This is a genomic window from Streptosporangium amethystogenes subsp. fukuiense, assembly GCF_042665875.1.
GTDB lineage: Bacteria > Actinomycetota > Actinomycetes > Streptosporangiales > Streptosporangiaceae > Streptosporangium > Streptosporangium fukuiense.
This window is the reverse complement of the sequence record NZ_JBHTEE010000001.1, coordinates 8326440-8441782: the sequence shown is the minus strand read 5'-3', so window position 1 is coordinate 8441782 and position 115343 is coordinate 8326440. Positions and strand designations below refer to the sequence as shown.

General features: G+C 69.4%; 90 protein-coding genes, 1 tRNA gene and 2 pseudogenes (1 of these 93 only partly in view). 38 read left to right on the top strand and 55 right to left on the bottom strand.

Annotated elements, in window-relative coordinates:
• The 4 genes from ACFQVD_RS37555 to ACFQVD_RS37540 form a co-directional block, all read left to right on the top strand.
• Positions 1–845 carry the 3' portion of a hypothetical protein gene (locus tag ACFQVD_RS37555; protein WP_343981332.1) on the top strand. It extends 370 nt beyond the left edge of the window, so 845 of the gene's 1215 nt are visible here — the last part of the coding sequence; its start codon lies beyond the left edge, outside the window; its stop codon occupies positions 843–845.
• Positions 846–984: 139 nt separating this feature from the next.
• Entirely contained in the window at positions 985–2262 is a 1278-nt protein-coding gene (locus ACFQVD_RS37550; protein ID WP_343981335.1) for an AI-2E family transporter, read from the top strand.
• A 169-nt stretch (positions 2263–2431) separates the two neighbouring features.
• A complete protein-coding gene (locus tag ACFQVD_RS37545) occupies positions 2432–3073 on the top strand; it encodes a hypothetical protein (RefSeq protein ID WP_343981338.1) in 642 nt (213 codons plus the stop codon).
• 422 nt (positions 3074–3495) lie between these two features.
• Positions 3496–4998 (top strand): ricin-type beta-trefoil lectin domain protein, encoded by a 1503-nt coding sequence (locus tag ACFQVD_RS37540; RefSeq protein ID WP_343981342.1) that lies wholly within the window; start codon positions 3496–3498, stop codon positions 4996–4998.
• A gap of 71 nt (positions 4999–5069) precedes the next feature.
• Here ACFQVD_RS37540 and ACFQVD_RS37535 read toward each other — a convergent pair whose 3' ends face one another.
• Positions 5070–5924, bottom strand: coding sequence for a MarR family winged helix-turn-helix transcriptional regulator (locus ACFQVD_RS37535; protein ID WP_343981345.1), 855 nt, complete (start codon positions 5922–5924; stop codon positions 5070–5072).
• 217 nt (positions 5925–6141) lie between these two features.
• Here ACFQVD_RS37535 and ACFQVD_RS37530 point away from each other — a divergent pair, with 217 nt between their 5' ends.
• From ACFQVD_RS37530 to ACFQVD_RS37515, 4 genes are all read left to right on the top strand, one after another.
• Positions 6142–7413, top strand: coding sequence for a sensor histidine kinase (locus tag ACFQVD_RS37530; RefSeq protein ID WP_343981348.1), 1272 nt, complete (start codon positions 6142–6144; stop codon positions 7411–7413).
• The gene (locus tag ACFQVD_RS37525; protein ID WP_343981351.1) at positions 7401–8060 is read left to right on the top strand and encodes a response regulator transcription factor; all 660 of its coding nucleotides are present in this window, start codon (positions 7401–7403) and stop codon (positions 8058–8060) included. The genes ACFQVD_RS37530 and ACFQVD_RS37525 overlap by 13 nt, the downstream gene beginning before the upstream one ends.
• A gap of 226 nt (positions 8061–8286) precedes the next feature.
• Positions 8287–9222: an SRPBCC family protein gene (locus ACFQVD_RS37520; protein ID WP_364159036.1), complete on the top strand. Its 936-nt coding sequence runs from the start codon at positions 8287–8289 to the stop codon at positions 9220–9222.
• The gene (locus ACFQVD_RS37515) at positions 9219–10388 is read left to right on the top strand and encodes a zinc-dependent alcohol dehydrogenase (RefSeq protein ID WP_343981357.1); all 1170 of its coding nucleotides are present in this window, start codon (positions 9219–9221) and stop codon (positions 10386–10388) included. The genes ACFQVD_RS37520 and ACFQVD_RS37515 overlap by 4 nt, the downstream gene beginning before the upstream one ends.
• A gap of 244 nt (positions 10389–10632) precedes the next feature.
• Here ACFQVD_RS37515 and ACFQVD_RS37510 read toward each other — a convergent pair whose 3' ends face one another.
• The 5 genes from ACFQVD_RS37510 to ACFQVD_RS37490 all read right to left on the bottom strand — a co-directional run bounded on the left by ACFQVD_RS37510 (position 10633) and on the right by ACFQVD_RS37490 (position 18325).
• Complete coding sequence (locus ACFQVD_RS37510) at positions 10633–13152, bottom strand: CehA/McbA family metallohydrolase (protein ID WP_343981360.1); 2520 nt, start codon at positions 13150–13152, stop codon at positions 10633–10635.
• On the bottom strand, positions 13145–14623 hold the full coding sequence (locus ACFQVD_RS37505; protein WP_343981363.1) for an APC family permease: 1479 nt from the start codon (positions 14621–14623) through the stop codon (positions 13145–13147). The genes ACFQVD_RS37510 and ACFQVD_RS37505 overlap by 8 nt, the downstream gene beginning before the upstream one ends.
• 181 nt (positions 14624–14804) lie before the next feature.
• A complete protein-coding gene (locus ACFQVD_RS37500; RefSeq protein WP_343981367.1) occupies positions 14805–16280 on the bottom strand; it encodes a PucR family transcriptional regulator in 1476 nt (491 codons plus the stop codon).
• 48 nt (positions 16281–16328) lie between these two features.
• Positions 16329–16706, bottom strand: coding sequence for a cupin domain-containing protein (locus ACFQVD_RS37495; protein WP_343981370.1), 378 nt, complete (start codon positions 16704–16706; stop codon positions 16329–16331).
• Positions 16703–18325 carry a N,N-dimethylformamidase beta subunit family domain-containing protein gene (locus tag ACFQVD_RS37490; protein WP_343981373.1) on the bottom strand — a complete coding sequence of 541 codons (1623 nt, stop codon included), beginning with the start codon at positions 18323–18325 and terminating at the stop codon, positions 16703–16705. The genes ACFQVD_RS37495 and ACFQVD_RS37490 overlap by 4 nt, the downstream gene beginning before the upstream one ends.
• 229 nt (positions 18326–18554) lie before the next feature.
• On the opposite strand from ACFQVD_RS37490, the gene speB reads away from it, so the two are divergent.
• Positions 18555–19517 (top strand): agmatinase, encoded by a 963-nt coding sequence (gene speB, locus ACFQVD_RS37485; RefSeq protein ID WP_343981377.1) that lies wholly within the window; start codon positions 18555–18557, stop codon positions 19515–19517.
• Positions 19518–19700: 183 nt separating this feature from the next.
• Here speB and ACFQVD_RS37480 read toward each other — a convergent pair whose 3' ends face one another.
• The 7 genes from ACFQVD_RS37480 to ACFQVD_RS37450 form a co-directional block, all read right to left on the bottom strand.
• Complete coding sequence (locus ACFQVD_RS37480; RefSeq protein ID WP_343981380.1) at positions 19701–20537, bottom strand: ABC transporter ATP-binding protein; 837 nt, start codon at positions 20535–20537, stop codon at positions 19701–19703.
• Positions 20534–21586: a FecCD family ABC transporter permease gene (locus tag ACFQVD_RS37475; protein ID WP_343981383.1), complete on the bottom strand. Its 1053-nt coding sequence runs from the start codon at positions 21584–21586 to the stop codon at positions 20534–20536. The genes ACFQVD_RS37480 and ACFQVD_RS37475 overlap by 4 nt, the downstream gene beginning before the upstream one ends.
• A 138-nt stretch (positions 21587–21724) precedes the next feature.
• Complete coding sequence (locus ACFQVD_RS37470) at positions 21725–22768, bottom strand: FecCD family ABC transporter permease (RefSeq protein WP_343981386.1); 1044 nt, start codon at positions 22766–22768, stop codon at positions 21725–21727.
• Positions 22765–23811: an iron-siderophore ABC transporter substrate-binding protein gene (locus ACFQVD_RS37465; protein ID WP_343981389.1), complete on the bottom strand. Its 1047-nt coding sequence runs from the start codon at positions 23809–23811 to the stop codon at positions 22765–22767. Before ACFQVD_RS37465 ends, ACFQVD_RS37470 begins: the two co-directional genes overlap by 4 nt.
• A gap of 302 nt (positions 23812–24113) precedes the next feature.
• Entirely contained in the window at positions 24114–24887 is a 774-nt protein-coding gene (locus ACFQVD_RS37460) for a helix-turn-helix transcriptional regulator (protein ID WP_343981392.1), read from the bottom strand.
• Between the two features lie 76 nt (positions 24888–24963).
• Positions 24964–26103: an NAD(P)/FAD-dependent oxidoreductase gene (locus tag ACFQVD_RS37455; protein ID WP_343981395.1), complete on the bottom strand. Its 1140-nt coding sequence runs from the start codon at positions 26101–26103 to the stop codon at positions 24964–24966.
• Positions 26104–26291: 188 nt separating this feature from the next.
• A complete protein-coding gene (locus ACFQVD_RS37450; RefSeq protein ID WP_386273371.1) occupies positions 26292–26516 on the bottom strand; it encodes a helix-turn-helix domain-containing protein in 225 nt (74 codons plus the stop codon).
• 41 nt (positions 26517–26557) lie between these two features.
• On the opposite strand from ACFQVD_RS37450, the gene ACFQVD_RS37445 reads away from it, so the two are divergent.
• On the top strand, positions 26558–27337 hold the full coding sequence (locus ACFQVD_RS37445; protein WP_343981399.1) for an SDR family NAD(P)-dependent oxidoreductase: 780 nt from the start codon (positions 26558–26560) through the stop codon (positions 27335–27337).
• Positions 27338–27536: 199 nt separating this feature from the next.
• On the opposite strand, the gene ACFQVD_RS37440 is transcribed toward ACFQVD_RS37445, so the two are convergent.
• Genes ACFQVD_RS37440 through ACFQVD_RS37425 form a run of 4 tightly spaced genes read right to left on the bottom strand, consistent with a single transcriptional unit; the run spans position 27537 to position 54461 of the window.
• A complete protein-coding gene (locus ACFQVD_RS37440; RefSeq protein ID WP_343981403.1) occupies positions 27537–28544 on the bottom strand; it encodes a ketoacyl-ACP synthase III family protein in 1008 nt (335 codons plus the stop codon).
• The gene (locus ACFQVD_RS37435) at positions 28513–38118 is read right to left on the bottom strand and encodes a type I polyketide synthase (protein ID WP_386273368.1); all 9606 of its coding nucleotides are present in this window, start codon (positions 38116–38118) and stop codon (positions 28513–28515) included. The genes ACFQVD_RS37440 and ACFQVD_RS37435 overlap by 32 nt, the downstream gene beginning before the upstream one ends.
• Before the next feature lie 34 nt (positions 38119–38152).
• The gene (locus ACFQVD_RS37430; protein WP_386273366.1) at positions 38153–44923 is read right to left on the bottom strand and encodes a type I polyketide synthase; all 6771 of its coding nucleotides are present in this window, start codon (positions 44921–44923) and stop codon (positions 38153–38155) included.
• A gap of 1 nt (position 44924) precedes the next feature.
• Positions 44925–54461 (bottom strand): type I polyketide synthase, encoded by a 9537-nt coding sequence (locus tag ACFQVD_RS37425; protein ID WP_343976669.1) that lies wholly within the window; start codon positions 54459–54461, stop codon positions 44925–44927.
• Positions 54462–54912: 451 nt separating this feature from the next.
• On the opposite strand from ACFQVD_RS37425, the gene ACFQVD_RS37420 reads away from it, so the two are divergent.
• Positions 54913–55659: a respiratory nitrate reductase subunit gamma gene (locus ACFQVD_RS37420; protein WP_343976672.1), complete on the top strand. Its 747-nt coding sequence runs from the start codon at positions 54913–54915 to the stop codon at positions 55657–55659.
• A 34-nt stretch (positions 55660–55693) separates the two neighbouring features.
• Here the strand turns inward: ACFQVD_RS37420 and ACFQVD_RS37415 are convergent, their stop codons facing one another.
• From ACFQVD_RS37415 to ACFQVD_RS37385, 7 genes are all read right to left on the bottom strand, one after another.
• On the bottom strand, positions 55694–56617 hold the full coding sequence (locus ACFQVD_RS37415; protein ID WP_343976675.1) for an RNA polymerase sigma-70 factor: 924 nt from the start codon (positions 56615–56617) through the stop codon (positions 55694–55696).
• A 147-nt stretch (positions 56618–56764) separates the two neighbouring features.
• Positions 56765–57238, bottom strand: coding sequence for a carboxymuconolactone decarboxylase family protein (locus tag ACFQVD_RS37410; RefSeq protein ID WP_343976678.1), 474 nt, complete (start codon positions 57236–57238; stop codon positions 56765–56767).
• A 165-nt stretch (positions 57239–57403) separates the two neighbouring features.
• Positions 57404–59731: a hypothetical protein gene (locus tag ACFQVD_RS37405; protein ID WP_343976681.1), complete on the bottom strand. Its 2328-nt coding sequence runs from the start codon at positions 59729–59731 to the stop codon at positions 57404–57406.
• A 199-nt stretch (positions 59732–59930) separates the two neighbouring features.
• On the bottom strand, positions 59931–60854 hold the full coding sequence (locus ACFQVD_RS37400) for a LysR family transcriptional regulator (protein WP_343976684.1): 924 nt from the start codon (positions 60852–60854) through the stop codon (positions 59931–59933).
• A gap of 11 nt (positions 60855–60865) precedes the next feature.
• Positions 60866–62008 (bottom strand): NAD(P)/FAD-dependent oxidoreductase, encoded by a 1143-nt coding sequence (locus ACFQVD_RS37395; RefSeq protein WP_343976687.1) that lies wholly within the window; start codon positions 62006–62008, stop codon positions 60866–60868.
• The gene (locus ACFQVD_RS37390) at positions 62005–62193 is read right to left on the bottom strand and encodes a ferredoxin (RefSeq protein ID WP_343976690.1); all 189 of its coding nucleotides are present in this window, start codon (positions 62191–62193) and stop codon (positions 62005–62007) included. Before ACFQVD_RS37390 ends, ACFQVD_RS37395 begins: the two co-directional genes overlap by 4 nt.
• A complete protein-coding gene (locus tag ACFQVD_RS37385) occupies positions 62190–63362 on the bottom strand; it encodes a cytochrome P450 (RefSeq protein WP_343976694.1) in 1173 nt (390 codons plus the stop codon). The genes ACFQVD_RS37390 and ACFQVD_RS37385 overlap by 4 nt, the downstream gene beginning before the upstream one ends.
• A 292-nt stretch (positions 63363–63654) precedes the next feature.
• On the opposite strand from ACFQVD_RS37385, the gene ACFQVD_RS37380 reads away from it, so the two are divergent.
• The gene (locus ACFQVD_RS37380) at positions 63655–65136 is read left to right on the top strand and encodes a UDP-N-acetylmuramoyl-L-alanyl-D-glutamate--2,6-diaminopimelate ligase (RefSeq protein ID WP_343976697.1); all 1482 of its coding nucleotides are present in this window, start codon (positions 63655–63657) and stop codon (positions 65134–65136) included.
• Positions 65137–65454: 318 nt separating this feature from the next.
• On the opposite strand, the gene ACFQVD_RS37375 is transcribed toward ACFQVD_RS37380, so the two are convergent.
• The 3 genes from ACFQVD_RS37375 to ACFQVD_RS37365 all read right to left on the bottom strand — a co-directional run bounded on the left by ACFQVD_RS37375 (position 65455) and on the right by ACFQVD_RS37365 (position 68227).
• Entirely contained in the window at positions 65455–66651 is a 1197-nt protein-coding gene (locus tag ACFQVD_RS37375; protein WP_343976700.1) for an NAD(P)/FAD-dependent oxidoreductase, read from the bottom strand.
• 93 nt (positions 66652–66744) lie between these two features.
• Positions 66745–67689, bottom strand: coding sequence for an RNA polymerase sigma factor SigJ (gene sigJ, locus ACFQVD_RS37370; RefSeq protein ID WP_343976703.1), 945 nt, complete (start codon positions 67687–67689; stop codon positions 66745–66747).
• 37 nt (positions 67690–67726) lie between these two features.
• Complete coding sequence (locus tag ACFQVD_RS37365; RefSeq protein WP_343976706.1) at positions 67727–68227, bottom strand: TetR-like C-terminal domain-containing protein; 501 nt, start codon at positions 68225–68227, stop codon at positions 67727–67729.
• Between the two features lie 41 nt (positions 68228–68268).
• On the opposite strand from ACFQVD_RS37365, the gene ACFQVD_RS37360 reads away from it, so the two are divergent.
• Positions 68269–69357 carry a DUF418 domain-containing protein gene (locus tag ACFQVD_RS37360; RefSeq protein WP_343976709.1) on the top strand — a complete coding sequence of 363 codons (1089 nt, stop codon included), beginning with the start codon at positions 68269–68271 and terminating at the stop codon, positions 69355–69357.
• A gap of 443 nt (positions 69358–69800) precedes the next feature.
• On the opposite strand, the gene ACFQVD_RS37355 is transcribed toward ACFQVD_RS37360, so the two are convergent.
• Both ACFQVD_RS37355 and ACFQVD_RS37350 read right to left on the bottom strand, forming a co-directional pair.
• Positions 69801–70622, bottom strand: coding sequence for a nitroreductase/quinone reductase family protein (locus ACFQVD_RS37355; RefSeq protein WP_343976712.1), 822 nt, complete (start codon positions 70620–70622; stop codon positions 69801–69803).
• A 328-nt stretch (positions 70623–70950) separates the two neighbouring features.
• A complete protein-coding gene (locus tag ACFQVD_RS37350; RefSeq protein WP_343976714.1) occupies positions 70951–71796 on the bottom strand; it encodes a dienelactone hydrolase family protein in 846 nt (281 codons plus the stop codon).
• Positions 71797–71891: 95 nt separating this feature from the next.
• On the opposite strand from ACFQVD_RS37350, the gene ACFQVD_RS37345 reads away from it, so the two are divergent.
• Positions 71892–72860, top strand: a complete 969-nt coding sequence (locus tag ACFQVD_RS37345) for a GlxA family transcriptional regulator (RefSeq protein WP_343976717.1) — start codon at positions 71892–71894, stop codon at positions 72858–72860.
• Positions 72861–72975: 115 nt separating this feature from the next.
• On the opposite strand, the gene ACFQVD_RS37340 is transcribed toward ACFQVD_RS37345, so the two are convergent.
• Together ACFQVD_RS37340 and ACFQVD_RS37335 are read right to left on the bottom strand one after the other, a co-directional pair.
• A complete protein-coding gene (locus ACFQVD_RS37340; RefSeq protein WP_343976720.1) occupies positions 72976–73779 on the bottom strand; it encodes a hypothetical protein in 804 nt (267 codons plus the stop codon).
• Positions 73780–74025: 246 nt separating this feature from the next.
• Entirely contained in the window at positions 74026–74598 is a 573-nt protein-coding gene (locus ACFQVD_RS37335; protein WP_343976723.1) for a TetR/AcrR family transcriptional regulator, read from the bottom strand.
• A 71-nt stretch (positions 74599–74669) separates the two neighbouring features.
• Between ACFQVD_RS37335 and ACFQVD_RS37330 the strand changes: the two genes are divergently transcribed.
• A complete protein-coding gene (locus ACFQVD_RS37330) occupies positions 74670–75242 on the top strand; it encodes a dihydrofolate reductase family protein (protein WP_343976726.1) in 573 nt (190 codons plus the stop codon).
• A 214-nt stretch (positions 75243–75456) separates the two neighbouring features.
• Here ACFQVD_RS37330 and ACFQVD_RS37325 read toward each other — a convergent pair whose 3' ends face one another.
• Complete coding sequence (locus ACFQVD_RS37325) at positions 75457–76632, bottom strand: MFS transporter (RefSeq protein ID WP_343976729.1); 1176 nt, start codon at positions 76630–76632, stop codon at positions 75457–75459.
• 174 nt (positions 76633–76806) lie between these two features.
• Here ACFQVD_RS37325 and ACFQVD_RS37320 point away from each other — a divergent pair, with 174 nt between their 5' ends.
• Positions 76807–77571 (top strand): epoxide hydrolase family protein, encoded by a 765-nt coding sequence (locus ACFQVD_RS37320; RefSeq protein ID WP_343976733.1) that lies wholly within the window; start codon positions 76807–76809, stop codon positions 77569–77571.
• Positions 77572–77699: 128 nt separating this feature from the next.
• Positions 77700–78539 (top strand): alpha/beta fold hydrolase, encoded by an 840-nt coding sequence (locus ACFQVD_RS37315; RefSeq protein ID WP_343976736.1) that lies wholly within the window; start codon positions 77700–77702, stop codon positions 78537–78539.
• A 252-nt stretch (positions 78540–78791) separates the two neighbouring features.
• Here the strand turns inward: ACFQVD_RS37315 and ACFQVD_RS37310 are convergent, their stop codons facing one another.
• Both ACFQVD_RS37310 and ACFQVD_RS37305 read right to left on the bottom strand, forming a co-directional pair.
• On the bottom strand, positions 78792–80429 hold the full coding sequence (locus tag ACFQVD_RS37310; RefSeq protein ID WP_364156179.1) for a YncE family protein: 1638 nt from the start codon (positions 80427–80429) through the stop codon (positions 78792–78794).
• 369 nt (positions 80430–80798) lie between these two features.
• Positions 80799–81731 (bottom strand): NAD(P)H-binding protein, encoded by a 933-nt coding sequence (locus tag ACFQVD_RS37305; RefSeq protein ID WP_343976742.1) that lies wholly within the window; start codon positions 81729–81731, stop codon positions 80799–80801.
• 63 nt (positions 81732–81794) lie between these two features.
• Between ACFQVD_RS37305 and ACFQVD_RS37300 the strand changes: the two genes are divergently transcribed.
• The 4 genes from ACFQVD_RS37300 to ACFQVD_RS37285 all read left to right on the top strand — a co-directional run bounded on the left by ACFQVD_RS37300 (position 81795) and on the right by ACFQVD_RS37285 (position 85655).
• Positions 81795–82409, top strand: coding sequence for a TetR/AcrR family transcriptional regulator (locus ACFQVD_RS37300; RefSeq protein ID WP_343976745.1), 615 nt, complete (start codon positions 81795–81797; stop codon positions 82407–82409).
• 378 nt (positions 82410–82787) lie between these two features.
• Positions 82788–83759, top strand: a complete 972-nt coding sequence (locus ACFQVD_RS37295) for a zinc-binding dehydrogenase (RefSeq protein WP_343976749.1) — start codon at positions 82788–82790, stop codon at positions 83757–83759.
• 1050 nt (positions 83760–84809) lie between these two features.
• Complete coding sequence (locus ACFQVD_RS37290; RefSeq protein ID WP_343976752.1) at positions 84810–84914, top strand: transposase; 105 nt, start codon at positions 84810–84812, stop codon at positions 84912–84914.
• A gap of 63 nt (positions 84915–84977) precedes the next feature.
• Positions 84978–85655, top strand: a complete 678-nt coding sequence (locus ACFQVD_RS37285; protein WP_343976755.1) for a hypothetical protein — start codon at positions 84978–84980, stop codon at positions 85653–85655.
• 394 nt (positions 85656–86049) lie between these two features.
• Here the strand turns inward: ACFQVD_RS37285 and ACFQVD_RS37280 are convergent, their stop codons facing one another.
• Both ACFQVD_RS37280 and ACFQVD_RS37275 read right to left on the bottom strand, forming a co-directional pair.
• Positions 86050–86598, bottom strand: a complete 549-nt coding sequence (locus tag ACFQVD_RS37280; RefSeq protein ID WP_343976758.1) for a MerR family transcriptional regulator — start codon at positions 86596–86598, stop codon at positions 86050–86052.
• A 10-nt stretch (positions 86599–86608) separates the two neighbouring features.
• A complete protein-coding gene (locus tag ACFQVD_RS37275; RefSeq protein ID WP_343976761.1) occupies positions 86609–87469 on the bottom strand; it encodes an SDR family NAD(P)-dependent oxidoreductase in 861 nt (286 codons plus the stop codon).
• A 701-nt stretch (positions 87470–88170) separates the two neighbouring features.
• Between ACFQVD_RS37275 and istA the strand changes: the two genes are divergently transcribed.
• The 3 genes from istA (at position 88171) to ACFQVD_RS37260 (ending at position 92013) form a co-directional block, all read left to right on the top strand.
• Entirely contained in the window at positions 88171–89700 is a 1530-nt protein-coding gene (gene istA, locus ACFQVD_RS37270) for an IS21 family transposase (RefSeq protein ID WP_386274280.1), read from the top strand.
• Positions 89697–90476, top strand: coding sequence for an IS21-like element helper ATPase IstB (gene istB / locus ACFQVD_RS37265; RefSeq protein WP_364159275.1), 780 nt, complete (start codon positions 89697–89699; stop codon positions 90474–90476). Before istA ends, istB begins: the two co-directional genes overlap by 4 nt.
• A gap of 454 nt (positions 90477–90930) precedes the next feature.
• Positions 90931–92013, top strand: a complete 1083-nt coding sequence (locus ACFQVD_RS37260; protein ID WP_343964679.1) for a DUF6461 domain-containing protein — start codon at positions 90931–90933, stop codon at positions 92011–92013.
• Between the two features lie 156 nt (positions 92014–92169).
• On the opposite strand, the gene ACFQVD_RS37255 is transcribed toward ACFQVD_RS37260, so the two are convergent.
• The 7 genes from ACFQVD_RS37255 to galU all read right to left on the bottom strand — a co-directional run bounded on the left by ACFQVD_RS37255 (position 92170) and on the right by galU (position 96917).
• A tRNA-Ala gene (locus ACFQVD_RS37255) sits at positions 92170–92243 on the bottom strand.
• Between the two features lie 69 nt (positions 92244–92312).
• Positions 92313–93014 carry a divisome protein SepX/GlpR gene (sepX, locus tag ACFQVD_RS37250; RefSeq protein WP_343964681.1) on the bottom strand — a complete coding sequence of 234 codons (702 nt, stop codon included), beginning with the start codon at positions 93012–93014 and terminating at the stop codon, positions 92313–92315.
• 124 nt (positions 93015–93138) lie between these two features.
• Positions 93139–93792 (bottom strand): GNAT family N-acetyltransferase, encoded by a 654-nt coding sequence (locus tag ACFQVD_RS37245; RefSeq protein WP_343964765.1) that lies wholly within the window; start codon positions 93790–93792, stop codon positions 93139–93141.
• An 89-nt stretch (positions 93793–93881) separates the two neighbouring features.
• Complete coding sequence (locus tag ACFQVD_RS37240; RefSeq protein WP_343964683.1) at positions 93882–94355, bottom strand: MogA/MoaB family molybdenum cofactor biosynthesis protein; 474 nt, start codon at positions 94353–94355, stop codon at positions 93882–93884.
• On the bottom strand, positions 94352–94828 hold the full coding sequence (gene moaC, locus ACFQVD_RS37235; protein WP_343964685.1) for a cyclic pyranopterin monophosphate synthase MoaC: 477 nt from the start codon (positions 94826–94828) through the stop codon (positions 94352–94354). The genes ACFQVD_RS37240 and moaC overlap by 4 nt, the downstream gene beginning before the upstream one ends.
• Positions 94825–96012 (bottom strand): molybdotransferase-like divisome protein Glp, encoded by a 1188-nt coding sequence (gene glp, locus ACFQVD_RS37230; RefSeq protein ID WP_343964687.1) that lies wholly within the window; start codon positions 96010–96012, stop codon positions 94825–94827. The genes moaC and glp overlap by 4 nt, the downstream gene beginning before the upstream one ends.
• Before the next feature lie 5 nt (positions 96013–96017).
• Positions 96018–96917, bottom strand: a complete 900-nt coding sequence (gene galU, locus ACFQVD_RS37225) for a UTP--glucose-1-phosphate uridylyltransferase GalU (RefSeq protein ID WP_343964689.1) — start codon at positions 96915–96917, stop codon at positions 96018–96020.
• A 25-nt stretch (positions 96918–96942) separates the two neighbouring features.
• Between galU and ACFQVD_RS37220 the strand changes: the two genes are divergently transcribed.
• The 3 genes and pseudogenes from ACFQVD_RS37220 to ACFQVD_RS37210 form a co-directional block, all read left to right on the top strand.
• Positions 96943–97524, top strand: a complete 582-nt coding sequence (locus ACFQVD_RS37220) for a 5-formyltetrahydrofolate cyclo-ligase (RefSeq protein ID WP_343964691.1) — start codon at positions 96943–96945, stop codon at positions 97522–97524.
• A 234-nt stretch (positions 97525–97758) separates the two neighbouring features.
• On the top strand, positions 97759–99264 hold the full coding sequence (locus ACFQVD_RS37215) for a potassium/proton antiporter (RefSeq protein ID WP_343964693.1): 1506 nt from the start codon (positions 97759–97761) through the stop codon (positions 99262–99264).
• 118 nt (positions 99265–99382) lie between these two features.
• A pseudogene (locus ACFQVD_RS37210) lies at positions 99383–99523 on the top strand (FmdB family zinc ribbon protein); the annotation flags it as partial.
• Positions 99524–99537: 14 nt separating this feature from the next.
• Here ACFQVD_RS37210 and ACFQVD_RS37205 read toward each other — a convergent pair.
• The 3 genes from ACFQVD_RS37205 to ACFQVD_RS37195 all read right to left on the bottom strand — a co-directional run bounded on the left by ACFQVD_RS37205 (position 99538) and on the right by ACFQVD_RS37195 (position 101525).
• Entirely contained in the window at positions 99538–99681 is a 144-nt protein-coding gene (locus tag ACFQVD_RS37205) for a hypothetical protein (protein WP_343964767.1), read from the bottom strand.
• Positions 99682–100359: 678 nt separating this feature from the next.
• Entirely contained in the window at positions 100360–100485 is a 126-nt protein-coding gene (locus ACFQVD_RS37200) for a hypothetical protein (RefSeq protein ID WP_343964695.1), read from the bottom strand.
• A gap of 86 nt (positions 100486–100571) precedes the next feature.
• A complete protein-coding gene (locus tag ACFQVD_RS37195; RefSeq protein WP_343964697.1) occupies positions 100572–101525 on the bottom strand; it encodes an NAD(P)-dependent alcohol dehydrogenase in 954 nt (317 codons plus the stop codon).
• A 102-nt stretch (positions 101526–101627) separates the two neighbouring features.
• Between ACFQVD_RS37195 and ACFQVD_RS37190 the strand changes: the two genes are divergently transcribed.
• Together ACFQVD_RS37190 and ACFQVD_RS37185 are read left to right on the top strand one after the other, a co-directional pair.
• Positions 101628–102212 (top strand): TetR/AcrR family transcriptional regulator, encoded by a 585-nt coding sequence (locus ACFQVD_RS37190; RefSeq protein WP_343964699.1) that lies wholly within the window; start codon positions 101628–101630, stop codon positions 102210–102212.
• A gap of 133 nt (positions 102213–102345) precedes the next feature.
• The gene (locus ACFQVD_RS37185; RefSeq protein ID WP_343964701.1) at positions 102346–103083 is read left to right on the top strand and encodes a hypothetical protein; all 738 of its coding nucleotides are present in this window, start codon (positions 102346–102348) and stop codon (positions 103081–103083) included.
• Positions 103084–103326: 243 nt separating this feature from the next.
• Here ACFQVD_RS37185 and ACFQVD_RS37180 read toward each other — a convergent pair.
• Positions 103327–103545, bottom strand: a pseudogene (locus tag ACFQVD_RS37180) (Tn3 family transposase); the annotation flags it as partial.
• Positions 103546–103700: 155 nt separating this feature from the next.
• On the opposite strand from ACFQVD_RS37180, the gene ACFQVD_RS37175 reads away from it, so the two are divergent.
• The 3 genes from ACFQVD_RS37175 (at position 103701) to ACFQVD_RS37165 (ending at position 104902) form a co-directional block, all read left to right on the top strand.
• Positions 103701–103838: a hypothetical protein gene (locus ACFQVD_RS37175; protein WP_343964703.1), complete on the top strand. Its 138-nt coding sequence runs from the start codon at positions 103701–103703 to the stop codon at positions 103836–103838.
• 626 nt (positions 103839–104464) lie between these two features.
• Positions 104465–104713, top strand: a complete 249-nt coding sequence (locus ACFQVD_RS37170; protein WP_156056290.1) for a hypothetical protein — start codon at positions 104465–104467, stop codon at positions 104711–104713.
• A gap of 18 nt (positions 104714–104731) precedes the next feature.
• Complete coding sequence (locus ACFQVD_RS37165) at positions 104732–104902, top strand: hypothetical protein (protein WP_343964707.1); 171 nt, start codon at positions 104732–104734, stop codon at positions 104900–104902.
• Positions 104903–105157: 255 nt separating this feature from the next.
• On the opposite strand, the gene ACFQVD_RS37160 is transcribed toward ACFQVD_RS37165, so the two are convergent.
• The 4 genes from ACFQVD_RS37160 to ACFQVD_RS37145 form a co-directional block, all read right to left on the bottom strand.
• Positions 105158–105487: a transposase gene (locus tag ACFQVD_RS37160; protein ID WP_343964709.1), complete on the bottom strand. Its 330-nt coding sequence runs from the start codon at positions 105485–105487 to the stop codon at positions 105158–105160.
• Between the two features lie 98 nt (positions 105488–105585).
• On the bottom strand, positions 105586–106206 hold the full coding sequence (locus ACFQVD_RS37155; protein ID WP_343964711.1) for a dihydrofolate reductase family protein: 621 nt from the start codon (positions 106204–106206) through the stop codon (positions 105586–105588).
• Entirely contained in the window at positions 106206–106712 is a 507-nt protein-coding gene (locus ACFQVD_RS37150; protein WP_343964713.1) for an SRPBCC family protein, read from the bottom strand. Before ACFQVD_RS37150 ends, ACFQVD_RS37155 begins: the two co-directional genes overlap by 1 nt.
• Complete coding sequence (locus ACFQVD_RS37145) at positions 106709–107059, bottom strand: ArsR/SmtB family transcription factor (RefSeq protein ID WP_343964715.1); 351 nt, start codon at positions 107057–107059, stop codon at positions 106709–106711. The genes ACFQVD_RS37150 and ACFQVD_RS37145 overlap by 4 nt, the downstream gene beginning before the upstream one ends.
• 273 nt (positions 107060–107332) lie before the next feature.
• Here ACFQVD_RS37145 and ACFQVD_RS37140 point away from each other — a divergent pair, with 273 nt between their 5' ends.
• The 3 genes from ACFQVD_RS37140 to ACFQVD_RS37130 all read left to right on the top strand — a co-directional run bounded on the left by ACFQVD_RS37140 (position 107333) and on the right by ACFQVD_RS37130 (position 109499).
• Positions 107333–107881: a GNAT family N-acetyltransferase gene (locus ACFQVD_RS37140; protein WP_343964717.1), complete on the top strand. Its 549-nt coding sequence runs from the start codon at positions 107333–107335 to the stop codon at positions 107879–107881.
• Positions 107882–107990: 109 nt separating this feature from the next.
• Positions 107991–108800 carry an S-methyl-5'-thioadenosine phosphorylase gene (locus tag ACFQVD_RS37135; protein ID WP_343964719.1) on the top strand — a complete coding sequence of 270 codons (810 nt, stop codon included), beginning with the start codon at positions 107991–107993 and terminating at the stop codon, positions 108798–108800.
• A gap of 84 nt (positions 108801–108884) precedes the next feature.
• A complete protein-coding gene (locus tag ACFQVD_RS37130) occupies positions 108885–109499 on the top strand; it encodes an RcpC/CpaB family pilus assembly protein (protein ID WP_343964721.1) in 615 nt (204 codons plus the stop codon).
• A gap of 159 nt (positions 109500–109658) precedes the next feature.
• Here the strand turns inward: ACFQVD_RS37130 and ACFQVD_RS37125 are convergent, their stop codons facing one another.
• Both ACFQVD_RS37125 and ACFQVD_RS37120 read right to left on the bottom strand, forming a co-directional pair.
• Positions 109659–109979, bottom strand: coding sequence for a hypothetical protein (locus ACFQVD_RS37125; protein ID WP_343964723.1), 321 nt, complete (start codon positions 109977–109979; stop codon positions 109659–109661).
• Positions 109976–110260 (bottom strand): hypothetical protein, encoded by a 285-nt coding sequence (locus tag ACFQVD_RS37120; protein ID WP_343964725.1) that lies wholly within the window; start codon positions 110258–110260, stop codon positions 109976–109978. The genes ACFQVD_RS37125 and ACFQVD_RS37120 overlap by 4 nt, the downstream gene beginning before the upstream one ends.
• A gap of 769 nt (positions 110261–111029) precedes the next feature.
• Between ACFQVD_RS37120 and ACFQVD_RS37115 the strand changes: the two genes are divergently transcribed.
• The 3 genes from ACFQVD_RS37115 to ACFQVD_RS37105 all read left to right on the top strand — a co-directional run bounded on the left by ACFQVD_RS37115 (position 111030) and on the right by ACFQVD_RS37105 (position 112498).
• On the top strand, positions 111030–111293 hold the full coding sequence (locus tag ACFQVD_RS37115) for a winged helix-turn-helix domain-containing protein (RefSeq protein WP_343964727.1): 264 nt from the start codon (positions 111030–111032) through the stop codon (positions 111291–111293).
• A gap of 121 nt (positions 111294–111414) precedes the next feature.
• Positions 111415–112281 carry a helix-turn-helix domain-containing protein gene (locus ACFQVD_RS37110; protein ID WP_343964729.1) on the top strand — a complete coding sequence of 289 codons (867 nt, stop codon included), beginning with the start codon at positions 111415–111417 and terminating at the stop codon, positions 112279–112281.
• Positions 112282–112285: 4 nt separating this feature from the next.
• Positions 112286–112498 (top strand): DUF397 domain-containing protein, encoded by a 213-nt coding sequence (locus tag ACFQVD_RS37105; protein WP_343964731.1) that lies wholly within the window; start codon positions 112286–112288, stop codon positions 112496–112498.
• A gap of 110 nt (positions 112499–112608) precedes the next feature.
• Here ACFQVD_RS37105 and ACFQVD_RS37100 read toward each other — a convergent pair whose 3' ends face one another.
• Positions 112609–113523: a polysaccharide deacetylase family protein gene (locus ACFQVD_RS37100; RefSeq protein WP_343964733.1), complete on the bottom strand. Its 915-nt coding sequence runs from the start codon at positions 113521–113523 to the stop codon at positions 112609–112611.
• Between the two features lie 109 nt (positions 113524–113632).
• Positions 113633–114712, bottom strand: a complete 1080-nt coding sequence (locus ACFQVD_RS37095; RefSeq protein WP_386273343.1) for a D-alanyl-D-alanine carboxypeptidase family protein — start codon at positions 114710–114712, stop codon at positions 113633–113635.
• Positions 114713–115343: the final 631 nt, after the last annotated feature.

The following is a 115343-nucleotide window of genomic DNA, read 5'->3' as shown; positions in this document are numbered from 1 at the left end:
AGCTGCACTGGAGCTCGATCATGGGCCCCGAGGAACTGGGCGCGCACGGCGCCTGCTCGGCCGCGCTGGAGCTGGCCATCGTCTCGGGAAGGCTCGCCCCCGACTCCGCCGAACGGCAGACGCTCACCAGCCACTGGCTCACCGCGCCCCGTCCGGAGCTGGGCGGCGACAACTGGCTCCACCGGGTCCAGGGCGAGCGGCTCAACCGCTGGGTCCTCGGCCGGGGCACCGCCTGGCGCGAGCTCGCCCAGCCCTTCGAGGTGCGCCTGCACGCCCCCATCCCGGCACCCGACGAGGCTCACCTGGGCGCGCTGCGCTGGCTGCTGACCGTGGGCCGCCGCCCGGGGGGCATCCCGCTGACCCAGCGGGGCAACCTCGCCCGTTCCGTGCTCGCGGAGAGCACCTGGAGCGGCGCGGAGCTGGCCGCGGTCCGCGAGGTGGCCCAGGGCCACATGGGCGCGCTGCGCCAAAGTGGCAGGCGCCTGGTGACCACCCCGGTGGGCGAGCGCCTGCTCGGCGACGCCGACCTGCTCTGGGAGACCGCCGCCGCCGCGCTGCTCGCCCCCGTCTCGGGGGAGAGCGGCTTCCGTACCTCGGCCAGGGAGGTGGCGCTGATGCTGCTCGCCGACGGCGCTCCCGCCGACCGCGAGCACGTCACGGCGGTGATCGACTGCACGGAGTGGCAGGCCGTGGAGGTCGACGCCTCGCTCACCGAGCTGAACAGGCGCCTGGACGCCTTCGGCCTGCGCGTCGACGGCGACCTCACCCCCGCCGGACGCTCAGCCGCCCTGGCCGCCCTCCGCAGCCACGCCCTCCGGCCCCGCCAGTACGTCAACCTGACCTGACCTCTCTTCGCGGGTTCCGGTGCCGCGGCCGACCTGAGCCGTACCAGGGCCCGGGCGGGCACGGCGCGCCGAGGCCCGCGGCGAGCGAAATCACGGCGGCCGGCCGACTATCTCTCCGTGAAACGGGCAGGGTCCGCTGGTGTCCGAGCCCACCCCCGCCGACCGCGTGCCAGCGGCGGCAACATCCCCTCCCGGCGTTCCACCGGCGGAAGAGACCACACCGACCGGATCGGCCGACCAGGGCGAACCGGCCAACGCAGCGGACCTCGAACCGATCATGACCTCGGCGGGTCCCCTGCCCCTGCCGGGCGTACCGGCGGCGGGTCAGGGCGGCTCCGCGCCCAGGCCTTCGGGGGCCGGACCGGACCACCCGTTCGGCCGTCCGGGGCGCTCGATGAGCGGCAACCCGTTCGTGTTCGGTTTCACCGCCGCCCTCGGCGTGCTCACCGCCTGGTGGCTGGTGCAGGCGGTGGTGAGCGCGAGCTCGGTGCTGATCCTCATCATCGTCTCGCTCTTCCTGGCCATCGGACTGAACCCGGCGGTCGAGGTTCTCCAGCGGCGCAACGTACCGCGCATGATCGCCATCGCCGTCGTCTTCCTGGGGGTCATCGGGGTCTTCGTCGGCTTCGGCCTGGCCGTGCTGCCCCCGCTGACCGCGCAGTCCACCCAGTTCGTCGAGCAGTTCCCGCAGTACCTCAAGGAGCTGCAGGACAACCCGATGATCCGCGACCTGGACCAGCGCTTCCAGCTGCTGCAGAAACTGCAGCAGTACGTGACGAGCGGCGACTTCGGCACCCAGATGTTCGGCGGCGTGCTCGGCATCGGGTCGGTCCTCATCGGGGCCGTCTTCAACTCGCTGACCGTGCTGGTGCTGACGCTCTACTTCCTGGGCTCGCTGAAGTCGCTCAAGAGGATGGCCTACCGCCTCGTCCCCCGCTCCCGCCGTACTCGCGCGACCCTGCTCGGTGACCAGATCATCGACAGCATCGGCGGCTACGTCGCCGGGAACCTGATCATCTCGCTCATCGCCGGTGTGACGACCTTCTTCTTCCTGAGCATCATGCAGGTCCCGTACGCCCTGGCGCTCTCCCTGTTCGTGGCGCTCACCGACCTCATCCCCCTGGTCGGCGCCTTCATCGGCGCGGGAGTCGCCTCGCTGGTGGGGTTCTTCGTCTCCCCGACCGTCGGCATCGTCTGCCTCGTCTTCTTCACGATCTACCAGCAGATCGAGAACTACTGGATCGCACCGGCGGTGATGAAGAGCTCGGTCGACGTACCACCGCTCGCCACGATCGTCGGTGCCCTGCTCGGTGGCGCGCTGCTCGGCGTGGTGGGCGCGCTGCTGGGCATCCCGATCGCCGCGGCCGTCCTGCTCATCGTGCGGGAGGTGGTCCTGCCCCGGCAGGAGCGCACCTGAGGGCGACCGGGAGCACCCGGGGGGCGGAGGTCACCGGCGCCGCCCCGTAGCTCGCGCCGGGTTGTGCGGCGTCGCGAATATTTATCACTTCTTCGACACGAAATCTCATAGGTCACAACAACATGCGATAGAAGATCACATGCACCTATTGTCTCCTCTTGGGGTACACGTGAAGAAGCATCTTCGACTCCTCGCGGCCCAGCTGTTCGCCATGGCCCTCGTCATCACCGTCTTCTCCAGCCCCGCCCACGCCGACACCACGAGCGACGCCCAACTCGCCGCCGAGTGGCAGACCGCATGGGACACCTATAAGTTCTACGACTGCACCCCTCCCCTTCCGGGCTCCGGGCGGAGCCGCGCCACCAGCAGCATCTCGATCACGATCAACGCCCCCGCCGCCAAGGTGTTCCCGGCGTATTCCAACATCAACAACCACGTCGGCATGCACTCGTTCCTGAAGCGGGTCGTCACCCACAAGGACTGGTTCCAGTACGGTAAGCGCCACATCAACTTCACCGCCGTCGAGGAGATCCCCTACGAGGGCGCGATCGTCACCAGCAACACGCACGCGCAGCAGCGCATCAACGCCGACGACCTCTACTACGAGACGGACACCTGGTCACTGCCCGGCGTCGTGACACACCAGAAGATCGTCTTCACGAAGCTGGCCGGCGGGAAGACCAAGGTCACCGAGTACCTCACCTTCGACGCCGACACCTCACTGATCGACTTCGTCGTCGCCAACGGCGTCGCCTCCCACGAGGTGACCCAGGCGGGCCTGAAGCAGGCGATCGAGAGCGGCTCCATCTGATCCACCCCCCGGCCGGGGCCCGCTTTCACGGCGCGCCCCGGCCGGCTCAGCGCGGCACCGCCGACCCTGTATTCCGCACATGATCCCGATTGACCTGCGTTGATCCCAGAGTGCTCGCAGGTGTGGTCGTACCAGGCGCCCAGCCAGCCAGGCCATCTTCACTTCCTTGGCCGGCGCCGGGTGACACCGACGTTCCGCCCCCCTCGGACCGGCGCACAGGTTTCGACATTTCCGGCCCCTCCGGCAGCCCGGGAACCTCGCAGGTCACGAACAGGATGCGGGCCGATCGCGGGCGGGCAAACCCCACCCGGCGATCACATTCGGCGAATGACCTTCTTGACGTGAAATATTACAAATGGAAAAGTTTCTTTCGAGAGAGCGCTCTCACGCCTCGTCCACCCCCCAACCTCAAAGGACCAGCCGTGAGATTCACCGTGCTGGCCAGCGCGGCGGTAGTCGCCGCCGCGCTGGTCTTCCCAGCAGCCCCCGCACAGGCCGCCCCGCCCGGCCCGAACCCGTCCGCCTCCCCCGAGCAGGCACTACAGCGTGATCTCGGCCTGAACCCCACCCAGGCCCGCATCCGGCAGGCCCACGAGGCCGGCGCATCGGTGGTGGAGCGGAACCTTCGCAGGCGCCTCGCCGACCGGTTCGCCGGCGCCTGGTTCACCCCCGCCGAGGGACGGCTCTCCGTCGGCGTTCTGAACAGCCAGGACGCCGAGCTCGCCCGCAAGGCGGGCGCGCTGCCGGTGGTCGTGCCACGCAGCGAGAAGCAGCTGGACGCCACGAAGGCCGCCCTCGACAAGGCCGCCGAGGCCGCCGGCAAGGACATCTACAGCTGGCACGTGGACGTGGCCGCGAACACCGTGGTGGTGTCGGCCGCCGACAGCGCCGCGGCCCAGAGCTTCGTCAGGAGCAGTACCGCCGACTCCGGCGCGGTGCGGATCGCCGTCGGCCAGGCTCCCAGACCGCTCTACGACATCCGCGGCGGCGACCAGTACGTCATCAACGGCAACACGCTCTGCTCGGTCGGCTTCTCGGTCAACAACGGCGGCTTCGTCACCGCCGGGCACTGCGGTGGCACCGGCAGCCCCACCCTCGGCTACAACAACGTCGGCCAGGGCACCTTCGCCGGTTCGTCGTTCCCCGGCAACGACTACGCCTGGGTCCGTACCAACGGCAACTGGACACCCCGCCCGTGGGTCAACAACTACGGCGGCGGCAACGTCTCGGTGGCGGGCTCCCAGGAGGCCGTGGTCGGCGCCTCCATCTGCCGGTCCGGGCGCACCACCGGCTGGCGCTGCGGCGTCATCCAGGCCAAGAACGTGACCGTCAACTACTCGGGATCGCTGGTCTACGGGCTCACCCAGACCACCGCCTGCGCCGAGGGCGGCGACTCGGGCGGCGCCTGGATCACCGGTGACCAGGCCCAGGGCATCACCTCCGGCGGCTCCGGCAACTGCTCGACCGGCGGCAACACCTTCTACCAGCCGGTCAACGAGGTCCTCGGCGCGTACGGCCTGACCCTGACCACCACCGGCGGCAGCGGGAACACCAGCCGGCTCATCGGCTGGCAGGGCAAGTGCATCGACGTACCCAACAGCAACGGCGCCGACGGCCAGCGCCTGCAGCTGTGGGACTGCAACAACACCAACGCCCAGAACTGGACCTTCCCCGGCGACGGCACCGTCCGCGCCTTCGGCCTCTGCATGGACGTGGCCTGGGGTTCCACCGCCAACGGCGCCGCCATCCAGCTCGCCAACTGCAGCGGCAACCCGGCACAGCAGTTCGTCCTGAGCGGTGCGGGCGACCTGGTCAACCCGCAGGCCAACAAGTGCGTGGACGTCACCGGCTGGGGCGGTAGCGGCACCCCGCTCCAGCTCTGGGAGTGCAACGGCGGCGCCAACCAGAAGTGGCGCCGCGGCTGACCTTCACCCGATCCCGTCGGGGCGGTGAGCACTCACCGCCCCGACACCGACTCCGCCGGCGGCCACCTGGCCTACGGCAGGAGCTTGACGAGCAGGGCTCGGAGGTCCTGGACGCCGTCGGGGCCGAGGGTCATCTCAATGTCGTGCTCGACGCCCAGCATCGCGTCGCGGACCGCGGGAAGGCGGGCACGGCCGAGGTCGGTGAGTTCCAGGGCGTAGCGGCGGCGGTCGTGCGGATCCTGGCCGCGGACCACGATCCCGGCCTGGACGAGTTCCTCGACCAGCGACGCGGCGGCCGGTTCGGTGAGGTCCAGGTACTGGGCGAGTTGCTGCTGGGGGCAGGGGCCCAGCCGGTCCAGGGCGGGCAGCAGGCCGAAATGACGGGTGCGCAGGCCGTACTCCGCCAACCTGTGGTCGCCGAGCCGGCGCAGCTGGTAGTGGGCCTGGGCGATGAGGTGCTCGGTGCTCGCGACGGTGGACCGCTCGTCATACGCGACCAGCCTGCTCAGCAGTTCGGTGAGGCGCCGCCGTTCGGCCGGGGTCAGCGGAGCGGTGAGCCGGACGTCCCGGTCGGCGACGGCCTGGCGCATGTCCTTCAGTGCGGCACGGCCCTCGTCGGTCAGTGACAGGACATAGGTACGGCGGTTGGCCGGGTTACGGGTCCTGGTGACGTAACCGGCCTGCTGAAGCCGGTCGAGCAGCTTGACCATGATCGTCCGATTGATGCCGAGGCGGTGCGCGAGGTCCTGCTGCGAGGGCGCGTCCTCGTCGGCCAGCACGTCGAGCACCACGAAGTCACGGGACTGCGGCCCGTCCCGCATGGCCTCGCCGGTGATCCCGGTGAAGACCCGCCGCATCAGCGAGCCGATGGTCACGCGCAACGGCCCGGACTCCTCGCCGACGGCCCCTCCCCGCTGGTCGGGCACAGCCACCACCTCCCCGAACAAGCCTAGCGGCGCTGATCGTTCGAAGAGTTGACGTAGGTCGAAGACCGGCGGGAGCCGGATCGCGGCTCTGGTCCGGCCCGCGTCGACGTCGGGAACCTCCGCCGCCGGGACCGGCGAGGTACAGCAGGCTGTACTTCTGGCCGGTGATCCGGCGACTGCCTGGACGATGTCCCGCCGACTGGTCCAGGATGTGCGGATGCCGACCCATGCCCCTCCGGCCGCCCCCGGGCCGGCCCGTCGATGGGACGTGTTCGCCCGCGCCCGCACCACCCTGGACGCGCTCGAACACCTCGCCGGCGGGTTCGGCACCGCGGTCCTGGCACTGGTGGTACTCCTGTCGGTGGTCGTCACCGCGCTGGCCTGCCTCGTCGGCGTGGGCCTGCCGCTGGTGCCCGTCGCGCTGCGCGGGGTGCGCGCCGTCGCCGGCCGGGAACGCGCGCGGCTCTCCCGCTGGGGTCCGGAGATCATCGACCCGGAGCCGGCACCGTCCGGGCTGCGCGCCGCCCTCGCCGATCCGGCCACGCGTCGCGAGCTGGGCTGGGTGGCCACCCATGCCGTCCTCGGGCTGTTCCTCAGTCTGGCCGGTCTCACACTGCCCCTCAACGCGGTGCGCGACCTCACCTTCCCGCTGTGGTGGCAGTTGCTGCCACCGGACGAGGCGGCCACCGCGTCCATGGGGTTCTGGACCGTGCGCGACCTGCCCGGTGCCCTCGGAGTCGGCGCGCTGGGCCTGGGCTGGATCGCCATCACCATGCTCCTCACCCCGGGCATGGCGCGGCTGCAGGCATGGTTCGGCCGGCGACTCCTGGCACCCGACCCCGGCACCGACCTCGCGCTGCGGGTCGCGCAGCTCACCGCGACCCGTGCCGCCGCGCTGGACGCGCACGCCGCCGAGCTGCGGCGGATCGAACGGTCGCTGCACGACGGCACCCAGAACCGGATCGTCGCCGTCACCGTCCTGCTCGGCGCGGCCCGTCGTGCCGTGGCGCGCGACCCGGCCGGCGCGGAGGCCATTCTCGAACGCGCGCAGGACGCCGCCGAGCAGGCGCTCGCCGAGCTCCGCGGGGTCGTCCGGAGCATCCTGCCGCCGGTACTGACCGACCGGAGCCTTTCCGACGCCCTCACCGGCCTGGCCGTCGGCTGCCCGGTCCCCTGCCGGATCGACGCCGACGTTCCCGTCCGGTGCGCCGCGTCCGTCGAGGCCACCGCCTACTTCGTGGTGGCCGAGGCCCTCACCAACATCGCCAGGCACAGCCGTGCCCGGCACGTCGTCGTCAGGGTCCGCCGCCGCGACGACCGGCTCCACCTCCAGATCACCGACGACGGCCGCGGCGGAGCGAACGAGCTCAGCGGGTCCGGGATCGTCGGCATCCGTAACCGCACCGAAGCACACGACGGGACATTCATGCTGGACAGCCCCACCGGTGGTCCCACCACCCTCACTGTGAGCCTGCCATGCGGATCGTGATCGCCGAGGACGATCCGCTGCTGCGCGAAGGTCTCGCACTGCTGCTGCGCGCCGAGTCGCTTGACGTCGTGGCCACCGCCGCCGGCCCCGACGGCTTCCTGAGGGCCGTCGACGCCCACGATCCGGACGTCGCCATCGTCGACGTCCGGATGCCGCCGACCCACACCGACGAGGGGATCGTCGCGGCCGTCGAGGCCAGGCGCCGCAGACCCGGCCTGGCCGTGCTCGTGCTGTCCGCGTACGTCGAGCAGGCCTTCGCCACCGAACTGCTCGCCCACGGCAGCTCCCGCCTCGGGTACCTGCTGAAGGAGAGGGTCGGACGGGTCGAGGAGTTCCTGACCGCGCTGCACCGGGTGGCGGCCGGAGGTACGGCCATCGACCCGGACGTCGTCGCGCAGCTTCTCGCACGCACCAGGCCCGACAGCGGGCTGGACCGCCTCAGCCCCCGTGAGCGCGACGTGCTGGCCCTGATGGCCGAGGGACTCGGCAACACCGCCATCGCCGATCGGCTCTTCGTCACCGACGGTGCCGTGCACAAGCACATTCGCAGCATCTTCGCCAAGCTCGACCTGGCACCCACCGACCAGGCGGACCGGCGCGTCACCGCCGTCCTGCGCTACCTGGAGGACGCCCAGCGCCGGTGGTAGCGCCAACCGTCGTGGAGGTCTCCGGAAAGTCCAGGACTGTCTGAAGGATTCGGACAGTCGGTGTCATTCCACTCAGCGCGGGTAGGGACGAGAACTACCGCGCGGGTGCGCCGTAGACCGGAGGGACGACCATCCGGGCGGGGTGCCGCTACCGCAGACGGGGCGGCGAGAGCGGTCGTGACCACCGCTGGAGCGGCGGGAAGCCACCATCCAGGTGAGGAATATCATGGTTGAAGAACACGAATACCCGATTCCCCCCCTCGTTCGCGCGCTGGGCTGGACCAGCCTGGGACTGGGTGTGGCGCAGCTCGCCGCACCGGGTGCCATCAGCCGCCTGGCCGGAGTCGACGACTCGCCCAAGGCGTTCGGCGCGGTGGCGCTGGTGGGCGTACGGGAGTTGTTCCACGCGGCGACCCTGCTGGGCAGCCGCGATCCCGTTCCCTGGGTGTGGGCCCGGGTCGCGGGTGATGCCCTGGACCTGACCCTGCTGGGCCGGGCGATCGCCGACCGCACCGGCTGGAGGCGTGGCCGCGTCGCAGCGGTGGCGGCGGCGGCCGCCGTCGTCACGGCCGCCGACCTGTGCGCCGCGATACGCGCGAGCCGGCACCGTCCGGAGGAGAGGTCCGCGCGCTGGATGAACCTGCACGCGGCCGTCACGATCAATCGCCCCCGCGAGGACGTGTACCGGTACTGGCGCGACTTCGAGAACCTTCCCAGCTTCATGACGCACCTGGAGTCGGTGCGGACGATCGGTGACGGGCGATCGCACTGGAAGGCGAAGGGGCCCGTGAAGAAGGCCATCGAGTGGGAGGCCGTGATCGTCGAGGACCGCTCCGGCGAGGTGATCACCTGGCGCTCCACCGGGAAGGCCACCGTCGACAACAGCGGTTCCGTACGTTTCACCGACGCGCCCGGCGGGCGCGGCACGGAGGTGCGGGTGAACCTCCGCTACGCCCCTCCGGGCGGCAAGGTGGGCGCGGCCTTCGCCAGGCTGCTGGGAGAGCACCCCGAGCAGCAGGTACGAGACGACCTGCGCCGGTTCAAGCAGGTCATGGAGATCGGAGAGGTGGTCCGCTCCGAAGGGAGCCCGGAGGGCACCCGCGCCCTGCGGCAGGCCCGGCAACGCCCCGCTCAGCCCGTGATGTCAGGGAGTACCTCATGAAGGCCAACTGCTGGATGGGGCGCAACACCGTCGAGGTCCAGGAGGTTCCCGACCCCACGATCCTGAACGCTCATGACGCCGTCGTCCGCGTCACCTCGACCGCGATCTGCGGCTCCGACCTGCACCTCTACGACGGCTACATCCCGACCATGAAGAAGGGCGACATCCTCGGCCACGAGTTCATGGGCGAGGTGGTGGAAGTGGGCCCCGAGGTGCGAGAACTGCGGGTCGGCGATCGCGTGGTGGTGCCCTTCCCGATCGCCTGCGGCGCCTGCGGCGCCTGCCAGCACGGCATGTACTCGGTGTGCGAGAACTCCAATCCCAACGCCGGGATGGCGGAGAAGCTCATGGGTCACTCTCCCGCCGGGATCTTCGGTTACTCCCACATGCTCGGCGGCTACCCCGGGGGCCAGGCGGAGTACGCGCGGGTGCCGTTCGCCGACGTGGGGCCGATCAAGATCGAGGACGACCTGCCGGACGACCAGGTGCTGTTCCTGTCCGACATCCTGCCCACCGGCTGGATGGGCGCGGAGATGTGCGACATCAAGCCCGGGGACGTCATCGCGGTCTGGGGCGCCGGGCCGGTCGGCCAGTTCGCGATCGCCAGCGCGTTCCTGATGGGCGCCGAGCGGGTCATCGCCATCGACCGCTTCCCCTACCGGCTGCGGAAGGCCGAGCGCGCCGGTGCCGAGACGCTCGACTACGAGAAGGTCGACGTCCTCGACGCGCTGCGGGACATGACCGCCGGTCGGGGACCGGACGCCTGCATCGACGCGGTGGGCATGGAGGCCCATCACCCCGCGGGCGTCGTGCACGCCTACGACCGGGCCAAGCAGGCGACCCGGATGGAGACCGACCGGCCGCACGCCCTGCGCGAGGCGATCATGTCCTGCCGCAACGGCGGGGTCGTCTCCGTGATCGGCGTCTACGGTGGCCTGATCGACAAGTTCCCGATGGGCTCGCTGATGAACCGGTCACTGACGCTGCGCAGCGGCCAGTGCCACGTGCAGCGCTATCTGAAACCCCTGCTGGGCAGGATCCGCAACGGCGACATCGATCCCAGCTTCGTCATCAGCCACCGCATGCGGCTGCAGGACGCCCCGCGCGCCTTCGAGATGTTCAAGAACAAGGAGGACGAATGTAACAAGATCGTCCTCACTCCCTGACGGGGTCCTCCCCCCGGTACGGACACCTTGGGTGCCGGGTGCGAAATGACCCTGCCGACCCGGGCCGCCGAGGAGGCCCGCTTGTCCGGGATGGAGCCGGGTCCAGGGCACGGTGTCGACCGGGGAGCCTGGCGAGGCGTTCGTTTGGACCTGGCGCGGTGTGCGGGAACCGCTGTGCCCGCGCGCTACGCACGTCGGGGCGTCACTCAGGCGAGCCTTCCGGCGACCGTGACGGCGTCCACCGTCAGCGTTGCTCGCCCGCACGCCGTTGCAGCAGGTCGCGAGCCTGCAGGAACGGAGCTCGCAGGAAGGCCAGGTGGTCTTCCTGCCCGTGGCGATGGCAGACCTGGCCTGGCCACAGGCGCCGGCTCCGCTCATCGATGTAGGCCAAGGAGCCGTCGACAAGGTTCAGCATGTGCTCGACGGTGAGCGCGTCGAAGCGACTGTAGTCCTCGCCGGTGCACAGGTAGACCGGTGACGTGTGCGCCATGATGGGCCTGGCCCACACGTCGTGGTGCCTGGCGACATCGGCGCCCGGACCGTAGCACCGCGCGGCGATCCACGAGTCACCGGCGATCGGCACGTCGGCGGCCAGTTCGAGCACGTACTCCGGGCGATGGGACCGGTGCTCGGCGACGACGCGCCCGTTGGCCACGATCTCGATGCGATCGATGGCGAAGATCGACTCGGCTCGGGCCTGGACACGGACAGTCGTGTCCGCGGGCACCCGGATCTCCTGCCCCGGCCGATGGCCGCCGACGTCCAGTCGTAGAAGCGGGCCGCTCGTCACGAACGTGGCGCCCTCTCGCACGGCCTGGCACCAGGTCCAGTAGTCGAGGTCCTCGTGCGGCGGCACGTGCGCGTAGGTGCGGATGAGGCCGATCGGCACCTCGCTGCTCATCTTGTCGGTGCCGCCGACCAGGGTCACCCGGTAGCCGGCGTTCAGATAGCGGTAGTACTCCCGAATGTTGTACGGGTCGTACGCGATCATCTCGACGGCGTCCAGCCGGCCGGTGGCGAGCAGGGCGGCGACCTCGCCGTTCGGCACCGGGAAGTGCGCGAGGACGACGGTACCGCCCTGCTCGTGGCATTCGTCCGCCCAGTGGGACAGCGTGGTCTCCAGACCACCGCCGAGCTCCGACTCCTCGGCCCCTCCGGTGCACCAGGGCATGATGGGGTGCCGCAGGCCGAGCAGGTTGATGTGGCCGAGCATGCCGCTGCGATTCTCCTGGCCCGCGAAGACGTGGGTGTGGCCGTCGGCCGACGTGTGCGGGCGCCCGGTGAACTCCTCCGTGTTGGTGAACAGATGCCCCCACTGGCTGAGCAGCAGGTTCGTGACGCGTACATCCTCGCCGCGCGCCTCCAGTTCGGCGCCGAGGGTCGAGACGAAGTGCACGTGGGTGTCGCCGCTGTACCAGCCGGTCGCGGCCATGTCGGTCATCCGGGTCAGCGTCAGCTCCAGCTCGGCCTGGCCGGGGCGGATCGTGACGGTCGTGCGCAAGGGCTGGTACTCGAACCCGCGGGCCGCCTCCACCGTTACCTCGCCCAAGGGCAGCCAGCCCTCGCAGGTGCCGTCGATGTAGGAGTAGGTTGTGGCGCCGAGCCTGACATCGCCGCCGATGTCAAGGTTCCAGGTGTTGCCGTCGGAGTTGATGTGCCCGTGGTGGCCGTGCGGTGGGTAGGGCACCCCGTCGGTGGACCGGAAGTGGATCCGGCACGGGACGGGTTCGCCGGTGGCCGCGTCGCGGACCACCGTGCGTACCCAGGTCCGCCCGGCGTCGGGCACGCACCAGGTGATCCCGCGGTCGCGACGCGAGCCTGCGGCGAGCAGGTCCTTCCAGCCACAGGTGCTGATCTCGGACGTTCCCCGCCTGAGGGTCAGCTGGGCCGAGGGGGTGGCGGCGACGCGCACATAGGCGCGCCGCTCCTCCTCGACGGGCGCTCCCCAGGCCGGTGTGGGGCCGTCCACCCCGCCCACCCGGCGATAGAGATAGGTCGCGGAGCCGCGGTCCACGGTCACCGACAACTCCTCCGAGACCGTGCCGGTCGGCGGGTCGAGATCGAGGAGGACGTCGCGCCACACCGTACGCCCGAACGGGTCCTCGTCGAGTTCGCTGGTGGTCACGGCGCCGATGAGGACGCTCGGGCCCAGCGAGCGGATTTCCAGGGCGCGCACGGGCACGTCGGGCCGCGGGTTGCGGAACGGCCACAGGTAGAAGCGGTAGGGCAGCACGTACGGTGACCTGGCCTGCGGGTCGTCGATGTCGACGAACCGGGCGCCGGCCGCGTCGAAGCGCCCATGGGTCCGCGGCATCAGCCGGTGCTGGGCGTCGGGTACAGCCAGGAACGGCGTCTGCCCCCAGTCGAGCGGAATCGCCCGGTCTCTCCACAACCGCGGCGTGGGCCCGATCTCGAAACGCCGGCGGACCGGCAGCCGCTCGGTGTGACCGTCCTCATAGAGCAGCGTGTAGTGCGCGCAGACGCCACCGACCGTCTGGCCGTCGAACAGGTCTGAGGATTCCAGAGCGTGGGCGATCACCATCCACTCGAAGGCGCGCTCCACCGGAATGCCGACGGCTGCTCCGGACACCCGCAGCAGTGCCGCGTCCGCGCGCTCGTCCCCGAAGAGAAAGGGGATACCGTACAGTGTGCGCGGCCCGAGTGGGTAGGACTCGCCGTCATCGAGGACCGAGCGCGGTGCGTTGAACACCGCGGTGAGATCGACCGGCCGGTAGCCCCGGCCTTCCGTGGAGGGTTCAGGCATTGTCGGCCGCCAGGTCTCGTGGCCCGTCGACGGATGTCTGCGCCAGCCCGCCGTAGAGTCGGGGCGAGCGGGCTCTCAGGTACAGCGCCCGTACGACGCCGACGACGACGGCGACGGCGGCGACACCCACGATCAGGACATTGGTGACGGTACCTGCGCCGGTCAGCAGCGGCAGATTGGTCAGCACAAGGAAGAGCACCACGGCCAGGGCCGCGAAACTGAGCCCGGGGGCGATCGTCGTGCGGAAGAGCCCGGCCTCGGGCGCCTCGCGGCGCAGGAACCGGATGACCGCCAGGCTGCACAGCGCCCACAGGGTGATGATCCCGAGGAAGCCGAGCGTGCTGCCCCACAGCAGCAGCCCCAGGTAGGGGTCGAGCCCGAAGGCGGCGAACACGGCGACGACGACCGCTGCCACGGCGGTCTGCAGGAGACCCGCGGCCCACGGCGCCTTGGTCCGCGGGTGCGTACGGCCCAGCACCTGCGGCAGGAGCCCCTCGCGGCCCAACGCGAAGAAGTAGCGGTTGGCCGCGTTGTGCAGCGCGAGCAGGGCGGCGAACGCGCTGGTCAGCAGCAGGATGTTCATCACCTCGACGATCGGGGCGGGCACGTAGGTGTCGAAGACGGTGACCACGAGGTTGACCGGGTCCGCCTCGGCCGCGGCGGCTATCTTGGCCGGACCGTAGGCGAGGACGATGACCCAGGTGATGAAGGCGTAGAAGACGGCGATGAAGGCGACCGCGATGTAGGTCGCCCGCCGGACCGTCCGGATGCCGCCGCGCGCCTCCTCACTGAAGATCGCGGTGGCCTCGAAGCCCATGAAAGCCCCGGCGACCAGAGCGAACATGGCGCCGTTGCCCGGGTCCAGCACGGCGGCGGGCGAGAACGACACGGCCGACCAGTCACCGCTCCCGCCCTTCACCAGGACGTACACCGCCAGCACGACCAGGACCGCGGTCTCCAGAACGAGCAGGATCCCGAGGATCCGGGCGCTGGTGTGGATGCCGCGGTATCCGAGCCACGCGACGAACACCAGGCCGATGAGCGCGAACACGTACCACGGCACGTCGAGGTGGAAGTACTTGGCGAAGGTGGTGTTGGCGTAGACGCCCAGCGCGCCGTACGTGCTGATCTGCAGGGCGTTGTAGGCCGCGACCGCGAGCACCGCCGCGCCTGAGCCGGTCGGCTTGCCGAGCCCCCGGGCGATGGTCGCGTAGAACGCTCCGGCATTGCGGACGTAGCGGCTCATGGTCATGAAACCGACGGCGAAGAGCGCCATGACCACGCCGGCGACCAGGTAGCCCCCGGGGACGGCTGCGCCGCCCTTGAGGAAGTGCAGTGGGGCGACAGCGACGATGAGCGTCAGGGGTGCCAACGCCGCCAGGACGGTGAAGACGAGATCCTTTGTCCCCATGACGTTGCCGGCCAGGGCGTCGGGCCTGTTTGCGGGACTTCCGGTGACGTGACCTGGCATGTGTTCGCTCCTTACTCCGGGGCAGGACACCGGTGCACGGGATGGAGGAGAGGGGGAGGGCCTGGGAACCGAGCCGCCTGGCCGATTAGGGGGAGCCTATGGCGGGTCCTGAGGGCTGGACGAGTGACGATCCATCCAGGCCACAGTGCCGCGACTGTACGTTCCGCACAGTCCTGCCCTCCTAGACCTCCTCGAGCGCCCGCAAGGCGAGATACAGCTCCATGCGTGTTTCCGCGTCGCCGAGCCGGCAGCCGAGGCTGCTCTCGATCTGCCCGATGCGGTGACGGACGGTGTTGCGGTGCACGCCGAGTTCCTCGGCGGCACGGTCCCAGTGGCCGTTGTGCCGCAGCCAGATCCGCAACGTGGCGAGCAGATCGGCGGCGTCCTGCTGACGGCGCTCGCGCAGGGGGCGGAAGCGGCGGTCCGCGTAGTCACGCAGGCGGCTCATGTCCAGCGCCGCGGCGAGCCCGTCCACCTCGGTCCCGCTGATCACACAGGCGCCCTGGAACAGGGCCGTGCGCAGCGCCTGGACGGCCTCTTCGTACGCCGCCCTCAGCTGCGCGGCCGGATGAGCCGCGCTGATCCCGGCCAGCCAGCCGGCCCGCCCGAGATCGTCGGTGATCCGGGCCGGTGGTACGGACTCCGGCAGCAAGGCGATGGACACTTCGCCGTCCTGGTCGACGAACGGCGAGGCCAGCATGGAGGCGAGCTCACCGAGCCTGGCAGAGGTACCCGTGCCGCCGGCGGCACGCGCGCAGACGACCCGCCAGCGGGCACCGGAGCCGTGGACGCCGAACACGTCCGCGGCGTGCCGGACCCAGCGAGGTGAGTGCGGGTCGAGTGCCAGGGCCAGCGCCGCCCGGCCGACCTGGTGGGCGGGCCAGTTGTCCGCCGGAACGGGGATGAGCAGGCTGAGCAGGGAGGCCGCCATCGTCATCAAGGCGCGGTCGGTGACCCCGGCCACGATCGGGGCGCCCACGGCCAGCGCGTAGCCGCAGGGCAGCGGGCCGACCACCGACTGGACCATGACCCGCTGGTCGACCGAGCTCATCGTGACGCTCGTCGGGCGTGTGCTGGCGCAGACCCGATCGATGGCGACCCGTACCTCATCGTCGATCCGCGGCTCGCCCCCGGCCCATTCCCGCGGCCTGACCCGATCGGACAGCAGCGCCCACCCTCCCATGTGCGTGGCCAGTAGTTCGAGCGTCCTGGTAAGCGGGGACGGACCGGTGGCGGCCTTGATCAGGGCACGCTGGGCGTCGGTGAGCCGCTTGATCTCCGACATCTCCGAGGAGAGCAACTCTCCGTAGAGCAGCTCGGCGCAGGATTCGAAGGTCACCGCGGCAGGGATCTCCAGCAGCGGGAGGCCGTGCACCCGGCAGGCCGCCACGAGCTCTTCGGGCACCCGGTCGAAGACCGGCGTCACGCCGAACCCGATGGCCGCGACCCTGGCGGCTTTGACCCGGGCCACGTACTCCGTGCTCAGCTCGGGCCGCAGGTTGGTGCCCGCCAGCAGGAGCAGTTCGTCGCCCTGCAGGTAGCGCGAGGGATCGGTCAACTCGCTGACGTGCACCCAGCGGATCGGGACATCGAGGTGATCCTCGCCCGCGCGCACCGGCAGCCCCAGTCGAGCGACGAACACGCTGAGTGGCAGCATGCCGCCACTCTAGTGTCAATGCCGCCATGCCCTCGCCATCGGCGCAGCTCAGCGGCTCACTGCGATGAAGACCTTCGCGCTCGGCTCCATGGTGATCCAGTCGCCGCGGAATCCCTGAGGAATGTGGAACGACTCCCCGGCACCGAACTCCTTGCGCCGCCCCGCCGTGTCCTGCACCGCGACGCGGCCCTTGAGGATGACACAGATCTCGTCGTAGGGCCAGGAGTCGAATCGCACCGCTCCGGGCTCACCCGTCCAGAAACCGCCGGTGTACGAGCTCGCCGCACCGCCGAAGATCCGGAACTCCTCCTCCACCCACTCCTCCGACAGCAGGTGATAGTCGCTCAGCGGGGGCACGAAGCGCTCGCCGGCCCCGGCGTGTACGGCCCGCACCTGGTCGATGTCTGGAATATGTCCGGCGGTCACGCGGCGGCTCCGAAGCGGCGTAGGACGTTGTGCGTGATGCGCTCGACGAACGGGTCTCCAAGGCTGAGCACATGGGACCACTCCGTGGCGCCCCCGTTGAACACCTCGCCGTCGCCACGGGTGAAGGCCGCGATCATTCCGGCGCCGCGCATCTCGCCTTCGTGCACGTAGTCAGGCAGATCGTCGCCGAGGTCCGCGTTGTAGTTGTAGACCTCCTCCTCGGGCCCGCCGATCGGCACCTGGCCGCCGAAGCGGTTCTCCTCGCCCCGCACCGCGGGGGCGAGCGCGAGGATCTCCAAGGTCTCGGGCGCGCCGTCCTCGAACGTCGGATACGGCAACCCGCGCCGGAACGTGTACTCGACAGAGTCGAGCTCGAAGGCGGCCAGGAACGACGGCGGCCCGCCGAGCAGGTCGCCGTAGTAGAGGTCGCTGCCCTCGAAGGCCCAGTGGTGCGGCCGATAGACGGTGAAGCCGCCCGACGAGCGCGGCGTCGCCACGCCGTAACGGTTGTAGATCCCGCCCAGACCGTTGAGCCCCATGGTGGTCGCGCCCGGCCGGCCGACCGACTTCGCCTCCCACACCGTCGTGGCCAGATGGGGCGTCTCCCGCGCGCTGGGGTCCGCGGACGGCAGCCGGTAGCAGTACTGCGTGGTCCCGTCCTCGCTGAGCCGTACCTGCCACTGGTAGTTGCCGCCGAACCTGGCCAGGTTGCCGCCCGCGTCGACGAACGCGTCGACGGCGTCGCGCATGCGCCACGACCAGTACTCGTCGTGCCCGACGACGATCGCGCAGGAGTACCCGTCCAGTGCGTGGGGGTCGAAGTGCAGGTCGTGCTGGGTCAGGTAGTCGAGTTCGTACCCGTGACGCTCCGCCCAGACGACGAAGTGCCGCTCGTAGGTGGCCCAGAACGCGTCAGCGTGGTGGCGGCTGTAGCCGAACAGACGCGCCCACTCATACGAGGGGTAGCGCGGGGCGCCATACATCGGCAGCGTTCCCGTGTTGGCCTCGCGCGGCGCACCGGCCGGCTTACGGATCATGCCGCGGGCGATGGGCCGCTGCGTCGAGGCAAGCGGCGATCCGGCATCGTTGCGGGGGTCGTCGCCCAGGCCGCGGTAGTGATTGGCGCCGCCCCAGTCGTTGTAGGCCAGCATCGTGCTGGTGGTCAGCACGAGCGCGGCGCGGGCTCGCCGGTGCGCGGGCGCCTTGACGACGAAGAAGTGCTCGCGCTCCCACAGCTCGCCGGCCGGGGTGGTGGCGCGCACAACGACGATGTAGAAACCGCTGCGCCAGTCGTCGGGGATCTTCAGCTCCAGCCCGGCGGGCCAGCCGCAGCCGTTGGCGTAGGCGTCGGCCGGCGCCTCGAAGCGGCCCGCCGACAGCCTTGAACGTGACCACACGACCTGTGGCTCCAGCCCGTCTCGAAGCACCTGCAGCTCGAAGGACGGAACGCCGGCGCTGAGATGGAAGCGGACCGTCTCGCCGGGAAAGTAGGAGAACCTGTCGGTATAGCACCAGACCTCGGCCGCGTCCCGCTCGCTGAACGCGCGCTCCGACGGCCAGCCCCTCGGGGACCAGGCGAACGCGGCCGGCAACCCGGCCTGCTTGATCGTGTCGCTCACGACCCTCCTCGACTCGTATGTGGGACCGAGTTTATGAACCGGTGTTCGGGGCGGCGGAATAGACGATTTGCACAACGTACCTGGACGCTTCAGCCAGGGATCGTCGCGGCCCGAGCTCACTAGTCTCGGCATGCGCCTGCCCGTCTCGCGTGATCACGACCTGGGATCCACGTGCGCCGCGGCCAATACGACGACGTACGGACCCGCCGACACGAGAGGATTGACCAGAATGACCGAGCCCCGGGGGCCTGTCGACTCCTCACGCGTCCCGCGCTTCGCCGGCCCGGCGACCTTCGCCCGGCTGCCCCGCCTGGATGAGGTCGGGCGCGCCGACGTCGCGATCGTGGGAGTGCCGTTCGACACCGGCGTGTCCTACCGCCCGGGAGCGCGGTTCGGCCCCTCGGCCGTCCGGGAGGCCAGCCGCCTGCTCCGTCCGTACCATCCGGGCCTGGACGTCTCGCCGTTCGCGACCCAGCAGGTCGCCGACGCGGGCGACATCGCGTGCAACCCGTTCGACATCGGCGAGGCCGTCGAGACCATCGAGGAGGCCGCGTCGGGCCTGACCGCGGACGGAACCCGGCTGGTCACCATCGGCGGCGACCACACCATCGCGCTGCCGCTCCTGCGCGCCGCCGCGCGCCGCCACGGACCGATCGCGCTCCTGCACTTCGACGCCCACCTCGACACCTGGGACACCTACTTCGGCGCCGAATACACGCACGGCACTCCCTTCAGGCGCGCGATCGAGGAGGGCATTCTCGATACCGAGGCCATCGGCCACGTAGGCACCCGCGGCCCCCTGTACGCCAAGCAGGACCTCGACGACGACGAGCGCATGGGCTTCGGCATCGTCACCAGCGCGGATGTGATGCGGCGCGGCGTGGACGAGGTCGTCGACGCGCTCCGCCGGCGCATCGGCGACCGGCCCCTCTACCTGTCCATCGACATCGACGTGCTGGATCCGTCGCACGCGCCCGGTACCGGCACCCCGGAGGCGGGCGGCCTGACCAGCAGGGAGCTACTGGAAATCCTGCGCGGCCTCGCCGGCGGCAATCTGATCGGCGCGGACGTCGTCGAGGTGGCCCCCGCCTACGATCACGCCGAGATCACGTCGATCGCGGCCTCGCACGTGGCCTACGACCTGATCAGCCTGCTCGCCCTCTCGATTTCGTCGGCGAGACCGGGCCGCTGAGTGGGTGGACCGCACCCCACCGTATCCGTGCGTGGCCGACCCCGGTTCCCTGACGACCGCTCCGCAGTGGGCCACCGGGCGGGATTCCAGATCGCAGGGCAGCCCATTGCCGGCCGGGAGGCGCTGACCGGCCCCCTCAGCGTCGGCGAGATGCTGGGACGCGGTCCGCGATCGATCAACTGGCTACGTTGATCCGCATGACCGGGCCTCTCCCGCGTGTGGCCGGATGCGGTGGCGTCCGATGGGGAGCATCAGGGGGCTGCCGGAGACGGGGTCCTCGATGATGCGGCTGTCGAGGCCGAAGACGGTGCGGACGTTGTCCTCGGTGAGGACCTCGGCCGGGGTGCCGGAGGCGTGCAGGCGGCCGTCGGCCAGGGCGATGAGGTGGTCGGCGTAACGGGCGGCGAGGTTGAGGTCGTGCAGAACCATCACGACGGTGGTGCCGCGGGTGTGGTTCAGGTCGGTCAGCAGGTCGAGGACCTCGATCTGGTGGCTGGCGTCGAGGAAGGTGGTGGGCTCGTCGAGGAGCAGCAGGTCGGTCTGCTGGGCCAGCGCCATGGCGATCCAGACCCGTTGGCGCTGGCCGCCGGACAGCTCGTCGACGGCGCGGTCGGCGAGGTCGGTCGTCTGGGTGGCCTCCAGGGCCGCCGCCACCGCGGCGTCGTCCCCGTCGTTCCACCGGGAGAAGATCCCCTGATGGGGGTGGCGGCCGCGGCCGACAAGGTCGAGCACGGTGATGCCCTCGGGCGCGACCGGCGACTGGGGCAGCAGTCCGAGCGTGCGGGCCAGCTCCTTGGCGGGCATGCGGTGCACCTGTCTGCCGTCCAGGACGACGCGGCCCGCCCGGGGTGCGAGCAGCCGGGACAGGGAACGCAGGAGTGTCGACTTCCCGCAGGCGTTCGCGCCGACGATGACCGTGATCTCGCCGGGCGGCACGACCAGGTCGAGGGACTCGACGACGACGCGGTCGCCGTAGCCGAGCGTGAGGCTTTCGGCTACGAGGGAGTGGGACGTGGTCACAGCGAGCCTCCGGCCCGATGGGTGCGGACGATCAGATAGACGAGGTACGGCGCGCCGAGAACGCCCGTGACGACGCCGACCGGGTAGCGGACGTCGAACGCGAACTGGCCGGCGAAGTCGGCGACGAGGACCAGGAGGGCGCCGACGAACCCGGCGGGCACGAGCAGGGAGCCACCGGTGCCGACGAGCCGGGCCGCGATGGGGCCGGACAGGAACGCCACGAACGCGATCGGCCCGGCCGCCGCCGTGGCGAAGGCGATCAGGCCGACGGCGGCGACGATCAACGTGACGCGGGTGCGTTCGACGCGGACCCCGAGGGCGGAGGCGGTGTCGTCGCCGAGCCGCAGCGCCGACAGGTCCCGCGACTTCGCCAGCAGGACGGGGGTGAGCACGACCAGCGCGACGAGGGCGGGCAGGGCCTGCTCCCAGGTCGTGCCGTTGAGGCTGCCGGTCAGCCAGCGCAGGGCCTCCTGGAGATCCCACTCGGCGGCCCGGGACAGGACGTACGAGGTGATGCTCTCGAGGATCGCGGAGATCCCGATGCCGATCAGGATGAGCCGCGTGCCGACGACGCCGTCCCGGAACGCCAGGGTGTAGACCAGCAGGGCGACGGCGAGGGCGGAGACGATGGCGAGGATCGACACCTGGGTCCCGCCGAGGGACAGCGACACGATCGCGATGGCCGCCGCGGCGCTCGCCCCCCAGCTGATGCCGATGATGTCGGGGCTGGCCAGCGGGTTGCGGAGCATCGTCTGGAAGGTGACGCCGGCCAGGCCGAAGCTGAATCCCGCGACCACGGCGAGGACGGTCCGCGGCAGCCGGAGCCGCCCGACCGTGAAGGACGCCCCCGGCACCTGCTCGCCGAGGATGACGCGGACCACGTCGCGGGGCGGGTAGAAGGTCTGCCCGAACATCAGGGTCACGGCGAACCCGGCGGCGACGAGCACCGCCAGTGTCAGGACCACGGCGCGGCGCCGGGAGGCGCTCCGGCGGCGGCCGCGGGCGACGGCCTGGACGACGGAGGGCCCAGTGGCGGCGGGGGCGTTCACAGTCCCTCCTTCGTCGGGCCTGTGAACGCAACGCTGCTGTGCTCATTGGCTCGCTCGCTACGCTCGCTCACAGTCCCTCCTTCGTCGGGACCGTGAGCGCAACGCTGCTGTGTTCATTGGTTCGCTCGCTACGCTCGCTCACAGCTCACGCACCTTCTGGCGGCGGACGATGTGGATGAAGAACGGGGCGCCGATCAGCGCCGTCACGATGCCCACCTCGATGTCCGCGGGGCGCGCCACGATGCGGCCGACGACGTCGGCCGCGGTGAGCAGCGACGCGCCGACCAGGGCGGAGAACGGCAGCAGCCAGCGGTGGTCCACGCCGACGAGCAGGCGGCAGGTGTGCGGGACGACGAGTCCGACGAAGGCGATCGGCCCGGTGACGGCCGTCGACGCCCCGCACAGTACGACGGCGCCGAGAGCGGCCGTGGCCCGGGCGACGGCGACGCGCTCGCCGAGCCCGGCGGCGAGTTCGTCGCCCAGGGCGAGCGAGTTCAGCGCCCGCGCGGACAGCAGGCACACGACGAGGCCGGCGACGAGGAACGGCAGGACCTGCCCGATGCGCTCGTAGGACGCGCCGCCGACCCCGCCGATCTGCCAGAGCCGGAAGCTCCCGGCGATGTCGTTGCGGGGCAGGACGACGGCGCTGACCAGGGACGCGAAGGCCGCCGACGTGGCGGTGCCGGCGAGCGCGAGTTTGAGGGGCGTGGCCCCGCCGCGCCCGAGGGACCCGACGGCGTACACGAAGACGGCCGAGACCGCGGCTCCCGCCATCGCGACCCAGATGTACCCGGTCGGCGACGTGAGCCCGAAGAACGCGACGGCGGTGACGACGGTGAGCGACGCGCCCATGTTGACGCCCAGGATCCCCGGGTCGGCCAGCGGGTTGCGGGTCACGCCCTGCATGACGCCGCCGGCGAGGCCGAGCGCGGCACCGATGACCACCGCGAGCAGGGTGCGCGGTATCCGCTTGGCGACCGCCGCCTGTTCAAGGGTGTCGTCCGCGCCGCCGAGCGCTGCCCAGACGTCGGACCAGGCGACGTCGCGCGAGCCGAGGGCGACCGAGGCCACCATGAGCACGGCCAGGACCAGTACCGTGACGAGCAGCCACAGAACCCGGACGCGCGCCGGACGCCGCACGAGAGCGGCGTCCGGCGGGCGGTCGGTGTCGACCGGCGTCACTTGACCTTGTCCGCGGCCTCGGCGAGCGCCTTGGCGTAGTCCTCCAGCACCCACGAGATCGACAGGGGGGTCGGGTTCGCGGCGGTGCCCAGGGGCGTGCTGCCGGGCAGGAGGTACACCGAGCCGCGCTTGATGGCGGGGATCTTCGACAGCAGCGGGTCCTTGCCGAGCTTCTCGAGCAGCTCGCCCTTCTCGTCGCCGTATCCGGTGATGATGTCGACGTCGTCGAACACGTCGATCTGTTCCGCGCTCCGGGTCAGGGCGAACTTGTCCGTGCCCTCGGACGCCTTGGTGATGCTGCCCGGAATCGTCAGCCCGAGGTCCTCGAAGAACAACGTGCGGGTGTCGTGCGTCGTGTAGAAGCCGATCTCGCTCACATCGTTGGGGTCGACGTGCGTCATGAACATCGCCGACTTGCCCTTGAGCTGCGGGTACTTCGCGACGACCGCTTTGATGTCGCCCTCGATGTCGGTGATGAGCCTCTCGCCCTCGTCGGCGAGCCCGATGGCCTTGCTGTTCATCCGGATGATCTCGCGCCACGGGGTCGCCCACGCGGCGTCCGGGTAGGCCACCACGGGAGCGATCTCGCTCAGGGTGTCGTAGTCCTGCTTGGTCAGGCCCGAGTAGGCGGCCAGAATGACGTCCGGCTTCGTGTCGGCGACGGCCTCGAAGTCGATGCCGTCGGTCTCGTCGAACAGAACGGGCGTCTGGGCGTTGAGTTCCTCCAGGCGCTTCTTCACCCAGGGCAGGAGACCGTCGCCGTCGTCGTCGCCGAAGTTCGCGGCGGCCATGCCGACCGGGACGACGCCGAGGGCCAGCGGCGCTTCGTGGTTGGCCCAGTTGACCGTGGCCACCCGCTCCGGCTTCGCCGGGATGGTGATCTTCCCCAGCGCGTGCTCGACCGTCATGGGGAAGGCGCTCGGGCTGCTGCTCGGGGTGCTGCTCGCACTCTCGTTCTTGGTCTCCGGCGAGCCTCCGCAGCCCGCGATGCCCAGCAGGATGGCCGTCACGGCGAGGATGCGAAGGCTATATGGGCGCTTCAATCCGTACTCCACTCTCAGAATTCCGCTGGTGCCGGCCCTCACACGTCTGGATCGCGGTCCTGCGTTCGTGGAGCGGTACACCGTGCTACCGCAAGCTCTCGACCTAGTTAGGTAAGCCTTGCCTTGTTTGGAACCTTAGGAGAAATGACCGACTTGTCGCAATAGCCCTTTTGAGACACCTGTTGTTGAGATCGGGACACGGAGACCGGGCGACGGCCCCTCAGGCGGTGTCCGCCCGAGGACACGACACGTCCGCGAGACCCGCGCCGCGCGTGGAAGGCGGCCTTCGGCGTCCCGGAGTCTCAACGCGCTCGGAACGCCCCCGGTGTCAGCCCGGTCGTCCGCCGGAAGGCCGCGCCGAACGCGCTCGCCGAACGGTAGCCGACCTCCTCCGCCACGACGTCGACCTCCCATCCCTGGGTGAGCAGCGCGACCGCGTGCTGAGCGCGCACCGCCGCGATCCAGCGCGCGAAGCTGGTGCCCGTCTCCGCGTTGAAGGCACGGGTGATCGTGCGGGGGCTCACGCCCAGGATGGACGCCCAGTCCGCCAGCGTCCGAGGATCGCCCGGATCGTCCCGGAGCGCGTCGGCGATCGGGCGCAGCAGATCGGAGGTGGGCATGTGCAGGAGCAGTTCGCGCGAGGAGGGGGTGAGCACGTCGAGCACCATCGCCTCGGTCACCGACCGCGAGCCGGAGGACAACTCCGTGTCGGCGAGCCGCTCCAGCAGCAACCGGAGCAGCGGGGTGATCTCCACGCCGACGGGCGTGGGGAAGATCGAGGTCGTGGTGCCGAAGCCGAAGAAGTTGGCGCGACACCAGGTGCCGGCGATCGCCGAGCCGGAGTGCAACGTGCCCGCGGGCATCCACAGGCCCAGGGCGGGGGTGACCGTCCAGACCCGCGCCCCCACCACGGCCGTGGACGCGCCCCGCTCGTTCCAGAGCAGTTCGTGGAAGGGGTGGGAGTGCTCGTTCCAGGTGGTGTCGTGGGCGATGGTCTCGCTCCAGCCCAGGATCACGAACGGCACCTCGACCGGTCCCGCCGCGAGGGCGGGCAGCACGCGGGTCTCCCTGATCATGAGAGGACGCGGTGGGGCACGAGCGGCATTCCCCTACCCTAGGACCTGTCCCGCGGACCATGAGAGGCGGTCGGCGTTACCGGCGGGGGCGGTCGATCGCCAGGTCCGCGAGCCGTGGGCCGACCTCGGGAAACGAGCCGTCGCCGAACAGGATCCGCGCCGCCAGGGCACGACCGGCACGACCGCGCAGCACGCTCACCGCCGCCTCCGCCGCGGCAGGGGATCGGATGCCGGCGAACACCCGGCGCAGCAGCAGCCGGCCTCGGAACCGGGCCCGCAACGCGTCCCCGTCGTAGCGGCTCAGCACCCGCTGGTCGCCGGTACGCAGGTAGCCGGCGGTAACCGCCGCGGCCAGTTCGGACATGCGCAAACAAGGGTCCAGCCCGCCGGCCGTCAACGGCGACACCGCGCCCGCCGCGTCCCCGACGAGCAACCCGGCAGGGCATGCCAACCGTCGCAGCACACCGCCGACCGGGATCGGACCACCTCGACGCTCGACCGGACCGGCCGGCGGCGTCCTGCCGGGCGCATCCGCGGCGAAGGCGTCCAGCAGGTGGCGGATACCGGCACGCATCGCGTTCGGATAACCCGCGACGCCGACATGCGCATGCCGGCCGTCGTCGATGACCCATCCCAGATACCCCGGAGCGACCCGGGGGTCCAGCACGCAGTGGAACGCCGGAGTGGTCGTGCCCGACGCGACCGGATGGACGATCTCGGCACCGACGAGGAAGCGCCGGTTGACATCAAGCCCGAGATCACGGGCCACCCGGGAGCGGGCGCCGTCCGCGCCGACGACGAACCGGGCCATCACCGGTTCCGCACCCGCGAACCGCACAAAACCCCTCGACGCCTCGACATACCGCACACCCAGAAGGACCCGCGCCCCGGCCGACTCCGCGGCACGCCGCGCGTGCCGGTAGACGGCCGCCATGTCGGCCACACGGTACTCGTCCCGGTCGCTGGTGAGCCGGATCGGCGCCCGCCGCGACGGCGGATACAGCAGCACCTCCCGGACTCCCGGCCCGAGCAGGTGATCCGGCACGTCGAAGTCATCGAGGGTACGGCGCACGAAGATCCCTGTCGTGCGGATGCCCGTCGACAGCGACCTGCGACGGTCGACCACCAGCACGTTCAGTTCCCGTCGCGCGAGCAGGCGGGCGGTGCGCAGACCGGCCAGGCCCGCACCCACGACCAGTACATCCACTGTCCGCATACCTCGCGACGGTAGGAGCGATGCCTCACCCGTACGAGGGTTTGCACGCTACCTGCCCCATATCTCCACACCGTCGCCACATTCGAGACCGTGGACAGCCCCTCCACCGAGAAACCAACGTCAGAGTGATCGTTCTCCCGCTCGGCTCGAACGGTGCCACTGACGCGCAGGATCTTTGATGGTCATGGTCACTGTTCCTGGGCGCGATCGTGCCGGCGTTGGCGCTCGTGTTCGGTGCCGGAGCCGGTGAGGGTCCAGTGTGCGCGTCCTGCGACGTCGAGCCCGAGGGCGCGGCAGAGGGCTTCGACGACGGCGGGCGACGGGTTGATGGGACACCCCTGTTCGAGGCGTGCGTAGTAGTCGGTCGACACTCCGGCCAAGAGGGCGACTTCCTCGCGGCGCAGGCCCGGCACCCGGCGGACGCGGCCATCCGGGGGGAGGCCGACTCGCGCAGTTGCTGGAGCGCGGTGACAGCGTCGCCGCGACGACGCGCTCTTCCGAGCGGCTGCTCGCGGCGCTCGGTGACCGGGCCGACACGTCACGTCTCCTCCCGCTCACCGTCGACCTGCGGGACGAGGCGGCGGTCAGGCAGGCCGTGCTTGAGACCACCGAGCGTTTCGGCGGCCTGGACTGCGTCGTCAACAACGCGGGCTACGGATTCCTGGCCGCGGTGGAGGAGACCGGCGACCGCGACGTACGCGACATGCTCGACGTCCAGGTCGTCGGCGTGTGGAACGTGCTCCGTGCCACGCTGCCCATCCTCCGCGAGCAGCGCAGCGGCCATGTCATCAACGTGTCGTCGGTTCTCGGCCTGACCGCCGTTCCGGGCTGGGCACTGTACTGCGCGGGAAAGTTCGCGCTGGAGGGGCTGAGCGAGGCCCTCGCGGCCGAGGTGGCGGACTTCGGTGTCAAGGTCACCATCGTCGAACCCGGCTACTTCCGCACCGCCTTCCTCACCGAGGACTCGCTCGCCCTGCCCGCCGGCACGACCGCGCACTACCCGGCCATCCGCGAGATGACCGGCGACCACCTCAAGCTCCAGGGCAGCCAGCTCGGCGACCCGGTCAAGGGCGCCGGCGCGATCATCGGCCAGGTCGTGGCCGGCGACGGCCCGCTGCGCCAGCTGCTCGGCTCGGACGCCCACTCCTACGCCACCGCCAAGGTCGAGGCTCTCCGGTCGAACCTCGACGCCACCGCGCTCAGCGCGCCCGGCACCGACTTTCCCGCCGCCTGACATCAGTCGGCACACCGTGGAAAGGAGCCGCCCCGTTCTTTGATCCGGCGTCGGCGCGGGTGGACGCGGTCGCCGCGGGAGGAGTACGTCTTGCCGGCGGCCACCGCGCCCCGGGAGGGGGCGCGGGCGTCCGACGGGCAAGGCGGCCCGCGCCGGGGGCCGGGACGGCGCGGAACCGCGGGCTGTCGCCGGCTCTGGACTACTTCGGAACGGGCGGGTCGCAGACTTCAAGGAGCAAAGTGGTGAATCGGAAGCCTATTCCCATGCCGACAACGAGAATCTTCTCCCCCCTTTGGAGTTGTCCACCGCGGAGAAGGTGATCGATACCGAGGAGCGCGTCAGAGGGACCGACGTGGCCGGTTTCTCGTAGGAAATCCCACGTGGTACGACTCGGCGCGATGTCCAGGGGTTCCAGGATCAGGGCGGAGAGCTGGGCGAGGCCGACCCCGGTCACCGCGACCTTCGCCACCTCCGGCAACTCGACTCCCGACTCCTCCAGCACCTGCTTCACTGTTTTCATGCCGGCATCTCGGATGATGGGAAGGTAGGGCCCGAGACTGGTCTTCTGGGCCAGCATGATATTCCCGTCATCCAGATCTCCCCGGACCGCGACGAGCGACTCAAGCTCAGAGGCGGAGGTGTGAGAACTGGCTATCAGCCGGGCGTACCCGCCCTCGCGGGACAGAACCGCCGCGGCGGAACCATCCGAAAGGAAGACGCCCAGCGATTCCTGCCATCGCCCCAACCTGCCCGCGTGGTAGCGACCGGCCGCGGTGACCATCGCGGCGCCGGCGGAAGGGTCGGATCTCAGCAAGCTCGCCGCGACGACGAGACCTGTCGCTCCCCCGTTGCTCGCCGCCCCCAGTTCGAAGGCCAGCGCTTCGGGCACGCCGAGGACCCGTTGCACGTGACAGACAGGCGCGAAGTGTTCCTGATCATCCAAACAGGCGTAGACGAGCGACGCGATGTCATCGGCGCCGCATCCCGAGTTCTTCATCGCGTCAACCGCCGCCATCCCCGCCATCTCCGCTGCCGAGTGGTCCCGCGAAATGGTGAGGGAGGCCCAGTCGGACAGCTTGAGGCTGGTCGGATTCGCACTGATGGCGCAGTCGCTCAGCACGTCCTCGACGTTCACCCGGGGCGGCAGGAATCTCCCTGTGCCGGAGATGAAGACGCTATCCCAGAGCAATGTTCCCACCTGTTTCATTGGCCGTGCTCCGCGCCAGATCCATCAGCCAGTTACTCACGGTCAGGCCGATGAGCGCGGAGTGTTCTTCGAGTACGTCGGTCTCGGCGGGAACGGTCACCACCTTCGGGACTTCCACGGACGCGATCGGGAACCGCGAGGAAGAGCCTGCGTGACCTGGCCGGACGAGGAGGATCGGGGTTTCGATCTCCGCGGGTTCCCAGCGGTGGAAGAGTTCGCCGTACCAGGCGGTCGCGGTGAGTCGCTCGTCGGAAGGGACGTCGGGCCCCTCCCTGCCTGCCATTCTCCGCAGCAGAACGGAGAGTTCGTCGCGGTGTCCGTTCGCCGCGTTCCCAGGGGGATCGATCAGCACCACACCCGCGAGCGGCGAGTTCAGCCGCTCCAGTGCCAGTGCTGTCGCGCACACCGGAAGACACGTCAGCGAGTTGCCGACCAGTACGACCGGCTTCCCGTGCGGGGACTCCGGAAGTGCCCTGATCACGCTCTCGGCCATGACCGCCACGTTCGCGGGAAGCTCTCCGCTGGAGAACCCGGGCAGGGTGATCGCGGAGACGTCGCGAATTCCTTCGAGCGCTCTCGCGAATTTGAGATATTCGGACTCACCCGACGAGAGGCACACCAGCGCCGGTCGTACGGACCCCTGGGACAGCGAAGTCGAGGGCAGCGGTCGTGCCACGTCGAATGACGGGCGCAGCCGCGACGCGGTCAGCAGTAGATCTGCTCCTTCCTCAGGCTTGCCGAGTGATATCGCCTGCCTGAGAAGCGAGAGGATCGGGCCGGCGTCCTTGCCGCTGTCGTCTGGGCAGAGCTCCCGGTGAATGTAGGCGGCGAGGGCCCGCGAGGTCGGATAGTCGTAGATGAGGGTGGCTGGAAGCTCCAGGCCGATGACCCGCTTGAGGTGCTTACGAAGTTCGAGAGCGGTCAGCGAGTCCAGGCCGAGATCCTTGAAGGAGTGTTCGAGCGGTATTCCGTCGGAGTCACTGTGGCCGAGCACGGTGGCGACGGTGGTCTGGACGACGCCCAGGAGGTGGTGGCGCTGTCGTTCCGGGGGTAGTTCCGCCAGTCGCACCGCCAACGCGTCGCCGGACCCGGAGGAGACGGCCGGGCTTTGGCGGATGCGCGCGACTTCCGGGATCTCATCGAACAGGGAGCACGGACGATAGGCGGTGTAGAGCGGGTAGAAGTTGCCCCAGTCGAAGCTGGCGATGACAGCGGTCGGCCGGTCCTCGGTCAGCACCTGCTCAAGCTCGGCCAGAGCCCGCTGCGTCTGCATTCTTCTCAGGCCGTGATGAGGGAAGGTGTGGTCCCTGCCCTCCCAGATCCCCCACGCGATCGAGTGGGCGGGAAGACCTTGGGCACGACGCTGGTGTGCGAGGTAGTCCAGGAAGGCGTTCGCAGCCGCGTAACTCGCGAACCCCTTTCCTCCCAGGATGACGGCCGTGGACGAAAACAGGATGAACTCTGAGAGGTCACTGGATTTCGTCAGCTCATGGAGGTTCAGCGCACCGTCGACCTTCGCCCGCAGAGCGTTCTCCAGTCGTTCTGCTGTGAGGTCGGACAGCGTGGCGTCGTCGAACGTACCGGCCATGTGAATGACTGTCCGCAGCGGCTGACCGGGGTCGATGTCGGCGAGCACCCCCGCCAGAGCGGAACGATCCGCGATGTCGCAGGCGACGATCCGGATCTCGGCGCCCAGCGCACGCACTTCGTCGACCAACTGTGCGGCGCCCGGTGCTTCCGGCCCGCTGCGGCTCAGCAGAAGCAGGTGTCTGGCGCCGTTGTGCACGATCCGCTTGGCGAGAGACTTTCCTACTTCTCCGGTACCGCCCGTGATGAGCACCGTTCCGTCGGAAGGCCATGCGTAGGAGGAGGCTCGGGGCACGGCACTACGACTGAGCCGGCGACGCAGCAGTCCTCTCGGCCGGACAGCGAACTGATCGTCGACACCGCCACCGAGTGCCTGGCAGATATGTGTCCCGACCTCGTCTCCGACGTGCTCGACCAGGTCGATCAGCCCTCCCCAGCCGTGCGGATTCTCCTGGCGTGCCACCAGGTGCAGGCCCCAGGAGAGGGCGTGGATCGGATCGTCCAGCGGTTCGTCGGGATCGGTGACCACCGCGTTCTGGGTCAGGACCCACAGGGGAACGTCGATCCCCTCCAGGGCCTGGGCGAGTTTGAGGTTGCCGATCACACCTGCCGGCAGCTGGGGGAACGCCGGATGAGAGCGCCGGTCCAGGGCGAGCCAGGAGACGACTCCCGCCAAGGCGGATGACCTACCTTCGCCGGATCGGTCGTCGACGCCTGAATCCGCGCCCGATGGAGAGAGCGATCCGACCATGTCGTGAACGTGCCGGGTCAGCTCCTCCCGGGAGACGGTGTCGGCGACCACGAGGGTGACGACCTTCGCCCCCTGCTCGGTCATCGCGCTGGAAGTCGCCGATACCTGGCCCATGTCGGCTTGTCCGGGCGTTGTGACGACCAGCCAGGTACCGGACAGTCGCGGCACTTCTCGTTCCAGCCGCCGCCACGTGAGCTGGTAGTGCCAATCCCCCGTGACCGCACGATCCTTTCTCCCGAGACGCCACTCCCCGAGATCCTTGAGCAGGGGCCTCAGGGAGGCGATCCGCTCGTCATCGACGATGTTCAACAGGGAGGCCACCTCTCCCGGATCGTCGTTCTCCACGGCGCGCCAGAATTCGAGATCGTACGATGGGACGTCGGCTGCCCTCTCCGTCGAAGTGAGCCAGTACGGCCGGTGCTGGAAGGGATACGTCGGCAACTCCGGCCGACCGGTGACCGGCGGAACCGGATAGAGCGCGCCCCAGTCCGGGCTCAGACCATGGGCGTGCAACGTCGCCACCGCCGTGGCCAACGCCGTCACCTCGGGACGGTCCTTACGCAGGCTCCCCACCGCGATCGCGGGCACCTCATGCGCCTCGACCCTGGCCGAGAACGCCGGCACCAAAATCGGGTGCGGACTCACCTCGACGAACACCCGATGGTCCTGACCGAGCAGGCTCTGCACCGTCTCGTCGAAACGCACACTGTTACGCAGGTTGCGATACCAGTACTCACCGTCCAACCCGGTGGTGTCCAACGGCCGCCCGGCACCCTGGCTCTCGATGCCTTCGATGCCTTCGATGCCTTCGATGCCTTCGATGCCTTCGATGCCTTCGATGCCTTCGACGGTGGAGTAGAACGCCACCTCACCCGGCCTCGGGACGATACCCGCCAACGCCTCCACAATGGTCTCGCGCAACTCCTCCACCAACGGAGAATGCGAGGCGTAATCCACCTCCACCGCCCGAGCCCGCACCCCCTCGGCCTCACACACCGCGAGAAACTCCGCCACCGCCTCGGCCGTACCCGAAACGGTCGTGCTCTGCGGGCCATTGACCGTCGCCACCCACAACCGGCCCCGCCAACGCTCCAACAAGACCAACACACTGGCCTCATCAGCCCACACCGACACCATCGCGCCGGTACCGGCCAGACGCGCCAACGCCCTGCTCCGCAACACCACCACCCGCGCCGCGTCCTCCAACGACAACGCACCCGCCACATACGCCGCCGCGATCTCCCCCTGCGAATGCCCGACCACCGCATCCGGAACAATCCCCCACGACCGCCACAACCGCGCCAAAGACACCATCACCGCGAACAACACCGGCTGCACCACCTCAGCGCCCGCCAACGCCGGCGCCCCCACACCACCCCGCAACACCTGCACCACCGACCAACCGGTATGCGCACTCAGCGCCCGGTCACACTCATCCAGCGCGTCGCGGAACACCTCGAAGGCGTCATACAACTGCAAACCCATACCGGCCTGCTGCGAACCCTGACCGGGAAAGACGAACACCGTCCTGCCCGGCCCCTGCGCACTCACCCGCCCGTACACCACACCCGGATGAACACGCCCCTCGGCAACAGCTCCAACAGCCTCGGTCGTCTGCTCGACATCACCGGCCGCCGGGTCCACGATCACGGCCCGGTGCGCGAAATGCGTCCGCCCGACCGCCAGCCCATGCGCCACGGCCACCGCATCCACATCCCGGCCATCGGCCAGATACCCACCCAACCGCCGCGCCTGCTCCCGCAACGCCTCCTCACTGCGTGCCGAAAGCGGCCACACCACCAACGACGACCCATCACCACCGCCCTCGTTCTCGACGACCGGCGGCTCCTCCAAGATGAGATGAGCGTTCGTCCCACTGATACCGAACGACGACACCCCCGCACGCCTGGGCCGCCCACCCCCCGGCCACACCCGCGCCTCGGCCAGCAGCGACACCGCCCCCTCGGACCAGTCCACATGCGGACTCGGCTCATCCACATGCAACGTCCTCGGCAACACCCCCCGCTCTATCGCCATCACCATCTTGATCACACCCGCGATACCGGCCGCCGCCTGCGTATGACCGATGTTGGACTTCACCGACCCCAGCCACAACGGCCGATCGACCGGCCGATCCCGCCCATAGGTGGCGAGCAGAGCACCGGCCTCGATCGGATCACCCAACGTGGTCCCGGTGCCATGAGCCTCGACGACATCGACATCAGCCGCACTGAGACCGGCACTGGCCAAAGCAGCACGAATGACACGCTGCTGCGAAGGACCATGAGGAGCCGTCAGACCGTTGGAAGCCCCGTCCTGGTTGATGGCCGACCCACGAACCACCGCCAGTACCCGGTGACCCAGACGACGGGCGTCGGACAACCTCTCCAGCAGCAGCATCCCGGCGCCCTCACTCGCCACCATGCCGTCGGCACCGGCACCGAACGCCTTCGTCCGGCCATCCGCCGCCAGCACGCGCTGCCGGGCGAAGTCCACGAACAGGTCGGTGGAGGCCATGACCGTGACAGCACCGGCCAGTGCCATCGCGCACTCACCCCGGCGCAACGCCTGAGCGGCCAGATGCACGGCCACCAGTGAGGAGGAACACGCGGTGTCCACCGTGATCGCCGGCCCCTCCAAACCCAGCGTGTACGCGATGCGGCCGGACGCCACGCTGGCCGCCACTCCGGTCAGCCGGTGGCCCTCAACGGCTTCGGAGCTCCCGGCACCATACTCATGAGACCACGTACCCGCGAAGACCCCGGTGGGGGTCCCGGCCAGGCTGCGCGGATCGATGCCCGCCCTCTCCACCGCCTCCCAGGCGACCTCCAACAGCAACCGCTGCTGCGGATCCATCCCCAACGCCTCACGAGGCGAGATACCGAAGAACTCCGCGTCGAACCCGGCCGCGTCATCCAGGAACCCACCGCGCCGAACATACGTCGTACCCGACTCATCCGGATCGGAGCCGAACAACCGGTCCAGATCCCAGCCACGATCCACCGGGAACTCGACACTCACCTCCCTTCCCGCCTCGACCACGTCCCACAGCTCCGCCGCGGACGTCACCCCGCCGGGGAAACGGCAACCGATCCCCACCACCGCGATCGGCTCGTCCGTCTCCATCCCTACCGGTGCTGGAACGGCGGCGGACGCGACACCGGCTACCTGCTCGTAGAGATGAGTTGCCAGGGCCCGTGGCGTGGGGTGGTCGAAGACGACGGTCGGGGGAAGGTCGCAGCCCGTGGTCCGGCCGAGCTGCTTGCGAAGTTCGAGCGCGTTGAGGGAGGTGAAGCCGAGAGCCTTGAACTGCTGCTCTGGGTCGAGGGTGCCGGAGCTGACATGCCCGAGAACGGTCGCCACGTGGGCCTGGACGATCCGCAGGAGCCGGTCGTGCTGTTGACCTGGAGTGAGACCGGCCAGTTCGGCGGCGAAGGACCGTGCGGTGTCGGCATTGCCGGCACGGCGACGGACGGTCCGGGTTGGGCGGCTCCTCGGCGTGACGGGGGTGTGCTCCTCCGAGAGCGGGCTGCTTGACCGGAGGGTGAGGGCGTCGATGGTGATGACGGGCGCGTCCGCGGGATCTGTGGCGGTGACACTGACGGTGTCGGCGTCGACGGTGGTGATGCGTACCCGCAGCATCGTGGCGTCGGTGGCGTGCAACGTGATGCCCGACAACACGAACGGCATCCGCATACCGCCACCGCCGCCATCGCCACTGGTGGTGCCGGGCAGTATGAGGGGGTGAAGCGCCGCGTCAAGAAGGGCCGGATGGATGCCGTGACCGCGGCTGTCGAGGCTTTCGGGAAGCCGGACCTCGGCGTAGAGGTCATCGCCCTGGCGCCAGATGGCGCTCACGGCCTGGAAGGCGGGACCGTACTGGTAACCGGCGGCGGCCAGCCGCTCATACAGACCCTCCACCGGAACCACCTGTGCGCCCGGCGGCGGCCACGAATTCCAGCCCGCCGTCACCGTGGACGAAACACCCGACAGGTATCCGCTCGCGTGTAGTGTCCAGCCATCCTGCCCGCCCGTACTGTGCGGGCGGGAATGAACGCTGAAGGCGCACCGCTCCTCCCGCGATGTCCCGACGATGACCTGCAGGTCCACCGCCCCCTCGGCCTCCAGCACCAACGGCGCCTGCAACACCAACTCGTCAACGACCTGATGACCGGCATGATCGGCAGCTCCCAGCACCAGATCCACGAACGCGGCCCCCGGCACCAGCACCCGCCCACCCACCGCGTGATCGGCAAGCCAGGCATGCCCCCGCAGTGAAAGCCGGCCCGTCAACACCACCTGACCCTGCTCGGCCAACTCGGTCACCGCACCCACCAACGGATGATCCGAAACCCCCAGACCCGCCGCCGACACACTCCCACCCGCACCCACCGCCGAAGCCAGCCAGTACGGCCGGTGCTGGAAGGGATACGTCGGCAACTCCGGCCGACCGGTGACCGGCGGAACCGGATAGAGCGTGCCCCAATCCGGGCTCAGACCATGGGCGTGCAACGTCGCCACCGCCGTGGCCAACGCCGTCACCTCGGGACGGTCCTTACGCAGGCTCCCCACCGCGATCGCGGGCACCTCATGCGCCTCGACCCTGGCCGAGAACGCCGGCACCAAAATCGGGTGCGGACTCACCTCGACGAACACCCGATGGTCCTGACCGAGCAGGCTCTGCACCGTCTCGTCGAAACGCACACTGTTACGCAGGTTGCGATACCAGTACTCGCCGTCCAACCCGGTGGTGTCCAACGGCCGCCCGGCACCCTGGCTCTCGATGCCTTCGATGCCTTCGACGGTGGAGTAGAACGCCACCTCACCCGGCCTCGGGACGATACCCGCCAACGCCTCCACAATGGTCTCGCGCAACTCCTCCACCAACGGAGAATGCGAGGCGTAATCCACCTCCACCGCCCGAGCCCGCACCCCCTCGGCCTCACACACCGCGAGAAACTCCGCCACCGCCTCGGCCGTACCCGAAACGGTCGTGCTCTGCGGGCCGTTGACCGTCGCCACCCACAACCGGCCCCGCCAACGCTCCAACAAGACCAACACACTGGCCTCATCAGCCCACACCGACACCATCGCGCCGGTACCGGCCAGACGCGCCAACGCCCTGCTCCGCAACACCACCACCCGCGCCGCGTCCTCCAACGACAACGCACCCGCCACATACGCCGCCGCGATCTCCCCCTGCGAATGCCCCACCACCGCATCCGGAACAATCCCCCACGACCGCCACAACCGCGCCAAAGACACCATCACCGCGAACAACACCGGCTGCACCACCTCCGCGCCCGCCAACGCCGGCGCCCCCACACCACCCCGCAACACCTCCACCACCGACCAGCCCGTATGCGCACCCAACGCCCGGTCACACTCATCCAGCGCGTCGCGGAACACCTCGAAGGCGTCATACAACTGCAAACCCATACCGGCCTGCTGCGAACCCTGACCGGGAAAGACGAACACCGTCCTACCCGGCCCCTGCGCACTCACCCGCCCATACACCACACCCGGATGAGCACCCCCCTCGGCAACAGCCTCCAGCGCCCCACCCGACACCACACCACCGGCCACCGAACCCGTCACCGAATCCACCGGGTCCACGATCACCGCCCGGTGCGCGAAATGCGTCCGCCCGACCGCCAGCCCATGCGCCACGGCCACCACATCCACATCCACATCCACATCCGGACGATCGGCCAGATACCCACCCAACCGCCGCGCCTGCTCCCGCAACACCTCCTCACTGCGCCCCGAAAGCGGCCACACCACCAACGACGACCCAGCGGAAACCACACCGGCACCACCGGAACCAAGACCATCGACGACCGGCGACCCCTCCGAGACGACCGGCGGCTCCTCCAAGATGAGATGAGCGTTCGTCCCACTGATACCGAACGACGACACCCCCGCACGCCTGGGCCGCCCACCCCCCGGCCACACCCGCGCCTCGGCCAGCAGCGACACCGCCCCCTCGGACCAGTCCACATGCGGACTCGGCTCATCCACATGCAACGTCCTCGGCAACACCCCCCGCTCCATCGCCATCACCATCTTGATCACACCCGCGATACCGGCCGCCGCCTGCGTATGACCGATGTTGGACTTCACCGACCCCAGCCACAACGGCCGATCAACCGGCCGATCCCGCCCATAGGTGGCAAGCAGAGCACCGGCCTCGATCGGATCACCCAACGTGGTCCCGGTGCCATGAGCCTCGACGACATCGACATCAGCCGCACTGAGACCGGCACTGGCCAAAGCAGCACGAATGACACGCTGCTGCGAAGGACCATGAGGAGCCGTCAGACCGTTGGAAGCCCCGTCCTGGTTGATGGCCGACCCACGAACCACCGCCAGAATCGGATGCTTGTTGGCCAGCGCGTCCGACAGTCTTTCGAGCAGTACGATCCCGGCGCCCTCACTCGTCACCATGCCGTCGGCACCGGCACCGAACGCCTTCGTCCGGCCATCCGCCGCCAGCGCACGCTGCCGGGCGAAGTCCACCAGAAGGTCGATGGAGGCCATGACCGTGACACCACCGGCCAGAGCGAGGTCGCACTCACCTGATCGCAGTGACTGACAGGCCTGATGCACGGCCACCAGCGAGGAGGAACACGCGGTGTCCACCGTGATCGCCGGCCCCTCCAAACCCAGCAAGTAGGAGATACGCCCCGAAGCCACACTGGCCGCCACTCCGGTCAGCCGGTAGCCCTCAACGGCTTCGGAGCTCCCGGTCCCATACTCATGGGACCAAATGCCCGCGAAGACCCCGGTGGGGGTCCCGGCCAGGCTGCGCGGATCGATGCCCGCCCTCTCCACCGCCTCCCAGGCGACCTCCAACAGCAACCGCTGCTGCGGATCCATCCCCAACGCCTCACGAGGCGAGATACCGAAGAACTCCGCGTCGAACCCGGCCGCGTCATCCAGGAACCCACCGCGCCGAACATACGTCGTACCCGACTCATCCGGATCAGAGCTGAACAACCGGTCCAGATCCCAGCCACGATCAACCGGGAACTCGCCGATCACTTCCTTCCCCGCCTCGACCACGTCCCACAGCTCCGCCGCGGACGTCACCCCGCCGGGGAAACGGCAACCGATCCCCACCACCGCGATCGGCTCGTGTGCCTGAGTTTCCAGTTCACGAAGCCGCTGCTTGGTCTCGTAAAGCTCGACCGTCGCCTTTTTCAGATACTGTACGAGCTTCTCTTGGTCGCTCACCGGGCCAACCTCCGCATAATGGTGTCGCTTGACATCAGGAAATCGTCTTGTCGATGAGGTCGAATATCTCGTCGGTCGAAGCCGACATTATGTGTTCGACCACGGCATCCGACTGCCGCCGAGATCTGCCCAGACCTTCGAGCAAGCCGTTCAGTTTGGCTTCGATCGCAAATTTTTCGTCCTCGTCAAGGGCTGCCGAGGCGAGGGCGGCTTCGAATCTATTGAGCTCGGAAAGAAGGTCGGAGGACTCCTTCGTTATGACAGAGGAAAACCTGCTGTCGAGGTACGTACAGAGCGCGCGCGGGTTGGGATGGTCGAAGACGAGGGTCGGCGGAAGTTTGAGGCCGGTGTGGTGGCCCAGCTGGTTTCTGAGTTCGAGGGCTGTGAGGGAGTCGAAGCCCAGGGTCTTGAAGGGTTGCTCCGGGTCGAGCGAGGTGGAGGTGCCATGTCCAAGAACCATGACGGCTTGGGTCTGGACGAGTTGCAGCAGGCGCTCGCGCCGATCAGCGGAACCGAGGCCGGCCATTTCGGCCGCGAAGGAGTGTGCGGTTCCGGCGTCGCCGGCACGGCGACGAACGGAGGTCGCCGACAGACTGGTGAGAATCTTGGGGAGTGTTCCGGTCCGGGACTGCGCGGTGAGGACGCGAAGGTCGAGCGGAGCCGGCGCCAGTGCGGGCAGACCCGTGGCCAGCGCCGCGTCGTAAAGCTTCATTCCGTGCTCGGCGGTGATGGGGGTGAAGCCGAAACGAGCGAGACGTGACTTGTCACTACCGCTGAGATGGGAGGTCATCCCGGTGGCCGGCTGCCAATAGCCCCATGCCAGGCTCGTGACCGGAAGACCAAGGTGACGTCGGTGGTGGGCCAGGGCGTCGAGGTAGGCGTTGGCGGCCGCGTAGTTGCCCTGTCCTGGGGAGCCGACGGTACCGCTCAGAGACGAGAACAGCACGAATCCGGCCAGGTCGAGATGGCGGGTCTGCTGGTGCAGGTTCCAGGCGGCGTCGACCTTGGAGCGCAGTACCCGGTGCAGATGGTGAGGAGTGAGCGCTGGAACCGTCGCGTCGGCCAGCACTCCGGCGGCATGCACGACAGCGGTCAATGGGTGCTGCTGAGGAATGGAGTCGAGCAGAGCGGCGAGTGCGGCCGGGTCCGCGATGTCACAGGCTGCGACCGTGACCCTCGCACCGAGCTCGGTCAGTTCCTCGGCCAGCCCGACGGCGCCGTCGCTGTCCGGACCCCGGCGAGAGACCAGGAGAAGGTTTCTCATCCCGTACTCGGTCACCAGGTGACGGGCGAGCAGGCCACCAAGGGTCCCTGTTCCCCCTGTGATCAGCACGGTTCCGTTGCCGTCAGGCGCGTTCGGGAGAGTGAACACTATCTTGCCCACGTGGCGGGCCTGACTCATGTCCCGGAACGCCTGGCGTGCCTGCCGGATGTCGTACGTACTGATGGGAAGAGCAGGCAAGGTGCCGTCTTCGAACAACGGAGCCAGGCGGGTGAACAGCCGGTGAATGACTTCGGGGTCGCCGAGGGCGCGGTCGACGGCCTGGTAGACGACGCCGGGGTACATGGCGGCGACCTGACCCGCGTCTCGTACATCGGTCTTGCCGATCTCGATGAAACTCCCCCCGTTGGGAAGCAGTTCCAACGAGGCGTCGACGAATTCGCCCTTCAGGCAGTCCAGTACGACGTGCATTCCCTGGCCGCCGGTCACCTGCAGGAACTTGGCCTTGAACTCCAGGCTGCGGGACGAGGCGATGTGGTCGTCGTCGAGGCCCATCTCCCGCAGGATCGGCCACTTGGCCGGGCTTGCGGTTGCGAACACCTCCGCCCCCGCGTGCCGGGCAAGCCGGATGGCCGCCATACCGACTCCGCCGGCGCCCGCGTGAATCAGCACCCGCTGCCCGGCCTGGACTTCGGCCAGTTCCGACAGGGCGTGGTAGGCCGTCAGATAAGCCACCGGGGCCGAAGCCGCGTCGGTAAAGGACCAGTGACGAGGCACAGGGATCACCATGCGCTGGTCCGTGACTCCAGCGGGGGCGAACGAATCGGGTATGAACCCCATGACCCGGTCGCCGACGGCCGGCCCGTCCACGTTGGGGCCGACCTCGGTGACGACTCCCGCCCCCTCCAGGCCGAGACCGTCGTCTCCGACGAGGCCGAGAGCGACCATCACGTCGCGGAAGTTCAGTCCGCTGGCGCGGATACACATACGAATGTGACCGTCGGCCAGAGCCTGCTCAGGCCCCGGGCCCGCGATGTCCGCCGTGGTGGCGAGGCGCGCCGCTTCCGCCGAACCACACTCGGCGCCGGTCGACTCTCGCTGGAGCAGGGCTCCGGGAGCGACCGGATCCGGTCCGGCGCTGAGCACGAGATTGGCGAGGGTGCCCTTACCCACGGTGTCCAGCCGCCAGGAGGCGGCAGCCGGCAGAGAGAGAATGTCGTCCGATCGGACACGGGTGAGTCGGGACATGTGGACGACACCCTGGCGAAGGGCCAGCTGGCCTTCCTCGTCCTCCAGGATGTGACGGGTGAGCAGGTGCCGAATCTGCCGGTAGGAGGCTTCGTGGTGATCCGTGTCCAGTAGCGCGAAACGATTGGGGTATTCGTTCTGAGCAGTGCGGACCAGTCCCCATACAGCGGCCTGAGCAAGGTCGGGCGCCCCGTCCAGAGGGCCGGTCGCGATGGCGTGGTGAGTGAGGATGATCAGGCGGGTGTCGGTCAGCCGAGGGTTGTCCATCCACGCCTGCAGCAGCTTCAGAGCCTGCTCGGTGACGGCGTGAACGGCCGCCGGAACGTCGACACTGCCGGCGTCGATGAGAGGGGGAAGCCAGACGACCAGTTCTGGATCCTCTGTGCCGATCGAGCTCGGTCCGTCGATCAGCGCGGTCAGATCCCGGTGGACGGGGGCGGCACCGATCGCCGTGGCCACTTCGGTCGCTCGCTCCGGGTTCTGCTCTGCCAGCACAGCGCAGCGGGGCCGCCGTCGTGCCGCGGCATTCGCCGGCATGGGCCTGATGTCCGCTGTCCAGGAGAGGTGGAAAAGATTCGAGCCGACGTCGGAGGCCACGGCAGGAGCACTGTTCAGCGTGTCGGCGTCGCTGGAGCGGAGGGTGAGGGCGTCGATGGTGATGACGGGCGCGTCCGCGGGATCTGTGGCGGTGACACTGACGGTGTCGGCGTCGACGGTGGTGATGCGTACCCGCAGCATCGTGGCGTCGGTGGCGTGCAACGTGATGCCCGACAACGCGAACGGCAGCCGCACACCACTACCACCACCGGTGTCGGTCGGCAGTACCAAAGGGTGAAGCGCCGCGTCGAGGAGAGCCGGATGGATGCCGTGACCGCGGCTGTCGAGGCTTTCGGGAAGCCGGACCTCGGCGTAGAGGTCATCGCCCTGGCGCCAGATGGCGCTCACGGCCTGGAACGCGGGACCGTACTGGTAGCCGTCGGCGGCCAGACGCTCGTACAAGCCCTCCACCGAGACAGCCTGCGCGCCCGGCGGCGGCCACGAAGCCCACCCCACCACCGTGGACGACAAGGCATCTGATGAGACGCGGGACAGGTATCCGCTCGCGTGCAGCGTCCACCCCTCGCGCCCACCACCGCCCGTGGTGTGCGGACGGGAATGAACGCTGAAAGCGCACCGGTCCTCCTCTGGCGCCCCGACGATGACCTGCAGGTCCACCGACCCCTCGGCGCCCAATGCCAATGGCGCCCGCAACACCAGCTCATCGACAACCTGATGACCGGCATGATCGGCAGCCCGCAGCACCAGATCCACAAACGCCGTACCCGGCACCAGCACCCTGCCCGCCACAGCGTGGTCAGCGAGCCACGCATGCCCCCGCAGCGAAAGCCGACCCGTCAACACCACCTGACCCTGCTCGGCCAACTCGGTCACCGCACCCACCAACGGATGATCCGACACCTCCAGACCTGCCGCCGACGCACCCGCCCCGACCGTCGGGGTGAGCCAGTAGCGCCGGTGCTGGAAGGGATATGTCGGCAGCTGCGGTCGCTCGCTGAGTGGCGGGGCCGGATAGAGCACGTTCCAGTCGGGGCTGAGTCCATGGACATGCAACGTCGCCACCGCCGTGGCCAGTGCCGTTACCTCCGCGCGATCCTTGCGCAGACTGCCCACCGCCACCGCGGGCGTCCCACGAGCCTCAACATGAGCCTCGACCCGGGCCGCCAACGCCGGAACCAAGATCGGGTGCGGACTCACCTCGACGAACACCCGGTGATCCTGATCCAGCAGGCTTTGCACCGTCTCGTCGAAGCGCACACTGTTACGCAGGTTGCGGTACCAGTAGCCGCCATCCAACCCCGTGGTGTCCGCCGGGCCTCCCGTCACCTCACCTTCGACGGTGGAGTAGAACGCCACCTCAGCCGCCTGCGGGGCGATCCCGGCCAGCGCCTTCAGGATCGGCTCCTCCAGCGTCTCCACCAGCGGGGAGTGGGAGGCGTAATCCACCTCCACCGCCCGAGCCCGCACCCCCTCGGCCTCACACACCGCGAGAAACTCCGCCACCGCCTCGGCCGTACCCGAAACGGTCGTGCTCTGCGGGCCATTGACCGTCGCCACCCACAACCGGCCCCGCCAACGCTCCAACAAGACCAACACACTGGCCTCATCAGCCCACACCGACACCATCGCGCCGGTACCGGCCAGACGCGCCAACGCCCTGCTCCGCAACACCACCACCCGCGCCGCGTCCTCCAACGACAACGCACCCGCCACATACGCCGCCGCGATCTCCCCCTGCGAATGCCCGACCACCGCATCCGGAACAATCCCCCACGACCGCCACAACCGCGCCAAAGACACCATCACCGCGAACAACACCGGCTGCACCACCTCAGCACCCGCCAACGCCGGCGCCCCCACACCACCCCGCAACACCTGCACCACCGACCAACCGGTATGCGCACTCAGCGCCCGGTCACACTCATCCAGCGCGTCGCGGAACACCTCGAAGGCGTCATACAACTGCAAACCCATACCGGCCTGCTGCGAACCCTGACCGGGAAAGACGAACACCGTCCTGCCCGGCCCCTGCGCACTCACCCGCCCATACACCACACCCGGATGAGCACCCCCCTCGGCAACAGCCTCCAGCGCCCCACCCGACACCACACCACCGGCCACCGAACCCGTCACCGAGCCCGCCGGGTCCACGATCACCGCCCGGTGCGCGAAATGCGTCCGCCCGACCGCCAGCCCATGCGCCACGGCCACCACATCCACATCCACATCCGGACGATCGGCCAGATACCCGCCCAACCGCCGCGCCTGCTCCCGCAACACCTCCTCACTGCGCCCCGAAAGCGGCCACACCACCAACGACGACCCAGCGGAAACCCCACCGGCACCACCGGAACCAAGACCATCGACGACCGGCGACCCCTCCGAGACGACCGGCGGCTCCTCCAAGATGAGATGAGCGTTCGTCCCACTGATACCGAACGACGACACCCCCGCACGCCTGGGCCGCCCACCCCCCGGCCACACCCGCGCCTCGGCCAGCAGCGACACCGCCCCCTCGGACCAGTCCACATGCGGACTCGGCTCATCCACATGCAACGTCCTCGGCAACACCCCCCGCTCCATCGCCATCACCATCTTGATCACACCGCCCACGCCGGCGGCGGCCATGGTGTGACCGATGTTGGACTTCAGCGACCCCAGCCACAACGGCCGATCAGCCGGCCGGTCCTGCCCATAGGTGGCGAGGATCGCCTGCGCCTCGATCGGATCACCCAACCTGGTCCCGGTCCCGTGCGCCTCCACCGCGTCCACCTCCGCGGCGGCCAGCCCCGCCTCCGCCAGAGCGGCACGAATGACACGCTGCTGCGAAGGACCGTTGGGAGCAGTCAGGCCGTTGGAAGCCCCGTCCTGGTTCACCGCCGTCCCCCGGATCACCGCCAGCACCGGGTGACCCAGACGACGGGCGTCGGACAACCTCTCCAGCAGCAGCATCCCGGCGCCCTCGCCCCAGCCGGTCCCATCGGCCGCCGCGGCGAACGACTTACACCGCCCATCGGGTGCCAGCCCCCGCTGTCGCGCGAACTCCACGTACATCCCCGGGGTCGCCATGACCGTGACGCCGCCGGCCAGCGCCAGCTCGCACTCATCCCGGCGCAACGCCTGAACGGCCAGATGGATCGCCACCAGCGAGGAGGAACACGCGGTGTCCACCGTGATCGCCGGCCCCTCCAAGCCCAGCGTGTACGCGATGCGGCCGGACGCCACACTGAGGGTGCTCCCGGTCAGCAGGTAGCCGTCGTGGCCTGCGGTCGGCTCGTGCAGGCGGGGGCCGTACTCGGAGGTCAGGGCTCCGACGAACACCCCCGTCGCGGTGCCGCGCAGGCCGGCCGGGTCGATGCCCGCGTGTTCGAGCGTCTCCCAGGCGACCTCCAGCAGCAGCCGCTGCTGCGGATCCATCCCCAGTGCCTCACGGGGCGAGATGCCGAAGAACTCCGCGTCGAATCCGTCCGCGTCGTGCAGGAACCCTCCCTCTCGCACGTACGTGGTTCCGGCGTGATCAGGATCCGGATGGAACAGGGCGTCGAGGTCCCACTCCCGGTTGACGGGAAACGCCCCGAGCGCGTCCACCCCGTCCGCGACCAACCGCCCCAGATCCCGCGCCGAGCGCACCCCGCCCGGGTAACGGCAACCGATGCCCACGATGGCGATCGGTTCGCGTGCCCGGTCGGCCGAACGCTGACCGGCCTGCTTCAGCCGCTGGATCTCTTTCAGAGAGCGGCGCAGCGCCTCGACGAGTTCTTCGCCGGATGCCTTCATCTCAACTCTCCGATCCACCCGGCCACGAGGAATAGTCGTGGGCCAGTTCTAGAAGGTCGCGGGGGTCCATGGTGTCGATGTCGTCGGTGCTCGGAATTCGCACGGTGTCGTGTGCCGGTGAACCGTTGGCGAGGGCCAGCAACTGCTCCATCAGTCCGGTTTCACGTAGCTTCCACAGCGGAATGGCGGCGAGCGCGGCGCGTACGGCGCTCTCCTCCGGGTCGGCCTCGGCGGTGGGCCCGGCGACCGTGGCGTGCAGGTGGAGCGCGACCGCCTCCGGAGTCGGGTGGTCGAAGATGAGGCTGGAAGGGAGGCGCAGGCCGGTGGCGGTGTTGAGGCGGTTGCGAAGTTCGACCGCGGACAGGGAGTCGAAGCCGACCTCCTTGAACGCGCGGCGGACGTCGACGCCGGCGGAGTCGGCGTGCCCGAGGGTGGCGGCCACGTGACCGCGGACCATGTCGAGCAACAGGCCGCGCTGGGCGACCTCGGTCAGCCCGGCGAGCTGTTCGGCGAGCGAGACGGTGCCTGACGGAGCGGCGGCACCGGCGGTGCGCCTGGCCGGTGTGCGGACCAGCCCCCGCAGCAGCGGCGGCACGGTCCCCTCACGGGCCGCGGCGACCAGCGCCGCCCCGTCGAACTCCGTGAGCAGCAGGAACGGATCTCCGGTCGACAACGCCCTGTCGAACAGGGCGAGCCCGGACTCGGCGGTGAGGGGTTTGAGGCCCGAGCGGGTCATCCGCCGCAGGTCGGTGGCGGTGAGGCCCCCTGTCATGCCGCTGCTCTGTTCCCACAGTCCCCAGGCGAGGGAGAGGCCGGGCAGGCCACGGGTGTGGCGGTGCCGGGCCAGGGCGTCGAGGTAGGCGTTGGCGGCGGCGTAGTTGGCCTGCCCGGGACCGCCCAGCGTACCGAGGGCCGAGGAGAACATGACGAACGCGGTCAGGTCCTGATCGCGGGTGAGCTCGTGCAGGGTCCAGGCCGCCTGCGCCTTCGGGCGCCACACCTCCTGAAACCGCTCCGAGGTCAGGGAGCCGATGACGCCGTCGCGCAACACGCCCGCGGCGTGGACCACCATGGTCAGTTCGCGTCCGGCGAGCAGGCCGGCCAGGGCGTCGCGGTCGCCGATGTCGCATGCGACGATCTCCACCCGCGCGCCGAGTGCGCCGAGTTCCGCCGCCAGTTCCGAGGCCCCTTCGGCATCCGGTCCGCGCCGGCTGGTCAGCAGGAGCCTGCGGGCGCCGTGTCGGCGGACGAGGTGCCGGGCCACGAACGAGCCCAGCGTCCCGGTTCCACCGGTGATCAGAACCGTGCCCTCCGGGTCGAACGGCGCGGGCACGGTGAGCACGATCTTCCCGACATGACGGGCCTGGCTCATGAACCGGAAGGCCCGCGGAGCCTGCCGGATGTCCCAGCAGGTCACCGGCAACGGCTGGAGCACTCCCCGCTCGAACAGCCCGACCAGTTCCACGAGCATCCGCTGAACATGATCGGGTTCCAGTCGCAACAGGTCGAACGCCTGGTAGACGACGCCGGGATGGGCCTTGGCGATCTCATCGGGGTCGCGTAGGTCGGTCTTGCCCATCTCGATGAAACTGCCCCCGCGGGGCAGTAGGTCGAGGGAGGCGTCGACGAACTCCCGCGCCAGTGAGTTCAGTACCACATCCACACCGCGCCCCCCGGTGGCTCGCAGGAAACGCCGGGCGAAGGCCAGGTCCCGGGTGGAGGCGATCCGCCCGTCGTCCACCCCGAGGCCGCGCAGGACGTCCCGCTTGCCGTCGCTCGCGGTCGCGTAGACCTCCGCACCCAGATGCCGGGCCAGCTGAATCGCCGCCATGCCCACACCGCCGGCTCCCGCGTGAACCAGGAGCGATTCCCCCGGTTTCAGTCCGGCCAGGTCCACAAGCCCGTGGAACGCGGTCAGGAACACCACCGGCACCCCGGCCGCCCGCGCGAACGACCAGTCTCCCGGTATCCGGGCGACCAGGCGCCGATCCGTCACCGTCAACGGCCCGGCGCCGTTCGGGAACAACCCCATCACCCGGTCGCCCGGACGCACTCCGGTGACCTCCGCGCCGACCTCGACAACGACTCCGGCCCCCTCCCGGAGCACCCTGCGGTCGGCCAGCATGTCCAGCGCGATGAGCACGTCCCGGAAGTTCAGCCCGGCCGCCCGCAGCGCGACACGGACCTGCCCGGGCTCCAGCCCACCGACCGACTCCGGGCAGTCGACCAACGCCAGGGCGTCCAGTCCGCCCTGCTCGGTCACCTCCAGCCGCCAGCCGCTCCGCCCCGGCGGCACCAGCGCACCCCTCCGCGCCGGATACGGGACCACCCGTGCCGCCAGCAGCCGCCCCTCACGAACCGCGAGCTGGGACTCGCCTCCCGTCGACGCGGTCCCGATCGCACCCGCCAGCGCGGCGTCCGACGCCTGACGCCCGTCCACGTCGATCAGCGCCAGCCGCTGCGGGTTCTCGGTCTGCGCGGTACGGACCAGCCCCCACACCGCGGCCGGCACGTCGCCGACACTCTCGCCGTCAAGCGCCGCGACCGCACCGCGTGTCACGACCACCAGCCGCGACCCGTCGAACCGCTCGTCGGCGAGCCAGCCCCGCACCAGGCTCAGCACGTTTTCGACACGGCCGGCGGCCGCGGTGGCGCTCTCCCAGTCCTTGCCCGCGTCCACCACGGCGACCACCACGCCAGGTCCGGCGGGAACCGGGTGGTCGTCGAGCCACGCGCGCAGCTGATCCAGACCGGCGAACCGTCGACCGGGCGGAAGGCCGGCGAGCGGCTCCGTCCCCGGGCGGTCCTGCCCGTCGGCGCCGAGCCGTACCACCCAGGTCGAGGTGGTGTTCAGCGGCGTCTCGACCGCGTCGACCGGCGTCCAGTCGAGCAGGTGCGTCCCCTCATGCCACTCACCGGCAACGGGACGGTCGAGAAGGTCCAGCTGCTCCGCGCGCACGGGCCGGAGCGTGAGCTCCTCCACCAGCGCGACCGGCGCCCCACCGGGGTCGGCGCAGACCAGGCCGACGGCATCGGCGGACGTAGGGGACACCCGGACGCGCAACGTCCGCGCCCCGGTGGCGAACAGGCGCACCCCGCTCCAGGAGAACGGCAGTCGTACGGCGTCGGCACCCGCGTCGGCCACCAGGATCGTCTGCAGGGCCGCGTCCAGCAGCGCCGGGTGAATTCCGTAACCGTCGTCGGCCACCGGCTCGGGCAGCCGCACCTCGGCGAAGGTCTCCTCGCCCCGCCGCCAGACCGCGTGCACCCCCTGAAAAGCCGGCCCGTACCCGTATCCCCGCTCGGCCAGCCGCTCGTACGCTCCGTCGAGCGCCATCGCCGTCGCACCCGCGGGCGGCCACACCGCCAGGTGCTCCCCCTCTCCGGCGATCAGGGGTGCCAGCACTCCGGAGGCGTTCCGCGTCCACCGGTCCCCGTCCGCCGAGGCCCCGCCCCGGCGGGAATGGATCGTGAACGAGCGCCGCCCCTCATCGCCGGGTCCGGCGATGAGGAGTTGGACGGACACCTGCCCGCCCTCATCCGGCACCGCCAGCGGCGCCTCCAGTGTCAGCTCCTCGATCCCCCCGCAGTCCAGACGGTCCGCCGCGTGCAGCGCCAGTTCCGCGAACGCGGCACCCGGCAGCAGCACCCGGCCCAGCACCGCGTGATCGGCCAGCCACGGATGCGCGCTTCGCGACAACGAACCGGTGAAGACGACACCGGTGCCGTCGGCCATCTCCACCGCCGCGCCCAGCAACGGATGGTCCGCCGCGTCCACTCCCGCCCGCGTCACGTCGCCCGCCCCGAGGGCGGGGGGCAGCCAGTAGGACCGGCGCTGGAACGCGTACGTCGGCAGATCACGACGGTGTCCGGCTCCGAGGACCGGTATCCGGTCGACCGGCGCGCCACTGACCCAGGCGTCGGCGAGCGAGGCGCTGAACCGCTCCGGCCCGCCCTCCTGGCGGCGTAGCGACTCGATGACCGCGACGGTGGCTCCCGCGTCGGCCGCGGTGTCCTCGATCGCACCGGTCAGCACCGGATGCGGGCCGACCTCGACGAAACGGTCGTGTCCATCCTGGATCAGGGTGCGGATCGTACGCTCGAACTCCACACCATGGCGTAGGTTGCGGTACCAGTAGCCCGCGTCCAGTCCCGCGGTGTCCAGCGCCTCGCCTGTGACGGTGGAGTAGAACGGGATCCGTCCCGCCCGTGGCGCTGTCGCGGCGAGCGCTTCGAGGATCGGCTCACGAAGAGCCTCCACGTGCGGGCAGTGCGAGGCGTAGTCCACCGCGACCCTCCGGGCCTGCGCCCCCCTGGCCCGGTAGACGGCCATGATCTCCTCGACCGCGTCCGGATCCCCCGCCACCACGGTGGCGGCCGGGCCGTTGACCGCGGCCACTGACAGACGTCCTCGCCGACCGGCCAGTTCCTCGCGGACACGATCGGCCGGCACGCCCAGGAACGCCATGCCGCCGGTACCGGCGAGCGCGGTCAGGGCCCGGCTGCGCAGCGCGACGACACGCGCGGCGTCCGCCAGGGACAGGGCTCCCGCGACACACGCCGCGGCGATCTCCCCCTGGGAGTGGCCGACGACCGCGTCCGGGCGAACGCCATGGGCCTCCCAGTTCCTGGCCAAGGACACCATGACGGCGAACAGAGCGGGCTGCACGACGTCCACCCGGGCCAGAGCGCCGGCATCGCGGAGCACCTCGTGCAGGTCCCACGGAACGTGCGGAGCCAGGGCGTCCGCGCACTCGGCGAGCGCCTCGGCGAAGACCGGTGAGTGTTCGGCCAGCTCGACGGCCATGCCCGCCCACTGAGAGCCCTGCCCGGGAAAGACGAACACGGTCCTGCCGCGGGCGGGCACACCCCGGGAGACGTTGGGGGCCGCGACTCCCTCGGCCAGCGCGGTCAGGCCGGAGAGGAAGTCCGCGTGTTCGCCTCCCGTCACCGCCGCGCGATGCTCGAACACGGCGCGGGTGCCGGCCAGGCTGTAGGCCACGTCGACCGGCCGCGGTTCCGGATCGGCCCGGACGAACTCCGCCAGTCGAGCGGCCTGCGCACGCAGCGCCCCCTCGGACCTTCCCGACAGGAGCCAGGGCAGCGCACGACGCTCCACCGTGCCCGCGTCCGTGGAGTCGGCCGCCGTGGGTTCGGCGACCGACGGCGGCTCCTCCAGGATGAGGTGCGCGTTCGTGCCGCTGATCCCGAAGGACGACACCGCCGCCCGCCGCGGCCGCCCGTACGGGAGCCACGGCCGCGGTTCGGTGAGCAGCGACACCGCCCCGCCCGCCCAGTCGACGTGCGGGCTGGGCTCGTCGACGTTCAGGGTCTTGGGCAGGATGCGACGCTCCATCGCCATGACCATCTTGATCACACCGCCGACCCCGGCCGCGGCCTGGGTGTGGCCGATGTTGGACTTCATCGACCCCAGCCACAGCGGCCGATCGACCGGCCGGTTCCGGCCATAGGTGGCGATGATGGCCTGGGCCTCGATCGGGTCGCCCACGGTGGTACCGGTGCCGTGGGCCTCCACCGCGTCCACGTCGCCTTCGCCGAGCCCGGCGGCCGTCAGCGCCTGCCTGATCACACGCTGCTGTGACAGCCCGTTCGGCGCGGTCAGGCCGTTGCTCGCGCCGTCCTGGTTCACCGCCGACCCCCGGATCACCGCGAGCACCCGGTGACCCAGACGCCGGGCATCGGACAGGCGCTCCATGAGCACGAGAGCGGCGCCCTCCCCCCAGGCGGTGCCGTCGGCCGCCGCGGCGAAGGGCTTGCACCGGCCGTCGTGGGAAAGCCCCCGCTGCATGCTGAACTCGACGAACAGCCCGGGGCTGGACAGGACGGCGGCACCACCGGCCAGTGCCATCGAGCATTCGCCCTGACGCAGGGCCTGGGCGGCGAGGTGCATGGCGACCAGGGAGGAGGAGCAGGCCGTGTCGACCGTGATGCTGGGGCCTTCGAAGGCGAACGTGTGCGCGATCCGCCCGGACGCGACGCTGGGCGAGTTCCCGGTCAACAGGTAGCCGTTGTGGCCGTCCGCCGGTTCGTACAGGCGCGGGCCGTACTCCTGGGCTCCGGCGCCGACGAACACCCCGACGGGTGCGCCGCGCAGCGTGGCCGGATCGATGCCGGGCCGTTCGAACGCCTCCCAGGCGACCTCCAGCAGCAGCCGCTGCTGGGGATCCATCGCGGCGGCCTCGCGGGGGCCGATCCCGAAGAAGTCGGCATCGAAGGCGGCGGCGTCGAGGAAACCGCCTCGCCGGACATAGGTACGGCCCGGCACTCCCGGCCGCGGGTCGTACAGCCGGCTCAGGTCCCATCCTCGGTCGGTCGGGAACGGCCCCGTCGCGTCGACCTCGTCCGCCATCAGCCGCCACAGGTCCTCCGGTGAACCGACACCGCCCGGATAACGGCAGGCCATTCCGATGATCGCGATCGGTTCGCCGGCTCTGACCTCCGCGTCCTCCTCGCGCGCCGCTCCCGTGCGGTCGTCGCCCCACACCGCCTCACCGAGGTGGCGGGCGAGCGCTTCGGGGGTGGGGTGGGCGTAGACGAGCGTGGCATCGCGGCGCAGCCCGGCCGCGTCGGTCAGCCTGTTGCCGAGTTCGACCGCCATGAGCGAGTCGAACCCCAGGTCCTTGAACATCCGCCCGGGCTCGACGGCGTCCGGACCGGCATGGCCCATGACCGCCGCGGCGTGTGCCCGCACGAAGTCCAGCAGGACCCGCGGCCGCTCCTCCGCGTTCGCCGCGGTCAGCCTGCCGGAGAGCGACGAGGTCTCCGTCCTGGGAACGCCCGGCGTCCGATCGACCGGCCGGGACTCGCCGGCCCCGTTCTCCGCGGCCACGGCGCGGGCGGGCCGCGCCGCCTCGCCGGGCCAGTACGACCGACGCTGGAAGGCATAGGTCGGCAGGTGGACCCGCCGACCGGCGGTGAGTGTAGTGGTCCAGTCGACCGGTGCGCCGCTGACGTGAGCGTGGGCGAGTGAGGTCCGGAAGCGGGCGGAGCCGCCGTCGTCGCGACGCAGCGAGTCGATGACGGCGACAGGGGAATCCGCGCCGGCGGCCGTGTCCATGATCGCGGTGGTCAGTACGGGGTGCGGGCTGATCTCGATGAAGCGGTGGTATCCCGCGGCCAGCAGACCGCGGACCGCGCGTTCGAAGTCGACCGGCCGGCGAAGGTTCCGATACCAGTAGCCGGCGTCGAGCCCGGCGGTATCCATGACCTCGCCGGTGACGGTCGAATGGAAAGGGACCCGGCCGGAAGACGGCTTGATGGAACCGAGCCCGTCGAGGATCGGCTCCCGTAGCACCTCCACATGTGCGCAGTGGGAGGCGTAGTCGACCGCGATGACCCGCGCGTGGACTCCCCTGGCCTGCAGGTCCGCCACTATCCCGGCGACGGCGTCGGCGTCTCCGGACACGACGGTCGCGGCGGGGCCGTTGACGGCGGCGACGGCCAGACGCCCGCGCCGACCGGCCAACTCACCGCGGACCTCGTCGGCGGGGAGCCCCAGGAAGGCCATCCCGCCCGTACCGGCGAGGCGGGTGAGTGCCCGGCTGCGCAGGGCCACGATCCGGGCGGCGTCCGCCAGGCTCACCGCACCGGCGACGCAGGCCGCGGCGATCTCCCCCTGGGAATGCCCGACCACGGCCTCGGGGCGCACCCCGTGCGCCTCCCAGTGCCGGGCGAGGGAGACCATCACCGCGAACAGGGCGGGCTGCACGACCTCGACGGACCGGAGAGCGGCGGGATCACGGAGCGCCTCGCCGAGGTTCCAGCGAACATGCGGAGCCAGTGCCTCGGCGCACTCGTCGAGCGCCCCGGCGAACACGGCGGAGGCTTCGGAGAGTTCGACGGCCATGCCGGCCCACTGGGACCCCTGGCCGGGGAAGACGAACACGGTCCTGCCGGGCACGGGCGTGCCCCGCACCAGGTTGGGCGTCGCGGTGTCCCCGGCCAGCGCGGTCAGGCCCCGGAGAAGGTCGCCGCGCTCGCTCCCCAGCACCACCGCCCGATGCTCGAAGGCGGTGCGCGTGGTCGCGAGGCTGTAGCCCAAATCCACCGGACGCAGCCCGGGATCGGCCTCGACGCGCTCCACCAGCCGGGCGGCCTGCGCGGCCAACGCCGCCTCCGAGCGGCCCGAGACCACCCAGGGCACCACCTCCGGGCCGCCGGGGTCCGCCATGAGGCCGGCCGACGAGGGCTCGTCGGCCGGCGGCGCCTCCTCCACGATCACATGCGCGTTGCTGCCCCCCATCCCGAACGAGCTGACGCCGGCGATCAGGGGCCGATCCGGATGAGGCCAGGGACCCGAAGCCGTCCGCACGCGCAGGTTCAGTTCGTCGAGCGGGATGGCCGGAGAAGGCGATGTGAAGTTCAAACTCGCCGGCAACGTCCGCGCCTCGATGCTCAGCGCGACTTTGAGCAGGCCCACGATTCCGGCGGCCGCCTCCAGATGACCGACATTCGTCTTGACGGACCCGACGACGAGCGGGCTGTCCGCCGGGTGCAAGGCGCCTACCGCCGAACCGAGGGCGGCGGCCTCGATCGGATCGCCACGCCTGGTCCCGGTGCCGTGCAACTCCACGTACTGCACCTGTACGGGTGAGACACCGGCCCGCGCGCACGCGCGCCGCACCACGTCCGCCTGGGCGTCGGCGTCGGGCACGGTCAGCCCGCCGGTGGCACCGTCGTTGTTCACCGCGCTGCCCCGGATCACGCAGTAGACCCGGTCCTCGTCCGCCAACGCGCGGGCCAGTGGCTTGAGCACGACGACGACCCCGCCCTCGCCGCGTACGAACCCGTTGGCGCGGGCGTCGAAGGTGAAACAACGGCCGTCCGCGGACAGGCCGCCGAACCTTGCCGCGGCCAGGGTCCCCTCCGGCAGGATGCCGAGGTTCACCCCGCCCACCAGCGCGAGAGCCGACTCCCCGCTCCGCAGGCTCTCGACCGCCAGATGGACGGCGACCAGGGACGAAGCCTGCGCGGCGTCCACCGTCATGCTGGGACCCCGCACCCCCAGGGCGTACGACACGCGGTTGGCGATGAGGCCCCGGTTCAGCCCCGTCAGGGTGTGCTGAGAGATGGCGGCGGTTCCCCGCCGATCCAGCAGCCGGGCGTACTCATCCCCTGTCGCCCCGACGAAGACCGCCGTCCGGCTACCGGCCAGGGACGCGGGGAGGATGCCCCCGTCTTCGAGCGCCTCCCACGCCAGCTCCAGCATCAACCGCTGCTGGGGATCCATGGCGACGGCCTCGCGGGGTGAGATCCCGAAAAAGCCCGCGTCGAACTCGGCGACCCCGTCGAGGAATCCTCCGCGCCGGACACCCGCGTGATCCGGAGGGGTGTCGTCTCCCGGCTCGATGTCCCACCTGCCCTCGGGCACGGGTGTCAGTGCGTCCACACCGTCCCGGAGCAACCGCCAGAACGCCTCCGGATTCGGCGCCTGGGGGAGTCGGCAGGACACTCCGACGATCGCGATCGGCTCATCGGAACTGCTCGTTGGATCGTGTGCCGTCTCGTCGGCGCGCACAGGAGATGGTCCTTCCGCAGGGTAAGCAGACGTATGAATCCGAGACGCGTCGCATGCTCGCCGTGGGACGTCGTTCAGGGGGGCACACCTGGAGTACGGCCACATGTGGTGCCTTCGCCGGAGATGTGAGACGCCGCCACAGGAGTGCGGAAGCCGCTCGGCGTCCGTCCCGCCGTGTCAACGGGAGGAGCGGATCGACGACAGCCGGTGAAAGGGGAACGCCCGCGCAGGTGCCCCGCGGATACCGTCTGACTACGGCAGGGACAAGACGACGGCGTCGCGTCGGTCGCAGTCGAGCCGGTCGACGTTCGGGGCCATGCCACCGGTGACGGCGGCGGGCTAGCCGTCGTCGAGCCGGTGAGCGGTCATGTCGAAGTCGGTCATCTCGGAGGAGCCCTTTCCCCGATTGGAATGTGCTCGCTTAAGATCACAGAGGCCACTTGTGAAACTCTTGGGGATCACTGTGATCGCCCAGCTCAGCGAAGCCGAGACCGAGGCCGTACCGTCCGCCGCACGCCGTCGGGTTCGCACGCCCCCCGTACCCGGCGACCCCGAGCGGCGCGGCCTGGCCATCGGCGTCTTCGGCGCGGGCATGGGCGGCACCGCGATCAGTGCCTTGACCACGGTCAAGCTGGTCAAGGCCGACGGCGCGGCCACCCCGTTCCTGCTCACCGCCGCAGGCCTGGCCGTCTACACCGTCGTGGCGTGGTTCACGCTGCGCGACGCGCCGGGCCGCACGGTCCCCACCCAGCCGCTCGCCGCGCGCCTGGCCGCCACCGCGAAACTGCCGATCACCTGGCAGGCGTGCATCCTGTACACGGTGGCCTTCGGCGGGTATATGGCGTTCTCGGTGTACCTGCAGACCACCTACGTGCTGGAAGATGATCGGCACCGCCTACTGGTACCTGCACACCGACCAGTGGCGCTACGACACCTACAGCGCCGACGTGGTGGCCTCGCCACTGGCGGGCGGCGGCGCGTTCACCGGCAAGGCCACCGCCCACCTGCTGTCGCGGTCGGCCCGGCTGGGCTGGATAGCGCGCTGCTGCTGTTCGCCGTCTGGCCGTTCACCCGGCTGGTGCACATGCTCACCGCGCCCGTCGGCTACCTGACCCGGCCGTACGTGGTCTACCGCAGCCGTGACGAGCAGCCGACCGGCGCCCGCGCCCCTCGCAGGGGCTGGGAGCCGTCCCGCTGACGGCACGGGCACGGCAGCACATCGCCGTGGCCCCTCATTCCGTGCGCCGGCGTGCCTGCCTTACTTCGCGGTCGATCGCCCAGGCGTCCGCCACCGGGCCCACGTGCCCGAGCTTGTCGGGGTTGATCACCGAACGGATCGTCTGGACCTGCCCGTCGAGCACATCGAGCACCAGGATGTGGAGCACCCTGCCGTCCCGGTCGCGGAAGATCGCACCCGGCTGGCCGTTGACCTCGTGCGGCTCGAACGTCACGTCGATCCGGGCCAACCGGGGGAAGAGAGAGGCGAGCAGCCGGGCCACGTTCTCGGCGCCGACGACGGCCCTGGCCAGCTGCGGGGCCTTGCCGCCGCCGTCGCCGACCACCGACACGTCGGCGGCGAGCAGTTCCCGCAGGCCGACGAGGTCACCTTCACGGAGGGCGTCGAAGAACCGCGACGCCAGTTCCTCCCGCTCTGCGCGGACCGCTTCGAAGCGCGGCCGCCCGGCCTCCATATGCCGCCGTGCCCGCACCAGCAGCTGCCGGCACGCCGCCTCCGACCGCCCCACCGCCGCGGCGACCTCGTCGAACCCGAAGCCGAACACCTCCCGCAGCACGAACACCGCCCGCTCCAGCGGGCTGAGCCGCTCCAGCAGCAGCAACGCCGCCATCGACACCGAGTCGGCCAGCTCCGCCGACCGCGCCGGATCCTGATACGGATCGCTGAGCAGCGGCTCGGGAAGCCACGGGCCCACGTACTCCTCCCGCCGCACCCGCGCGGAACGCAGCACATCGATCGAGATCCGCGTCACCGTGGTCGACAGAAGAGCCTTGGCCGACGTGGGCCGGGTCGCCGAGCCGTCATAGCGCAGCCATGTCTCCTGCACCGCGTCCTCGGCCTCACCCACACTGCCCAGAATCCGATAGGCGATCGAGAACAGCAGCGGCCGCAGCTCCTCGAACTCCTCGACCTTGCTCACGCCGGACCCCCTTCCCCCGCACCTCTCACCCGGCCGTACCCGCCGGTGCGGGCATCTTCCGATGATCGTCCGGGACGCCGGAGAGACACCCCGAAGCCGGAAGGCTCGGAGCCCGTGGCCGGGCCCCGAGCCGGTCGCCGATGCCGTTCAGTGAAACTGCCCTGGCACGTGGTCGCCGGCCGGCTGCCGGGTGATGATGTTCAGCCGGTTCGCCGTGTTCATGAAGGAGACCAGGATCACCAGGGCGGTGAGCTGCTCCTTGTCATAGTGCTCGGCGGCGTACGCCCACACCTCGTCGTCGACCCCACCGGCCGCGTCCGCGACCCGGGTCCCCTCCTCCGCCAGCCGCAGCGCGGCGCGCTCGGCCTCGGTGAAGACGGTGGCCTCCCGCCACGCCGCTACCAGGTTCAGCCGCACCGGGGTCTCACCGGCGGCGACGGCCTCTTTGGTGTGCATGTCGACGCAGACGGCGCAGCCGTTGATCTGACTTACCCGAAGCGCCACCAGTTCCTGCGTGGCGGCCGGCAGCGGCGAGTCCTTGAGCGCCTTGCCCGCCGACATGAAGTGCTTGAGGACCTTGCCGGCGGTCGGGTCGGCGAAGTAGTCGAGTCGCGCGTCCATGCTGTGCTCCTCCGTGGTCGTTGACGGCTACACCCCCTGAGACGGGGTAGCCCGATCCCCTGTGACATGGACGGGTGTGACCCGCGTCTCCCGGCCTCCGAGCCAGGCCGGCGTCGACCTGCCGGGCACGGGGTTCGCCGTCGTCCTGACCCGCCTGAGGCGTGCTCACCGACTGGAAGGCTTGCGGTACGTGATCGGCTTGTCCCCCTTCCCGGGGAACGCCATGATCAACAGACGCTGGCCGCCCTCCTGCTCTCCCTTCCACCTGAACCAGTCGTAGTGCACCCGGATCCGGTAGTGCCCCGCACGGCCGTTGAGCGACAGGTCGGGAAATTCGGTGCCGCTCAGCTCGTCCCTCAGCACGATCTCGCCGGTGGGGCTCTCGTAGCCGACCTCGGCGACGTGGTCCCAGCCCTCGGTCTCCACCGGCGGGCGGCGGGTGTAGGTCTCCAGCGTGACGCAGAGGTCGAAGTCGGAGTGCGTCAGGATCATCAGGTGGCCGGGAAGCGCGGCCACCAGGTCGTCGTCCTGAGCCTGCTCCAGCAGGTCGTCCTCGGACGGGTCCCCGCCGTCCTCGGTCGGTTCGTACGTCTCCACGACCCCGTAGTCCGTCCACTGGGGTTCCTTCATGCGGATCGCCTTGGCCGGTTCGATGAGCGGGCGGTGGCGCGGGCTCGAGTCGCACATGCGCTGCGCGTCGGCCTGCCACTCCTGGATCTCCCGGTCCCGTTCGGCGGCCGCGGCCTTGACCACGGCGCCGGCGCTGGGGCAGATCTCCGCGAGCGGGTAGGTCAGGTCATCGCGCTTCAGCCCCTCCGTCGCCCGAAGGCGGGCGACCTCCTGCGGATCGTTACGGGTGTAGATGCCGCACAGCCATCGGGCACGGGCGAGGATCACGGTGTCGGGCGTGGTGACGGCGAACTTGATCAGGTTTCCCTGCCGGAGGGAGCACACGAGTCGCTGGTCCCGGGTGAGCCTGGGCTCCTCGGGCTCGCCCCTCCACGCCTCGCGTGGGGCGCAGTCCTCGGCCGCGGTGACCGGGCTGCGGGCCTGGTCCGCCACGGGCAGGAACCCGAGCGCGACCAGTGTGGCGAGCCCGGCCGGCAGCACGCGGTGGCGTACGCGCCGGGTGGGCGCGGCCGGGTACAGGAACAGCAGGAGCAGGGCGGAGGCGAGCAAGGCCGCGCTGTACCACAGCGGTGAGATGCCGAAGAAGGTCTCACCGTCCTTCCCCTGGGTGAACAGCCCCTCCGGGTAGATCTGCGTGCCTTCGTAGAAGAAGTCGCCGAAGTCCTCCGACCTCGGCGTCGCCGTGACCGCGCTGACGAAGCCCACGGCCGCGGCGATGGCCAGCGCCGGCGTCGTGAACCGCACGAGGTGGCGGGTCCGGCGCAGGACGGCGGCCAGGATCAGCAGCGCGGGGCCGCCGACACCGACGAAGACGTCCAGGACGAGCCAGGTCAGAGCATGCTCGCTGCCGCCGTCCACTCGGACGAACCGCTCGATCGCGCCTCTGGGGCCGATCCAGTGGTACCTGCCGTACGCGAGGTTGACGGCGGCGGGGATCAACGGGAGCACGACCGCCACGGCGGGCAGCGGCCACCACCTGGCCGCCGACCGCGCCGACGCCTGCCTTGGGGCCGGCCGCGGAAGGGGGTTCGCCAGCTCGTGGGCGGTCCTGGCGCTCCACACCAGCCCGAGGACGCTGGCGGCGCCGAGGAGCGTATAAGCCGTGATGATGTCGGGGAAACCGGTGCCGCCGAAGGAGACGAACCCGCTGGGCTGGAGGACGGACATCACCTGCGAGATGACGCCTATCCGGACGGTCGCCGCGCTCCATCGGGGATCCCTGGCCTGGGCGATCAGGATCGACACGGACCACGCCGGCCAGCCGTACCCTTCGGCGAGGGTGAGGATCTGCGCGACGGCGCCCAGGTCGAAGGCGGCCGCGACCTCCTGGCCGATGCCGCTCACGTAGGCGATGCTCCCGACAACGAGTGAGAACAGCCGCAGCCTGCGGGAGACGATGTCACGGAGCACCAGGAAGAACAACCAGACGATGGCCAGCTGCACGAAACCGGAGACGATCCCCGTCACCGACCAGAACCAGTAGATCTCCAATGCGAGGATCAGCGGGGCGCCGACGATGATGAGCAGGCCGTAGCCGACACCGAGGTACAGGGCGAGCCGCAGCAGGCCGACCTTCCTGCCCCGGTGTGTCAGCTCACCGCGGGCGCGCCCGCGCAGCACCTGCCACAGGGCCCACGCCTGGAGCGCCCCGATGAGGATCAGGACGAGCGCCAGCCCCCGCGAGACAGTGAACGCCTCTCCTACGGGGCCGAGGAACCAGTTCATGCCGAAGTCGCGGGTGACGACCGTCCAGAGGACATCGCCCCGGTCGGTGGTCAGCGCGAAGGCGCCCAGTACGGCGACCACGACGAGGTAGCCGAGCGCGATCAGGGCGGCGATCCTGCCGAAACGGTAGCGACGCATGGCCATCTCTTGGGGGCGGAGCGGTCGAAGCGCCCAACCCTAGCGAGTCACCAGGAAGTTGATCAAGCCATGGCGAGCGCGGAGCTTTCGCGAGCCACCGTCGTCTCCTTCCTGCACAGTGCAACGAGGAAGAGGGGCGGCGTACGACGTGGACGGTCCACGCCGGCTCCTGGACTCGCGCGCAGTCGCCCGTAATGCGTCAGAGATCCGTTGCGACGTCGAGCAGTAGCGTCCGAAGCCATTCGATGAAGTACTGATCAGCCAGTCGGGGGTTCCAGACCATGTCGATCCCGAGCCCGGGAAGCGGGAACGGGAACTCCTCGATCCGCAGGTCGGCCAGCGTACGCATGGTGGCGGCGACCTGGTGGCGAAAGAGAGCGACGCCGCCCGCGCGCGCGACCAGGAAAGGCACCAGCAGAAAGTCGGAGACCAACTGGCCGACGCGGTAGGGGATCCCCTGCTCCTCCAGCACCGGATAGGGGAAGACCCGCCGATCTGTGTCGACGACGATGTGCGGCTGTGTGGTCAGCAGGTCGAGCGCGGTCGCGTCCGGTGGTGTGTCCGGTGAGGCCACCACCACACAGCGGTCGTCGTAGAGGCGCTCGCGCGGATACGGTGAGAAGTGCCCCTCGGAGAGCAGCACGACGTCGACGCCCCTGTCGGTGAAAGTGGCCTCGGTCGGCACCGTGATCGTAAGTATGCGCAACGTGGCGCGAGGAGCGCGCTCGGCGACGAGCCGCGCCAGTCGAGGGCCGACGACGAACGCCGTGCTGTTGGTCATGGCGACCGTGATGACGCGCTGATCCGTGGCGGGGTCGAAGCAGGGGAAGTTCACGATGCGTGCCGTCTGCTGCAGGGCACTGCGCAGCGGCGCGATCAGCTCCTGTGCCCGCGGGGTCAGGGTGACGCCTGCCCCCTGCCGGACGACGAGTTCGTCACCCAGCAGACGCCGCATTCTCGTGAGGGCGTGGCTCATCGCCGGCTGTGACAGACCGACCCGTTCCGCCGCCCTGGTCACCGAACGCTCTTCCAGGAGCGCGAGGAGCGGCACCAACAGGTTGAGGTTGACCGATGTCAGCCGGTCCAACCCCGAACCCGTGACGCCCTCTCCGTCGTGTCCCATGGAGAGGAACTTTACGCGGCCGCCCGGCTCATACGACGCAGCCGGGGAATCGGGACCCGGTGGTTGAGCGCCGCGGCCGCACCGGTCCCGTCATCGTGTGACCAGCGCATCAACGCCGGCCCGCCACCGGGCTCTCCGTCGACGTACGCCGGTTCCCCCGCCAGCGGCAGATAGCCCACCGCCTTGAGGCTCAGCCCGAACTGCTCGGTCCAGAAGTACGGCTGGAACCGGAGCGGCGGCGCGTCGTCGCCGCGGACGAGTGCCCTGGCTGCGGCCTTCGCCTGTTCGATCGCACTGCTCCACAGGGGGATGCGGCGCAGGCCGTACGGAGTGGGGAAGGCCGCGAGGTCACCGACGGCCGCGACGTCGGGCCGGACCAGCCCGCGCGAGTCGACCGGGATGGCGCCCTTCGCCACAAGTCCCGTGTCCGCGAGCCATTCCGTGTTGGGTACGTCGCCGACGGCGGTCATGATCATCTCTGCCTCGAGGGCCGCGCCCTCGGCAAGGACGACCCGAGCACTCACCGCACCCCGTTCGAGCCGTGCCGACCCGGTCTCGACGATGGTGAGCCCCTGGTCCAGCGCGGCCTTGACGAAGACGCCGGCGAGGTACGGACCGAGCTGGACGATCAGCGGCACGCCCTGGGAGACGAGGGTGACCTGGCAGCCGGCGGCCAGGCACCCCGAGGCGATCTCCATTCCGAGCGGGCCTCCGCCCACCACGACGACCGACGGCCTGGCCGCCAGCCGGCCGCGCAGGGACAGCGCGTCGTCGAGTCCGCGCAGGGTGAGTTCCTCGGAGAGGCCGGACAACCGCCGCGCCCGGGAGCCGGTGGCCAGGACGACGCGGTCGTACGGCAGAACCGTGCCGTCGCCGAGGGTGACGAGCCGACGGTCGAGGTCGAGCGCGGTCGCGCGTACGCCCAGCAGTTCGGTCGCCGCGTGGCCGGTCGGCGGAAGCTCGTGCGACGACATGTCGTCGCCGTCGAGCAGCAGCGCCTTCGACAGGGCCGGGCGGCTGTACGCCGGGTGCGGCTCGTCGCCGACGATGGTCAGCTCGCCGTCGAAGCCCGCCTCGCGGAGCGCGTCGGCCGCGGTCAGCCCGGCGATCCCGTTGCCGACGACGACGACGCGGTCCATCGTGCCCCCGCTCACGCGATCCTCAGCGCCGCGACCGGGCACACCCGGACAGCGGCGTTCGCCAGGCCGGCGTCGGCTTCGCCGACCTCCTCGCGGTCCAGCACGAGCTCGCCGTCATCGTCGAGGTGCATGAGCCGCGGGGCGGCCTCCTCGCACAGGTCGTGGCCCTCACAGCGGGGGCGGTCAAGAACGATCCTCATGCGGGGATCACCTCCAGGACGGGAAGCTCCTCGATGCTCCGGGTGATGTTGCCGGGGACACGGACCTCGGGCCCGACGACGAGGCGCTTGACGCGCCGGGAGAGCGCTTCGATCACAGCGTGAGCCTCCAGGCGCGCGAGTCCCTGGCCCGCGCAGCCGTGCGGGCCGTAGCCGAACGACAGATGGTCGACCGGATTGCGCTCGACGAGGAAGACGTCCGGGTTCTCGTAGTGCCGGGGGTCGCGGTTGCCGGCGCCGAGCAGGACCGCGACCTGCGCGCCGGCCGGGATGACGGTCCCGTCGATGTCGACGTCGGAGGTGGCGCGCCGGCCCCAGACGTTGACGGGAGGCCAGAAGCGCAGCACCTCGTTGAACGCCCCCGGTACCAGTGACGGGTTCTCGCGGACCAGATCGAGCTGATCGGGGTGCGCGGCGAAGAGGGCGACGATGTTGCCGATCGCCGCCACGGTGGTGTCGACGCCGGCGCCGAGGTACTGGTGGATGATGTGGCCGGCCGTGTCCGGCGGAACGGCGCCACGTGCCTCGGCGTCGAAGATGCCGCGGCCCACGGACCCTTCGACCAGGTCGGAGGCTTTGACCTGGGAGCACCATGCGTAGAGCTCGCCGGCGATCGGGAAGCTCTCGGCCGTGCGCTGGTTCATCGGACCGATGACCTGCATGGCGGCCTGTCCCCAGCGCAGCATGTTGTCGCGCACGTGGCCCGTGAAGCCGATCAGGTCCGCGACGACCTCCAGCGGGAAGGCCCGAGCGAGGGAGTCGATGGCCTCGAAGGAGCCCTTCTCGACGAGTTCGGCGACGAGTGCGTCCGCCTTCGCCTCGATCCGGCCCTTGAGCCCGCGCAGCGCACGCGGTGAAAGGTTCTCGGTGAGCGTGGCACGCAGCTGGGTGTGCACCGGCGGATCGGACGCGAGCGAGGTGCCGGTGAGCGCCTCGTTGGCCATCGGATTGAACGCGATCGAGGTCGAGGAGAACGACTCCCAGTCCGGGAGTGCGTCACGGATGACGGCGTACCGCGTCAGCGCGTGGACATCGTTCTTCGGGAGGTGGACGACAGGGCCCTGCTCCCGCAGTTCGGCGTAGACGGGGTACGGGTCGAGCACGACCTCGTCGGCGAAGAGATCGACGTCGGAGGTAGGCGGGGTGGTCATGCCCTCAGTGAAGTGGCTGACCCAACATTGAGCAAGTGAATGTTTTACATGCTGTCACATGCATGACATTCATGTTTACCCCACTCGGCCTGCCCGTCGGCGCCTTGAAGGACCGGGTTCTTTGTAACGGGCCGGTGATGAGCGATCGTAAAACCCCCGGAGGGTCATCGCGGCCTCAGCGACCAACTCCGCCAGAGTTCACCGGCTGAAGCCGTCGACCCGGCATCGGCGTGTTACCCGTACCTCCGCCGTTCGTGTCCTGCAGGCTGGCATGAAAAGGAGCGCGACAGCGATGAAGCTGAGTGACCTTCTCGCCGGATACGACCACCATGTGCTGCAGGGTGATCCGGAACTGGCCGACGTCAAGACCGGTGTCGCGTATGACTCGCGGCGGATGACCCCGGGGTCCATGTACATCGCTCTGCAAGGCGCCCGTACGGACGGACACCGGTTCGTGCGCGACGCCGTCGAACGCGGCGCCACGGCGGTGCTGATCGATCGCCCGATCGACGATGGCCTGCCGCCACAGGTGTGTGTAGTGCAGGTGGCGGACACTCGCACGGCGGCCCCGGTGGTGGCCTCCAGATACTTCGGGGAGCCCGCACGCGAGATGGACGTCGTGGCCGTCACCGGCACCAACGGCAAGACGTCGGTCTCCTACATGATGGAGGCGGTGCTGCGCACCGGGCTGAGAGCGCGGGCAGGGGTCATCGGGACCGATGGGTATCGCGTCGGCCATGAGCCGATCAGGATGGAGCGAACGACCCCCACCACTCCGGAGTCGGTGGATCTACACCGCGTCCTGCGGTGCATGCGAGACCAGGGCGCGGACACGGTGATCATGGAGGCGTCCTCGATGGCGCTGATGCTGCATCGCGTCGACCATGCCGACATCGATGTGGGCGTGTTCACCAACCTGACACCTGATCACCTGGACGACCACGGCAGCATGGAGCAGTACAAGGCGGCCAAGCTGCGACTGTTTTCGATGTGCCGCCGGGCGGTGGTGAACGCCGACGACCCGGTCAGCACGGACATCGCCGCGTTGATGCCCGGGGCGGTGACGACATTCGGCATCGACAGCGCCACAGCGGACTTCCGGGCCACCAACCTGGTCGTGGAATCCACCGGTACCCGGTTCGTGCTGCACCACGGCGAGCGCCAGAGGCACGCGCAGATGCCCGTCCCGGGCCGGTTCGCGGTGGCCAACGCCCTCGCCACGGTAGCGGTCTGTCACCTGCTGGGCCATGACCACGACATCGTCGTCGACGCTCTGGCGTCGCTGCCGCCGATTCCTGGCCGATTCGAGACCTTCCAAACCTCTGAAAACGTGTCCGTGGTCGTGGACTACGCCCATTCCCCCGACGCGCTGCAGAAGGTGCTGGCGACCATCCGTGAATTCGCCGGCCGCCGTGTCATCACGGTCTTCGGTTGCGGCGGAGATCGCGACAGAACCAAGCGCGCCCCCATGGGGAAGATCGCCGGAAAGCACTCCGATGTGGTTGTGGTCACCAACGACAACCCTCGTAGCGAGGATCCCGAGACCATCATGGATCAGATCATCACCGCGGTCGCCGCGACCGGCACCCAGTATGAGCGGATCACCGACCGCGGAGCGGCGATTGAGTGGGCGCTGACCGTGGCCGAGCCCGGCGACATCGTGCTGATCGCAGGCAAGGGCGCGGAGAAGTACCAGATCATCGGCGAGCGGACCATCCGCTTCGACGACATGGAGACCGTCCGGAGACTGGCGGCCGGTCCGCCGACTTCCTGAAGGCACATCAGAACAGGCGGCCGACGAAAATCCTCGCAGATGGTGTGAACCCTGGGCACGTCGGAACGGCCATGCGATCGGATGCGGTCATGAGAACGAACACCTACTCCTTTACGGCAAGTGGAGACGAGATCTCGCCTGATCAAGCGATCGGACGGGATCTCGTCAACCATCCTTGAGCCAACTCAAGAACGATCCCTGGTGAGGTGTTCACGAGCAGGGCCGGCCTGGGGTGCGGGGGGAATCAGGGAGATCGCTTCCCCGAGTTGTGCGGGGGCGAGGTCGTTGGAGTGCTCGCCGTCTTCTTCGCTTCGTGCTCTACGCCGGCGTCTTGACGGCCGAGCCCGCCGCGGCCCACTCCCGCGTGACGCGGCGGCGCCGAGCCGGCAGCCCGAACGTCGGGTTGGCGACGCTCCAGGCGGCGCCCTTGCAGACCAGTTCCTTGTAGACGGCGGCGAGCCGTCCGGTCAGGACCGCCCGCACCGCGCGGTCGTCGGCGGTGACGTACTGGATCAAGCCCTCCTGGCGGCCCAGTGAGATGCACTGGTTGAGATAGCGGATCGGCACGTTCGGGAGCCTCCCGCCGGTCAGGCGCGCCGCGATCGCGCCGGCGGCCTGCCAGGCGGTCGGACCTCCCGAGGCGCACGACATCCGTAGCGGCTTGTTCCCGGGGCCCATCACCATGGCCGCGTCGCCGATGGCGTACACATCCGGGTGCGAGACCGAGCGCATGGTCTCGTCGACCACGATCTGCCCGCTGCCGGTGACCTCCAGAGCGGTCACCTTCGCGATCGGGTGGACCGCGAAGCCGGTGGTCCACACGGTGACCGCGGCCGGAATGGTCTTGCCGTCGGCGGTGGTGACACGCTCGGCTTCCACGCCGGTGACGGCGGTGTGCTCGTGCACGGTGATCCCGAGCTTGTCGAAGACCTTCCGCAGGTGTTCACGCCCCCTGGGCGAGAGCCGGTCCCCGAGGTCGCCGCGGGCGGCGAGGGCGACGTCGAGGTCCGGGCGGGCCTCGGCGATCTCGGTCGCGGCCTCCAGGCCGGTGAGACCGCCGCCGACGACGAGCACGGTCTGCCCGGCGTCGAGGCGGGCCAGGCGCTCGCGCAGCCGGAGTGCTCCGGGGCGGCCGGCGATCTGATAGGCGTGCTCGGCACTCCCGGGGACTCCTTGGGCGTTCCAGCCGCTGCCGAGGGCGTAGACGAGCGTGTCGTAGGCGAGTTCTTCGGTGCCGTTCGCGTCGACGACGGCGACGGTCTTGCCGTCGACGTCGACGCCGGTGACCTCCGCGAGCCTCAGTTCGACACCGGTGCCCGCGAACATCTCGCTGAACGGCCGGGACTTGAGGTCCTGACCGGCCGCCAGTTGGTGCATGCGGACGCGTTCGACGAAGTCCGGCTCGGCGTTGACGAGGGTGATGACGACCTCCTCGCGGCGGAGCCGCCTGGCGAGGCGGCCGGCGGCGATGGCTCCGGCGTATCCAGCTCCGAGGACGATGATGCGGTGCTGCATTCCCTTGCTCCCATCTTGCGAGGCTTTGCCCCTTGAACCGGACGGCCCGCCGTTTCCTGACAGGAACGCGATGTGAAGCACCTCACATCGCACTCAGAAGGCGTTGAACAGGGGTTCCCCGTGGTCGGCGGCCGCCCAGTGCGCGGTCGCGCGTTCGAGCTTGTCGGGGTTGACCTGGTTGCGGAACGCGGAGATGCCCTCGGCGGTGACCTCCAGGCACATGACGCCGATGATCCGGCCGTCCACGACGGCCACAACGGCGGGGTCGCCGTTGGCGGTCCAGGCGTAGACCTCGGCCGTGCCGCCGACCATGGCGCGCTTGGCCTTGCCGGGTTTGAACAGGCCCCACAGGAACTTCGCGACCGCGACGGCGCCCTCGAACGCCTTGGCGCGGGCCGGGACCTTCCCGCCGCCGTCGCCGATCGCGACGGCGTCCTTGGTGAGCAGGCGCACGAGCGGCTCGGTCTGGCCACTGGTGGCGGCCGCCAGGAACTCCTCGGCGATCCGCCGGGCGGCGGCCTCGTCGATCCCGGTTCGGGCCTTGCCCTCCGCGACGTGCTTCTTGGCGCGGTGGAAGATCTGCTGGCTGGCGGCCTCGGTGATGTCGAGGATCTCGGCGATCTCCCGGTGCGAGTGGCCGAAGGCCTCCCGCAGTACGTAAACCGCCCGCTCGTTGGGGTAGAGGCGCTCCATGAGGGTGAGGACCGCGTACGAGACCGATTCGCGCTGCTCGGCGGTCTCAGCCGGGCCGAGCATCGGATCCCCGGCGAGCAGCGGCTCGGGAAGCCATTGCCCCACGTAGGTCTCGCGGCGCGCCCGCGCGGAGGTTAGCTGGTTGAGGCACAGGTTGGTGAGAACCTTCGTCAGCCAGGCCTCAAGGACCTCGATGCGGTCGGCGTCGGCGGCCTGCCAGCGCAGGAACGTCTCCTGCACGGCGTCCTCGGCCTCCCCGGCGGAGCCGAGGAGGCGGTAGGCGATGGCCTCCAGGCGCGGCCTGGATGCCTCGAACCGGTCGACGTCGTCCGCGGTCAAGGCCATGGCCCGATCCTAAGCGGGAGAGCGCCGTTCTCCGAGTTCACGCTCGCGGTGCTCGCGGGCCGAGCCCGATCGCGGGCAGGATCGCCTGGTCGACGATCGCTGCCAGCTCCTCGTCGGTGGGCGGTGCTCCGCCGTCGATCAGGTGCTTGGTGACGAGGGCCTCGCCGATGTCGGCCACGACCGGAGTGAGCAGTTCGGCCGGGAAGCGGCCCCGGTCGGCGTAGTGCTGCAGCACGGTGCGGGTGAACGTGCCGCCCCGGTTGGCGAAGACCCGTTCGAACAGGGCCTCGGACATCAGCGCGGCGCTCCTCGGGTCGGTGAGGATGGCCGCGACGGCGCGACCCGCCGGGCTGAGTGCCCACTCGACCATGAGACGCAGGGCGCGGATCAGGTCGCCGCGCAGGTCGTCGGCCCCCGGGGTCGGCTCCTCGACCGGGTGCTGGTGGTAGAGCGCGTCGAGGAGTACCTCGATCGGATCCGACCAGCGACGGTAGAGGGTGGTGCGGGGCGTGGCCGCGCGCCGGGCGATGCCGTCCATTCGTCCAGCGCGCGCTCGCGCCCGATCTCGCGCGCGGGCTGATGCTGCTGCTCATCGCCTTGGCCCACGCGCACATGTACCTGTCAGGCCACGAGGCGGGCTTCCGCGGCTACGCACTCGACGGCGACGCTTCGGACCGGCTGGTCGCCGGGGTGCAGATCCTGCTGGTGGACGGACGGGCGCTACCCATGTTCGCCGCCCTGTTCGGTTACGGCCTGGTGCAGCTCGCCAACCGGCAGCTCGCCACGGGCCGGAGTTGGCCGCAGGTGCGCAAGGTGCTGCGCCGCCGGAACCTGTGGCTGCTGGCGTTCGGGTTCTGCCACGCGCTGCTGCTGTTCTTCGGTGACATCCTCGGGGCGTACGGGCTGGTGGGGCTCATGCTCGTCGGTTTCGTCCGGCGCGAGGACAGGGCCGTGCTGCGGGCCGCCGCAGTCGGACTGGTGTCGCACGTCGTGGTGCTGGTCGGCTTCGGGCTGCTCACCGTCTCCGCGCCGAAGGGCGACACGCCCGCCGCCCTGGCGGACCCGATCGAAGCGACCGTGATGCGGCTCATCGGATGGTCCGGAATGACGCCCACGTACTTCGCCGTCAGCGTGGCGCCGGCCTTCCTGTTCGGGATCTGGGCGGCCCGGCGCCGCGTGCTGGAGGACCCCGCGTCGCACCGGAACCTGCTCTCCCGGGTCGCCGCCACGGGTCTCGGGCTGGCCGTCGTCGGCGGAGCGCCGTTGATGCTGATCGACACCCGGATCTGGATGCCGTCGGACACGATCGCCATATCGATGTACACGCTGCACAGCGTGACGGGCATCGCCGGCGGGCTCGCGTACGCGGCGATCGTCGGGCTCCTCGCCGACAGGATAGGGCGCGGCCATCCCGGTCCGGTCGTCAGAGCTCTCGCCGCGTGCGGTCAGTGGTCGCTGACCTGCTACCTCCTCCAGTCGGTGATCTTCGTGGCGGTGTTCGCGCCGTACACCGGAGGGCTCGGCGCGCATGTCGGTGACGCTGCGGCGTCCGGCATAGCCGTGATGACCTGGCTGACCACCGTGGTGCTCGCCGCGCTGTCGGCGCCCGGCGGGCGAAGGGGCCCGGCCGAGGCCGCGCTGCGGCGTCTCACCTACGGGCGTCGATGACTCACCCGTACGCCGAGCGCCCCGCCCCGGCCGCCCGCAGCCGGCCGAGGTGACACCGGCACCGCGAAAGGCCGCCCGCGATTGGCTGCCCGAACACCACAGCGCCGGCACCGGCACACCGGCTGCGCCGACCGCCTCCGGGCCGTCTCCGGAACGACCCCTGAGTGAGGTGTTCACGGCAGGTGACGGCCCGCTGGAATAGGTACAGCCGAAGATCGCTTCCCGTGTGAAGGCCGGCCGTTTCCCGGGTTCGAGGCGGCCACCACGCCAGGACCGCTCGCCGACAGCGCGGCCTGTCACGGAGAACGACGAGATCCCGCCCGATCGGGCGGGATCTCGTCAACCGCCTCTGGTGGGGTGTTCACGAGTACGGCTGAGCCGGACGTTCAGGAGGGCAGCGCAGATCGTTTCCCCGATCCCTGCTCGTCGGCATTCCTCGGACTTCAAGCAAGATCGAGAATCGGGATCAGCTGCTCCTCCTCATACGTCAGGTGCGCCTCGAGCTCGTCGACGAGCCGCTCGATCTCGGCCCGCACCTTCAGCGGATCCTCACCGGATAGGGCCTGCTTCAGCTCTTCCAGGAGTACGGCGATGCGCTCGTGCTCCCTGGCCAACCGCTTCAAGGCCGGAGCGAGCGAGGGATGCCGCTCGGCCAGGCCGGGGAACATCATGGTGTCCTCGCCCGTGTGGTGATTGTGCAGCCCCTGGCAGACGGTCAGGCAGTTGATCCGAAGCTGCACGCCCAGGCCTGGCCGTCCCGAACCGGACAGTTCCTTGCGAATCAGCGCGAGTTCACGGCGGAAGCCGTCGTGCACCAGCTTGAGGTACGCACCGCCCGACGGTGCGCCGACCCGGGGCGGGCCGATCACGCGAAGTGTGACGACCGGGATGGTACGCGTCGTCTTGGCCTGGTAGTCGGCCCAGCCAGGGTCGCCTTCCACCGCGCGGGCGAACGCCGCGTCACGCTCGGCGCCCTCCAGGACCTCCGCCTCGACATCGAGGACGAAGACGCCGGTCTCCACGGTGGCGCGCGGGTCGGCCTTCAGGTTGTGGTACCAGGCCGGGTTGTTCGGCGCTCCCCCGGCCGAGGCGATGACCAGCATGCGCTCGCCGCCGTCGGGCAGGTAGCCGAGCGGGGTCGTGTGCGGCTTGCCCGAGCGGGCGCCCGTGGTGGTGAGCAGGAGCAGTCGCGCTCCCTCGAAATAGCCACCGACCTGGCCGTTGTTGGCGCGGAACTCGTCGATGACCTGCTTGTTGAAATCCATTCTTCTCCATTGGTGGTTTCCACTGTGCCGTACTGAATGGAGAAGAAGACGGCGGGCCGCGGGCCCGCCCGGCGATCAAGCGTCAGCCGGGCTGCTCTCTGGTTCGTGGCCCAAGGCCGACCCGGCAGTCACGCAGACCAGGCTACTTCATCAAGATTTTTCCGCAAAGTGGCGCCCCGTCCAGTAATCGTAAGCGCCTAGGAACGCGCTCCCCGTAACCACCAGGACCTTCCCAGTTCTAGAGGTGATAGGCGTGGCTGCTCAACGGTCTGCGCCGGACACGACGCCCGGATCTGATCGCCGACTGCACCGGCGACCGTTGTGCCGCTCAGTCGGATGTCGTCCCGGAATGTTCGAACGGGCTCAAGCGGTCGGCCAGGAAGGCGATGATCTCGTCCCTGGCCTTCAGCGTGGGATGTCCGTCCTCGTCGACGAGGTGGGCGGTGACAACGCTGTGGGGGGTCCCGACCACGTCGTCGAAGAACGGTGGCGGGCTGGTGTTCGCGGAACCGCCCGGAAGAACACGGCCGTCGAAGGCGTCGCCGAGGAGCGCCTGGTAGGCGGCGAAGCGCTGGCCGGTGCACCAGCGGTCGTCGTCGAAGCGGTAGGCGAGAACCTTCAGTCCGTCGCGTGCGATGCGCTCTCGGACCGCGCGTGCGTCCTCGTCGCCGATCTCGAGTCCGGCAGGGTCGTCCAGCGGCAGCGACGGGTGGTTGACCACTGGCGCGATGACAGCCGGCTCAAGTGCCATCGTGAGAGCGAAGTTGCCGGTGAAGCACAGTCCGATCGCGCCGACTCCCGGGCCGCCGCATTCGCCGTGGGCTTGGCGCGCGAGCCCACGTAGCCATGCCGTGACCGGGCTGGTGCCGCCCCCGGCGAACGCGCGGAACTCGGCACTGACACACGCGCGGCGGACAACCTCCGTACCGCCCTCGGCCGTGGGATAGGCACCGTCGATCCCGAAAAGTGAGGGGACATAGACCGTGAAGCCCGCGTCCCGTACCCACCGCGCCAGTCGAAGGACGTCAGGACTGATGCCGGGCATCTCCGGCATCAACACGACGGCCGGCCCGGAACCCGCGGCGTACACCGTCTTCACCACCCCCTCCACATCCACGAGTCGGCGGGAGAAATCCGTGATCATGTCGTCAAGTCCTCCGCTGGCAGCGCTCATGGTGACAGCGTGGACCGATGCCCCGGCACAAGGTGAGAGGCCAGGTCGCCATGTATGCGGGTAATCTCGCCAGAGGCGGCGGTGAGGAGGCGAGCGTGAGCGCGCTGCGGGTTGGTGTCCTGGCCTATCCAGGCTGCTTCGCGTCCGAGGTGTTCGGCGTACCCGATCTCTTGACGATGGCCACGCACGTCGCCGGACCGGACGGCTCCGGATACGAGGTGTCGATCGTTTCGCCTCGTCGTCGTGTCGCCGCGTCGGGTGGTGCGGCGTTGGACGTCTCACCGCTGCGCGAGGTGGACGTCCTTGTCGTGCCGGGGTTCGAACTCGTGCCGGGCCTCGACGTGGACGCGAAGCTCGCACCCCTCGTCCCTGAGATCGCGGCGATCCGTTCACACGCCGCGGCGGGCGCTGCCGTCGTCTCGATCTGTGTCGGTGCGTTCCTGCTCGCCGAGGCCGGACTCCTCGACGGACGCCGCGCCACGACGGCCTGGCTCCTCGCGGACGAACTGGCTCGACGCTGTCCGGACGCCGACGTCCGACCTGAGCGTCTGGTCGTCACCGACACGGGGGTGACGACCACGGCGGCCTTCAGTGCCATGTACGACTTCGCGCTGGATCTGATCCGCCGGCACAGCGGTGCCGGCGTGGCACGGACAACCGCACGGGTGACACTCGTCGACGATGCGCGATCGTCCCAGACTCCATATGTCGACGCACGATTTCTTCCGCGGCCCGGAAACGAGTTCTCCCACCAGGTCATGCGGCGGCTCGACCAGCACCTCGCCGCCCGATACGACCTCGCCGCGTTGTCGGACACGTTCAAGGTCAGCACTCGGACGCTGCTGCGGCGCTTCGCGGACGAGACCGGCCAGAGCCCGCTGGAGTACCTGCAGTCGTCGCGTGTCCGTCGCGCCCGCCACCTCCTTGAGACCACGAACCGAACCGTCGCCGGCATCTCCGCCGCGGTCGGATACAAGGACCCCGGCACGTTCGCCGCCCTCTTCGCCAAGCACACCGGACGACGCCCGAGCGACTACCGCGCGGCCTTCCGTCGTGTCGACTGACCACTCGGACGGCCGGAGCGCCGGCCTGTCCGGAATCTCTGGAGCACCTCAGGGCGGCGCGCTCAGAATCGCCCGGACGAATGATCACCATGGCGATGGCCGGCAGCGCGACTGCTCATGCCTCCGACGTGGTCTGGGCGGCCGGTTGGTGGCGCGGGGCGGCGAGGTCGTGGGCGGAGCGGGCCAGCCAGATCATGATCAGGACGCTCGAGACCACACCGAGAGCCTCGACAGCGCCTCCCCCGCCCAGGAACGGCAATGCCGCCAGCACCAGAAAGATCGGCACCACCAGGGCGGCGACACCGTATGCGACGGTCGCCGTCCCCCAGCGGTCGTCGTCCCTCTGGGCCCGTAGGACCAGCACCGTCCAGACCAGGCCGGCCAGACCGCAGATCGACTCCGCCGCATCCGGGACGGGCCGGCCGACGAGGTCGAGCACGCCGATGACGGTGAAACCGCCGTACCCCAGCACCCCCGCGCCCCGCATGTACGGCCGGTCGCCACCCAGCACCCGCATGAACAGCAGCACGACCACCCACATCACCGCAGAGATGATCACCGTCGCATCCGCCCAGATCAACGACTCGGTGACGTGGAGCAGCCACGTCGTAGCCGTCGCGACGTAGAGCGCCACGCGCAACCGCAGGGTGTTCCGGTCCTGCCGGGGCGGCGGCCCCGCCAGTGGCCCGCGCAGGATCTGCCAGATCCCCCATGCCCAGGACAGCCCGGCCAGGACCAGGAGGAGCAGGTTCTGCCCTGTCGCCGCGACACCTTCGGTCATGGTCGCGAACAGCGTCAGCCACCACAACGGGCCGAGGTCGCCAGAGGTCAGGGCGACGACGACGGCGACCGTCAGCGCGGCGCCGTACAGACCGGTGACGAGCAGGGCGGGCAGGGCTGAACGGTGACGACGTAACACGGGACGCTTCCCGGGGGTTCAGGGGGATGGGGGCGAACGCCTCACCCTACAATCGATCATGAGGAGTGACGCCGGGCAGAGGGCGTGCGTCCGCGGGCGCGTTCGAACGCCACGCCGGGGCGTTTTCGCCAACCGCCCCGACGACGCCCGCGCCCTGGTCGCCGCCGGAGCGGACCATGGCGACCGATGATGGCCGGCCGGTCCCCGACCTGTTCACCGTCCCCTCCCGGGAGCAGCACTCTCGGGTCAGATATTCAGCGATCTTTGCACGGCGGCGTCCACCAGCTCGTGGATCTCCTGCTCGGTGAAGATGTCGGGCAGTGTCAGCCGTTCCACGATGAGCCAGTTCAGAGCGAGGTAGAGGAGCATCACCGAGGTCGAGTCGCCGGGCAGACCCGAGGCTGTGTGGTGGCCGATGTTGGCGTCGATGTCCTCGCGGATGCGCTTGGTCAGCACGGCGCGCAGCTCGGGGCGCCGAGTGGACTCAAGCCGGAGTTCGAGCAGGGCCAGGTAGCCGGAGTTGAAGGCGGAGACCCGATGCACCAGTTCGTGCATGAGCTCGGCATAGCGGGTTTGGTCCTGCACGCCTTCCCGGCTGCGGGCGATCGTGGCCTCGTCGGGCAGCAACCGCTCATAGATACGTCCGCCGACCTGGGTGAACAGATCGTCGCGGTTGGCGAAGTAGTTGGAGGCGGTGCCCGGGGGCACGGCCGCCTCCGCGTCGACGGCCCGGAAGGTCAGCCCCCGCGCTCCCTCCTTGGCCAGCACCTCGATGGCCGCGTCGATCAGCGTCTGCCGCCGCTCGGGATTTCTCCGCATTGACACCACTCCGCCTGTAGTACTACGTTTTAACCACTCCAAACAGAGTACTACATCGGGAGTTGCTCGATATGCGAAAGCTTGTCTACTACATCGCCGTCTCGCTCGACGGCTACATCGCGGGCCCCAACGCCGAGTTCGACTTCTACCCCGTGTCGGACCAGATGGTCGCCTGGATCAACGACCGTTACCCCGAGACCCTCCCCACCCATGTCCGCAAGCTGGTCGGCCTCGACGACGCGCCCAACAAGGTCTTCGACACCCTGGTGATGGGCCGCGGCACCTACGAGCCGGCCCTGACCGTCCCCACCACCAGCCCGTACGCCCACCTGCGCCAGTACGTCGTCTCCAGCACGCTGACGATCGACGACCCCACCGTGCGGGTGGAGACGGGCGACCCGATCGAGCTCGTCCGGCGGCTGAAGGCCGAGGACACCGGCATGGACATCTACCTCTGCGGCGGTGGCAAGCTCGCCTCCTCCCTGCTCCCGGAGATCGACGAGATCATCCTCAAGAGCTACCCCGTGGTGGCGGGAACGGGCATCTCCATGTTCTCCGGAACGTTCCGCCCCACCCTGTTCACCCCCACCCAGCGCAAGTCCTTCGACAACGGCACCCAGGTCACCTGGCTCACCAGGGCTTAGCACCGCACGGCCGGGCTTGATGACGTAGGGTCCGCCCGATGCTCTTGGAGGGGGCCTCTGACCTGGTGGGGTGTTCACGAGTCAGCCTGAACTGGTATGGAAGCAAGGCGCTGAAAATCGCTCCCCAGACCCAGGTTGATCGTTTCCCGAGGTCGGGACTGTTTGGACGGCTCAGCCGCGGCTCCTGTCGGCTGCGGGGATGCAGGGCGCCGGCTCAGCGGGATTTGGTGAGTGACCATAGGGATACCGCCATGAGCAGAGCGGTCAGCCCGCCACAGATCATCACGGTGGAGACCGAGAAGGAGTCGACGACGCGGCCTCCGAGGAACGCGCCGAGGGCGAAGGTCGCCTGGAAGGAGGAGGTGAAGACGACCGTGGCGGCTTCGGGCGTGTGAGGGGCGGCGGTGATGAACGATGCCTGCGAGCAGACGGGCACGCCTCCGTAGGCCAGGCCCCAGATCACGAGCAGTACCACGGCGCCGACGGTCGTGCCGCCTACCGAGGGCAGCAGCAAGGTGGTGGCCGCGATCAGGCAACCGCAGGTTGCGAAAGCGGCTCGCAGGCGTGTGGCGGTGGCTTTGCCGGCCAGGAAGTTGCCGGCGATTCCGGCGATGCCGTACGCCAGCAGGACGGCGCTGACGGCTGTGGGAGGCAGGCCGGTGACGTCCTGGAGGAATGGCGTGACATAGGTGTAGGTGCCGAAGTGGGCCAAGACGATGAGGAAGGTGGCCAGCAGGGCGATGGTGGCCCCCCGTGCGCGCAGCAGGTCGAGCAGGACGCGAGGGCTGGTGACCTGGTGGGCGGGCAGCGGCGGCAGCAGCATCAGCAGGGCGGCCAGGACCAGGATGGCCAGCGCGGCCAGCACCAGGAAGGCGGTTCGCCAGCCGGCGAGGTTGCCGATGAAGGTGCCGGCCGGTACGCCGAGTACGGAGCCCAGTGGCACGGCGGAGAAGATCACAGCGGTGGCGGTGCCTACGGCGTGCGGCGGCATCAGGCGGCCGGCCAGCCCGGCCCCGATCGACCAGAAGCCGCCGATGGTGAGGCCGACGAGCACCCTGGAGATCAGCATGACCCAGTAGGAGGTCGCCACTGCGGCCAGCACATCGGCCACGGCGAGCACCGCCATGAGGACGCACAGCATCACGCGGCGGTCCAGGCGCGCAGTGGTCAGTGTGACGATGGGTGCGGCGACCGCGGCGACGATGCCGGGCAGCGTCATGGTCAGCCCTGTGATGCCGTCGGAGATGCCGAAGTCGGCGCCGATGGCGGTCAGCAGGCCGATGGGCAGGATTTCGCTGGTGACGATGGCGAAGATGCCCAGCATGAGCGAGGTGACCGCGAGCCAGCCGGTGAGGGGCGAGCGGGGTCGGGCGAGCGTGGCGGTAGACATGATTCCCGTTCAGGCAGGTGCGCGTGGCGTGCAGGCACCCAGCCAAGCAGTGATGAAGCAGCGGGCACTGGCACTTTTCGGACGCAACCAACGAGCGGCCCGCACGGTCGCTTGCCCGACCGCTGTTTTCCCGGCGGACGCTACCTGACCGCGATTGATCCTACGGTCGCGCTCATGACAGAGAAAACATCCGTCGTCCCCTTCCATATCAACGTGGCGCAGGCCGAACTCGACGCCCTACGGGATCGTCTGACCCAGACGCGCTGGCCCGGGGAACTGCCCGGTGTCGGCTGGAGCCGAGGCACGCCGGTGGCTTACGCCAGGGAGCTGGTCGAGCACTGGCTCACGGGCTTCGACCGGCGGGCACAGGAGCGCAGGCTGAATGAGCTGCCGCAGTTCACGACCGTCATCGACGGACAGACCATCCACTTCGCACACGTCCGTTCGGATGATCCCGGCGCGCTGCCGTTGCTGCTCCTGCACGGCTGGCCCAGCTCGTTCGTCGAGCTCCTCGACGTGATCGAACCGCTGGCCAAGGAGTTCCATCTGGTGATCCCCTCGCTCCCCGGGTTCGCGTTCTCGACGCCGCTGGCCGAGCCCGGCTGGACGGCCGCCCGCATGGCCGGGGCGTTCGTCGAGCTCATGACCGTGCTCGGCTACGAGAGGTACGGCGTTCAGGGCGGCGACACCGGCGCGTTCGTCGCCCCGGAGATGGGTCACCTCGCCCCCGAGCGCGTCATCGGCATCCACCTCAACGGCGTCCTGTCATTCCCGGCCGGGGTCGAGGGAGAGGACGCGCAACTGTCCGCGGTGGAGCGGCAGCGCTCGGCGGAGCTGGAGGAGGCCACCGCCGGCTACGTCCCCATCCAGTCGCGATCGCCGCAGCGTCGGCTTCGCCCTGTCCAGCGACGCGAACTCGAACCTCCACCGGCGCCCTGACACCACCGGACACGGGGCAGACCATCTCGCGACGTGATCCCGCTTGACCTTGACACGGTGACAAGGCCTTCACTGTGGCTCGTTCCACATTTCAACGCGCTCGACGCGCGGCTGGAGGTGCAGTCGTCATGGCCATGATCTACAAGTCCGAGGCCGGTGGACGCGAGCTCCGCGACCACTACCGGCAGGTGCTGGATGCCTGGCCGGTGCCCGCCGAGCACCTACGGGTGCCGACTCGCGAGGGCGAGACCTTCGTCCTCGTCTCCGGCCCGCAGGACGCGCCGCCCATGGTGCTGCTGCACGGCTCGGGCGCGAACGCGTCGATGTGGCGAGGAGATATCGCCACCTGGTCGCAGCACTTCCGCAGCTACGCCGTCGACCTCGTCGGCGAGCCGGGCCTGAGCGCGCCCTCGCGCCCCGCTCTGGACTCCGACGCCGTATCCCTCTGGCTGGACGACGTACGGGAGGGGCTCGGGATCACCAACGCCGCGTTCGTCGGCGCGTCCCTCGGCGGCTGGACGGCCCTGGACTACGCCATCCGCCGTCCAGAACGAGTGACCCGCCTGGTGCTGATGTGCCCCGGCGGCGTGGGACGGCAGAAGGTCGGCTGGATCTTCAAGGCCCTGCTGACCCGTCCGTTCCGGCGCGATGGACTACGCGAGTCGGCGATGGCCGTCGCAGGACTGGACGGGGAGAAGGACCGGCAGGCGCTCGACGCCGTCGTCCTGACGTTCACGCACTTCAACCCGCGCAGGGAGAGGCTCCCGGTATTCCCCGACGACGCGCTGGGCGGCCTCACCATGCCCGTACTCGTCATCGTCGGTGACCGTGACGCCATGTTCGACTCCCACCAGACCGCGCGACGCGTCCGTGAGTACATCCCGCACTCGACCGTGAACCTGCTCCCCGAGGCCGGTCACGCCATCTTCGGCCAGGCCGAGCCGATCGCCGAGTTCCTCCGGGCCTGAGGTGAAAGGTCACTCAACAAGGCCGGGGCCGGGCGGCGGGCACGTGAGCGGCACCAGGCAGCAGCGCCAGAAGTGCGGCCCGGCTTCAGGTGGCGCGCACTCCTTGCCCGTCGGCCGCGGCGATCTGTGTGCATCGCTGCCGGTCACGCGGTAGCTCCGCCTCTTTGAAGCAGAGGGCGACGCTTCCGTTTCTGCGGTGCGATGAAGGGTCGACGGCCGTGCCCGGCCCGATGGCCGGGCACGGCCGTCAGGTCACTCGACCATGATCTGATGGGTGGCCTTGGCCGGCCCGGCCGTGGCCTCTCCTGACCACGACGCGAGGTAGCTGTACCTGCCGGCGATGGCCGGCGTGTCGGTGAACGTGTACGTGCCGTCGGCGTTCACGCTCACCGGCGGCAGCTTGACGCTTCCAGCGTTGACGTTGTCGACGTACACGCTGCGCTGCACGGTGAGCGTGGCCCCCGGCGAGGGCGGCTTGTCACCCGCCGTCAGCACGCCGGTCAGTTCCATGGCCGTGCCGACGACGCCTGACTGCGGCCCGTCCATGGTGAGGATGGATACGTGCCTGACCGTCACGGTGACAAAGGCGCTGCTTCGGCGGTAGTGGTCGTCGCCGTCCCAGAACACCAGGTAGGTCACCTCACCGACGTCCGACGGCCTGTCCTCGAAGGTGAACGTGCCGTTCTTCTGCGTCGTCACGCCGGTGATCGGCTCTTTCGTCCCGTCGAGCAGGCGTCGGGTCACCGCGAGCGGCTTGAGCCCGAGCGCCTTGCCGTCGGTGCGGGTGAGCCGCCCCTCGACGGTGACCGGCGAGCCGAGGAACACGCGCGCCGGAGCGCTCACCGTCAGATTGGACGCCGGCAGCGCGACGCCCGTCACCCGCCACAGCAGCAGCCGGTTCGCGGAGCTCCGCAGCAGCACGAAGACGTCCGGGCCGGAGAACGCGACGCCGTCCGGGAGCAGTTCGGCGTCCGGCTGGTCGGCCGCGAACATCGCCGCGCCGGTCGCGGCGTCGTAGAGCGTGAGGTCGGTGCCGCCCCATTGGCGTCCCGCGGCGACGTAGGCGCCGCCCGAGTCGAGCGCCACGGCCGACGGATACCCGTCCCAGCCGTCGCCGTAGGTGCCGGTCGCCGCCAGGGTCCCGGTGTCGTACCTGGTGAAGTGTCCGGGGGTGTCGGCCGCGGAGAACAGGGTGGTGCCGTCGGAGGTCAGGGCGAGGTCGCGCAGGTAGTCCATGCGCCACTCCTCGCCGTCGATCGTGCCGCGCGGCTCCGGGGTGTCGCCGCCGACGTCGTAGACCAGCATGTCGGCGTGGTGCAGGCCGGTCCGGCCGACCACGAGCGTGTCGCCGGCGGCCGCGAGCACGGGAGCGTGCAGGTGCTCGCCCCCGACCGCCACCGGCGCCGGTGTGGCCGCGCTCAGATCCAGGCCGACGACGCCGCCAGGGCCGTTGTCGCACCCGTGCCCCACCCACAGCCGCTCGCCCAGCAATGCCAGGGTGGACGGGCACGGGTGGGCCGACAGGTCGATCCGCCGGGTGACGGCGAGGCTCGCGGTGTCGATCTCGGCCACCTCGTTCGAGCCGGCGAGCGCCGCGTACAGGCGGGTGTCGTTCGCGTTCATGGCCAGCTCGCGGACGCCGGACAGGCCGGTGACGACGCCGCCGGTGAGGTTTCCGCCGGTGTCGGCCACGATGATCCGGTCGTCGGCGGCGACGAACACCCGGCCGCCGCCGACGGCCAGGTCGGCGGTGTAGGAGTCGAAGGTCACCCCGAGGTCGGTCGTGGTGTCGGCCGCCGAGGCGGCGGGGGCCGCAACCGTGAGCAGGCCGGTGAGCAGGCCGACTGCGCCGCAGTAAGCGACTAATCGACGAACCAGTGGGTGGCGCACGAAGACCTCCTACACAGATGGGAACATACGTTCTAATAACGCCTTATGGCTGCTCCCACGTCAAGATCGGCCGATCGCGCGACACCAAACCGTGATCAAGTCCGCCCCAGGTCGAAAAAAGCGACCCCGCGGGATGACGAACGCGGTGCTCTCACCGGACTTCGTACGGGAGACGCGCGACCTTTTCGACGCCCTGGCGGCTCGGCACCACGCCGAGTACGACGGCTGGGAGGCTGCGGCCACTCCGTGAGGCACAGTCACTCGGTAACGCCGATGGCCGCTACCAACCTCCTGGTAGCGGCCATGTGGCGGGACCGGCTTCGGGGTTGGTAGGGCGTGAGTGGAGTTGTCAGAAGGAGATTGGTCGATTCATCGGGCGGGGTTCCCGGTGAACGAGGTGGCGTGGTCGGTGACCCACTGGCGGAAGGTTCGCGGTGGCCTTCCAAGGAGGTCGGACACCGTCGAGGTGACGTATGCCGGGCGTCCCATCGCGGCGTTCCACGCCGCCAGGAGCATGTTCACGGCCGGGCGCGAGGCTTCCGGGGTCTCGCGCCGGAACTCGTCGGGCGGCAGTTCCTCGAACGTCAGCCGGCGGCCCAGCACGTCTCCGATGACGCTTATCTGTTCGGCCTGAGTGAGTGACTCGGGGCCGGTCAGGACGTAGTCACCGCCGGCGTGTCCGCCCTCGCGCAGGGTCCGCGCGACGACCGCGGCCACGTCTCGATCGTCGACCGGGGCCGTCTCGGCCGCGCCGTACGGCCACCGGACCACGCCTTCGCCACGGATCGCGGCGGACCACCAGAACAGGGCGTTCGACGCGAACATCCCAGGCCGGACGATCGTCGAGTCGAGTCCGGTGGCCGCGATGAGCCGCTCGATCTCGGCGTGCAGCACCGCCATCGGGTTCGGTTGCCGGAAGAACGGGTGCGGGGTCCGGTGCGGTGCGGACAGATAGACGACCCGCTGTGCGTGGGCGGCCAGCCGGTCGACGACGGCCGCCGCGGTCTGCGGCGGGGCGGTCCAGACCAGGAAGACCGTACTGATGGCGTGCAGCGCGGCGTCGAGCGATTCGGGCACCGTGAGATCGCCGGTGACGATCTCGACGTTGGCGGGCAGTGTCGCCGCCGACTCGGAGCGGCGCACGAGGGCACGGACCGGCACGCCCGCATCGGTCAGCAGGTCGACCACGGCGCGGCCGATGCGTCCGGTCGCCCCGGTGACGAGCACCGGAGGCCCTCCTGCGGGTGTCATGGCAGCCTCGCCGTCGTCGACGGAGTGCGGCGGAGTGTCTGTCTGTTCCATGGGCGCCATTTTTTCGTTACCGAGTTAAAAACGCAACCCGGTAACGAATGTTACCCTGATAGGGTGAGTGAGCCGGTCGGGCTGCGGGCCCGCAAGAAGGTACGAACCCGGGACGCGATCGCCGAGGCGGCGATCTCGCTGTTCCTGGCGCGCGGGTTCGACCAGGTATCGGTGTCCGACATCGCCGCGACGGCCGAGGTGTCGAAACCGACGCTGTTCCGCTACTTCGCCACCAAGGAAGACCTGATCCTGCACCGCTTCGCCGACCACAACGGTGAGGCCGCACGCGTGGTCCGCGATCGCCCTCCGGGTATCGCGCCGACAGCGGCGCTGCACCGGCATTTCCTGGCCGGTCTCGACCGCTTCGAGCCGGTCACCGGCCTCAACGATCATCCTGAGGTGGTGGCGTTTCATCGGCTGGTGTTCACCACCCCAACCCTGGCGGGACGGCTCCTGCAGTACATGCTCGACGACGAGGACGCATTGGCCGCCGTCCTCGACCCGGGTGTCCGGGGCCGGCTGCAAGCCGCCCAGGTGATCGCGGTTCAACGCGTACTGGCCCGGACCAACTGGCAGAAGATCGCCGACGGGCGGACCGCACACGATGTGCACCCCGAGGCGGTCGCCGACGCAGACCATGCCTTCGCCCAACTGTGCCACGCGACGGGCAACTCCTAGCCCGCTGCGCCCGCACACTCCGGCCGGCGCCGACAGCAGGCCCCACCTCGCGAGTGATCCGCCCCGCCACCAACCGCACAACACCACGACGACCACTGGGGTTCGCACGCCCACCGGCCGATCCCACACGCGCTCACAGCGGTCCACCACCACCAGCCCCCTCCGCCAAAGCCACCACACGAGCCGAAACCAGCCCGCCCAGCGGCCACAGGACCAGCGCCATCTCCGCTACCCGGAGTGTCGGGGCAGATCAGGCCGCAGGTGGCTGCGGCGAGTTCGGTGGACATGGCTCACGGTCGCTTGACCTCGATTGAGGTTGAGGTTGGAGACTTCTCTGCACCGGTGCGCGGGTGGGCCAAGTGCGAGGGAGCAATCGACATGCGGGTGGTACAGGCGATGCGTTTCGGAGGTCCCGAGGTGCTGGTTCCGGGCGAGGTGCCGGATCCGGTCGCCGGGCCGGGCCAGGTGGTCGTCGACGTATCCGTCGCGGGCATCACATTCGTCGAGACGCAGATCCGGCGTGGCATCGACAAGTGGCACAGCAGGCCCGAGCTGCCGTACGTGCCGGGCGGTACGGTGGCCGGCCGGGTGAGTTCGCTCGGGGAGGACGTGGATCCGGGCTGGTCAGGACGGCGCGTCATCGCCGGCACCGGGGAGAGCGGCGGCTTCGCCGAGCGCGCGGTGGCCGCCGTGGAGGACCTGATCCCGGTGCCGGAAGGACTGGGACTGCCCGAGGCCGTCGCCCTGCACACCGACGGCAGCACCGCGTTGGGCCTGGTCGAGGGAGCCCGGATTCGTTCCGGGGAGTGGGTGCTGGTCGAAGCGGCGAGTGGCGGTGTCGGCAGCCTGCTGGTGCAACTGGCTCAGGCGGCCGGCGCCAGGGTCATCGGAGCCGCGCGCGGCGCGCGGAAGCTGGAGCTGGCTCGCGATCTGGGCGCGGAGGTCGCGGTCGACTACTCCGATCCCAACTGGACGAAGCAGGTACGTGAGGCGACCGGTGGTGCGGGCCCCGATGTGGTGTTCGACGGGGTCGGTGGAGAGATCGGCCAGGCCTCGTTCGAGGTGACGGCGGACGGCGGCCGCTTCTCCGTCCACGGCGCCTCCAGCGGCCAGGTCACGGCGATCGACCCTGAGCAGGCGCGACAGCGCGGGATCGAGGTGATCGGGATCGAGCAGCTCTTCGGTTTCGGGCCACGGATGGGCCGGTGGGCCGAGCAGATGATGTCGGAAGCGGTGGCGGGCCGGATCCGGCCGATCATCGGGCAGACCTTCCCGCTGGAACGCGCCGCGGACGCGCACACCGCGATCGAATCACGCAGTGCCCTGGGCAAGACCCTGCTCCTGATCTGACAGCGCCCCAAGACATCCCCGCCGAGCCACACGCCGCGATCAATCAGCCGGAACGACTGGACGGCCCCCAGTGTGTGTTCATCGGTGAGGTCTCGTCATTCGTCGGCATGGTGCCGGTCGTCAGTCGACCACCTCACTGACCGCGGACCCGGCGGCCTCGTCGACGCGGTTCTTGCCCGAGGCGAACGCGGCGACCGGGGACCGCAGGGTGAGGTCGTTGACCGCGCAGGACAACCGCGGGCGGTGGTGTGGATCAAGACCGTGGCGTGTGCCTGGCGGTTGATCATCGCCCCGCGATGACCACATCACCCCAGATACCGTTACGCCCGGCCGGCCATGCGTACTCTTGGCACCGGCGCCGACTCGCGCCCCATACATCCGGTGAGGCCAATTCGCCGAGATCATCCCGGCGAACCGGCGGACTCGAACGCGCAAGATATCGATCTCAGAATATAAGGCTTTCCGGTACGGCGAGCGAGGAGCCGAGAGGCTCATCACTCAGATATCAGCGCCTCTCGTAAAATCCAAAATCGAGAATGCTCTGCCCGCCGTACACGGATTTATTGGGGCAGTATGCCGTCGAATACGAACTGGACGGCATGTATACCCAGTTGCCGTATGCCGAGCCGTAGGTGCCGTCGGGATAATCGCAGAAAGCGACCGCCCGATAGGAACCCGTCCCCGACTGGCAGACCGCGATGGAAGCAGTCCGCGAGGCGGCCCCCGCAGAACAGTTGGTCGGAATAGCATGGGCAGGAGCGGCCGTGAATGTGGTCGTAGCGATCCCCGCTGCGCAGGCCAGTGTGAGACTTGTGATTCGTAGACGCATTGCTTTCCTTTCCCCTGTGAGGGTTCTACCGTCCAGCAGCGAACGATGATGATGTTGCGATGACCGGCCGGCGACCAACGGGTCTTTTACATGGGTCCAGTCCGGACCGTTTAGAACCTAGATAATGATCACCGATTAGTTGGAATCTTGGGAACCTATAAGGTTCCAGGGTGCTGCGTTCCCCCTCGCAGCGTGGAGACCGAATTAGGAAAGGTTCAAGCGTGTCAGGTACCACGAGGCGCCACTTTGATCCGGAGTTCCGTGCCGGGGCGGTGCGCATCGTCAGGGAGGCCGGCAAGCCCGTCTCGCACGTCGCACGAGATTGAGGTACCTCAAATATCCCAGACAGTCGGCTACATAAGCTGATAGAGGTTCTGGGCGACAAAACCATGCGCACCCCACCCGAGCAACTGAACGAGCCGATCGCAGAGCGCGAGCCCTACCGGCTCAAGCTCAAACAGAGCCCCGACGCCCAAGAACGCATACGACTGCAATGTCCGGCCGCGGGTCCTTCCCCCTCGGTGACCTGCCCGCGCCGGGGCCACACCCGCCCCACCCCACCCGCCTCTCCCGCGGCGGTGGATCTGGCCAACGCCCGCCAGCGCGCCGCCCACCTGGCCGCCAAACCCACGATCCAACTGCCCGACAACGAAAGAAAACGGCCCCTTCCCCTGGCCGAACTGCCACGCATCTGCCAGAAGTCGACCATCACGCTGCGCCCCGACGACCTCGGCATCAAAGACAAGCTCCGCCAGGACCGGCACTACCTCACCCCCACCTGGCAGGACGCCTACAAGAGCATCCGAGCCAACACCGAAGGCATCAACGGCAGGATCAAGGGCCACCACATCGATGTCGGTGACCCCAAGAACCGGCTCGCGCACGGCCGCGTGGCCCAAACACTGCTGACCGCGCTCATGGTCTGCCTGGCCAACCAGCACATCCTGCTCAGCTGGCGGCAGACCCACGACCGCCCCGAGGAGCCCGTACCTCAGGACACGACGATGCTCGACGAGCACGACCTCGCCCCGCCCAGCGCCGACAGCAGACCACCACCTCGCGAATGATCCGCCCCGCCACCAACCGCACAACACCACGACGACCGCTGGGTTTCGCACGCCCACCGGCCGGCCCCACACGCGCTCACAGCGGTCCACCACCACCAGCGCCCTCCGCCAGGACCACCGCACGAGCCAAAATCAGCCCGTCCAGCGGCCACAGAACCTCGGAAACGATGAAATCCCGCCCGATCAAGCGATCGGACGGGATCTCGTCAACCGTTCCTGAGCGAACTCAAGAACGGCCCTGGGTGGGGAGTTCACGAGTGCAGTTGAGCTTGGAGAATGCGAGGCATTGAAGATCGTTTCCCAGCGGGGAAGTGATCGTTTCCCGCAGGGGCTGTGGCCGGAGATTGGAGGGAGGCCGGACTACCGCCAGCAGCCCGGCGAGCGTCGGCGTCCCTCACTCTGCCGGGAGTGCCCGTCGCAGCGGCTCGTCCGGCAGCGCCGTGCGGTCGGTACCGGTGGTGGTGCCGAGGTCCTGAACGTCCGGCCCGGTCGAGCCCCCGTACGTGGCGATCTTATATTCGACCGCCGTGAGGGAAAGGGTCAGCTCACGGATCCGGCGGCGGATGGTGTCGCGATGTTCGACCAGCACATCGAGCCGCTCCGGCACCGTGTGCCCTCCGGCATCGACGAGCGAGATGTAGTGCTGCAGGTCACGCATCGGCATACCGGACAGCCGCATCCGGGTGAGGAACACCAGGCGCCGAACCGCTTCGGCGTCGTAGACGCGATGACCATTACCGTCGCGGGCCACCTCGACCAGCCCGGCCCGCTCGTAATAGCGCAGCGTGTGAGGTGAGATGTCGAGGAGGCCGGCAACCTCGGCGATCGTCATCGTCTCGGGCAGATCGACCAGGTCGGCGAGGCGGTGGATCGCCTCGACCGACAGCGGACCGTCGTCCCCGAGCGCTTCGAGCGCTCTGGTCATCAGATCGTCGGTGGCCATGACCACGAGCCTAGATGGGCCGTACCGATGCGGAGACACCCTCGAAGTCGGCGCTGCGGGCGGTCTCGGCCCACTGCTCGACCTCGTCCAGGCCGCGCCGGTAGGCACGCGAGATACGCTCGACCGCCTCGCGCCCGAGCGGCAGCCGCAGCGGCACCTCGTCGCCGTGCGCGAGGGACACGATGATCTCGGCCGCCCGCGCCGGGTCACCTTCCTGGCGGCCGTCGGTCCCGGCCATGTCCGCACGGACGTCGGCGAGCAAGTCACGATAGGTCGCGGACGGCTCGACGAACTCGAGCACGTCGCCCCCATTGAAGCCGGTCCTGAACCGGCTGGGCTCGACGAGCATCACCCGGATCCCGAACGGCGCGACCTCCCCGGCCAGGGCCTCGGACCAGCCTTCGAGGGCGAACTTCGACGCGGAGTACGCCGACACGCCGGGGAACGACGTCCGCCCACCCTGGCTGCTCATCTGCACGATCGTCCCGGTGCCCCGCTCACGCATCGTGGGCAGCGCCGCCCGGACGAGCGCGGCGGGGCCGAACAGGTGCAGATCCATCAACTCGCGCAACTGCGCGTCACTGACCTCCTCAACCGCTCCGACCACGGCCCGTCCCGCGTTGTTGACCAGCACGTCGAGCTGACCGAAGCGGTCGAGGGTGTCGCGCACGAGGCCCGCGGCCGCCGCGACGTCCCGGGCGTCGAACTTCGCGATCAGGCAGTCGTCCGGGTACTCGGCCTCCAGATCGGCCACACTCTCGGGCCGGCGCACCGCCGCCACCACGTGGTCACCCGCCGCGAGCGCCGACTCCGCCAGTGCGCGTCCGAACCCGCGGGACGCGCCAGTGATGATCCAGGTCTGTGTCGTCATGGCGGGGACGCTATGCCTTCGAGCGCGCTCGAACGCAAAACCGACGTGACCCCCAAAACGGAAGATCGTGCCCGGAAGCGCAAGGGAACGTGGACCGCCACCTGCCCGCTCCGGCTCTTGAGGGTGAGCCTCCCCCGGTAGCGCCCCGCCCACCGTCGGCTTCGCCATGCCCAACGGCCGGATCTTGCTCCCCCATCAGCGGCCTGACACCACCCGGGCCTTCCCCGACACTGACTCCGCAGCCCTCAAAACCAGGACGAACCCGATTCGGAAACCCAGAAACGACAAGATCCCGCCCGATCGCGATGATCAGACGGGATCCCGTCAACCTCAGTCCAGCCGCCTCAAGAACGGCCTCTGGTGGAGATGGGGGGATTCGAACCCCTGACCCCTTCGATGCGAACCCTGGTAGGACGTGCCGGACCTGCTCGCCGGATGCCGTCTGGTGTCGTCAGGTACCGTGCTGATGCCGTCTGATGAGAGCGGTCACGTGGAACTCTTGATCGGCGGACAGAAAAGTCGCGGCTGACGGACACCGGTTCCTGGTGGGCGGCCACCAAAAGTCTTGGTCAATGGCCAGGCCGATCTCCTGATCTTGTCCGTGTGTCACAGCTTGGGTTCCCCTCCGCGGGGGCTTGGGTTGCGGGTTGTCGAGACCTTGCACCCCAGACCCGCGGAGGGGGCCCGTGACGAAGTCTGGCATGGAGCTGATGGAGATTTACGAGGCTTACGACCTGACCGGGTGCGCCTGGTCGGCGGCGCAACTGGCGGGGTGTGACCCCAAGACGGTGCGCCGGTATATCGCGATCCGCGCGGCGGGCGGCAACCCGCACCAGCCGGCGCCGCGACCTAAGGCGATCGACGCGTTCCTGGCGAAGATCGAGGAGAAGGTCGACCGGTCGAAAGGGAAGATCCGCGCGGACGTGGTGCACAAAGACCTGGTCGCGATGGGATTCGCCGGGTCCGAGCGGACCACGCGGCGGGCGGTCGCCGAGATCAAGGCGGCCTGGAAGGCCGGACGGCGGCGCGTCTACCGGCCCTGGGTGCCTGAGCCGGGGATGTGGCTGCAGTGGGACTGGGGCGAGGGCCCGCGGATCGGTGAGCGCCGCACGCAGCTGTTTTGTGCCTGGCTGGCCTGGTCGCGGTTTCGGGTGGTGATCCCCGCCTGGGATCAGACGCTGGCCACGTTGACGTCGTGCCTGGACGCGGCGCTGCGGCGGCTGGGCGGGGCGCCGACGTATCTGCTGACCGACAACCCCAAGACGGTCACGATCGAGCACATCGCCCGCATCGCGGTGCGCCACCCGCAGATCGTCGAGCTGGGGCGGCATTACGGGTGCGTGGTGACTACCTGCGAGCCGTTCGATCCCGAGTCCAAGGGCGGGGTGGAGGCAACGGTGAAGATCGCCAAGGCGGACCTGGTGCCCACCCACGCCAACCTCCGCGCCGCCTATGGGAGTTTCACCGAGTTGGAGACCGCGTGTGCTGCCTGGAGTGAGCACATCAACGGCCGCCGCCATCGCGAGACACACCGGCCGCCGATCGAGATGCTGGCCGAGGAACGCGCTCGCCTGCACGTGCTGCCCGCCGATCCCTACGTGCTCGCGCTCGGCGCCGAGCGCCTGGTCTGCGACGACCGGACCGTCCGCTGGGGCGATGTGCGCTACTCGGTGCCGCCCGGCCACGAGGGACAGACGGTCTGGTGCCGCGTCCACGGCGACGAGTTGGTCATCGTCGGCCGCTCCGGCACCGATGAGCAGCACGGTCAGCACGGTCTGAGGGAACTGTGGCGGCATCGGCTGTCGGTTCCGGGCCGGCCGCGGATCGTCGATGCCCACTATCCCGAGCACGAGGGCGGCAACGGCCCCAAAGCGCCCCGGCCTCGCCCGCGGACCAAGGCCGAAGAAGCGTTCCTGGCGATCGGGCCGGGTGCGCAGGCGTGGCTGATCGAGGCCGCCGCCACCGGAGTGGTGCGGATCCGCACCAAAATGGCCCGCGCGGTCGAGCTGGCCAGTCTGCTGGGCGCGGCCCGGGTGGATGAGGCGCTCGGCCTGGCCGCGATCAACGGCCGGTTCGCCGAAGCCGATCTGGCCTCCATCTGCGACCACCTCGCGTTGCATGAGCACGCCGGTGAAAACACCCGTGTCGACGAGGCTCACTCGGTCCAGCCCGGCACCGCTTCCTGGGCTGCCTTCAGTAACACCAACAGCGTCAAAGGAGATCACTCGTGAGTGTCACCCTTCCTGCGGCCCCACCGGTCCCGGCCGAGTTGGAGGCCCTGTTTCGCCGGATGCGTTTTCCTTACGCCCGCAAAGCGGCGCCCGAGGTGCTGGCGACCGCCCGCGCGCAACGCTGGGACCCAGCCGAAGTCGTGCGCGTCCTGCTCAATGAGGAGGTCGTCGGCCGCGACCAGGCGACCCGCCGCAACCGGCGCAAGAGCGCGGGCTTTCCCTCCGGCAAGACCTTTTCCTCCTGGCGGCGCGAGGGCTCCACGATCAACGAGGCCACCCAGAACGCGCTGATGACGCTGGAATGGGTCAGCCGCGCGGAGAACCTGGTGATCGCCGGACCGTCCGGCACCGGCAAGTCCCACTTCGCTGAGGCACTGTCGCATCTGGCGATCGAAAAAGACCTGCGGGTGGCCTGGTTCACTCTGGAGTCTCTCAGTGCCACGGTCGGCCGGGCCAAGATCGACGGATCGGTCTCGCGCGCCATCGGCCGCATCTGCCGCAGCGACGTCATCGTTATCGATGATATCGGGTTGCTGCCGGTCGGCCACGAGACCTCCGAGGCGTTCTACCGCGTTATCGATGCCGCCTACGAGCGCCGCTCGGTCGTGGTCACCAGCAACATCCACCCGTCGGGTTTCGACACCATCATGCCCAAGACGCTCGCCACCGCGACCGTCGACCGGCTGATGCACCACGCCCACCTGGTGGAGACCAGCGGCGACTCCCATCGCCTGGCCGAGGCTCTGTCCGGGCGTGGAGTGATCCCGCTGACCTGACCGCCCACCCGGAGATCGACCTGGCCACCCACCGGGATTCCCAGTGGCCACGCCAGGAATTTTGATGGCCATCAGCCAGGAGAAATCTGGCCGCTCAACTGGAGAACGGCGTGTCCGCTAGCAGTCTGATGATCTCGGCCACGCCCCCGTGTCAGCGGGTTCGCTGACTTTTCGCTGACTCTGATCAGCCCTCCGCGGGCCAGTTCTCCTCGCCGGTCGCGAAGTCTCCACGCTGCGACAAGGTGATCATCTGCCCCTCCTCGCGTAGCATGGCCACCGCCTGGCGAGCGACGCCACGAGCGATGCCTTAACTTCTGACCGTCTCGGGCTTGATCGCAGTATGGGTCAGTCGCCGTCCGTCGTCTTCCCTCACCGTTGACGAATACGACGGATGCGCCTCCGACAGCTCCCGGATCGTTGCCCCCCTGCCATGCCACACGCAAAGGAGCGCCCCATGGATCCGATCCATGCGCGATACGCCGAACTTCTCGAAGCCGGTTTCCCTGACGGCCAAGTGTGCGTGACCTGGTGTAAGAACAACGACTTGGAAGAGGTCGCCCACTACTTCGGCGCGGCTCCCGGAACAGGGTCGTGGGCCACGCTCGACGAGCTCGAGGATCTGGAGGAGGAGCACGGAGAGGAACTGGTCGAGCTCACCACGACGGGCGAATGGACGATCGCCCTGGAACCCAGCGGATTCCAGGGAGTGCGCTCCGCGGTTCTGGAGCCTTTGTCGGCTGGCGGATGTGCCTTCAGTGTGTTCTGGAACGTCGAGTGGGACAGCAAGGTGGCTTACGCCGTCGACGGCCGGGTCGTCACGTCCTTTGACTTGCTGGACATCGGGCAGCGCTCAGGCAGTGATCCGACCGCCTTGGACGAGCTTCTGCATCAGGTCGGCCTGCACGACGGCCTGCCAGCGCAGGCGCGCAAGGCACGGGTTCTGGCCCTGGGCGAAGTGATCAGCGGGCAGCGCCTCACCCCGCGGTGGCTGCGCTCCGATCAGTTCACGATCCTTGTCACCGACCCACTGCCCAACCCCCTCGTGCCCGCCACCCTTCGGAATCCGCGCGCGCCCTTCCTGGACGAGCCGGAGATGGCGCGGATTCTCGCCGACCCCTCGCCGGCCGTACTGCTCGACATCACCAAGCTGGCCGTCTCCTTCGCCGTCGCCGCGATCGATTTGGAAGATTCACTCGGCGAGGAGACACTGCGGGTGCTGGAGCACGGCGAGCGCTCGCCTGGCGAACGTGAGGCACTGCGGTCGCGGCTGGCCCGGCTGTGTACCGAGACCGATGGGCAGGCCAAGCAGATCCTGGCGCGCTCCACGCCGGGCGCGACCGACGAGGTGATGCCACTGTGGCGGAAGAGCGCCGCGCTTGTCCTTCTGGAGCAGGCTCTGGGCCCTTCTCCCGTCGACGCGGCCCGTTCCGCTGCCGAGCGGGCGGGGAATTTCTGCACGACCGGAACAGACCACATGCGCCTGCGCGTGCTAAGCAACGTCGTCGAACGCGTCGCATATGACCTGCGACACCTTTGACCGCCCCCAGATCAAAATCTGTGTGTCCACCGGCGACCAACACACCGCATAACCCGCTGCCACATGCATGATCGATGGCTTGTCGAACTGCCACATAGATCCCGAGCAACAAGAAGGCCCGGCTCCATGATCTGGAACCGGGCCTTCTCAATCTTGTGGAGATGAGGGGATTCGAACCCCTGACCCCTTCGATGCGAACGAAGTGCGCTACCGGACTGCGCTACATCCCCAAGACGTGGACTAGATTAGCAAACTTCCAGGGGCACTCGCGCCATCCAGAGCCACCGTCGGTGCCACCGTCAGTCGCCGACCGCGCGGCGGGGGCTCTCGGCGTACTGGTCGAAGAGTTCGTCGCGGAGCGCGGTCAGGTCGATGACCTCGGCCACCGGGCGCTGGGCCTCCAGCAGGGCGGCGCGGCGGCGGGCGCGTCTGGCACGTTCCGCGCGGGCCTTGGCGGCCGCTCTCCGCTGCTCGGCGTCGATCTGCACGGTGACCCGGAGGATGGCCAGATAGGTCCCCAGCAGCACCACTGAGGGCGCCACACCCCACCAGGGGATGATCCGGACGGCGGCCGTCACCACGGAGGCGAGCAGGAGCAGCACGCACCAGAAGGTCAGCCGCCTGCGCTTGGCCACCTGCCTTCCCCTGCGCCGGAGCTCGGCGCGACGGCGCTCGGCCGCGGCCCTACGCGGGTTGGGCCGGCCGGCCGGGGGCGAGGTCCGCGCGTCCGCCGGGGTCTTCCCGGCGGCGGGCAAGGGCACGTCGTCGTCCGCCGGGAACTCCGACGTGCTCTCGGCGGCGGAAAGGGCTCCCGAGGAGGACTCCGGAGAGGAGGCGTGCGGCGGCTCGACCAGGGTCTCGGTGGAGTCCTCGTCGTAGGCGTACGACTCGGGGTCCTTGGCCGTCTCGACGAGGGTGTTGCGGTCGCGGCGCAGCCACATGGGCACGAGCACGCACAGCCACATGATGACAATGGCCAGATACAGGACGACGCTGCTCACGGCCACCTCCGGGCAGCACGAAGACACGGGTGGTCCCCCGGCGCCTTCGATGTGCTCATGTCACGCACCGTAAGACCGCGTGTCACTATTTGACGAGCATTCGATGCGGTGTGTCGCGAGATCTTCAAACCTCTTCGTGCGGAGTGCCGCCATGGGCGGCCGCCTCACGGGCCCGCCGCCACCGCACCAGCAACCCTCTCGGTGCGTCTTCGACCGTGAGCGCGTAACAGATATGGTCGCGCCAGGCACCATCGATGTGTAGATGCCTACGTCTGATGCCCTCTTCCCTGAAACCAAGCTTTTCAACCACTCTGCGGCTTGCGTGATTTTCCGGACGAATGTTGGCCTCGACGCGATGCAGCCCGGTGGTGAAGAAGCAGTGGTCGACCGCCATCGCGACCGCGGTGGGGGCGATCCCGCGACCGGCCAGCGCGCCGTCCACCCAGTAGCCGATCTGTGCCGACCTGGCGGAGCCCCAGACGATGGCGCCCACGGTGAGCTGCCCGGCGAAGGCACCCTCGTAGGTGATCACCCACGGTAGCGCGAGGCCCTGCCGGGCCTCCCTGCGCAGGGTTCCGGCCATCGAGATGTAGGGACCGAGGCCGGTCTTGAAGAGGGGGGTCTCGGGATTGCTCGGCTCCCAGGGACGGAGCCAGTTCGCGTTGCGCAGCCGCGACTCCCGCCAGACGCGTACGTCCCGCAGCCGCAGCGGTCGAAGTCCTACCGGACCTTCCGTCAGGGTCACCGGCCAGCCACGAAGTCGATCCACGCCCTCCATCATCCCCCCAACACCGCCCACCGTGCCATGGGAGTCGTGCCATGGGAGCCGGGGCAGCGGCCGCGAGGGGCCCGCGCGGAAGGTACGGGTCAGCGAGGGTGGTCTCCCCCGCGAATCTGGTCCACGGCGTGCCGGAGCACGGGCGCCAGCACGGCCATGCCGTCGCGCACCCCTCCGGAGGAACCCGGCAGGTTGACGATCAGCGTGCCGCCCGCCTGCCCGGCGAGCCCGCGCGACAGGATCGAGGTGGGCACCTTCTCCCGGTTGACCTGACGGATGGCCTCGGCGATGCCGGGGACCTCCCTGTCGATCACCCGCCGGGTCATCTCCGGGGTGAGGTCGGCCGGGGTCAGCCCGGTGCCGCCGGTGGTGACGATCACGTCGTACCCCTCGGCCACCCCGGAGCGGAGCGCCGCCTCGACCGGCTCGCCGTCGGGAACCACCCTCGGCCCCTCCACCTCGCACCCGGCCTCGGCGAGCAGCCCGGCCAGCAGCTTCCCGGACGTGTCCTGGTACGTCCCGGCGGCGGCCCGGTTGGACGCGGTGACCACCAGAGCTCTCACGAGGTTCCCCTGGTCCAGACGCCCGTCTTGCCGCCGGTCTTCTCCTCGACCCGGACATCGGTGATCACGGCGGCCGGGTCGACCGCCTTGACCATGTCGATCAGGGCGAGCGCGGCGACCGAGACCGCGGTCAGCGCCTCCATCTCGACCCCGGTACGGTCGGCGGTCCTGACCCGTACCGTGATCTCCACGCCGTCGTCGACCACGGCCAGCTCGACCTTGACCCCGTGCAGCGCGATGGGGTGGCAGAGCGGGATCAGGTCGGGGGTCCGCTTGGCACCCATGATCCCGGCGATCCGCGCGGTGCCGATCGCGTCGCCCTTGGGGACCTCCCCCGACCGCAGCAGCGCCACGGCCTCGGCCGAGAGCAGCACCCTGCCGGTGGCGGTCGCGGTACGGACGGAGACGTCCTTGGCCGAGACGTCCACCATGCGCGCCGCGCCGGTCTCGTCGATGTGTGTGAATCCAGTCACAGCGGGATGACCTCCACCTTCGCTCCCTCGGGAAGCTCGACGACGTCCTCGGGGACCACGATCAGCGCGTTGGCCGCGGCCAGTGCGGCGAGCTGGTGGGACCCCTGCCTGCGCACCGGGTCGACGGTGCCGCCGGGACCGAGCACGCCGCGCAGGTAGGAGCGCTTCCCCTCGGGCGAGCGGAGCGGCCCGGTGGTGATCGCCCGCACGGTCGGCGTGGGCTCGGCGGCCAGACCGCCCATCTTCCGTAGCGCGGGCCGGACGAACACCATGAACGACACGAACGACGACACCGGGTTGCCCGGCAGCGTGAAGATCGGGATGTGGTCCTCGCCGACCACGCCGAAGCCCTGGGGCATGCCCGGCTGCATGGCGACCCGATCGAAGCGGACCGTGCCGAGCGGCCCGAGGGCCTCCTTGACCGGCTCGTACGCCCCCATCGAGACACCGCCGCTGGTGATCACCAGATCGGCCCGCAGCAGCTGCGCGTCGAGCTGGTCGAGGAAGCGCGCGGCGTCGTCGGCGACGATCCCGGCCCGGTAACCCTCGCCACCCGCCTCACGGACCGCGGCGATCAGGGCGAAGCTGTTGGACTCCCAGATCTGACCGTCGCCCAGGGGCAGGCCGGGCTCGACCAGCTCGGCCCCGGTGGATATCACCACCACCCTCGGACGGGGCCGCACCAGCACCCGGCGGCGGCCCACCCCGGCCAGCACCCCGAGCTGCGCGGGCCCGATCGGGGTGCCCGCGGGCAGCACGACGTCGCCGGCGCGCACGTCCTCCCCCGACCTGCGGATGGCGTTCCCCGGCGGCGCGGGACGGTTGATCAGCACCTGCGCCGTGCCGCCGTCGGTCCACTCGACCGGGATCACCGCGTCGGCCCCGGCGGGCAGCGGGGCCCCCGTCATGATCCGCATGACCATGCCGGGGCCGATGGCCTGCACCCGGCCGTCGCCCGCCGCGATGTCGTCGATCACCGGGAGCGTCACCGGGGCGTCGGCGACGTCCTCGGCCCGCACGGCGTAGCCGTCCATCGCGGAGTTATCGAAGGGCGGCAGCGGAACCGGGGCCGTGACCTCCTCGGCCAGCGTGGTGCCCAGCGCCTGCTCCAGCTCCACCTCCAGCGGGGCGAGGACCCGGACCGTGCGCAGGATGTCGGAAAGGTGGTCGTCTACCGATCTCATGAAGCTCATCGCGCGGCCAGGAACTCCTTGAGCCAGGGCAGGAACTCCGGCGCCAGGTCGGGGCGGTCGGCGGCGAACTGCACCACCGTCCGCAGGTAGTCGAGCTTGTTGCCGGTGTCGTAGCGGCGGCCCCGGAACAGCACCCCGTGCACCGGGCCACCCTGGTCGTTGCCACGCCCGGCGAGGGTACGCAGGGCGTCGGTGAGCTGGATCTCGTTGCCGCGTCCCGGCGGGGTGTTCTCCAGGACCTCGAAGACGGCCGGGTCGATCACGTACCGGCCGATGATCGCCCAGTTGGACGGGGCCTCGTCCGCGGGCGGCTTCTCCACCAGGTCGGTCACCCTGACCACGTCCTCCTCGTCGGTGGGCACGATGGCGGCGCAGCCGTACAGGGAGACCTGTTCCCTGGGGACCTCCATCAGCGCGATGACGCTGCCACCGTGCGTGCCGCGCACCTCGATCATGCGCTTGAGCAGCTCGTCGCGGTAGTCGATGAGGTCGTCACCGAGCAGGCACGCGAAGGGGTTGTCGCCCACGTGCTGCTTGGCGCAGAGGACGGCGTGGCCGAGGCCGCGCGGCGTACCCTGCCGTACGTAGTGGATGGTGGCCAGGTCCGCGGGCTCGCGTACCTGGGAGAGGCGCTCGTCGTCGCCCTTGGCCTCCAGGGCCTCCTCAAGCTCGACCGCCCGGTCGAAGTGGTCCTCGATGGAACGCTTGTTCTTCCCGGTGACCATGAGGACGTCGAGCAGTCCGGCGGAGACCGCCTCCTCGACGACATACTGGATCGCGGGCTTGTCGACGATCGGCAACATCTCCTTGGGGGTCGCCTTGGTCGCCGGAAGAAAACGGGTGCCCAGACCCGCCGCGGGGACAACGGCTTTCGTCACAGCTTCGAAGTCGGCCATAACCAAAACCATAGTGGAGGGACCCGTGGACAAGCTGAGGCTGCGTGCCACTATCGAAGCGGCGCGGGCCGCGATCCCCGATGAGCGGCGCCAGGCGGCCTCCGTCCAGATCAGGGAATCCCTGCTGGACCGGCCCTGGGTCCAGATGGCCGGGCTCGTCGCGTGCTACTGGTCGATCGGGACGGAGCCCGCGACCCACGGGCTGGTCTTCGCCCTGTGGAAGCACGGCGCGACCGTGATCCTGCCCGTGCTGCGCGACGACAACGATCTCGACTGGGCCGTGTACGACGGCCCGGACACCCTGGCCCCCGGCCGCTTCGGGATCATGGAACCGGTCGACACCCGGCGCGGCGTCGACGCGATCAGGACCGCGGCACTGGTGATCGTGCCCGCGCTGGCGGTGGACAGGTCCACCGGGGTGCGGCTCGGGCGGGGCGGCGGCTCCTACGACCGGGCACTGGCCAGGGTCGGCCCGAACGTGCCGACCGTGGCCCTGCTGCACGAGGGCGAGTTGCTCGACGACGTGCCCGCCGAGCCGCACGACGTGGCGGTCCGCTACGCGGCGACACCCGAGGGGGTCTTCAGGACGGGCGCCACGGGCACCTGAGCCGGCACACGAGCGCCCCGATCGCCCGGGAAACCTCCGACACCGACGCCGGGAACACGAGCCCGACCACGGTGGGTCACCGGAATCCGCATCTGAACACGCGAGCGGCGGGCGAAATCACCGCCCGCCCCGGGCCGGTGTGCGTCCGAGCCGTGACCCGTTGTGCGCGTGGGGCGTGTGTGACGCCCCTTCCGAATGCGACACAATGGTCCCCGGAGACAGAGAGGGGACCAGGTGGGGGTGGACGTCTGGCTGCTTCTCGGCGCCGGAGTCGTCATCGCGGCCATCGTCGCCGTACGTGTCGCCCACTGGAGCGGACTGCCCAGCCTCCTGCTCTTCCTGGGCTTCGGGGTGATCCTCGGTGAGTCCGGGCTCGGGCTGCAGTTCGAGAACCCGGAGCTCGCGCAGCAGATAGGCCTGATCGCGCTGGCGATCATCCTGGCCGAGGGCGGCCTGACCACTACCTGGAGCCACGTCAAGGGAGCCATTCCCACCGCCCTGGTGCTCGCCACCGTCGGCGTGGGGGTGAGCATCGCGGCCGTCGCGGTCTCGGTGCACCTGATCCTCGCCCTGGACTGGCGGACCGCGCTGCTGGTCGGCGCGATCCTCGCCTCCACCGACGCCGCCGCCGTCTTCTCCGTACTACGCCGCCTGCCGCTGCCCCCGCGCCTCGCGGGCATCCTGGAGGCCGAGTCGGGTTTCAACGACGCGCCCACGGTGATCGCGGTGATGCTGCTGAGCACCGCCACCTCGCCCAGCCTCGGGACCGCGCTGTTCGACGTGCTCTTCGAGCTGGTGGTGGGCGCGGCCGTCGGCCTGGCGGTCGCCCCGCTCGGCATCTACGCGCTACGCCGCATCGCGCTGCCCGTCTCCGGCCTGTATCCCATCGCGGTGCTGGCCCTGGCGTTCGTCGCCTACGCGGGAGCCGTGTTGCTGCACGGCAGCGGCTTCCTGGCGATCTATCTCGCGACGCTGGTCATGGGCAACTCCCGGATGCCGCACCGCGCGTCCTCGCGGGGGTTCGCCGAGGGCGTGGCCTGGCTGGCCCAGATCGGCCTGTTCGTCATGCTCGGGATACTGGTCAGCCCCTCGGAGATGCCGGCCGCGATCGTACCCGGCCTGGTCGCCGGGCTGATCCTGGTCGCGGTCGCCCGCCCTCTGTCGATCATGGTTTCCGCCCTCGTGACCCGGCTGACGGGCATCGCCAGGCTCAGCTGGCGGGAACAGGCGTTCCTGTCGTGGGCCGGGTTGCGCGGCGCGGTGCCCATCGTGCTCGCGACCATCCCCTGGGCCGCCACCTCCATCGAGAACGGCACGGCCAAGCTCGTGTTCAACGAGGTCTTCGTGATCGTCGTCGTCTACACGCTGCTGCAGGGGCCGACCCTGCCGTTCGTGGCGAAACTCCTCGGGCTGTCCACCCCCGAGGAGGCCCGCGACCTGGAGGTCGAGTCGGCGCCGCTGGAGGAGCTCAACGCCGACCTGCTCCAGGTCAGGGTGCCGCCGACGTCCAAGCTGCAGGGTGTGGAGATCTTCGAGCTGCGGCTGCCCAGGGACGCCCAGGTGACGCTGATCGTCAGGGAGGGCCGGACGTTCGTCCCCACCGACTCCACCAGGCTCAAGGTCGAGGACCAGCTCCTGATCGTGACGACCGCCGCCTGCCGGGACACCGTCGAGCGCCGGATGCGGGCGATCAGCCGCAGGGGCAAACTCGCGGGCTGGTACGGCGAGCGCGGCGTCTGATCGAGATCTCCCTACGGAATGCGAAGACTCCAACTCGCGTTTAAGCTTGTCGGCTGCGTACCATTAGCAGTCGCGCCACTAGAGTGCCAATCGGCGCGGACCACACGAGGAGGAGCGCGTGCCCACCTACCAGTACGCCTGCAGTGCCTGTAACCACCAGTTCGAAATCGTCCAGAAGTTCTCCGACGACGCTCTCACCGAGTGCCCGAGCTGCGCGGGTGACCTGCGCAAGGTGTTCTCCGCGGTCGGCATCGTCTTCAAGGGTTCGGGCTTCTACCGGACCGACAGCCGGTCGTCCTCGTCCAGCACGGTGAGCTCGTCGAGCTCCTCGGACTCGGCCGGCTCGTCGAAGTCGTCCGAGTCGTCGAGCTCCTCGACCTCGTCGGAGTCGAAGTCGGACTCGAAGTCCGACGCCAAGCCGGCGAAGGTGGCGAGCAGCCCGGCTGCCGCGGCGTCCTAGGTTCCCGGCCGTCGAGAGGTTCGGTCGCCCGACGGGCGGTCGGCCGTCGAGCCGAGCAACCCCCGGGGGAGCCTGTCCAGCAGTCCCCCGAGCTCGGGATGCCCGGCCGGGCCCAGTCACCGATCAGCCGCGCGAGCCCTCCGCGCGCCTCTTCCACCAGGCGGCTCGCCAACCGCTCGCCCTCGGGGGTGAGTCCAGGACCCTCCGGTCCCCTGATCGGCGGATCAGGCCGCGCTCGACGAGCGTGTCCGCGTACGGCCGGCCCTCCTCGGCGGTCACCCCCGTCCGCGCCGCGAGTTCCGGGGTTATCTTGGGTTCTTGGCCCTTCAACGCAGGTCAGGACGTGATGATCTTGTCAGGCACGTAAGGCGTGTTGGCCGGGGTTGAAGGTCACCGGAACGGAAGACGCCGTAGCGACCGGCGGTGACGTCGCCGTCTTCCGCGACGGCGATCCCGACCAGGACAGCCCCGACCAGGAGGTCGTTGACGAAGCCGCGGAGCCGAGCACGGTGCCCAGGTTCAGCCCCAGGACCGTGCACCCGCAGCGGAGGTGGACCAAGCATCTCGACGCTGGTCCAGGCCAGCGTCGACGTCATCACGGTCCTTCCGGCGGCTGCTGACGGGTTCGTCGGCCTTCAGGGAAGCTCAGGCGGTTCCTTCAGCATCACGACCGTCGACATGGTGGCGCGGGTGCCGCTCTGGCTGACCGTCACGTTGTCATCGGCCTGCGGCGGCGGGCTGCCAGGCGGGTCTTGGGTCACCTCTCTGCCACGCTTGCGATGTATTTGGCCGCCAGAAGCAACCCTTGGCTTCATTCGCCGAAGTGCCGGCCCGCTTCGCGCACAGGTCAGCGCTGCATGTCGATGATGAGCTTCCCACGGACTCCGCCGGCTTCGAGTCGTCGGTGAGCCTCTGTGACGTCGCCGATCGGGTAGACGGCGTCGATCACAGGGCGGACGCTGCCCGCCTCGGCGGAGGCGGTGAGCTCGGCTATCCGCGCAGGGGAAGGGTTGTTGCTGAAGAGTTTCATGCGCCGGGGCGAGAGGGCGGCTCGCAGTCCCGTGGTGGCCATGGAGGTCAGGATTCGGTCCTGGTCGAAGGCCAGCGCGACCATGCGGCCACGACGATCGAGCCGGGCCTGGTAGGCCCCGAGATCGGTGCCCACGACGTCGAGGATCACATCGTAATGACCGAGGTCCTGCGGCCGGGTCGTGCGGTAGTCCAGGGCCGCGTCGGCGCCGAGTTCGGTGACCCAGCCGAGATTGCGTGCACCGGCGAGCGCGGTGACGTGGGCGCCGAGCGCCTTGCCCAGTTGCACGGCGATGCTGCCGACGCCGCCGGTGGCGCCGCGGACCAGGAGCCGTTCACCGCTGGTGAGGCCGGCCTTGTCGGTCAGGGCGGTCAGGACGGTGGTGCCCGACGAGGGCAGGGCGGCGGCGTCCAGCAGGCTCAGGTTCTTGGGGGCCCGGGCGAGCCGCTGTTCGGGGACGGTGACGTAGTCGGCGATGGCGCCGAAGGCGAAGTGCGGCATCAACCCCCACACCTCCTCTCCCTCGCTCCAGGCGTGTACGCCGGAGCCCAGGGCCGCGATGCGGCCGGTGAAGTCGCCCCCCAGGCCGCGGGGGAAGCGGGCTCGGGCGATGCCGCGCAGTCTGCCTGCGCGGAAGGCGAGTTCTCCGGCATCCACGCTCGCGGCGCGGACCTCGACGAGCACCTCTCCCGGCCCAGGCTGAGGCGTGGGCACGTCGTTGATGCGCAGCACCTCGGGAGGGCCGAATCGGGTGTATTGGACGGCGCGCATGATCTCTCCCAATCGTCGGACCATAAGTGGGCTCGCGGCCCACTTACGGTTCGGCTACTCTAACCGGAGCGCCAGCCCACTTGTCAAAACCTGGAGGAGGCCATGCCCCACGCCGCCCGGCGACGGCCCCTGCGTGCGGACGCCCAGCGCAACTACGACCGCATCGTCAGCGCGGCCCGGGACGTCTTCGCGCGTGACGGCGCCGGCGCCGCCCTGAAGGAGATCGCCCGTCAAGCCGGGACGGGATCGGCGACGCTGCACCGCCTCTTCCCCTCCCGCCGGACCCTGCTCGAAGCCGTCTTCCACGACCGCGTCGAGGACCTTTGCGCCATGGCGGCACAACGCGCCGAGGAGAACGAGCCGGGCCCCGCGCTCCTGGCCTGGCTTGGCGACCTCAACACCTACGCGTGCGCCAGTCGCGGCCTGGCCGCCTCACTGCTGCAAGACAGCCGGGATGCCGACCTGTTGGAGCAGAACGCAGGCTGCCAGGCGATGATCACCGATGCGGCGCGCGACCTCCTGCGGCGAGCACAACAGACAGGCGCCGTACGCCCCGGGATCCGCGCCGAGGACCTGCTCGCGCTCGTCAACGCCATCTCACTGGCCGCCGAGCAGCACGATGACGACGAGCAGGCGGACCGGCTGCTGGAGATCGCGATCGAGGGCATCCGAGGCCAGGCCGCATGACGGATCAGATGGAGACGCCATTGGCCGGCGTAGCCCTGCCGGGTTGCGCTCGCGGAGCCGCATCGATCAGGGCCGGCTGGGGCGTAGGGGGATGTCAGTGACGCGTGACACTGTGACGTCCATGAATTTGAGCGTGCGTGAAGCCGTCCTCGACGCTGGACGGGCCCTTGCCGTGCCCGATCCGGTGACCGAGGCGTTCATCCGCCTCCTGCGCCCCTGCATCTACCTCTGCCCCTACGACGAACTGCCGCAAGAGCTGAAGAAGGATGCCCGGCCGGCCGCTCGGGCCCTTGGGTTTCCCCATCTGCCCGAGGACGTGGAAGTGCCCTCGTACCGGTCGCACGTGGTGACCATCGACTGCGCCGCCCTACCTGCCGATGTCCTCGACATCGACTTTCCCGCCGACGGCCACCTGGTCATCCTCGCCGAGATCACGGACGACCCGGAGGATGGCGTCATCATCCACCTCCCGGCAGGCACTGAGACCGTCGAACGACAATCGCAGTCGAAGTCTCATGAGCCGTTCCCGCTCTACGCGGTCCCGGGCACCACCAAGCCCGACCCTCTCCACTGGTCCCAGGTTGCGGAAGCGGCCGACTACGCCGAGGGCGACGCCGAGCGGGCCCGCCTCGTGACCAAGTTGATCGACGAGATAGGAGAGATTCCCGACGTCCGGTGGAAATATAACCTCCAGCTCGGCGGCTACTCCCGCGCCTTTCACAACCCGGTCGAAGACCGCGGGAAGGCACTGTTCCTCTCCATCCCGGAGAGCGCGGTCTTCGGGGACGGTTGCATCACCCTCGTCTCGGGGACCCGGGAGCAGATCGCAGAGCACCGCTACGACGAACTCGAGTTCGACGTCGAGTGCTGACATTTCCAGGACCGGCGGCCGACGGTAGGAGCGACGTCCACCGGCCCTCGCCTCCGCGCGGCCATCTTCGACTCGGCTGGCTTACGGCGGCGTGACACCGCCCGGCAAACCGAAGAACAAGCCCGCCGGGTATGGGTGGGATGGATGACGGCCGCCCGACGCGAGGCGGGCATCGGTCCCGCCGGTGACCGCTCCACCGTGGCTGGCGCCGCCGCCCGCTTCCTCGGCACGCTCCAGGTCGCCACCACTCACGTTGATGTGCCGGCGGACGAAGGGCGACAGGTGTGCGATGTCTTCTCCGGCCAGAGGGTAGCCCTCGGCCTTGAGCTGATCGAGTGCCCGGTCCATGTGGAAGGTGTTCCACAGCGTGACGCAGTTGAGCACCAAGCCGAGCGCGCCGAGCTGGTCCTCCATGCCCTTGTGGTAGCGCTGGTAGAGCTCGCCCTTCTTGCCGTGGAAGATCGGGGTTGAGGAACAGCGGGACGGTCATTGGCGGTAAACCGCTGCGGCGCAGGTCGCGGAAGACTGTGTAGGGCGTCGGGGCGGTGTCTTCCGGAGCCGCGCCCTCACTTCAGTGGGCTCTGACCGCCTGGCCCTGATGTGCTTTGGAGGCGCCCGTGAGCAACTTCTCGCTGTCTGTTCGGATCCCCGGTGAGTGGGGTCGTCATATGCGGACGATCGTCATCACGGTTGTGATCGTGGTGGCTGTCGCGTACGGGGTGGACATGTCCGTACTGCCCTTCCTGCGCGTCTGAAGCATCGCGGTAGCCAGGCCCCCGCACCGACTGGTGCGGGGGCCTGCTTCGTGCCTGCGGCGTGTCAGTTTAGGTCGGCCATGCTGATCGCGGTCGGCTGTTCGTCGTCGCCGGCCACGGTCAGGGTCCTCCACTCGGGTCGGCGTCATAGGACGCAAAGTAGCTCTGTGTAATCGCGTGTCAGTGTCGACAGACTCTCTTCTGTCGACACTCCACCGGCAAACTACGAGGTCGCAGGTAGTGAGCATCAAGAACTCGTGCCGAGAATCAACGTCGGCGAACGGGTCGGTGAGTGGATTCCGACAGGCACCGGCGCGCTGTCCTGACCTGGGGATACGCCCCTACTTTGCGGTCTATGACACCGACCCGAGCGGAGGGCCTTCCAGGTTGTACCCGAAGGTTCTTTAGGAAGCTCTGACCTGCATATCCGTTGTATTTTTCGCCAGTACTACTGGGCCCCCCTTCCGGCCGACCGGGGTGGGGCCAAATCAAGCCGCTACCCCAATTTTCCTATGATCGTCAAGTGGTCCCAGGTCAAGCCGTCCAAAGGGGCCAAATGGAACCGCCCTAGCCATCGACTATGCCAGCATGCCAGTCCGGGCCTTCTGGCTCAGGAAGGTGGGGCTGTGAACGACATCGAACTCATTGATATTTTTCGCTTCCTCGTAGATGTAGCGGTATCTATGGTGATATCGACCCCGTTGGGGTGGATATGGCTGGCAGCCGGGGCGTTCTGGTTTCTGCGGCTCCTATGGAATTCATTGGGCGGTTCCAGCTCATCAAGCGGTTCCAGCAGCCACCACGACGGGGCCGGCGGCGACTTCGGCGGGGGCGGGGGCGGCTTTGGCGGAGATGGGGGCGACGGCGGTGACTGACGAAATCTCGGTAGCAATATGGTCGCCCCGGACGTCGTCGACGCCATCTTGTGGAAGCAGGTCGACGCCGTGCGGGAAAGCCGCCGCGCCATGAGCGACCTTGCGTCGGTGGCGCTGAACCCCGACTCGACCCCGAGGAACACGCTGCGGCCCAAAGTGATGTATCCCGAGTTCGAGGGAGTCCTTTGATGCCGGCCCGGCGCATCAGCATGGCCACCGCTCCGTGCCCGACCGCGATGCCTCGCCCCATGGTGAGCTCGGCGTGCACCCGCAGGCCGCCGTAGACGCCGTTGGATGCGGCGTGCACTTTCCGGATTTCGTCGGTCAGCCAGGCATGCCGGAGCGTTCGAGCTGAGGGCGGCCGGTCTCGCCAGGCATAAAAGCCCGACTCCGAGACGCTTGAGATGCGGCAGCAGACCTGGATAGGGAGTCCTTCGGCAGCCGTTACCGCGATGGCCTCGAACCGTCTTTGGGGGGCACCGCCTCTCTCAACAGCTCGGCGGCGCGCCTGGTCACGGCCGGCTCGGTCTCCAACTCAGCGATCCGGCGCCGAGCCGCGACCAGCTCGGTGTGATCCGACGAAGTCAGGCCAGGTTTCTGACCGGTGTCGATCAGCTCCTGCTCGCGCCAGTTGTAGATCGTCTGGTCGCTGATCTGTAGATCGAAGGCCACTTGGCGGACGGTTCGACCGGCCTTCAACAGGTCCAGGACCTTACGACGAAACTCAGGGGATATCTCTTCGACATGCCGACCTCTCCAAGGGGGCGGAGGCATGTAAGTCAACCAAAGCGACTCCGCGAAAGCCGGAGTACATCACGTCGAGGATCTCACCGCGCTGCCGACCTCGGCGGGGAGCGCTGAGGTCGAGACAGTCACCGCTCCCGGACTGCGTAGGTCAGGTGGGTCACCCGCTGCGTCGGCTCCGCGCGGACCTGCTCCAGGGCCACGCGGCCCGCGTCCACGCCCTCGAACAGGCGGATTCCGGAGCCGAACAGCACGGGTGAGAGCGCGATCGAGAACTCGTCGATCAGGCCGGCGTTCACGTACTCCAGGATCGTCGCGCCGCCGCCCGAGATGCGGACATCGCGGTCGCCGGCGGCCTCGCGGGCCTGGTCGAGCGCGGTCTCGATGCCGTCGTTGACGAAGTGGAAGGTGGTCCCACCCGGCCGCTCCCAGGGGTCACGCTTCTCGTGCGTCACGACGAACACCGGCGTGTGGAACGGCGCCTCCTCCGGCCACGCCTGCTCGCCGGCGTCGAACATGCGCTTGCCCATCACGCTCGCGCCGGTACGCTCGAACGTCTCCCGCACGATGTCGTTGTCGCGCCCTTCCTCGCCGCCCCCGCCGAGCTTCAGGTTCTCCCGGAAGAACCGCAGCGGGAATATCCACCGCTGCAGTTCCATCCACTGCCGCCCCATCAAATCCCCGAGGGACTCGGGTGCGATGAAACCGTCCAGCGACATCGACACGCTGAAGAAAACCTTCCCGGCCATCAGCCCTCAGCTCCCTTCCGAACTATCTCGGTGACGTAGGCAGCCAGGTTGCTCAGGGTCTGCCGGCCGCCCTCGATCGCGTGGTATTTCTCGACCGCTTCGTCGCGCAGCTCCTTGGTGGGGAACACCGTGCGCATCTCGATCCGGGTCGCCGCCCCGTCGGGCGCGAACGCGAGGACCGACTCGAAGGCGTTCGGGTCGCCGCGGTATTCGCCGTGCAGCAGCGCGATCCCCTCCGGCGGGACGATCTCGGTCCAGGTGATCCACTCCCGGTAGTCCGTCCCGTCCGGCCCGTGCATCACGAAGTCCCACTCCCCGCCGACGTGGAACTCGAAGGACCGCGTGGTGGTGGTGAACCCCTCCGGCCCCCACCACCGCGACAGGTGCCGCACCTCGGTGAACGCCTCGAACACCAGCTCCCGTGGGGCGTCGATGACCCGGGAGATCACAATCTCGCGGTCGGCCGTCGCGGACTGCGCCGGCGCTCCTTGTCCCGTCTCGCTCATCGGTTACTTCCTTCCTGTCTTGCCTGCTTGAGGTCCTGCACGTAGGCGTCCAGCCGGTCGAAGCTCTCGTTCCAGAACCGCTCGAACCCGCCGGTCCACTCGTGGACCGGTCGCAGCCCGCGGGCGTCCAGGCCGTACAGGCGCTGTTTGCCTGCCTTGCGGTCCCGCACCAGCCCGACCTCCCGGAGCACCCGCAGGTGTTTGGACGCCTGCGGCTGGGTCATCCCCAGCTCCTGGGCCAACTCGGTCACCGGCCGCTCACCCGCCCGCAGCACTATCAGGATCTCCCGGCGCTGCGGCTCGGCGATCGCGTTGAAGACGTCCGACGTCGTCGCTGCTCGTGCCATGGCCGCCATCATATGCCGATATCGGCATGCGTCAATCCAGGGGAATCAGGCGGGTCTTGTCAGATGACGATCGCGCCCTGGAACAGCCCCTTCCTGCCCGTCGCCCTGGGCCGTGTCCCGTGGATCGGGTGACCGCTGTGGACATCCGCTGTCCGACGCCGGCCACTGCCGGCGCCGCCGCGCCGCGGATGCCGATCCAGCGGACAGGACCGTGCCGGGGTCATACCGGAAAACCCATGGCGACTTTCCGACGACAAGTCCGACAATCACGCAATGGAGCCTGTCACCCTGACCACGCAGCGCCTCTTGCTGCGCCCCCTCGAACCCAGCGACGCCGAAGCCGTCTTCCTCGCCTGCCAGGACCCCGACATACAGCGCTGGACCGGGATCCCCTCACCGTACGAACGTCAGCACGCCGAGTACTTCCTGCGGCAGTTGGTACCGGAGGGCCGGCAGAAGCAGACCATGTTCCACTTCGCCGTGGAACCCCGCTCCGGCGGCCCCCTGCTGGCCTCGGTCAACGTGCACAATCACACCGGCACCTGGGAGATCGGCTACTGGACGGCGCGGGAGCATCGGGGCCACGGTTACGCGACCGAGGGGGTACTCGCCATAGCCCGCTGGGCCTTCACCACACTGGGCGTGCACCGCCTGGAGTGGCGCGCCGAGGCCGGCAACGAGGGTTCGCGCATCGTCGCGGAGAAGGCCGGCTTCGTCTTCGAGGGCGTGCTGCGCGCGGCGATGATGAACCACGGCACCTGGAGGGACGTCTGGATCGGCGCGCTTCTCCCGTCCGATCTCGAACCGTCCCCCGCCTCATAGCGCCCCCTTCCTGACGGGCTTCCCCAACCGGCCGCCATGGAAGCCGGGTTGTCCACAGGCTGCGCCCCGGACTCCTCAGGGGTCCGGTCGTGGCGCTAATCTCGGCGCCATGGTTACTCGCGCGGACATCGGAGTCATCGGCGGCTCGGGCTTCTACTCACTGCTCGACGACGCCACAGAGATCGAGATCACCACACCGTACGGGCCGCCGAGCGACGTCGTCACCGTCGGCCACATCGGGTCGCGCTCGGTCGCGTTCCTGCCCCGCCACGGCCGCGACCACCGCTTCCCGCCGCACCTCATCCCCTACCGGGCGAACCTGTGGGCGCTGCGTTCCCTCGGCGTACGCCAGGTGCTCGCCCCCAGCGCGGTCGGGTCGCTGCGCCCCGAGATCGGCCCCGGCGCCCTGGTCGTCCCCGACCAGCTCATCGACCGCACCGCCGGCCGCGTACAGACCTACTACGACGAGGGCGGCGTCGTCCATGTCGCCTTCGCCGACCCCTACTGCCCCTCGGGCCGGGCGGCGGCGGTCGCCGGCGCGCGCTCCTCGGAGTGGGAGGTGTCCGACGGCGGCACCCTGGTGGTCATCCAGGGCCCGCGCTTCTCGACCCGCGCGGAGTCCCGCTGGTTCAGCGGCAACGGCTGGTCGATCGTCGGCATGACCGGCTTCCCCGAGGCCATCCTCGCCCGCGAGCTGGCCCTCTGCTACACCTCGATCTCCCTGGTCACCGACCACGACGCCGGGGTCGAGGCGGGTGAGGGGGTCACCCACGAGGAGGTCCTCGCCTTCTTCGCCACCAACGTCACCCGGATGCGCTCCCTGATCACCGACGTCGTCGCCGCCCTCCCCGAAGAGCGCACCTGCCCCTGCCCCACCGCCCTCGACGGCCTCGATCTCCCCTTCGACCTTCCCAGCTGAGCCCATACCTTCCCCCGTCCCGCCATCCGGTGGGCATCCCGTCACGGGCACCGCGCCGCCCGGCTCCCATCCATGGAGTCAGCCATGCGCGCCCTGCGCCGCCTTCTCGGCCGCCGTCACCGCCTGCTCGCCGCCCTCGTCGCCGCCCTGGCGATGGGATGCGCCCTGCTGGCCCTACGCCCGGACACCGCCTCGGTGATCGTCCTGACCGCCGCCAGGGATCTCTCCGGCGGCGTGCTGAACGGGACCGACCTGACACCGGCGGCCCTGAGGCCCGGCACGGTCCCCGACGGCGCGCTGAGACCCGGCACGCCGTTCGCCGGAAAGATCCTGGCCGGTCCCGTACGACGCGGGGAGCCGCTGACCGACGTCCGCCTGCTCGGCCCCGGCCTGCTGTCCGCCCACGGCCCCGGAACGGTCGCCACCCCGGTCCGCGTCGCGGACCCCGAGACCGCGCGCCTGCTCTCGCCGGGTGACGTGGTGGACGTGCTCGCCGCCGCCACCTCGACGTGGGACGGCACCACCCCCGCTCCCGCGACGATCGTGGCCGAGGACGTCACGGTCCTGGCCACCCCGGGCGAGAAGTCCGAGCGGGGCGCCCTCGTCGTGCTGGCCACCACCTCGGCCCAGGCGACCGAACTGGCCTCCGCCCAGGCGGGCGGACGGCTCTCCATCACGATCGGCACCCGCACGAGGTGATTCCCAGGAGCGTGCCCCCAGCGCCGTTGGTCATCAGGTGCTCCTGCCTGGCGGACGCGGGCGGGCTGGATGAGCCCCCGCCCGCGTCACGCGCCGTACGGGCGCGTTGGATAACGGCACGGCGGCCTGGGCCGGGGAAGGGAGGGCCGCCGTGCCTGCTCAGAAGTGGCCGATAGTGGCCGAGGTGGAGGTGAGCGCCCAGCGGTGCAGGAGCGCGGTCATCTCGGCCTCGCGCATCTGCGCCTTGAGGCCGTCGATGGTGCGGTCGCACAGGAGCAGCGGCTCAGGGGTGGGCCAGGTGGCGATGGCGTGAAAGAGGCGACTGCCGGTGCCGTAGAGCACGGCCCAGCCGGGCCAGGTGATCTCCAGCATCGCGGCTTCGGCGCGGGCTTCGTGGTCCCAGGTGTAGTGCGGCACGGGAGGGGCGGCCTGGCCGTCGCGGTGGCGCCCGCGCGGGCGGGCGGGCCGTCGCCGGATCATGAGATCACCTGCCCGGTGGCCTGCTCCTGCGTTTCCCCGGCGGGGGTCTCCGTGACGGCAGCCGCCTGGGCATTGGCCTCCTTGGCGATGGCCTCCTGCCGGTCGGTCTCGGCCCGGAGCGTGTCGAAGGTGTCGGCGTCGATGGTCCGTTCGGCTCCGGCATGGAACGCGGCCAGGGAGAAGGGCTCCTCCCTGCTGGCCCACAGCCGTCCGGCGTCACTGAGGATCAGCCGCCAACCGGGGATGGTCGACTCTGGGGTGCTGGAACTAACATCGTCCACTGATTGGACCTCCATCCGATCAAGGGCCCGTCCGGACGTTGGTAGCGGAGGACGGGCCCGCTTCATGGGGCGGTGCAGGACACGGAGGGGTGCGCCGTACGGGCCGGGCGGCCGGTACGGAGACGGGGTGACCGCCGCCCGACGCAGAGTGCAGACGGTCGTTCGCCCGGGACGGGGCATGCAGCGATACCTGCCCCCGGGCCGGGGCGGTCTAGTGCGGGCGGACCTGGCCAGGGGCACCGGGCGACGACGGCAGGGCAGCCGCCGGGGTGGCCCGGGCTCGACGGCCGGGACCTGCTTGGCAGACCGCTGAGCGGGTACCAGCGGGATCAGTTCGGCCGGGATCGTGAGAGCGGGCGACTCGAAGCAGGACAAGGAGCGGTTCCCGGTACGGCGAGCCTCCAGTCGCGTGGCCATCAGAGCACCGGAGGGCTGCGCGTACTCATGATCGGCGGACCGGTCTGGACAGCCGTGCGCATAGGGGGCATGCCCGCAGGCGGCACACCCCATCGGCATCGGCGGCTCGTCGACGAAACAGCCGCAACCGCTGGCTGCCCGTCGGTCGAGAACCGGAGCACTAGGGTTGGTCACGGTTCAGGAGGACCTTCCTGGTCAAGGACCCGTCCGGTCGTGGCAGCGCCGGGCGGGTCTCGTGTTGCTGGACACGAACGAGTGATTCACCAGGCTCTACCCTGGTGCACCACAGTGGAGCAGGGTAGAGCCTGAGCGGGTTAAGTAGGGCAAAGTGCAGCCCTCTACGGTACGAATCATGGAGTGGGACGAAGATCGCACGATCTGGGAGCAGCTTTACAGCGCCCTTCGTGCGCGCATAGTAAGTGGCGAATATCGGGAAAGATCCGTCATCCCCAGCCTTACCCAGTTGGAACAGGAGTTCGGCGTCGCCAGGACCACGATCCAGAAGGTCTTGCGACTCCTGAAAGACGACTTCCTGATCCGTACCATCCCCGGCAAGGGAACGTACGTACGCCCTCAGAGCGAATGGCGACATAACGCACATAACCCGGAAGGATGAAGTGACAGGGAGCATCAGTCACCCTCCAGTCATCACGTGATTCTTATGTCGCAGGCATCATCTCTCCAGGTGACGGCGGAGTGCTAGGATTTCCAGAGAATTTCAGAAACTTCTATTTTTCATGGAAGACTGGATCATGGTGGCTGGCTCAGGTCCGACAGTACGGCAGCGCCGACTGGCGTCAGAGTTGCGTCGGCTTCGTGAGCTCAAAGGATTCACCGGAGAGCAGGCGGCGCGACGAGTCGGGTGGCAGTCATCCAAGATCAGCCGTATCGAGCACTGCACCTCCCGGGTGAAGGCTGCCGACTTGATCACCCTGCTGGACGCTTACGGGGTGGCAGGGGAGGCGCGCCAGAGTCTGATCACCTTGCAGGCGTCAGTTCGTGAGCACGGATGGTGGGACGTCTACGACGACCTGCCGTCCGGCTATGCGGGCTACATCGGCCTGGAGTCCGACGCTGCCGTGATCAGGTGTTACAGCATGCAGCTCGTGCACGGACTGCTCCAGACCGAGGACTACGCACGCGCTGTCATCGGGGCGACGATGATGTCCCAGGAACCGGCCGAGAAGATCGATCGGCGCATCGAAGTGCGGATGACTCGCCAGGCCACGTTGAGCAAGCCCGAGCCCCTGAACATCCATTCGATCATCGACGAGGCCGCACTCCGCCGCATAATGGGCGATCCCGGCGTGATGAGTAGGCAATGCGCCCACTTGCTTGCCCAGGCCCAGCAACCACACGTGACAATTCAGGTCCTGTCACATGATGCCGGGGCGCATCCCGCCGTTGTTGGCCCCTTTGCAATCTTGGACTTCCCTGGCATCCATCCGGACATCGTTTATATCGAGACGCTGGCGAGTAGCATCTACATCGAGGCAGATGCCGAGGTGTACCGATATAACCTGGTTTTCGACCAGCTATGCGCGATGGCACTTAATCCTGATGATTCCCTCGTCTTTCTCCACGCCATTGCCGCCACAACCTGAACGCATGGAGGATGCCAAGATGCCGGACCTGACACCTACTCCCGCGTGGCGCAAATCCACCCTTAGCGACGGCGGAAACGGCTGCGTCGAGGTGGCCACCAACCTGCCGGGCCTCGTCGCCGTCCGCGACAGCAAGGACCCGTCCGGTCCCGCGCTCACCTTCTCCTCTGCTGCCTGGAACGACTTCCTCGCGGGCATCCGTACGGGAGAAGTCTGAGACCACCGCACGATCTCCTCGTCCGGCGGTGCCGGATGAGGGCGGGCACGGCCAACAGGCTATGGGTGGGCGCCTGCGGCTCAATGTGGCCGGAGAAGCTTGAGTGCCCGTCATTCAGCGGGAAGGCGTACTGCCGATCTACCGGGGGCGCTGGACCATGCCCGTTGGACGGTCCGGTAGTCGATCACGGTGATGCCCTCCTGCTGGAGGAGTTCGCGAGCCTCCGGCGAGGTCAGGAACTCGTAGTCGGTTCGGCGTACGCGCCAGCCGTCGTCGATCGACTGCGACTCCTCGCGGCCGACGCTGGGATGCACCGCCCATTCGCTGAGCCCGGTCGGCAGTTCGCGTAGCAGCTGGGCGTATCGGGCCGACTTACCCTCGATGCTGAGGGAGAAGCTGTCCAGGAACTCGTTGTCGGTGACCGGCAGGCCCCGCTGTCGCATCTTCCGACGTCCGGGTTCGAGCCAGACCCGTACCGCCAGGCCGTACTCCGCGGCCAGCGCCACGGTCAGGTCGAGGATGTCGTCGCGTCCGCCGTCGGCCAGGCAGTGGAAGTCCAGATGCGTCGGTGTGAGCCCGGCGTCGGCCACCGTGTTGATCTGCGCGCGGAACTCAAGCTCCACCTCGTCGAGACGGGCCTGGGCGAGGAACTCGGAACGCCCCGCGGGTGTGGATGTGAACAGTTCGCCCGCGTCGTCGAGCAGCGAGGGCACTCTCTCCTTCGCGGTCAGCGGGCCCCACCGGTAGTGGGCCGTGTCGCAGACCAGCGTGAGGTGGATCCCGAACGGGATCTCCGGCCGCCCGCGAAGCAGACGCATGGCGTGCGGCGCCGATGGACAGGGTGCCATCAGGCTGCACGAACCGGCGATCCCCTGCTCGATCGAGTCGATCACCGCGGTGTTGATCGCGTCGTACATCCCGAAGTCGTCGCAGTTGACGATGAGCACCCGGGCGTCGGGAGGGAAGCCCAGCAGTTCGCTCGACTGCACCAAGGGCGTGGCGGGCTCGAAGGCATGTCCGTCCATGCCCGCAGTGTGAACCGCCGGCGAGAGGTCGCGCACCGGAATTACCCGCCACGCCGCCCTCACGTTCGGTCGGGGGATCGACTTCCGTGGACCGTTCTGCCAGGAGCCCCTACAGCAGGGAACCGAGCTTGGGGTCGTACTCCCAGTGCCAGGGTTCGAAGGGGCTGACGTAGGCCCACTGGGGGTGGATCCAGCCGAACCTCTTGCCGTTGGCCTCCACCCAGTTGAACTCGGCCGAGCGGAAGCGCTCGACGCCCCCGCACAGGTCGACCGCGAGCCCCAGGCCGTGGTTGCTCCGCCCGGGAACCGCGGCGAAGCCGGGGCGGCGGTAGTAGACCGACTGCTGCTCGGCCAGGCTCCGGTAGCTGTCGGTCACGCACATGGGCTTGCCGAACCGCCGCTTGTACGCCTCGTTGAGGCTGATGAACGCGAGCGCGGCGTCACCGCGCAGCTGGTTGCCCGGCTGCTGGAGCGGGCAGAGGTACGCCTGCGGGATGAGCCCGTTGGGAAAGTCGCCCATCGAGGTCGCCCTGGTCGGGTCGCACCCGGCCGCCGGCTGCCCGTTCTTGTTGATCTTGACGCCCAGCTTCACCAGCGCCTTGGTCAGGGACTGCACGATCTTCTGCGAGCGCGCCCTGAGCGTCTCGATCTCGGCGCCCATCTGCGCCTCCGCGAGGAGGTTGGTCGCCCGGAGTTCCTGGGCCTCGCCCGCCAGCCGCTCCCGCTCCAGTTGCAGGCGGCTGCTGTCCTTGAGGATCAGGTCCCGCTCGGCGACGAGGTGGGTGACACCGGCCATGGCACGCAGGGTGTCCGCGCTGGACTCGCCGGACAGGAAACCGGACACGTCCCCACCGAGAGGCTGCTGGTAGAGGAACCCGACCAGGTCCGAGAGCGGCTGCCGTACCTGGTCGAAGGCCCTCTCGGCGACCTGCAGCTCCCTCAGCTTGGCGGTGAGCTGCTTCTCCGAGTCACGGATCTGGGTCCGTCGCTGCTCCAGCGCCTTGGTCGCGGCCTCAAGGTCCTTTGTCGCCTTCTCCGCCTCGCGACGCAGTTCTGTGAGATTCACCGGATCGGCGACGACAACGGCCTGAACCTCCGCCGGCGCCCGCTGCGCGACAGCGGCCCCCGGCAGGAGGGAAAGCATCGTCGCGACGACGGCGATCAGACCCGCTGATCGACGAGGTGGCACGTTCGACCCCTCCGTTTGCGAACTCGTGACCTGGGTCAGGCACGCACGCTACTACAGCTGGCCAACTACCCGGGCCAGACCTCCACAGCCGTTATGCGCCGAACACCCCTTTTTGCGACCGGACAAGTCAGACTTCTTGCCGCGCGTGCTCCTTGCAGACCTCCCAGAGCCACGTCCTTCGCCACTCCGTCGGACAGCCGTCCCAGGGCTCTCGCTCCTTTTGGGGCTCAGGCTCCACAGGCGGCCGCGACGCGGCCCTCCGCGGCCCCCTGGGGACCCTCAGAGGTACGACCATGTCCGGCTCGTCCATGCTGTGTCGGCTTGATCCACCCGAACGGTCCGGCCCACCCGTGCGGCCCAGTTGGCCCACTCCACCTGGCAGGCCCGGCTGTCCCGATTGACCCAGTTGGTTTGGTTGACCCAGTCGGTTCGACTGACCGGGTTGGTTCGACTGGCCGGGTTGGCTTACCCCTCCCGGTTCGCCCGTCCCGCCGAGCCGGCCCGGCTCACCCACCGAGCGTCCGGCTCCCGATTCCGCGGCGACCAGCATCCACCCCCCGTACACCCGCTCCGGCCGCAGAGGTGGGGGCACCAGCCTCGGCCCGAACAGCCCGCTCCGCACAGCCCCGAC

What these genes read in the sequence shown, in the direction of transcription:
- ACFQVD_RS37530 (WP_343981348.1), top strand. Translation starts at nt 6,142, where the DNA reads ATGCCGACCCATGCCCCTCCGGCCGCCCCCGGGCCGGCCCGTCGATGG.
- ACFQVD_RS37525 (WP_343981351.1), top strand. Translation starts at nt 7,401, where the DNA reads ATGCGGATCGTGATCGCCGAGGACGATCCGCTGCTGCGCGAAGGTCTC.
- ACFQVD_RS37520 (WP_364159036.1), top strand. Translation starts at nt 8,287, where the DNA reads ATGGTTGAAGAACACGAATACCCGATTCCCCCCCTCGTTCGCGCGCTG.
- ACFQVD_RS37515 (WP_343981357.1), top strand. Translation starts at nt 9,219, where the DNA reads ATGAAGGCCAACTGCTGGATGGGGCGCAACACCGTCGAGGTCCAGGAG.
- ACFQVD_RS37510 (WP_343981360.1), bottom strand. Translation starts at nt 13,152, where the DNA reads ATGCCTGAACCCTCCACGGAAGGCCGGGGCTACCGGCCGGTCGATCTC.
- ACFQVD_RS37505 (WP_343981363.1), bottom strand. Translation starts at nt 14,623, where the DNA reads ATGCCAGGTCACGTCACCGGAAGTCCCGCAAACAGGCCCGACGCCCTG.
- ACFQVD_RS37500 (WP_343981367.1), bottom strand. Translation starts at nt 16,280, where the DNA reads ATGCTGCCACTCAGCGTGTTCGTCGCTCGACTGGGGCTGCCGGTGCGC.
- speB (WP_343981377.1), top strand. Translation starts at nt 18,555, where the DNA reads ATGACCGAGCCCCGGGGGCCTGTCGACTCCTCACGCGTCCCGCGCTTC.
- ACFQVD_RS37460 (WP_343981392.1), bottom strand. Translation starts at nt 24,887, where the DNA reads ATGATCAGGGAGACCCGCGTGCTGCCCGCCCTCGCGGCGGGACCGGTC.
- ACFQVD_RS37455 (WP_343981395.1), bottom strand. Translation starts at nt 26,103, where the DNA reads ATGCGGACAGTGGATGTACTGGTCGTGGGTGCGGGCCTGGCCGGTCTG.
- ACFQVD_RS37440 (WP_343981403.1), bottom strand. Translation starts at nt 28,544, where the DNA reads ATGAAACAGGTGGGAACATTGCTCTGGGATAGCGTCTTCATCTCCGGC.
- ACFQVD_RS37430 (WP_386273366.1), bottom strand. Translation starts at nt 44,923, where the DNA reads ATGAAGGCATCCGGCGAAGAACTCGTCGAGGCGCTGCGCCGCTCTCTG.
- ACFQVD_RS37410 (WP_343976678.1), bottom strand. Translation starts at nt 57,238, where the DNA reads ATGGACGCGCGACTCGACTACTTCGCCGACCCGACCGCCGGCAAGGTC.
- ACFQVD_RS37405 (WP_343976681.1), bottom strand. Translation starts at nt 59,731, where the DNA reads ATGCGTCGCTACCGTTTCGGCAGGATCGCCGCCCTGATCGCGCTCGGC.
- ACFQVD_RS37400 (WP_343976684.1), bottom strand. Translation starts at nt 60,854, where the DNA reads ATGGGACACGACGGAGAGGGCGTCACGGGTTCGGGGTTGGACCGGCTG.
- ACFQVD_RS37390 (WP_343976690.1), bottom strand. Translation starts at nt 62,193, where the DNA reads ATGAGGATCGTTCTTGACCGCCCCCGCTGTGAGGGCCACGACCTGTGC.
- ACFQVD_RS37385 (WP_343976694.1), bottom strand. Translation starts at nt 63,362, where the DNA reads ATGACCACCCCGCCTACCTCCGACGTCGATCTCTTCGCCGACGAGGTC.
- ACFQVD_RS37380 (WP_343976697.1), top strand. Translation starts at nt 63,655, where the DNA reads ATGAAGCTGAGTGACCTTCTCGCCGGATACGACCACCATGTGCTGCAG.
- ACFQVD_RS37375 (WP_343976700.1), bottom strand. Translation starts at nt 66,651, where the DNA reads ATGCAGCACCGCATCATCGTCCTCGGAGCTGGATACGCCGGAGCCATC.
- sigJ (WP_343976703.1), bottom strand. Translation starts at nt 67,689, where the DNA reads ATGGCCTTGACCGCGGACGACGTCGACCGGTTCGAGGCATCCAGGCCG.
- ACFQVD_RS37365 (WP_343976706.1), bottom strand. Translation starts at nt 68,227, where the DNA reads ATGGACGGCATCGCCCGGCGCGCGGCCACGCCCCGCACCACCCTCTAC.
- ACFQVD_RS37360 (WP_343976709.1), top strand. Translation starts at nt 68,269, where the DNA reads ATGCTGCTGCTCATCGCCTTGGCCCACGCGCACATGTACCTGTCAGGC.
- ACFQVD_RS37355 (WP_343976712.1), bottom strand. Translation starts at nt 70,622, where the DNA reads ATGGATTTCAACAAGCAGGTCATCGACGAGTTCCGCGCCAACAACGGC.
- ACFQVD_RS37350 (WP_343976714.1), bottom strand. Translation starts at nt 71,796, where the DNA reads ATGAGCGCTGCCAGCGGAGGACTTGACGACATGATCACGGATTTCTCC.
- ACFQVD_RS37335 (WP_343976723.1), bottom strand. Translation starts at nt 74,598, where the DNA reads ATGCGGAGAAATCCCGAGCGGCGGCAGACGCTGATCGACGCGGCCATC.
- ACFQVD_RS37330 (WP_343976726.1), top strand. Translation starts at nt 74,670, where the DNA reads ATGCGAAAGCTTGTCTACTACATCGCCGTCTCGCTCGACGGCTACATC.
- ACFQVD_RS37325 (WP_343976729.1), bottom strand. Translation starts at nt 76,632, where the DNA reads ATGTCTACCGCCACGCTCGCCCGACCCCGCTCGCCCCTCACCGGCTGG.
- ACFQVD_RS37320 (WP_343976733.1), top strand. Translation starts at nt 76,807, where the DNA reads ATGACAGAGAAAACATCCGTCGTCCCCTTCCATATCAACGTGGCGCAG.
- ACFQVD_RS37315 (WP_343976736.1), top strand. Translation starts at nt 77,700, where the DNA reads ATGGCCATGATCTACAAGTCCGAGGCCGGTGGACGCGAGCTCCGCGAC.
- ACFQVD_RS37305 (WP_343976742.1), bottom strand. Translation starts at nt 81,731, where the DNA reads ATGGAACAGACAGACACTCCGCCGCACTCCGTCGACGACGGCGAGGCT.
- ACFQVD_RS37295 (WP_343976749.1), top strand. Translation starts at nt 82,788, where the DNA reads ATGCGGGTGGTACAGGCGATGCGTTTCGGAGGTCCCGAGGTGCTGGTT.
- ACFQVD_RS37285 (WP_343976755.1), top strand. Translation starts at nt 84,978, where the DNA reads ATGCGCACCCCACCCGAGCAACTGAACGAGCCGATCGCAGAGCGCGAG.
- ACFQVD_RS37280 (WP_343976758.1), bottom strand. Translation starts at nt 86,598, where the DNA reads ATGGCCACCGACGATCTGATGACCAGAGCGCTCGAAGCGCTCGGGGAC.
- ACFQVD_RS37275 (WP_343976761.1), bottom strand. Translation starts at nt 87,469, where the DNA reads ATGACGACACAGACCTGGATCATCACTGGCGCGTCCCGCGGGTTCGGA.
- istA (WP_386274280.1), top strand. Translation starts at nt 88,171, where the DNA reads ATGGAGCTGATGGAGATTTACGAGGCTTACGACCTGACCGGGTGCGCC.
- ACFQVD_RS37260 (WP_343964679.1), top strand. Translation starts at nt 90,931, where the DNA reads ATGGATCCGATCCATGCGCGATACGCCGAACTTCTCGAAGCCGGTTTC.
- ACFQVD_RS37245 (WP_343964765.1), bottom strand. Translation starts at nt 93,792, where the DNA reads ATGGAGGGCGTGGATCGACTTCGTGGCTGGCCGGTGACCCTGACGGAA.
- glp (WP_343964687.1), bottom strand. Translation starts at nt 96,012, where the DNA reads ATGAGATCGGTAGACGACCACCTTTCCGACATCCTGCGCACGGTCCGG.
- galU (WP_343964689.1), bottom strand. Translation starts at nt 96,917, where the DNA reads ATGGCCGACTTCGAAGCTGTGACGAAAGCCGTTGTCCCCGCGGCGGGT.
- ACFQVD_RS37195 (WP_343964697.1), bottom strand. Translation starts at nt 101,525, where the DNA reads ATGCGCGCCGTCCAATACACCCGATTCGGCCCTCCCGAGGTGCTGCGC.
- ACFQVD_RS37190 (WP_343964699.1), top strand. Translation starts at nt 101,628, where the DNA reads ATGCCCCACGCCGCCCGGCGACGGCCCCTGCGTGCGGACGCCCAGCGC.
- ACFQVD_RS37165 (WP_343964707.1), top strand. Translation starts at nt 104,732, where the DNA reads ATGGTCGCCCCGGACGTCGTCGACGCCATCTTGTGGAAGCAGGTCGAC.
- ACFQVD_RS37160 (WP_343964709.1), bottom strand. Translation starts at nt 105,487, where the DNA reads ATGCCTCCGCCCCCTTGGAGAGGTCGGCATGTCGAAGAGATATCCCCT.
- ACFQVD_RS37155 (WP_343964711.1), bottom strand. Translation starts at nt 106,206, where the DNA reads ATGGCCGGGAAGGTTTTCTTCAGCGTGTCGATGTCGCTGGACGGTTTC.
- ACFQVD_RS37150 (WP_343964713.1), bottom strand. Translation starts at nt 106,712, where the DNA reads ATGAGCGAGACGGGACAAGGAGCGCCGGCGCAGTCCGCGACGGCCGAC.
- ACFQVD_RS37145 (WP_343964715.1), bottom strand. Translation starts at nt 107,059, where the DNA reads ATGGCACGAGCAGCGACGACGTCGGACGTCTTCAACGCGATCGCCGAG.
- ACFQVD_RS37140 (WP_343964717.1), top strand. Translation starts at nt 107,333, where the DNA reads ATGGAGCCTGTCACCCTGACCACGCAGCGCCTCTTGCTGCGCCCCCTC.
- ACFQVD_RS37135 (WP_343964719.1), top strand. Translation starts at nt 107,991, where the DNA reads ATGGTTACTCGCGCGGACATCGGAGTCATCGGCGGCTCGGGCTTCTAC.
- ACFQVD_RS37130 (WP_343964721.1), top strand. Translation starts at nt 108,885, where the DNA reads ATGCGCGCCCTGCGCCGCCTTCTCGGCCGCCGTCACCGCCTGCTCGCC.
- ACFQVD_RS37125 (WP_343964723.1), bottom strand. Translation starts at nt 109,979, where the DNA reads ATGATCCGGCGACGGCCCGCCCGCCCGCGCGGGCGCCACCGCGACGGC.
- ACFQVD_RS37115 (WP_343964727.1), top strand. Translation starts at nt 111,030, where the DNA reads ATGGAGTGGGACGAAGATCGCACGATCTGGGAGCAGCTTTACAGCGCC.
- ACFQVD_RS37110 (WP_343964729.1), top strand. Translation starts at nt 111,415, where the DNA reads ATGGAAGACTGGATCATGGTGGCTGGCTCAGGTCCGACAGTACGGCAG.
- ACFQVD_RS37105 (WP_343964731.1), top strand. Translation starts at nt 112,286, where the DNA reads ATGGAGGATGCCAAGATGCCGGACCTGACACCTACTCCCGCGTGGCGC.
- ACFQVD_RS37100 (WP_343964733.1), bottom strand. Translation starts at nt 113,523, where the DNA reads ATGGACGGACATGCCTTCGAGCCCGCCACGCCCTTGGTGCAGTCGAGC.